This window comes from Ciceribacter sichuanensis, from assembly GCF_024055605.1.
GTDB classification, from domain to species: Bacteria; Pseudomonadota; Alphaproteobacteria; order Rhizobiales; family Rhizobiaceae; genus Allorhizobium; species Allorhizobium sichuanense.
In genome coordinates this window covers 230686-344998 of the sequence record NZ_JAMXLX010000003.1, presented here as the reverse complement: position 1 = coordinate 344998, position 114313 = coordinate 230686, and the positions used below count along the sequence as shown (strand labels likewise).

The window sequence follows — 114313 nt, the reverse complement described above, 5'->3', positions numbered from 1 at the left end:
CCCTTACCGGCAGCGTTGCAGCCGGCCGCACCGTTCTCGAATACTGCAAGGCGAACATCGCCAAGCCGTCGCTGGAACTCGGCGGCAAGACCCCGGTGATCGTCGAGCCCGATGCCGATCTCGATGCCGTCGCGCGCATGGTGCTCGCGGCCAAGACCGCCCATTGCGGGCAGGTCTGCACCTCGGTCGAGCGCCTCTATGTGCATGAAGCCGTCCACGACATCCTGCTCGACAAGCTCCGCGCCGCCTTTTCCTCCCGCCGTTTCGGAGACCGTTCAAGAGACCCGGATCTGATGGGGCCTCTGGCCAACGCGGTTGCCCGTTCGCGTATCCATGCCATGGTCGAACGCGCTGCGGCTGAAGGAGCGAAGGTCGAGGCAGGCGGCGTCATCCCTCAGGGCGATGGCTTCTTCTATCCACCGACGCTTCTTTCCAACTGCCGGCAGGACATGGAGATCGTTCGCGAGGAAGTCTTCGGTCCCGTGCTTGCGGTCATCCCCTACGGAAACTTCGACGAGGCGCTAACAATGGCCAGCGACCACCAATACGGCCTCGCCTCCGTCGTCTTCTCGGAAAACTATCGCAAGGTGATGAAGGCCGCCAACGAAATCGAGGCCGGCGAACTCTACGTCAACCGTTTCCCCGCCGATCCCTATCAGGGCTACCACGCCGGCTGGAAACGTTCCGGCCTCGGCGGAGACGATGGCAAGCACGGCATGCTGGAATTCACCCAGACCCGATTGGTCATCCTGAAGCACTGACCCGCTCACCAACCTGCAAGCCTAAGAATACGATCGAACAATATCCCCGGGGAACCATCATGAAGATCGCATCGCTCAAGACCTATGTCGTTGCCGTCCCGCCACCGCATATCGGCGGCATGTACTGGATCTTCGTCGAACTCGAGACGGATTGCGGCATCAAGGGCATCGGCGAAATCTACGATACAGCCTTCCATCCCTCCGGTCTCGTGCCACTGATCGAGGATGTGTTCCAGCGCTACCTGCTGGATCACGATCCGCACCGGATCGAACGCTTCTGGCGGGCGGCCTATTCCAGCGGCTTCACTCAGCGACCGGATCCGACGATGATGGGCATCGTCTCCGGTCTGGAAATCGCCTGCTGGGATATCATCGGCAAGGCTGCGAACCGGCCCGTTTCCGACCTGCTCGGCGGAACCGTACACGAAAAGCTGCGCGCCTATACCTATCTCTACCCGAAGAACGCCGCAGGCGAATACGACTACAACAATCCCGACCTCGCCGCCGAGGAGGCAGTACGCGTGGTCGAAATGGGCTTCACCGCCGTGAAGTTCGACCCCGCCGGTCCCTACACCAACTATTCCGGCCACCAGCTTTCGCTCGGCGTCATGGATCGCTCAGAGGAATTCTGCCGCAAGATCCGCGACGCCGTCGGCAGCCGCGCCGATATTCTCTTCGGCACCCATGGTCAGATGGTACCGTCCTCTGCAATCCGGCTGGCAAAGCGGCTGGAGAAATATGATCCGCTCTGGTTCGAGGAGCCCGTGCCGCCCGGTCAGGAAGCCGCCATGGCAGAGGTCGCTCGAGCCACATCGATCCCTGTCTCAACCGGCGAACGACTCACCACGAAATACGAATTCCAGCGCGTTCTCCAGCTCGGCGCGGCCTCAATCCTGCAAATGAACGTCGCCCGCGTCGGCGGCCTTCTGGAGGCGAAGAAGATCGCCGGAATGGCGGAAGCCTTCTATGCCCAGATTGCACCGCATCTCTATAACGGCCCGGTCGGTGCGGCCGCATCCATCCAGCTTTCCGCGGCAACGCCGAATTTCCTGATCCACGAGGCGATCCTGGATTTCGGCGATTTCCACGGCCGGATCCTCAGGAACAAGCTCGCCTTCGACGACGGCTATCTCATTCCTTCCCGCGAACCGGGCCTCGGCATCGAACTCGACATGGAGGTCGTGGAACAGCACACGCCCTATACCGGCAAGCGGTTGCATCTGCAGATGGGGGCGGAACCCGCCGACGTCAAAGCCTTCGCTCCGGCCAAGGGCTGAACGACAAGCCATGACTTACGATTTCATCATCGTTGGCGCCGGCTCCGCCGGCTGCATTATGGCAAGCCGGCTGAGCGAGGATGGCCGCTACAGCGTTCTGCTCATCGAAGCCGGCGGCAAGGACGATAGCTTCTGGTTCAAGATCCCGGTCGGCTACGCCCGCAGCTATTACAACCCGGCCGTCAACTGGATGTATTCCACCGAGCCGGAACCTGAACTCGGCAATCGCCGCATCTACGCGCCCCGCGGCAAGGTGCAGGGCGGATCGGGATCGATTAACGCCATGATCTTCGTGCGTGGCGCAGCACACGACTTTGACGACTGGGAAGCCGCCGGCAATCCCGGCTGGGGCGCGAGCGACGTTCTCCCCTATTTCCGCAAACTGGAAACCCATGCCGCGGGTGCCTCGGAATGGCATGGCGGTGATGGTCCCATCCACGTCACACCGATGCGCGGCGATATTCATCCGGTTTCCGATGCTTTCCTTGCGGCTTGCGAAGAGCTCGGACTTCCGGACAACACCGACTTCAACGGAGCCTCTATCGAAGGAGCCGGCGTCTACGATATCAATACGCGCTGCGGCCAGCGTTCCCACTCCAGCGCCGAATATCTGCGGCCAGCATTGAAACGATCCAACCTCGCCATCGAACGCAACGCGGTCGCCCGGCGCCTCCTTTTTGCAGAGGATGCGCGGGTGAACGGCGTCGAAGTAGTGCAACATGGGCAACTGCGTTCATTCAAGGCCCGCAGGGAAGTCATCCTCGCGGCAGGAGCCGTCGATACCCCGAAGCTTCTGCAACTCTCGGGCATTGGCCGTGGCGAGGCTTTGCAAGCTTTCGGAATAGACACCCGCCATAACCTCCCGGCGGTTGGCAAGAACCTTCAGGATCATATCTGCGCCAGCTTCTACTATCGTGCCAACCGGCCGACCTTAAACGGCAGCTTCGGCAGCATTTTCGGGCAGGCGGCATTCGGCCTGCGCTATCTGCTGACCCGCACGGGCCCCTTCGCGATGAGCGTCAACCAGGCTGGCGGCTTCTTCCGGGGCAGCCCAGATGCACCTCACCCGAACATCCAGCTTTATTTCAACCCGCTCTCCTATCGCATTCCGGAAAATCCGAGATCGGGGTTGAAACCGGAGCCCTATCCGGGCTTCCTCATCGCCTTCAACCCATGCCGGCCGACCAGCCGCGGCGAGATCGCCATAGGTTCGCCCGACCCGGCAACGGCCCCCCTGATCCGCCCCAACTATCTCTCCACGGAGCACGATATCGATGAGGTGTTGCAAGGCAGCCATCTGGTCCGCCGGATCGCTTCAACCCCGTCCCTGACCGCAATCACCGAGGAAGAGGTGTCTCCATCCCCGACTGCCAACACGGACGAAAAGCTGCTCGACTACTTCAGGCAGAACAGCGGTTCGATCTATCACCTGTGCGGAAGCTGCGCGATGGGGCCGGACGAACGGCAATCCGTTGTCGATGCACGCCTGCGCGTACATGGGATGGCAGGCCTTCGGATCGTCGATGCATCCATCTTCCCGAACGTTACCGCCGGCAACATCAATGCACCGACCATGATGGTTGCCGAAAAAGGCTCCGCCATGATTCTGGAAGACGCCCGCTGAACACAGCAGGCCTTGAAACGAGCAGACAGCAAGAAACAAAAAAGCCGGCGCGCTAGGCCCGGCTTTCTTTCATTCTGGATCGGTTGCGGCCAGCCCGCAGAAGCTACTCAGGCGGCGATCAATATGCCGTTCAGATGAGTCAGTTCCGCAAGATACTGCTCAAGACGGGTCTTGTGCTCGTGGTTGTCGGCCGCGTTCAATTCGGCGCGCGCAGTCTCGATCCGTTTCGTCAGCGTTTCGCGGTTCAGCTCGGTCATCGCAACGGCCGATTCTGCCAGAAGCGTGCAGCCGGTCGGAACGATATCGGCAAAGCCGCCGAAAACGACGTACTTACTGACCTGACCCGAGGCGAGCTTAACCGAAACGACACCCGGTTTGATGGTGGTCATGGTCGGCGCATGGTTGGCCATGACGGTCATTTCGCCTTCGGTTGCCGGAATGACAACTTCGCTCACCTTTTCGGAAAGCAACAGGCGCTCGGGCGAAACGAGTTCAAAATTGAAATTGTCGGCCATGATAGTTCACTTCTCTCGTGGATGAAGGACCGGCACGCAGGAGCATTGCCCCGCGTGCCGCAGATCCATTATCAGGCAGCTTCGGCGGCCAGCTTCTTGGCCTTTTCGATAGCTTCGTCCATGGAGCCGACCATGTAGAAGGCCGCTTCCGGCAGGTGGTCGTATTCGCCGTTGACGAGACCCTTGAAGCCCTTGATCGTGTCTTCGAGAGCAACGAGCTTGCCCGGCGAACCGGTGAAGACTTCGGCAACGAAGAACGGCTGAGACAGAAAACGCTCGATCTTGCGGGCGCGGGCAACTGCGATACGGTCGTCTTCGGACAGCTCGTCCATGCCGAGGATGGCGATGATGTCCTGAAGAGCCTTGTAACGCTGCAGGGTCGACTGAACCTTACGGGCCACCTCGTAGTGCTCTTCGCCGACAACCAGCGGATCGAGCATGCGCGAGGTGCTATCGAGCGGGTCAACGGCCGGGTAGATACCCTTTTCAGCGATCGAACGCGACAGAACGGTCGTTGCGTCCAGGTGGGCGAACGAGGTTGCCGGAGCCGGGTCGGTCAAGTCGTCGGCGGGAACGTAAATGGCCTGAACCGAGGTGATCGAGCCCTTGGTCGTGGTGGTGATGCGTTCCTGCATCTGGCCCATGTCCGTGGCAAGCGTCGGCTGGTAGCCAACGGCCGACGGGATACGGCCAAGCAGAGCCGACACTTCGGAGCCTGCCTGCGTGAAGCGGAAGATGTTGTCCACGAAGAACAGAACGTCCTGACCTTCATCACGGAACTGTTCGGCGATCGTCAGACCGGTCAGAGCGACGCGAGCGCGAGCGCCCGGTGGTTCGTTCATCTGGCCATAAACGAGTGCAGCCTTGGAGCCTTCGCCACCGCCGTGCTTGTTAACGCCCGACTCGATCATTTCGTGATAGAGGTCGTTACCTTCGCGGGTACGCTCGCCAACGCCGGCGAATACCGAGTAACCGCCGTGTGCCTTGGCCACGTTGTTAATAAGTTCCATGATCAGAACGGTCTTGCCGACGCCAGCGCCGCCGAACAGGCCGATCTTGCCGCCCTTTGCATAAGGAGCGAGAAGGTCGACGACCTTGATGCCGGTGACGAGGATCTGTGCTTCCGTGGACTGCTCGACGTAAGCCGGAGCTTCCTGGTGGATCGCGCGACGGACGCCCGTGTCGAGCGGACCGGCTTCGTCAACCGGCTCGCCGATGACGTTCATGATGCGGCCGAGGGTTTCCTTGCCGACCGGAACGGAGATCGGAGCACCCGTGTCGGAAACCGGCTGGCCACGAACGAGACCCTCGGTTGAGTCCATGGCGATCGTGCGGACCCGATTCTCGCCGAGGTGCTGTGCGACTTCCAGCACCAGACGGTTGCCGTGGTTGTCGGTTTCCAGCGCGTTCAGGATCGCGGGCAGCTCGCCGTCGAAAGCGACGTCAACAACAGCGCCGATGACCTGGGTAACCCGGCCGACAGAGCCGGTTGCGGACTTCGCCGCAGTAGATTTCGGGGTAGCTGCCTTAGCCATGTTTCTTACCCTCTTTCCTTAACCTCAGAGCGCTTCCGCGCCCGAAATGATTTCAATGAGTTCCTTGGTGATCTGCGCCTGACGCTGACGGTTGTAGGAAAGCGTCAGCTTGTTGATCATCTCACCTGCATTGCGCGTCGCATTGTCCATGGCACTCATCTTGGCGCCCATTTCCCCGGCGACGTTTTCGAGCAGAGCTCTGAAAACCTGAACCGAGATGTTGCGCGGAATGAGATCCGTCAGGATCGCGCCTGCATCCGGCTCGTATTCGTAGACTGCGGTAGCGCCTTCCGAAGCGGCTGCCTCGCCGGCGGAAGCCGGGATGAGCTGCTGCGCGGTCGGAACCTGGCTGATGACCGACTTGAACTCCGAATAGAACAGAGTGCAGACGTCGAACTCGCCCTTATCGAACATAGCGATGATCTTCCGACCGATCGCATCAGCGTTCTCAAAGCCGATCTTCTTGACTTCGCGCAGGTCCGTGCGTTCGACAATCAGGCTGCCGAATTCGCGACGAAGGCTGTCATACCCCTTCTTGCCGACGCAGAAGATCTTGACGGTCTTGCCGGCCGCCAGGAGCTTGCGGGCGTGATCGCGGGCAAAGCGCGCAATCTGGGAGTTGAAGCCGCCGCAAAGGCCGCGTTCTGCCGTGCAGACGACGAGCAGATGCACGTCGTCCTTGCCGGTACCCGTCATCAGCTTCGGAGCGCCATCGTCACCACCCACCGCCTGGGCGATATTGGCAAGGACGGCACTCATCCGCTGCGAGTAGGGCCGGGCAGCCTCGGCCGCCTCCTGCGCACGACGCAGCTTCGCCGCGGCGACCATCTTCATCGCCTTGGTGATTTTCTGCGTCGCCTTGACGGAGGCGATCCGGTTTTTCAGATCCTTAAGTGAAGGCATCCGTTATCCGTCCTTGGCTTGAGCCCCGATTACGCGAAAGACTTGGCGAAAGCGTCAAGAGCAGCCTTGAGCTTGCCCTTGGTGTCGTCGCTGATGGCCTTTTCCGTACGGATGATGTCGAGGATAGCCTTGCCTTCCGACCGGAGGTAGGAAAGCAGACCCTGTTCGAACTTGCCGACCTGGGCAACCGAGATCTTGTCGAGGTAACCGTTTACACCAGCGAAGATCACCGCAACCTGTTCTTCCGTCTTGAGCGGTGAGAACTGCGGCTGCTTCAGAAGTTCGGTCAGACGTGCACCACGGTTCAGCAGGCGCTGGGTGGAAGCGTCGAGGTCCGAACCGAACTGGGCGAAGGCAGCCATTTCGCGATACTGGGCGAGTTCGCCCTTGATCGAGCCGGCAACCTGCTTCATCGCCTTGATCTGGGCCGACGAACCAACGCGGGAAACCGAAAGGCCGACGTTAACGGCCGGACGGATACCCTGGTAGAACAGGTCGGTTTCGAGGAAGATCTGGCCGTCGGTGATCGAGATCACGTTGGTCGGAATAAACGCCGAAACGTCGTTACCCTGGGTTTCGATAACCGGCAGAGCGGTCAGCGAACCGGCGCCACGCTCGTCGGAGAGCTTTGCAGCGCGCTCGAGCAGACGGGAATGCAGGTAGAAAACGTCACCCGGATAAGCTTCGCGGCCCGGAGGACGACGCAGCAACAGAGACATCTGGCGGTAGGCAACGGCCTGTTTGGAAAGGTCGTCATAGCCGATCAGGGCATGCTGGCCGTTGTCGCGGAAGTATTCGCCCATGGCGCAACCGGCGAACGGTGCGAGATACTGCATCGGAGCCGGGTCGGAAGCGGTCGCTGCAACGACGATCGAGTACTTGAGAGCGCCGCGTTCTTCGAGAACCTTCACGAACTGTGCAACGGTCGAGCGCTTCTGACCGATAGCGACGTAGACGCAGAACAGCTTGTCGCCGTCCGGACCATTGTCGTGAATGGCCTTCTGGTTCAGAATCGTGTCGAGAATGATGGCGGTCTTGCCTGTCTGACGGTCGCCGATGACCAGTTCGCGCTGGCCGCGACCGACCGGGATCAGGGCGTCGATGGCCTTGAGGCCGGTCGACATCGGCTCATGAACCGACTTGCGCGGAATGATGCCGGGTGCCTTGACGTCGACGCGAGCGCGACGGGTGGCATTGATCGGACCCTTGCCGTCGATCGGATTGCCGAGCGCGTCAACGACGCGGCCGAGCAGTTCCGGACCAACCGGGACGTCCACGATGGCGCCGGTCCGCTTGACGGTGTCGCCTTCCTTGATGTCGCGGTCGGAACCGAAAATAACGACACCGACGTTATCGGCTTCGAGGTTCAGCGCCATGCCGCGGATGCCGCCGGGGAACTCGACCATTTCGCCGGCCTGAACATTGTCGAGGCCGTAAACGCGGGCGATACCGTCACCAACGGAGAGAACCTGGCCGACTTCCGAGACTTCCGCCTCTTTGCCGAAATTTTTGATTTGATCTTTCAGAATTGCGGAAATTTCCGCGGCGCGGATATCCATCAGCCAACCTCTTTCAGTGCAAGCTTAAGGGTGGAAAGTTTGGTGCGAAGGGACGTGTCGATCTGGCGCGAGCCGACCTTGACGATCAGACCACCGAGAATGGACGGATCGATCGAGACGTTGATCGAGACATCCTTGCCAGTGACGCCCTTCAGCGCCGCCTTCAATTCGTTTTCCTGTTCGGAAGTAAGTGCATGAGCAGACGCTACTTCGGCGGTGACTTCACCGCGATGACGGGCTGCGATCTGTCGGAAAGCGGCAATCATGCCCGAAACGGCAAAAAGCCGCCGGTTGCCGGCAACCACCTTGAGGAAGTTTGCGACGAGACCGCCGATGCCGGCCTTTGCGCAGAGCGCTTCAACGGCCTTGGACTGATCCTCGGCGGTAAACACCGGAGAAAGCACCAGTCGCTTCAGGTCGTCGCTTTCATCGATCATCGCCTGGAAACGGTTGAGATCGGCGGCAACTGCATCAACGGAACCGGCTTCGAGAGCAAGCTCGAAAAGCGAGGATGCATAGCGCTCCGCCACGCCTGAAATGACTTGGGATGTGTCTGCCACGGGCAAAATATTCCCTGATTTTCATCCAGAATCTGCCCGCCCCTTGGAGGCGATGCGCATAACCCTGAAATCGTTACGTTTTCCCCCGAAAACACAAGAATAGTCCGCTTGCGTTTTCCGAATTTCGCGGTCCGTCTAGCATAGGAACTCTGGACTCGCAACACGCGTATTAACGGAATGAGTCTTTAGGACAAGACCTTGGCAGCAATTTTCCGGGAAACTGCGTCAAATTGCCAGAATGCCTCTGCGTCCGAATGCCCCGACCGCTCAGACGAGACCAAAGAAGAAAATGATCGGCAAAGCAGCCAAGGCAATTTCCACAATCAGGAATAGAAAATTCGCAACCGTCGCGCCTCTGTCGGACATGATCGAAAGTACCCTTCCGAACGCTGCAAGAACGACGGCGGAGCCGAGTGCGAAATAGACCATTGGCTGGGCAAGAAGGAGAGCGGTTCCCGCGAAGCCCGCAATCAGGCCGCCAGCCGAACGGACGGCACTATAGCCTTCCGGCCGGCCATCTCTCGGCTGGACGCCGAAAAGCTTCATGGCGATGCCCGGTGCGAACATTACGAAAGCACCGATCAGAACCATGGCGGCGGCGGCTCCAAAGGCCAGTTGCTCACCGAACTCCGTCGGAAAATAGAACTCCATCTGTCATCCCCGTCTTGCGAAATCAGTCAGGCGAGGCTTATCGCACAAACGAGTGGATCGCGGTATCTCCTGGAAATGCCAGTTGGGACGGATTTCGGTGGATTACAGGAAGCTTTGCGGGTCGACATCGACCTGGACCTGGATCGAGCGACGTTCCTTCGGCCCGTTGGCGAGCATGGTCCGCACGAAACCCTGCATATCGCTGTTGCGACGGCCATGAACGAGCAGACGGAAGCGATGGCGACCTCGGATCAGCGCAAGAGGCGCCTCCGCCGGCCCGAGAACGGCCACGCCGGACTCCGAGGGGGCTGCCTGCCTGAGCTGCCTCGCATGGGTTTCGGCATCGATCCGGTTGTCAGCCGAAACGATGATCGACACCAGCCGGCCGAACGGCGGCAGGCCGGCGCGCTCGCGCTCGAGGATTTCCCGATCGTAGAAGGCTTCGGCGTCACCCGAGACAATCGCCTGCATCACCGGATGCATCGGCTGGAAAGTCTGCAGTAAACCGTGGCTCTTGCGCCCCGTTCGCCCAGCACGACCCGTCACCTGCGAAAGGAGCTGGAAGGTGCGTTCGGCCGCCCGCGGGTCGCCATTGGCAAGGCCGATATCGGCGTCCACGATGCCGACAAGCGTCATGAGCGGGAAGTTATGCCCCTTCGCGACAAGTTGGGTGCCGATGACGATATCCGCCTCGCCATTGGCAATGGCCTCCAGCTCGAGGCGCAATCGCTTCACGCCGCCAAGGTCGGAGGAAAGCACCAGTGTCCGGGCATCGGGGAAGTGCTTCTCGACTTCCTCCGCGATGCGCTCGACGCCGGGTCCGCAGGCGACCAGATGATCGAGTGTTCCGCATTCCGGGCAGGCCTGCGGCGTCGGCTCGGCATAACCGCATTGATGGCACTGGATCTGCCCGCGAAACCGGTGCTCCACCAGCCAGCTGGAACATTGCGGGCACTGGAAGCGATGACCACAGACACGGCAGAGCGTCAGCGGCGCATAGCCACGGCGGTTTAGGAAGAGCAGCGCCTGCTCCTTGCGCTCGACCGTCTTGCCGACGGCCTTGAGCAATAGCGGCGAAATGAACCCGCCACGTTCCGGCGGATGCCGGCGCATGTCGATGAGATGCAGGTCCGGTAGTGCTGCGCCGGCGAAACGTGTCGGCAGATGAATGCGCCGATAGCGCCCGCTCTGGCTATTGACCTGGCTCTCGACCGAAGGTGTCGCCGATACCAGAACCACGGGGAAACCGGATATCCTGGCACGCACCACCGCCATGTCGCGGGCGTTATAGAAAACCCGGTCTTCCTGCTTGAAAGCGGGATCGTGCTCTTCGTCGACGATGATGAGGCCAAGATCCTCGAAGGGCAGGAAGAGAGCGGAACGCGCGCCGGCCACCACGCGGATATCGCCGGTCGCGCATTGACGCCAGACCTTTTCGCGGGTCTTCGTCGCCAGATCCGAATGCCATTCCCCCGGCTTCGCGCCGAAGCGATCCTGAAAGCGTTCGAGGAAATTGGCTGTCAGCGCGATTTCCGGCAGGAGGATCAGGACCTGCTTTCCCTGCCGCAACGTCTCGGCAATCGCCTCGAAATAGACTTCGGTCTTGCCGGATCCCGTCACACCGTCGATCAGGGCGACCGAAAAGCCTCCGGCGCGAACGCCTTCGAGGATTTCGTCGGCCGCTTCCTTCTGTGGTCCGGCCAGCCGGGATTCGGCAAATTCAGGATCGGGCTTGGCCACCAGCGGCGGCGGCGGCAGGAACACTGTTTCGAACACGCCCTGTTTCACCAGCCCGTCGATCACGCTCGAGGAAACCCCCGATGCATGGGCGAGCCCGCTCTTCGTCCAGGAAAGACCATCCGCCGCGAGATCGAGAACCTTGCGCCGCGCGGGCGTCAGTTTCTCCGGCTCGATACCGGAAAAGCGAAAACCTTCCACCATCGGCTCTGGATCGAACGCGGCCGGCGCCCGAAGCGCCATGCGCGCTACATAACCCGGAGGCGACAAAGTATAGGACGCTACCCAGTCGATAAAGGTGCGCATGTTCAGGTCAAGCGGCGGACAATCGAACACCTTGGTGATGGCACGCAGCTTCTTCGGATCGACGGAACCGGCATCCGGCCCGTCCCAAACGACACCGATGACCTGACGCGGCCCGAGCGGCACCTGCACGATCGAGCCCGGCTCGGCCGCCATGCCTTCCGGCACGGCATAGCTGTAGGCCGTCGGCGCCGGCATCGGCACCAGAACGGGCACGACGCGAGGGCGCGGCGGCGAACCGAACAGTCCGGGCGAATCGTCTCTCATGGGGCGCCAACTTGCATGCAAGGACCCGGAAAGGAAACCGCAAATACTCCACGGAAATGGGAACGACCCGCGGAAGACCGCGGGCCGTAATATCTCATGCCGTCAGGAGGAAAGAAACCAACCGGCTATCCCCGAGCGGCATAGCGTCGGGCAGGCGTCGCCATCTCGGCTCCCATCTGGCGCAGTTGCGAAGCGCCATCACGCGCGCCCTCTCCAAGCCGGAACTGCCCGATCAGATCGCGAAGCCGCTGCGATTCGACGGCAAGCGTTGCACTGGCGGCATTCGCTTCCTCGACCATGGCCGCATTCTTCTGCGTCACCTGGTCCATCTGGTTGACAGCGGTATTGACCTCCGAGAGCCCCAGCGATTGCTCGCGGGCGGAAGTCGCGATCGCGTCCATATGTTGATTGACGGTAACGATATAGGCCTCGATCGTCTTCAGCGCCTCGCCGGTATCCTTGACGAGCTTCACCCCGTTTTCCACCTCCGCGCTGGAATTGCGGATGAGATCCTTGATCTCCTTGGCGGCCTGGGCCGAGCGCTGGGCAAGCTCGCGAACTTCCTGCGCGACGACGGCAAATCCCTTGCCTGCGTCCCCGGCACGCGCGGCTTCGACCCCGGCATTCAGCGCCAGCAGGTTGGTCTGGAAGGCAATCTCGTCGATCACGCCGATGATGCTGGCGATCTGGTTGGAAGACTGCTCGATGCGCTGCATGGCATTGACCGCATCCGCCACCACCGCGCCGGAATGGGTCGCACTGGTGTTGGCCTGCACGGCAACGCTTCGAGCCTCTTCGGCCCGCCTCGAGGAGTTCGTCACATTGGCGGTGATTTCGTCGAGTGCGGCAGCGGTCTCCTCCAGCGAGGCGGCCTGCTGCTCGGTGCGCTTGGAAAGATCGTCCGCGCTCTGGCTGATCTCCTGCGTGCCGGTGTCGATGGAGCGTGACGCGGCAGCGACCGCGGCCATGGCACGACCGAGCTGGGTGACGGCTGCGTTGAAGTCGCTTCTCAGGCTCTCGAACTCGGCGGCAAAGGGATCGGCGAGATGGAAGGAAAGGTTGCCGGCGGCAAGCTGCCTCAGGCCATCCGCCAGCCCGGCAGTCGCCTGGGTCATGGCCTCGGTCCGCACCCGCTCGATGTCCATGTTGCGGCGACGCTCGCGTTCCGTCGTCTCCTGCGTTGCCGCAGCCTCTTCCTCGAGACGCCGATTGGCAATCGCATTGTTGCGGAAAACCTCCACCGCCGCGGCCATGGCCCCGATCTCGTCAGGCAGACCGATGCCCGGGATATCACAATCCGTGTCGCCATCGGCCAGTCGGCGCATGCTGGCGGTCATGTTGCGAATGGGGCCGGCAATGCTGTGCGCGACAAGCCACATCGCGGCGATGCCGCCCAGCGCGATGACGGCGGCCACGGCGACCTGCAGGACACCGTCACTGGCGTTGCGATCCGTGAGATCCTGGTCGAGCTTCGTCGCCTCGGCCATCGCGACCGCACGCGGAACGTCGATCATCACCGACCAAGGCGTCTTGGTCCTGCCGATGATAATTGGCGAAAACGCCTTGAACGCTTCGTTGCTGGCCAGGACCTCCTCCTTGCCGGACTGGATGAGCGACAGATATTGCGACAGGGCGCTGTTACCCTGATCGAACGGCTGGCCAATAGTCTCCGGTTTCTCGCTGGAAGCCACCACCAGCCCCTTGTAACTGACGATCGATACCGACGCCTTGCCCCCGTAGATCGATGCTTTCACCTGTTCGGCGAGCTTCTGCACGAAAGAGAGATCGAAATCGGCACCGGCAACACCGGCGAATTTTCCGTTGACGGTAATCGGCGCCGACATGGTAGCGAGATAGACGCTCTTGCCTTGTACGATATAGGGCAACGGATCGAGAATGCTTTCGCCATGGCCCGTTTGCGGGCCGATATACCAGCCACCCTTCATCACACCGTTCGGGTGAAGCTCGGAGCTGTCATATTCCACCAGCGGCTGGATCGCGATCTTGCCGGCGGCATCCCGGGTCCAGTACGGCAGGAAGCGGCCCGTTGCATCCGATCCCATATCGCGACGATCACGAAACTCGGCATCAGCGCCATCGAGCGCATTCGGTTCCCATGCGCTGTAGGTGCCATTGAAACGCGGATTGTCCTTGAGCACGTTCAGGAGAAGCGCATTGAGCTGCGTCCGGCGGGTTTCAGGCGGGGTGAAGGCATCGCCGCCGGCCAGCATCTCGAAGCTCCGCGCCATGACGCGAGCCGCATCGAAAGCGCCATCGAGCGAGGAGCGAATGACACCCGCTTGCGTGGATGCGAGTGTCTGAAGACTTTCCCTGGTCTTCACATCCGTGAGGTTGGTCACCTGCGTTGCGACGAACTCCCTCGTGCTGCTCGCTGAAATGATCCCGTAACCCACCAGCCCCGCCGTGGCCGCAAGCACGCAGACACCCGAAAGGGTTGCAATCTTTAACTGTATAGACTTGAAGCGCATTCCGTAATCCCCCTGAGCGCGCATGAATCCGGGAGCAGGCACCAAGACCTATTGCTCCGCGTAACAGCCATCAAATTGAGGGGGTTTGTGGTTAATGAAGATCAACCAGACAGGCGCATAAACGATATTGCTAAATAAGAAAATTCGAAAACCGTAGCGGTTTCGCGACACCCTACCACCATCGGAAAAATCATCCGACACAATACAACTAAGAATTGCATAACAACCAGCGGCGCAGCTCCGGATCCCGACCGCAGACAACGGCCGGGATCCGCTTATCAGATCAGAACCGGTGTTCCAGCTTCAGGGAGAAGCTGCGGCCTGGCTCGACCAACGGGTTGTACATGCTTCTCGCCGAAGCGACGCTGACCGTCGTCGACGGGCTGACATATTCAGTGTCGAAGATGTTCTCGACGCCGAAGGTGAGCGTCGTTCCCTTGTAGTTTTCCGAGATCATCTTCTCGAGATCGAACCGCCCGTAGAGGTTGGCGACGATATAGCCGTCCGTCGGGTATTCGCTCGAGGTGATGTGGCGCTTGTCGCCTGCCCATTCGGCATTGGCGATCAGCGAGTAGCCGGAATCCGGCGGCGAATACTGCACGCCGATACTGCCGGTCACGGGAGCGATGTAAGGCAGCGTCTGGTTGGTATCGACATCCGTGGCATGGAGCGTGCTGATCTTGCCGAACAGGTTGATCGAATCCGTCGCCTGCCAGCGCATTTCCGCCTCGACGCCAGTGATTTCGGCATTACCCACGTTCTGCCGCTGATTTACCCGCGTTCCCTCGTAGAGCATGTTCTGCGCCGTGACGATCAGGTTGCGGTAGCGGTTGTAGAAACCCGTGACCTGAATGCCGACATCGCCGCTGTGCCAGGCGGCGCCGAGTTCGTAGGAAACGCCCTCTTCCGGCTCCAGTTCGGGATTGGGAATCGTCGGCGTCGCGGCCGCGGTAAAGGCGAACATCTCCGAGTTTTGCGGTTCGCGATAGGACGTGCCGATATTGCCGATAATGTCGAACTCCGGCGTCAGACGATAGACAAAGCCCGCACCACCCGTCAGGGCGGAATTCGTGCTGTTATTATTGTCCTCAAAGTACGGCAGGAGAGCAGTCGGCAACGGCGAAAGATCGCTCGTCGTCCGGTACCAGTCATATCGTGCGCCAAGCGATATGGTCAGCGGATCGACCGGCGTCCACTCGTTCAGCATGAACGCGCCGATATTCGCCTGGGTCGTGTCCGGGCTGGATTTCGTGCGAGCCGTGGAGGTCGTACTCATCACGGCACCCGTTACCGGGTTGTAATTGGTCACGACAGAAGAGCTCTCGCCGCCGGAACGGGATTCATGCATCCAGTCCAGCCCGACCGTGGTCTTGCCTGTGCCCCACTCGCCCTGCTCCCACGGAATGGAGCCCTTGACGTTGCCGCCGATCACGGTCGGATCGACGACATAGTTGCGGGTCGTGGTTTTGCGCGTCAGCTGACCGGCGCTGTTGAAGGTGTTCGCCTGTACCTCCAGTTCGGTGTAGAACTTGTCGACATAGGCGCTGGCCTCGATGTGATCGAACAGGCCATCGGTGAAGTCGCCGGAATAGTTCACGCGGCCCATATGGACCTGGAGAGGGTCTTCGCGAGCGGCACGGTAAGGTGCGCCTGGCACGCCACCGACGCCGCCGGCTCGACCGCTTTCGACATACTGGTCGCGATAGACGAATTCCAGCCGTTGCCCTTCGACAGGCGTGTAACCAACGACCACACTACCGCCGAGAGCCTTGTAGTCGCTGTTTTCCACCGTACCGGCGGGCGATTCGTAATCGCTGGAACGACGGCCGGTCAGCGTGCCGGTGATATCGAAGTCATGGCCGACGATGGTCAGGTCCTGGGTCCCGACGAGCCCGTTACCGTTGCTGTTATAGGAAACGGAACTGCCGCCGCCGGCAACGCGCCAGTCGCCCGACGTATCGTAGTCCGGCTGGCGCGTGATGACGTTCACCACGCCCGTCAATGCGTCGCTGCCATAGAGAAGCGATGCCGGGCCGCGAATGACTTCGACCCGCTCGATCTCTTCCGGGGAGATCAGCATGTATTGCAGCGTATTGCGGCCGCGGAAGCGATTGCCATCGATATAGAAGCTCGACCGCCAGTCATTCGAGTTGAAACCGCGCAGATAGATCTGGCCGCCGAGACCGCCGTTACGCGAGATGGTGACACCCGGCACATCCGCGAGGATGTCTACCGTGCTTTTCGGGGTCGTGGTGTCGATCCACGATCTTTCCACGACCGACATGGTCTGCGAGGCCTGATGGGCCGATTCCGGCTCGGCAAACGTCGCGCCTATTGGCTCCGTCGCAGTCGGACGTCCGGTCTTCTTGCCCGTTACCGTGATCGGCGCGAGAACGGTCGACGAATTGCTGGAGGCAGTATCGTCTTCCGTAGAGCTATCCTGGGCCAATGCGGCCACTGGCGGCAACTGGGCATAACTTGCCGAGACAAGCAGAACCAGCACCAGCGCCCGGTGCGGTCTTCTGAACTTATAAAGCATTTCCACATATTCCTTGGGAGATTGGACAGTCTAGTTGTCCAGCTTCCCAAGCATGAAACGGCTGTTCCACGATGTGTGGCCAGTGTGATGAATGAAAAAATATTAGCATTTCAAGAAATATAACTGCCCCGACGCCCCTTGAACATGATCGTTAATGTCATGTTTACGGTTTGCCAACTCACATTGAATTGAAAAAACCGACCAAACGCCCGTTTGACACCTTCAGGTTGTTTTTAGGCACAGGAAATCGAAACTCTTCTCACGCAGGCAAAAGCATCCGCGTTGCGGGAACAAAAACCTGTTCGCATTCCACTCTTTGTTGGGTGCGATGAACCCTTAGAGACGGAAGGTCGCGTTACCGTCCATGGCCAGCGCGTGCACGGTGTGGTGCTCGAGCGCGGCGGTGACGGCGGTGACGTCGCCTTCCAGCCGGTCGGGAGAAATCAGTTCGCCGATGGTGAAGTCGAAACGATCACCCTTCTTGTTCAGAAGTTCGTGGAAGACCGTCATGTCCCGAAGTTCGGTCGACCACTTTGCAAACCAGTAGAACAGGCCCGAATTGCGGGCTGTCATATGTACCGGCAGGATCGGAAGGTCGTATTTGCGGGCAAGCCCGACCGCCGAGGTTTTCCATGGCCGTTCGTTCAGCCGTCCATTCGCCCAATAGGCGATGCGACCGGAGGGGAAAAGCACGGTAGCCTTCTGCTCCTCGATCGCCCGGTTGGTCAGCTTGAGGGTCTCGCGCGCCTTGAGCTTGCTCTTATGCTCCTCGCGCCACTCGACGGGAATGATGACCTCGGCAAAGCGCGGATTGACCCGGATGGCATCGCGGTTGGCGAAGAACATCATGTCCGGGCGCCGCCGTTTCAGGAGGTCGAACACCGCGACACCATCGGCAATGCCGGTCGGGTGGTTGCTGACCATGATGAAGCCACCCTTCTCAGGTATCCGCTCACCATTCACGACGTTGATATAGAGGCGCAGGATATTGCTGAGATATTCGAAGGCCTGAAAACCCGGCATGTTGGCAATATCGTCGGCAAATTCGACCGCCTTCGCATAACGCAGCAGGGTATAGAGAAAAGGCCGCATGACGGGCCACAGCGGATGGTACACGATCTTCTGGCCGCGCTCGGCAATCAACGTGTCGACGATGTGCCCCGGCTGGCCATGTGAGACCAGAGCAACCGCTTCGGCGAATTGCCCGAACATCGTCATCGAATCACGGCGCGCCATAGAAAACCCCGACTTTACCGATCAGCCTCTAAAGCAATTCCAGCAAAGGCGTGCAGCGGCCTTGCATCCGGAATTGCGTAAAAACAAAGAGATAGAGCATTGAGGCGATTCCGCTTTCGCCGAAAACGCTCTATCGCAGCCCAATGTGATCGAAGCATGACACTGGATGCGGCATTTTAGGCATTCCCTAACATCTGGAAGGCATGTTGGCTTAGCAGATTCTCAAAGTAAAGGGAGCGCCGATGAACGACCTGCTCACCTTCGCCGACCCCGACCTTCTCGCTGAGCGCACCGGATGGCTGCAGGCTCTTGCCGGTGAAAGACGGCTTTCGGAAAACACGCTGGAAGCCTACGAACGCGACACCCGGCAGTTTCTCACCTTCCTCACCGGACACATCGGCGGCCCCGCCGCCATTCGCGATATAAGAGAATTGCGCCCCGCGGATCTGCGCGCCTTTCTCGCCCACCGTCGCAAGCAGGGCTCCGGCCCGCGTTCGCTCGGACGCCATCTCGCGGGCCTTCGATCCTTCCTCCGCCATCTGGAAAAGAGAGGGCTGGTGAATGCCGCCGGCGCCGGCGCCATCCGCTCGCCGAAACAGCCGAAATCGCTTCCCAAACCCCTCTCCGGCAGCCAGGCGCTCACCGTCGTCAGCAACGAAGCGCAGATGCATGAGGAACCCTGGATCGCCGCCCGCGATGCAGCGGTGCTGACCCTGCTCTACGGCTGCGGCCTGCGCATTTCCGAGGCGCTGGACCTCACGCCCGCCGACTTCGGCGAAAAGACGACTGCACTCCGGATCACCGGCAAGGGCAACAAGACCCGGCTAGTCCCCCTTCTCCCGGCCGTCGCGGAAGCTGTCGCCGCCTATATCAAGCTCTGCCCCTATCATCTTGAGGAAGCCGAACCGCTCTTTCGCGGCGCTCGCGGCGGCAAGCTGCAGCCGGCGATCATCCAGCGGGAAATGCAACGCCTGCGCTCCGCCCTGGGGCTGCCGGATTCGGCGACGCCGCATGCGCTGCGCCACTCCTTCGCGACCCACCTTCTTGGCGGCGGCGGAGATCTTCGCACCATCCAGGAACTGCTCGGCCATGCCAGCCTGTCGACCACCCAGGTCTATACAGGCGTCGATGCCACGCGCCTGCTGGACGTCTACGACCGGGCTCACCCCCGCGCCTGATCGCCCGTCGTTAACCAAGACCGTTAAGGAAAATTGAGGGGGCCGGGACTAGAACAAGCAGGTCCTCGTATTCCGGCGACCCGACATCAACGGACAGATCATGATCGCGCATTCAATCGACCGCATCCGCAACCGACTGTCGCTCTCCGCTGTGGGAAACGTCGTGCTCTGGCTTGCCGCGGCCTTCCACATCGCGCTGCTCGCAGCCTTTGCGCTGGTGCTGATGACATTGAAGCCGGCGCATGCCGAGGAAAACGGAACCTGCAGCGGCAACGATCTGCTGGCTGCCTTGGCAAAGGACGAGCCGGCGACCTATGCGAAACTTCGCGCCGAAGCGGATGCGATCCCGAACGGCAGGGGCATTTTCTGGAAGATCGAGAAACCGGGCCTCGCACCGTCGTGGCTGCTCGGCACCATGCACGTTACCGATCCGCGCGTACTGACGATGCCGGAACCGGCGCGAAAAGCCGCCGCCGAGGCCTCGACCATCGTCATTGAATCGGACGAGATCCTCGACGAGAAGAAGGCTGCCGCCGCGATGCTCATGCATCCGGAACTGACCATGTTCACCGATGGCAAGACGATCCGCGACAAGCTGAGTCCGGAACAGGCCACCCGTCTTGAGGCTGGATTGAAGGAGCGCGGACTTGCGCTCGCCGCCGTCCAGCGGATGCAGCCGTGGATCATCTCAAGCTTCGTCGCGCTTCCCGCCTGCGAGATGGCGCGCAAGGCGAAGGGTGCATCCTTCCTCGACAAGCACATTGCGGAAGACGCGGTAAAGGCTGGCAAGAATGTCGTCGGGCTGGAGACACTGGCCGAACAGCTGCAGGCCATGGCGGATCTTCCAACGGAATTCCACCTTCAGGCCCTGATCGAAACGCTGGAGCTTGGTGACAGGATGAACGACGTCATCGAGACCATGACGACGCTCTATCTGTCCGGCGATATCGGCATGACCATGCCCATGCTGCAGATCGTCTCGCCCGCACAGGCCGGCAAGGAACAGAGCAGCTACGCGGACTTCGAAAAACGCATCGTGACCGACCGCAACCACGTCATGGCGGATCGCGCAGCCCCCGTGCTTGCCAAGGGCGGCGCCTTCGTCGCAGTCGGCGCCCTTCACCTGCCGGGCGAAGAAGGCCTCGTCGAACTTTTGAAGAATCAGGGCTTCACGCTGACGCCCGCTGGCGGCTGATTCACTCAATCCCGAGCAAGCCGCCCAAGCGTCGACCTGACGATCACCCTGTGAAACGGCGTGACCACGGCGATATAGAGCCGCCCGAAGGCATTGTGGCGCTTCACGAGCGTCGTCACAGCAACCTTGCTGTCATCCGCACCCTTTGCCTCAACATCAACCACGATCCGGAAATCGAGGTGGCTGTCGTTGAAGCCGAGCACGACCTGGCCATCCCGCTCGGAGACGACCGGGAAACCGGCAACCGTGGCGGCGTCGGCAACCCCGAGATCGGCTGCCTTCAACCCGAACAGCGAGACGATGCGATTGCGCAGGGCCATCAGTCCCCGGATCCAGCCGGGAGGCCGGCCAAGCATCCGCTTGCTAACCTCCAGCGCCGTGCCCTGCGGGCCGGCGCCAGAGAAAACATAACGGTCCGCCCAATCGGCCTCGGGCAATGCCGGATGCGGCAGGCTGACAGGCTCCAGCGCGATACTCACGATAACCATTTCCTCAAGCTGATACGGCCGGACCGGCCGTTGTTTCAGCCTTTGGTCATACGCTGGGCAACTGACGTTTTCCAATAAAACTGATGCACCAGCACTGCGGCAATGTGCACCACGATCAACAGCCACATCAAAAGTTTGAACGGGCCGCCATGCAGCGAACCGGCAACCTCCACACCAAGGTAATAGGCCGCAGCGCCGCTGATCGGCAGGAGGAAAAACAGCAGATAGAATGTCCCGTGCGCCGCCTTGGAGGCAAGGCGAAGGACCGGCGGCTCCTCGGCCGGTGCATCCGGCGCGCCATGCGTCAGGCGCAGAATGAGACGGATCACCGCGAGACAGAGAACGGTGATGCCGACATAGGCGTGAACGTTGGCCGACGCGATATCATCGGGCGTGACGGTTTCGCCGCGGCTCACCAGCCGGTTCCAGTTCTCCATGCCATCCGTAAGGAGAAGGTTGAAAAAGATCAAAGCCGCCATCAGCCAATGAATGAGCTTTTGCGGAAGAGAATATCCCAGCACGGGGTTCGTCGTCATGGCACTTGCCTTTTGTCAAAACACGGAAAAATACTACGCGCCATGATAAAAGCCGCGACCTGAATAACAAGCCGCGGCCACAATTCTTACGAAAATATAATACTTTACCGGATTAGTCTTATTATCCGGAAAATCCCTCACATGTGAATCGGCTTGAAGAAGGCCGCAAGTGCTGCTTCCTTCACTGCTTCCGACATGGTCGGGTGCGCATGGCAGGTGCGGCCGAGGTCTTCAGCCGAACCGCCGAATTCCATCAATACGGCGATCTCGTGGATCATCTCGCCGGCACCGAAGCCGACGATATGGCCGCCGAGAACACGGTCTGTTTCCTTGTCCGAGAGGATCTTGACGAAACCATCGGTCGCCAGCATGGCGCGGGCGCGGCCGTTCGCGGTGAAGGGGAACTTGCCGACCTTGTAGGCGACGCCTGCAGCCTTCAGTTCTTCCTCGGTCTTGCCGACGGAAGCGACTTCCGGCTGGGTGTAGACGACACCCGGGATGACGTCGTAGTTCACATGGCCATGCTGGCCTGCGAGGATTTCGGCGAGTGCCACGCCTTCGTCCTCAGCCTTGTGAGCGAGCATCGGGCCGCGCACGACGTCACCGATCGCGTAGATGCCGGCGACATTGGTGCGGAAGTGACCGTCGATCTCGACGCGTCCGCGGTTGTCGAGCACGACGCCTGCGGCTTCAAGGCCGAGGCCTGCCGTGAAGGGCTTGCGGCCGGTGGCCACGAGCACGACGTCGGCTTCCAGAACCTGCGCCTCACCGCCCTTGACCGGCTCGAACGTGACCTTGGCGCCCTTGCCGGACTTTTCGACACCGGTGACCTTGGCGCCGAGGTTGAATTCGATGCCCTGCTTGGCCAGCATGCGCTGGAACTGCTTGGAGACTTCACCATCCATGCCACCGAGAATGGTGTCGAGATATTCGACGACGGTGACCTTGGAACCAAGACGCGACCAGACCGAGCCGAGTTCGAGGCCGATGACGCCGCCGCCGACCACGACCAACTTGCCCGGAACCTTGTCGAGCGCGATACCGCCGGTGGAGGATACGATCACCTTCTCGTCGATCTCGACGGCAACGCCCGGAATGCCGGCAACGTCGGAACCAGTCGCGATGACGATGTTCTTCGTCTCGAGAACCTGTTCCTCGCCCTTGTCATTGGTGACGGAAACCTTTCCGGCCGAAACGATCTTGCCGGTGCCCTGGAAGCCGTCGATTTTGTTCTTCTTGAACAGGAAGGAAACGCCTTCGACGTTCGCCTTCACCACGCTGTCCTTGTGGGCCATCATCTTGCCGAGGTTCAGCTTCGGAGCGGCAACCTCGACGCCGAGGGCGTCCATGCCATGGGCGATATGGTTGAACATTTCCGACGCATGTAGCAGGGCCTTGGACGGAATGCAGCCGACATTGAGGCAGGTGCCGCCATAGGTCGCCCGCTTTTCGACGACAGCGACCTTCAGGCCGAGCTGGGCTGCCTTGACTGCACAAACGTAACCGCCGGGGCCACTACCGATTACCACTACATCGTAAGCCATTTTCGTCGTTCCTCTGTGTGTTCCTTTGCCGCCGTTCCGTTAACCGCTTACGGCGCGCATTCCTTGAATGAAAATCCGTCCCACGGCATGGCCTCGACCTTGCCGCCGACGGCGGACATCTTGAAGGCCGCTCCGAAACCGGGAAGAAGCAGCGTCTTCGGCGCTTCCGCACCTTCCGGCGGCAGAAGGTCGACCTTGCCCTGCCCATCCACTGCATAGACGATGCCCTGCCAGACGATGCAGGCATTAAGATCCGCGCCGGTCACGTCGCCCTCCGGGCAATTGTTCATCGCCATGCCCACGGGCCGGGCGATTTCCTCGTCGTACATCACATGCCCGTCAAGCGTGAGGCCGGCCTTTACCGCCCGAACCTCGAACTTGTGGGAGACCGGCGTATTCTCGCCACTCCCCGGCCTGAAACGCAGCTCCAGGCCCGTTTCGCCCTCTGCATAGACGGCATGCTCGACACGGCAATCATCAGCCACCGCCGGGGCATGAAACCCCAGCACGGCAAGCGAAAGCGACGCGACGAGCGACCGCTTCATCTCAGCTCGCCTTCGTCGCCGCAAGCTTCAGGCCGAAAGCGATGAACACCATGCCGGAGGCGCGGTTGATCCACTTGCTGGCCCGGGAGAAGGCTGCCCGCATGCGCGGCGTCGTCATGAAGAACGACACGCCGACGAACCATGCGATGAGGCAGGTCGCCATCACCAGACCGTAGCCGAACTTCACCGTGCCGGGCGTGGAGGCGGCGACCAGAGCCGAGAAGATCGACAGGAAGAAGAGAACCGGCTTCGGGTTCAGCGCGTTGGCGAGAAAGCCGAGGCCGAAGGCCCGCAATGCACTCTGCCGGGCAGGCTCGGCACCATCGGCAACCGGATCGAGATCGGTCTTGCCGGCGCGCAGCGCCATTACACCCATATAGATGAGGTAGACGGCACCTGCCCACTTGATGATGCTGAACAGAAGCAACGACTTCGAGATGATCAGCCCGAGGCCAAGAATGGTATAGGTGACGTGGAACATCAGCGATGTGCCGATGCCGAAACTCGTGAGGATTGCCTCACGCCGCCCATGCACCATGGCCTGGCGCATGACCATCGCCGTATCAGCGCCGGGGGAAACGATGGCGAAGGAGAATACCGCCATCAGCGAAGCGAGTTCCAGAAGATAGGCGTGCATAATAGTGCCTCCATGCCGGCAGGGCCGCCCTTGCGGATGCGCTCACCGGAAAACAGGATCGGCGGGAGACCGTAGAACGGTCTCCCGCCAGAATGATCAGAGATCGAGAACCAGACGCTCCGGATCTTCCAGGCTTTCCTTGACACGGACGAGGAAGGTCACGGCTTCCTTGCCATCGACGATGCGGTGATCGTAGGAAAGGGCCAGATACATCATCGGACGAATGACGACCTGACCGCCGATGGCGACCGGACGCTCCTGGATCTTGTGCATGCCGAGAATACCCGACTGCGGTGCATTCAGGATCGGCGAGGACATCAGCGAACCGTAGACACCGCCATTGGTGATGGTGAAGGTGCCGCCCTGCATGTCGGCCATCGACAGCGCGCCATCGCGGGCGGCCTTGGCGAGACGGCCGAGTTCCTTCTCGACGCCGGCAATCGACAACGCGTCGGCATCGCGGATGACCGGAACGACAAGACCCTTGTCCGTGCCGACCGCCATGCCGACATGGCAGAAGTTCTTGTAGATGATGTCGGTGCCGTCGATCTCGGCGTTGATCGAGGGAATTTCCTTCAGCGCGTGAGTGACCGCCTTGGTGAAGAAGCCCATGAAGCCGAGCTTCACGCCATGCTTCTTCTCGAAGATGTCCTTGTAGCGGTTGCGCAGGTCCATCACGGCCGACATGTCCACCTCGTTGTAGGTGGTCAGCATGGCGGCAGTGTTCTGGGCGTCCTTCAGACGCTTCGCGATCGTCTGGCGCAGACGGGTCATCTTGACGCGCTCTTCGCGAACGGCGTCATCGGCGCTCGATGCCGGACGGGGAGCGGCAGCCGGAGCCGGAGCGGCGGCAGCCGTAGCACCCTTGGCGATAGCAGCGATCACGTCGCCCTTCAGGACCTGGCCACGCTTGCCGGAACCATCGACCTGATCGGCCGAGAGGTTGTTTTCAGCAAGCATCTTGGCGGCAGCCGGAGCAGCCGGCATGGCCGATGCGGCCGGAGCAGCGGGGGCGACTGCGGGTGCAGCAGCCGGAGCCGGGGCAGCGGCCGGAGCGGCTGCAGGTGCCGAAGCGGCAGCGCCGGCACCTTCGGCGATCTGGCCGAGCAGCGCGCCGAGGCCAACGGTTTCGCCATTGGCGGCAACGATCTCGGTGAGCACGCCGGAAGCCGGAGCAGGCACTTCGACGGTCACCTTGTCGGTTTCGAGTTCGACGAGCGGCTCGTCGGCCTTGATGATGTCGCCGACCTTCTTGAACCAGGTGCCGACCGTCGCTTCGCTGACGGATTCACCCAGGGTGGGGACGCGGATTTCTGTGGCCATGATGTCAATTCCGTTGATCAGAGAACGTTTCTGTCGATTGGGGTCGTTGCGACCGGGAGGCTATCAGCCCCCCAGCGCATCCTCGAGGAAGGCCTCGAGCTGGGCGAGATGCTTCGACATCAGGCCGGTTGCGGGCGATGCCGCGGCCGGGCGGCCGGTGTAGCGAACCCGCTGGTACTTGGCGTCGATGTGAGCCAGAACCCACTCGAGATAGGGATCGATAAACGACCATGCGCCCATGTTCTTCGGCTCTTCCTGGCACCAGACCATCTCCGCATTGCGGAAGCGGCTGAGCTCGTTGATGAGCGCCTTGGCCGGGAACGGATAGAGCTGTTCGACGCGCAGCAGGTAGATGTCATCGATGCCGCGCTTCTCGCGCTCTTCCAGAAGATCGTAGTAGACCTTGCCCGTGCACATGACGACGCGGCGGATCTTGTTGTCCTTCTGCAGCTTGATCGGACCGTCCTTGATGACCTCCGCATCATCCCACAGCAGGCGGTGGAACGAGCTCTCGCCGGCCATTTCGGACAGGCTGGAAACAGCCCGCTTGTGGCGCAGCAGGGACTTCGGCGTCATCAGGATGAGCGGCTTGCGGAAGTCGCGCTTCACCTGACGGCGCAGGATGTGGAAGTAGTTCGCCGGCGTCGTGACATTGGCGACCTGCATGTTATCTTCGGCGCACATCTGCAGCCAGCGCTCGAGGCGGGCCGAGGAGTGCTCCGGACCCTGACCTTCATAGCCGTGCGGCAAAAGGCAGACGAGACCGGACATGCGCAGCCACTTGCGTTCGCCCGACGAGATGAACTGGTCGAAGACGACCTGCGCCCCATTGGCGAAGTCGCCGAATTGCGCTTCCCAGAGGGTCAACGCGTTCGGACGGGCCAGCGAGTAGCCATATTCGAAGCCGAGAACAGCCTCTTCCGAAAGCATCGAGTTGATGACTTCGTAGCGTGCCTGGTTCGGAGCGAGGTTGGCAAGCGGGATGTAGCGCTCTTCGGTTTCCTGATCGTAGAGAACCGAGTGACGCTGCGAGAAGGTGCCGCGTTCGCAATCCTGACCCGACAGGCGGATCTTGTGACCCTCGACGGCCAGCGAACCGAAGGCAAATGCCTCGCCCATGGCCCAGTCGATGCCCTCGCCGGTTTCCACCATCTGGGCGCGGTTGTCCATGAAGCGCTGGATGGTGCGGTGCGCCTTGAAGCCTTCTGGAATGGTCGACAGCTTGCGGCCAATCTCCTTCAGCGACTTCATCGGCACAGCGGTCTTGCCACGACGCTGTTCGTCGGCGTTGTCGGCTGCGCGAAGGCCCGACCATACGCCGTCGAGCCAGTCGGCCTTGTTCGGCTTGTAGGACTGGCCGGCCTCGAACTCCTGTTCGAGATGGGCGCGCCAATCGGCCTTCATCTTCTCGAATTCGCCTTCGGTGATCAGGCCTTCGGCGATCAGACGCTCGGCATAGAGCTGAACGACCGTCTTGTGGGCGCGGATCGCCTTGTACATCTTCGGCTGGGTGAACGCGGGCTCATCGCCTTCGTTATGGCCGAAGCGGCGGTAGCAGAACATGTCGATGACGACCGGCTTGTGAAACTTCATCCGGTATTCGGTCGCGATTTTGGCGGCGTAAACGACCGCTTCCGGATCATCGCCGTTGACGTGGAAGATCGGCGCTTCGATCATCTTGGCGACGTCGGACGGATAAGGCGACGAACGCGAGAACGCCGGATTGGTGGTGAAACCGATCTGGTTGTTGATGATGAAGTGCATCGTGCCGGCCACGCGGTGGCCGCGCAGACCGGAAAGCCCGAGGATTTCGGCTACGACGCCCTGACCGGCAAAGGCCGCATCGCCGTGCAGAAGCAGCGGCAGCACCTTGGCGCGTTCACGAAGCGGAATGATGTCGCCGTCCCAGACCTTGGCGAGCTGGTCCTGCTTGGCGCGGGCCTTGCCCATGACAACCGGGTTGACGATTTCCAGGTGCGACGGGTTGGCGGTCAAGGACAGGTGAACCTTGTTGCCGTCGAACTCGCGGTCGGAGGAAGCGCCGAGGTGGTACTTCACATCGCCCGAACCTTCGACTTCGTCGGGCTTGAACGAACCGCCCTTGAACTCGTGGAAAACGGCACGGTGCGGCTTCGCCATGACGTTGGTCAGAACGTTCAGGCGACCACGGTGGGCCATGCCGAAGACGATTTCCTCGAGGCCTTCCTGGCCACCGCGCTTGATGATCTGCTCGAGCGCCGGGATCAGGGATTCGCCGCCATCGAGACCGAAGCGCTTGGTACCCTTGTACTTGACGTCGATGAACTGCTCGAAGCCTTCGGCCTCGATCAGCTTCGAAAGGATGGCCTTCTTGCCGTTCGGGGTGAAGTCGACACCCTTGTCCGGGCCTTCGATGCGTTCCTGAATCCAGGACTTTTCATCCGGATTGGACATGTGCATGAACTCGACGCCGATGGTCGAGCAATAGGTCCGCTTCAGGATATCGAGCATTTCCGGGATGGTCGCGTATTCGAGACCAAGCACGTTGTCGATAAAGATCTTGCGGCCGAAATCGGCTTCGGTAAAGCCGTAGGCGACCGGCGAAAGCTCGTTGTAATCATCGACCGGGGCGGCCAGACCGAGCGGATCGAGATTGGCATGCAGGTGGCCGCGCATGCGATAGGCGCGGATCATCATGATGGCCCGGACGGAATCGCGGGTCGCCTGCAGCACTTCGGCCTCGCTGGCCGGCTTGCCGGTTGCGGCGGCAGTCGCTTCAGCCTTGGCCTTGACCTTGGTTTCGATGACCTTTTCGATCACGCCCCAGTTGCCGTCAAGGGCCGACACCAGCTCGCCCTGCGCCGGGATCGGCCAGTTCTTGCGCTGCCAGGAAGCGCCTGCGGCAGCCTTTTTCACGTCGGCCGGGTTATCGGCCAGCGCCTTGAAGAACGCCTGCCATTCGGCCGAAACCGAGGAGGGGTCATCCTCATAGCGCGCATAGAGCTGCTCGATATAGGCAGCATTCGATCCGTCGAGGAAGGACGTGATCAGAAATTGCTCGTTGGCTTCTTGCCTACCCATTGTGTTCTGCGAACGTCTCCGCTCGCCTCCCGACTTTAAGATGATGGCCGGACGCCCGGCCTGCCGCTTTGCATCAACCCGAACACAAATCGCATTCAGGGACTCTAAAATGCCAAATCCAGGCAAGGGGACCACTCTGGATCCGCCCTGCCTGGCGCATGCTTCTCAGGTCTCAGCCCTTGAGGACTTCAACCAGCGTCTTGCCGAGGCGTGCCGGCGAAGGCGAAACCTTGATACCGGCAGCTTCCATGGCCGCGATCTTCGATTCCGCATCGCCCTTGCCGCCCGAAACCACGGCGCCGGCGTGACCCATCGTGCGGCCCTTCGGAGCCGTACGACCGGCGATGAAGCCGGCCATCGGCTTCTTGCGGCCCTTCTTGGCTTCGTCGATAAGGAACTGTGCAGCATCCTCTTCGGCCGAGCCGCCGATTTCGCCGATCATGATGATCGAGGTCGTGGCTTCGTCGGCCAGGAACATTTCCAGCATGTCGATGAACTCGGTACCCTTGACCGGGTCGCCGCCAATACCGACAGCGGTGGTCTGGCCGAGGCCTTCGTTCGAGGTCTGGAATACGGCTTCATAGGTAAGCGTGCCGGAGCGCGAAACAATACCGACCGAACCCTTGCGGAAGATCGAGCCCGGCATGATGCCGATCTTGCATTCTTCCGGCGTCAGGATACCCGGGCAGTTCGGACCCAGCAGGCGCGACTTCGACTTGTCGAGCTTGGCCTTGACCCGCACCATGTCCATGACCGGGATGCCCTCGGTGATGCAGGTGATGAACGGGATCTCGGCGTCGATCGCCTCGATGATGGCGTCGGCTGCACCTGCCGGCGGAACGTAGATGACCGAGGCGTCAGCGCCGGTGCGCTCCTTGGCTTCGGCAACGGTCGCGAAGATCGGCAGTGTTTCGCCCTTGGAGCCGGTCCAGGTTTCGCCACCCTTCTTCGGATGGATACCGCCGACCATCTTGGTGCCATAGTAGGCGAGCGCCTGTTCGGTGTGGAACGAACCGGTCTTGCCGGTCAGGCCCTGAACGAGGATCTTGGTGTCTTTATTGACGAGAATAGACATGTATCAGGTTCCTCAGATTAGGCTTTGATCGCCGCGACGATCTTCTTGGCCGCGTCGTCAAGATCGTCAGCAGCCGTGATCGCCAGACCCGATTCGTTCAGGATCTTCTTGCCAAGCTCGACATTGGTGCCTTCGAGGCGAACCACGAGCGGAACCTTCAGGCCGACTTCCTGAACGGCAGCGACAACGCCCTCGGCGATGACGTCACACTTCATGATGCCGCCAAAGATGTTGACGAGGATGCCCTCGACCTTCGGGTCAGCCGTGATGATCTTGAAGGCCGCAGCAACCTTTTCCTTGCCGGCGCCACCGCCGACGTCGCAGAAGTTTGCCGGCTCCTTGCCGTAGAGCTTGATGATGTCCATCGTCGCCATGGCAAGGCCTGCGCCGTTGACCATGCAGCCGATGTTTCCGTCGAGAGCCACGTAGGCGAGATCCCACTTGGAAGCCTCGATTTCCTTGGCGTCTTCTTCGGTTTCGTCACGCAGTGCGCGAACGTCGTCGTGACGGAACAGCGCGTTGCCATCGAAGGAAACCTTGGCGTCGAGAACGCGCAGGTGACCATTGGTCATGACGATCAGCGGGTTGATTTCGAGAAGGGACATGTCCTTCTCGTTGAAGGCCTTGTAGAGGATCGGGAAGAGCGACTTGGCGTCTTCGGCGGCAGCCCCGGTCAGTTCGAGCGCCTTGACGATCTTCGCAACGTCGTCAGCCGTGACGGCGGTTTCCGGATCGATGGCGATGGTATGGATCTTCTCCGGCGTGTCGTGGGCGACAGCCTCGATGTCCATGCCGCCTTCGGTCGAGACGACGAAGGCAACACGACCGACGGAACGATCAACCAGCAGCGAGCAATAGAGTTCGCGAGCAATGTCGGCACCGTCTTCGATGTAAAGTCGGTTGACCTGCTTGCCGGCTTCGCCGGTCTGCGCGGTTACCAGCGTGTTGCCGAGCATTTCCTTGACGTTGGCGACGACTTCGTCGATCGACTTCGCCAGCCGGACGCCACCCTTGGCTTCGGGGCCGAGTTCCTTGAACTTGCCCTTGCCGCGGCCGCCGGCGTGGATCTGGCTCTTGACCACGTAAAGTGGGCCGGGAAGAGACTTGGCAGCAGCTTCCGCCTCTTCAGCCTTGAGGATCGCGACACCTTCCGCGACCGGTGCGCCGTAGCCCTTCAGGAGGGCCTTGGCCTGGTATTCATGAATATTCATCGTCTTGTCCCTGTATTGGGCCCTTCAGGCGGATTACTTGAGGGCGGGGGCGATATTGATGCAGGCTTCGCAAAGACCCGCGACAGCGCCGACGGACTTCTGGAAGGCTTCGTCTTCAGCCTTGGTGAATTCGACTTCGATGATGCGCTCGACGCCGCCGGCACCGATGATCGTCGGAACGCCGACATACATGTCCTTCACACCGTACTGGCCGGAGAGGTATGCAGCGGCCGGCAGGACGCGCTTCTTGTCCTTGAGGTAGGATTCAGCCATTTCGATAGCCGAAGCGGCCGGAGCGTAGTAGGCCGAGCCGGTCTTGAGCAGGCCGACGATTTCGGCGCCGCCGTCACGGGTGCGCTGAATGATTTCTTCCAGGCGCTCCTTGGTGACCCAGCCCATCTTGACGAGATCGGTCAGCGGAATGCCGCCAACGGTGGAGTAGCGGGCGAGCGGCACCATGGTGTCGCCGTGACCGCCGAGAACGAATGCAGTGACGTCCTGAACGGAAACCTTGAACTCTTCGGAGAGGAAGAGGCGGAAGCGGGCGCTATCGAGAACGCCGGCCATGCCGACGACCTTGTTGGTCGGGAGGCCGGAGAACTTCTGCAGGGCCCAGACCATCGCGTCGAGCGGGTTGGTGATGCAGATGACGAAGGCGTTCGGAGCGTATTTCTTGATGCCGGCGCCGACCTGTTCCATGACCTTCAGGTTGATGCCGAGAAGGTCGTCGCGGCTCATGCCGGGCTTGCGGGCAACACCTGCGGTGACGATGCAGACGTCTGCGCCTTCGATGGCGGAGTAATCGCTGGCGCCGGTCAGCTTTGCGTTGAAGCCTTCAACGGGGGACGACTGGGCGATATCCAGGCCCTTGCCCTGCGGGATGCCGTCGGCAATGTCGAACAGGACGATGTCGCCCAGTTCCTTGAGACCGGCCAGATGAGCCAGCGTACCACCAATCATTCCAGAACCGATAAGAGCGATCTTATTGCGCGCCATTGAAGTGCTTCCTTTTAGATCCAAAACCAAGGCGGACAGGGATTGGCTGCCGACCCTTGTGGAAAACCGCATAGCCGCACTCGAGAGAAACTGCAACCGATTATTTTCGATCCAGTATTTTCAATCGGTTAGATGATTATTATCTTACGTAAACGTCAAATCTTATGACGTAAAAATGTCAAACTTCTGCCCGCGCGTTTTGATGAAGGGCAAGATAGTCAGCGCTCCGCATCTCGAAAAGCCGCGAAATGGTGCGGTCGAACTCGAAACCTTCGATGCCCTTCTTCTCGGTCAGCAGCCCCTCCGGCATCGCGGCCGCGGACGCGAAAAGCCGAACGGAAGCATCGTAGAGAGCGTCGATCAGGATGATGAAACGCTTGGTCTCGTTGCGCCTCTGCGGGCCCAGCAAGGGAATATGGTCGATGAAGATGACGTCGAACCGGCGGGCAATCTCGAGAAAGTCTGAAGCCCCGAGCGGCTGTGCGCAAAGCTCGGCGAAGGTGAACCGGGCAGCCCGACCCGCCGCGCGCGGAATGGGAACGCTGCGCCCCTTCATCTCGATTTCGGTCGCGATCTCGCGCCTGCCTTCGGTGATCCTCTCCCACGCGATATCCATGAGACGATCCGCTTCGGCGGAAAGAGGTGTGGTATAGACCGGCAGGCTTTCCAGCTTCTCCAGACGGTAATCGACCGGAGAGTCGAGCGTCGTCACCTCAACATGCCGTTGCAGCAATCCGATGAACGGCAGGAAGAGGCCACGGTTCAGGCCGTCGCGATAGAGATTTTCCGGCTCGACGTTGGAGGTCGCGACCAGCGTGCAACCCCGCGCAAAGAGTTCGGTGAAGAGGCGCGCCAGGATCATGGCGTCAGCGATATCCGTCACCGTGAATTCGTCGAAGCAGAGAAGCTCCGCCTCCTCGCGCAGCGCCGCCGCCACCGGTGGCACGGGATCGGCTTGCTTGGTTTCGCCGTTCTTCAGCTTCTGGCGATGCGCATGAATGCGGCCATGCACATCGGCCATGAATTCGTGGAAATGCGCCCGGCGTTTCTTTTCCACCGGCGCCATCCGGAAGAACAGATCCATCAGCATGGTCTTGCCGCGGCCGACGCTGCCATGCACGTAGAGGCCGCGCACCGCCTGCTGCGACTTGCGCTTCTGCGCAAACATCCACCCAAGCGCGCTCTTCTTGGCGGCCGGCCGGCGTTGCTTCAGGTCATGGAGAATGCGGTCGAGATGGTTTGCAACCTCCATCTGCGCCTTGTCCGCCTTCAGCGTGCCGGCCTCGGTCATCGACTTGAGCTGCTCGGCAACGCTCGAGGCGTAATCCGGAATGGGCTGCATGTAAAATGCTCCGCCGGAGCGGGCGCCGCTTCGGCATCGACCCGCACGGCATGAAGGGGAGAAACTTAGCGGCTGAGGCTTAGCGGCTGACCGCTCGAGGTCGAACCGTCGAAGCGGGCATCGGCGCTCTTGTAGACACGGCCGATCGCATTGCCGTTGCGGTCCTTCAGGACCACCTGCTTGCCGGAAACTTCCCAGGAACCCATCTGCGTGAGTTCACCGGCGCAGCCGCGCGTACCGCCGCGCGAGCCACTGCCGAGATTGGTGAGCGTCAGGAACATGTCGCAGGAAGCGCCGCCGTTGGAAACCTTCCAGTTACCGACCATGGATTCCTTGGTCACGTCCATTGCCGTCGCGGGGGCTGCATCGCTCATACCCGTGCCAGGCGCAGCGGCTGCGGGAGCGGCCGGGAACTGGCTGTCACCGGCGGCACCGGGAGGTGGCAGCTGACCGGACTGGACGGAGGGAACCGGCTGGGCCTGCAGCGGCGGAAGAGCACTATTCTGCTGATCAAGGCCGCTATAGGAGGTCCGCTGGCAGCCAGCGAGCGAAAGAACGATCGCGACCCCCGTTGCCGCATACTTCAACTTCATCATCATACTCCCGGTTGACCGCTTCTGGCCGGTTTCTCATACGAAAACACGGCGGAATTATCGCAAACGACCTGTTCGAATCAAGACAGGACGCCTCGCGAACTCCGCACATCGTCTTTCACCAAGACTGAATCGTATTACGATATGGTAAATGGGCTACATCGGTCAAAATGCAACCCATTCCCAAAAGCAGACAGGATCGAACCGGATCAGACGCGACGCTCGACCATCATCTTCTTGATTTCTGCAATCGCCTTGGCCGGGTTGAGCCCCTTCGGGCAGGCCTGCGCGCAGTTCATGATGGTGTGGCAGCGATAGAGCCGGAAAGGATCTTCCAGATTGTCGAGACGTTCGCCCTTGGCTTCGTCGCGGCTGTCGATCAGCCAGCGATAGGCCTGCAGCAGGACAGCCGGGCCGAGGTAGCGGTCGCCATTCCACCAGTAGCTCGGACAGGAGGTCGAGCAGCAGGCGCAGAGAATGCACTCGTAGAGGCCGTCGAGCTTCAGGCGATCTTCGTGGCTCTGCTTCCATTCCTTGGCTGGAGGCGGAGAAACGGTCTTCAGCCACGGCTCGATCGAACGATGCTGAGCGTAGAAGTTCGTCAGATCCGGCACCAGATCCTTGACCACCGGCATGTGCGGCAGAGGATAGACCTTCACCGTGCCGTTCACCTCGTCCATGCCCTTGGTGCAGGCGAGCGTGTTGGTGCCGTCGATGTTCATCGCGCAGGAACCGCAAATGCCTTCGCGGCAGGAGCGGCGCAACGTCAGCGTCGGGTCGATCTTGTTCTTGATGTAGAGCAGACCGTCGAGCACCATCGGACCACAGTCATCGATGTCGATGTAGTAGGTGTCGATCCGCGGGTTCTGGCCGTCGTCCGGGTTCCAGCGATAGATCCGGTATTCCCGGACATTCTTGGCCCCGGCCGGCTTCGGCCATACCTTGCCTTCGGTGATCTGGGAGTTCTTGGGGAGAGCGAGTTCAACCATGTCCAGTTCCTCTTCAGATCAATAGACGCGGGCCTTCGGCGCGATCTTTTTGGGATCGATGCCATCGGCGATCAGGTCGGTATGAACAGGACGATAGTCGAGCTTCACATCGCCAGCTTCCGAAACCCAGGCCAGCGTGTGCTTGCGCCAGTTGACGTCGTCGCGACCAGCGAACGGACCGTCGACATAGTCTTCGCGAGCATGCGAACCACGGCTCTCCTTGCGCGCTTCGGCGCCATAGACGGTCGTGATGGCATTGGCCATCAGGTTCTGCAGTTCGAGGGTCTCGACGAGATCCGAGTTCCAGACCAGCGACCGGTCCGTGACCTTGACATCCGGCAGTTCCTTCCAGATGGCCGAGATGCGGCGGCAGCCGCTCTCCAGCGCTTCCTGGGTGCGGAACACGGCGGCGTCTTCCTGCATGGCGCGCTGCATCTTGTCGCGCAGCACGGCGGTCGGGGTTGAGCCGCTGGCATGGCGGATGCCGTCGAAGCGTTCCATGATCTTGTCACAGGCGGCGATGTCGAGCGCGGGCACCGGCTCGGACTTGTCGATCACCTGCCCGGCGCGGATGGCGGCGGCACGGCCGAAGACCACGAGGTCGATCAGCGAGTTGGAGCCGAGACGGTTTGCACCATGCACCGAGGCGCAACCGGCTTCGCCCACGGCCATCAGGCCGGGCGCGATGCGTTCCGGGTTGTCGGCATCGGCGTTCAGCACTTCGCCCCAGTAGTTCGTTGGAATGCCGCCCATGTTGTAGTGAACGGTGGGCAGGACCGGGATCGGCTCGCGGGTCACGTCGACGCCTGCGAAGATCTTGGCGCTTTCCGAGATACCCGGCAGGCGCTCGTGCAGAACCGCCGGATCGAGATGGTCGAGGTGCAGGAAGATGTGGTCCTTGTTCTTGCCGACGCCGCGGCCTTCACGGATTTCCATCGTCATGCAGCGCGAGACGACGTCGCGCGATGCGAGGTCCTTCGCCGAGGGGGCATAGCGCTCCATGAAGCGCTCGCCTTCGGAGTTCACGAGATAGCCGCCTTCGCCGCGCGCGCCTTCGGTGATCAGGCAGCCTGCGCCATAAATACCGGTCGGGTGGAACTGCACGAATTCCATGTCCTGCAGCGGCAGGTTGGCGCGGGCGATCATGCCGCCGCCGTCACCCGTGCAGGTGTGTGCAGAGGTCGCCGAGAAATAGGCGCGGCCATAACCGCCGGTCGCCAGAACCACCATCTTCGCGGCGAAGCGATGGATCGTGCCGTCGTCGAGGTTCCAGGCAACAACGCCGGTGCATCGGCCGTCGGGCGCCATGATCAGGTCGAGCGCGAAATACTCGATGAAGAATTCGGCATTGTTGCGCAGCGACTGGCCGTAGAGCGTGTGCAGGATGGCGTGGCCGGTACGGTCGGCGGCAGCGCAGGTGCGCTGCACCGGCGGGCCTTCGCCGTAGTTCTGCATGTGGCCGCCGAACGGGCGCTGGTAGATTTTGCCTTCCTCGTTACGCGAGAAGGGAACGCCGTAATGCTCGAGTTCATAGACCGCCTTCGGCGCTTCCATGGCGAGATACTGCATGGCATCCACGTCGCCGAGCCAGTCGGAACCCTTGACGGTATCGTAAAGGTGCCACTGCCAGCAGTCGGGCGTCATGTTGGTAAGCGAGGCGGCAATGCCGCCCTGCGCCGCAACGGTGTGCGAGCGGGTCGGAAAGACCTTGGTGATGCAGGCGGTCTTGAAGCCCTGTTCGGCCATGCCGAGCGTGGCGCGCAGACCGGCGCCGCCGGCGCCTACGACGACGACGTCATAGGAATGGTCGACATACTTGTAGGCCTTGCCGTTCTGAGCGGGAGAACTGATCGATGCCATGTTGAATTACCCTACGAATGCGATCTTCAAGATGGCGAAAAGACAGAGACCGCCGATCAGGATCGTGAAGAACGTGTTGAGCATCAGGAAAACGAGCTTGGCCACTTCCGCGTGGACGTAGTCCTCGATGATCACCTGCATGCCAAGCTTCATGTGGATGAGACCCGAAATGACCACGAGACCCATGATCACGGCGACGAGCGGGTTCGAAAGCGCGCTGACGACTTCTGCGTAAGGCGAGCCTCCGTAGAGAACCACGAAGCCGACGAAGAAGATGATGAGCGGAATGTTGGCGACGGCCGTCATGCGCTGACGCCAGAAATGTTCGGTTCCATCCTTTGCCGAACCGAGGCCGCGGACCTTGCCGAGCGGAGTACGCATATCCATGGAAATCACCTCAAGCGCGAACGATGTAGGCGATCACCCAGATCACCAGGGTAAGCACCACCGAACCGACGAACATGGCTTTGGCGAGCTTGGTCGAGAAATGCTTGTCGAAGCCGTAGCCCAAGTCCCACATCAGGTGACGCAGGCCGCCGAGCATATGGTGAACCAGAGCCCAGGTATAACCGAACAGGATCAGCCGGCCGATGAACGTACCCATGAACCAGCTGACCCACTCGAAATAGGCAGCACCCGTCGAGGCTGCGATCAGCCACCATGCGACCAGCAGCGTGCCGAAATAAAGAGCGCCGCCGGTGATGCGATGCAGGATCGACATGACCATGGTCGGGATCGGCTTGTAGATTTGCAGATGCGGCGACAATGGCCGGTTATTTGTCACATTCGCCATCAGAACCTCGCGGCGTTTAAATGCGGTCCGAGATCTCGGACATCCTCCGTGGCAATGCCCAAAAAAGAGCTTGGTGCATTGCATCAACGGCGACGTTTAATCCCCGAAATGTCGCGCGACAAGCACTATTGCTTGACGTTTTCAATTTAATCGATTCGGATGGATAGAACTTTATGCCTACCTGCGCGTTAATTCGCGCCGCGGAAAATCGCCGCGGCGGGATGACTTTAGGGCGACAATCCGGCAAAGTGGCGTTAACTTTTTGTTAATCGCGTCACAATTGCGAGGGGTATCGCCATGGTCTTGGCTATTGGATTGAAAAGACTTTTCGTCCTGACAGCGACATCAGCCGTCCTCGTATCAGCGCCGCTCCAGGCCGGAAACGACCGGACCTACCGTCCTGCCCGACACGCCTCTTCCTATCATGACGGCGGGGCCGTCATCGGCGGCAACGGCCTGCCCTCCGTCGTTCCGGGTCTCGGCACTTTTGCCGGTTCGCTCACCGCAGTACGCGTGAAGGGCACAGGCATCTACATGGCAATCGAGAAGTGGCCGGTGAACAGCGGCACTGCCTACCGGCCACCGAAGGCAAAGATCATCGAAATCGATGCGGAAACCGGCGATGCCGCCTGTTCCTTCGAGGCAGGCGTGTGCGTCATCCGTCCGCACTGACCCGTTAACGGACCTCAGCGGAACTTCCACACCGTCGTTTTCTTCACCTCGGCGTCTTCCAGTACGCGGGTCACCGGAACCTCATAGGTGGCCAGCGGCTCCAGCCGGTCGGTCGGACGATAGCTGCGACCAGGATCGCCCACCAGAACAGTGACGCCGCCGGCCGAAAGGCCCGTGAACCACTCGACCAATGCTGCCGCGAAATCCCGGTCGTAGAAGACATCGCCCGCAAGAACCAGATCGACATCGAGCGACTGCCCGATAAGGTCATCGCCAGAAAAATCGACGCTCACGCCGTTGGCCTTGGCATTGAGCCTGACCGCCGTCCTCGCCCAGGGATCGATATCGACGGCAAGCACGCTTTTCGCTCCGGCAAGCGCTGCGGCAATGGCCACCAGACCCGATCCGCTGGCGAAATCCACCACGCTCTTGCCGGCGACCGTCTCCGGATGGTCCAGTATGTAGCGGGCAAGCCCCTGCCCGCCGGCCCAGGCAAACGCCCAGAACGGCGGCGGCAGGCCGATTTCCTCAAGGTCCTCCTCGGTCTTCAACCAGAGATCATGCACCTCGCTTGCAAGCCGCAGCCGGATCTCCGGCACATGCGGCGTAGCCATCAGGCTAGTATTGGCAAGGATGAAGCTCTCCGGATCGGCAACCAAGGACAAACCTCAAACCGGCGGGTTTTCAAGGCCGCCCATGCGGCAAACCTCGAAATACTCCTCCTCCGTCACCGGCTGGACGGAAAGGCGCATCGAGGTGACGAGCGACATCTTGGCAAGCTTTTCGCTTGCCTTGACATCCTTCAGCGAAACCGGCTTCGGCATGTCAATTACGGCGCGAATATCGACGCAGTCCCAACGGTCATCGCCCTCGGCGGTCGAATCCGGATGGGAAAGCGCGCAAACTTCGGTGATCCCGACAATCTCCAGCCCCTCGTTCGAATGGTAGAAGAACCCCTTGTCGCCGATCTTCATGGCCCGCATGTTGTTGCGCGCGAGATAGTTTCGCACGCCGGTCCATTCGGTGCCGGCCGCGCCCGCATCCTTCTGCATCTGCCAGGACCACTTGAAGGGTTCCGACTTGTAGAGCCAGAAAGCCATTCCGCTCATGCCTCCGGATTATTGAAGACCCAGTTGTAGGGCTTCACCTCGACGCTTTCAAAAAGACCGGCCTTTGCATAGGGATCGGCATCGGCCAGCGACCTGGCGGCATCAATGTCGGCGGCATCCACGATCACCAGGCTGCCGTTTGGCTTGCCTTCTGCATCAAGGAAGGGGCCGGCGATCTTCAGGGTTCCCTCGGCATTGAGCTTGTTCAGATGCTCGAGATGAGCCGGACGGGTTTCCATCCGCACGTTCAGGTGGCCGGGCTTATCCTTGCAGATAAAGGCAAACAGCATCGTATTTCTCCTGTTGCAATCGGTTTGGTCATTCGGTGGTGATCGGCCGCGACATCAGCTGTTCGATGGCGGTCGGAATTTCGAGGCTGCCGTCGATGACCTGCGCCACCGCATCCGTGATCGGCATGCGAACGCCCAGCCCTTCAGCAAGACGCGACGCGACGGCAGCAGCAAAGGCACCTTCGACCAGCTGGCCGCGCGAAAAATCGATCGGCTCTCCGCGCCCGAGCGAGATGCCGAAACGCAGGTTGCGCGACTGGTGACTGGTGGCGGTCAGCACAAGGTCGCCGAGGCCGGAAAGTCCGCTGACGGTCTCCGCCTTGCCGCCCATGGCCTCGACAAAACGCGACATTTCCGCGAGCCCGCGGGCAATCAGCGCCGCACGCGCGGAATCGCCCAAACCCAGCCCCTCGACAATGCCACAAGCAATCGCCAGCACGTTCTTCAGCGCACCGCCAAGTTGCACGCCGATCCGGTCGGAGGAAGCATAGAGCCGGAAGGTCCGGCCCGATATCGCTCGCGCCAGCCGTTCCGCAACAGCCTGATCGCCTGCAGCAATGGCCATGGCCGTCGGCAGGCCGCGGGCGATATCCACCGCAAAACCCGGTCCCGAAAGCACGGCAATGGCATGGTTCGGCAACGCCTCCTCGAGCACATCCGTCAACAGGCGCGCGGAACTGCGGTCGATCCCCTTGGCACAGGTCACGACCACCGCATCGTCAGCGAGGTAAGGCCCATACTGCCGGGCGGCGTCCACCTGTGCCTGCGACGGCATGGCAAAAAGCACGATGCCGGCCTTAGAAATCGCCGAGAGATCGGATGAAAAGGCGAGCCTCTCCGGCAGAGCGATCCCGGGAAGGGCGGCCTCGTGAACCCGGCTCGACGTCAGATCCGCCATCAATGCCGCATCGCGCCCGACAAGCGTCACTTGCGCCCGTCCCTCGATGGCGATGACGGCAGCCAACGCCGTGCCGAAGGCACCCGCGCCGATCACAGCGATACGTTCCGGCACGCTCATGCCTTGGCTCCCCGCTTGCCGTAGCCAATCACGGCCTTGGCTTCGGAATCAAGCGGCCAGCGCGAACGCGGCTGCACATCGAGATCATCGGGAGCGGCCCCGGTCGCCATGCGCTCCAGCCCAGCCCAGGCGATCATCACGGCATTGTCGGTGCAAAGCTGCATCGGCGGCGCAACGAAGCGGAAGCCGTTTTCGTCGCAAAGCGCCTGCAGCGTGCGCCGCAGTTCCTGATTGGCGGCAACGCCACCGGCGACCACGAGGGCAGGGACGCCCTCGACTTCAGGAAACTCCGCAAGGAAACGCTTCAGGCCACGCCCGATGCGGTCTTCCAGCGTGCGGGAAATGGCCCGCTGGAAGGAGGCGCAGATATCGGAAATGTCCTGGTCGCTCACAGGAGCGATGCTTTCGGCCGCCTGCCGCACCGCGGTCTTCAGCCCGGAAAAGGAAAAGTCGAGCCGCTCCTCGCCCCTGAGCGGCCGGGGAAAATTGAAACGCTTCGGGTTGCCTGTCGCTGCCGCCCGTTCCACCGCCGGACCACCCGGATAAGGAAGGCCAAGCAGCTTGGCTGTCTTGTCGAAAGCCTCACCCAGCGCATCGTCGATCGTCGTGCCCCAGCGCTCGTAATCGCCGATGCCGCGGATCAGGACGAGCTGGGTATGGCCACCGGAAACCAGCAGCATGAGATAGGGAAAGGTGAGGCTGTCGGTCAGCCGCGCCGTCAATGCGTGGCCCTCAAGGTGATTGACCGCATAAAGCGGCTTGCCGGCCGCCCGCGCTATGGCCTTGCCGGTCATCAGCCCGACGATCAATCCGCCGATCAGCCCGGGACCAGATGTCGCAGCCACGGCATCGATCTCCTTCAGCGTGACGCCGGCGCGCTGAAGCGCTTCCTCGATCAGGCTGTCCAGCGCCTCGACGTGAGCACGCGCGGCGATCTCGGGAACCACGCCGCCATAGGCGCTGTGCTCGTCGAGCTGGCTCAGAACCACGTCGCCTTCGATGATGCCGGTGCCGTCTTCAAGGCGCGTGACGACGGCCGCGGCCGTTTCGTCACAGCTCGTCTCGATGCCGAGAATGCGAAGTCTGGATGCCATTTGCCTGTGTTCGTTGATTGCGATCACCCGGAAACCGGTCTACGAGGACTGTCGGTAACAACGGATCAGATCGGATGCAAACAAAACCTTTTCGCATCGGCACACGCGGCAGCCCGCTGGCGCTCGCCCAGGCCTATGAGACCCGCAGCCGGTTGATGGCGGCCCATGGCCTTCCGGAAGAAATGTTCGAGATCGTCGCACTGACGACCAAGGGCGACCGCATCACCGATCGTTCGCTCGCAGAAATCGGCGGCAAGGGCCTTTTCACCGCCGAACTGGAAGAACAGCTTGCCTCCGGCGAACTCGATTTCGCCGTCCATTCCTCGAAAGACATGCCAACCGTCCTGCCGGACGGCCTCTTCCTCTCGGCCTTCCTGCCGCGGGAAGACGTGCGCGATGCCTTCGTCGGCGCAGCCGCCCCGCGCCTAGTCGAACTTCCGCATGGCGCGACCGTCGGTTCATCCTCGCTGCGGCGTCAGGCGCTGATCCGCCGCCTGCGTCCGGACCTGAACGTCATCACCTTCCGCGGCCTCGTCGATACCCGCCTGCGCAAGCTGGCCGAAGGCCAGGTCGATGCCACATTGCTTGCCTTTGCGGGACTGAAGCGTCTCGGAAAGCAGGACGTGCCGACTGAACTGCTCGACCCGAAGGACTTCCCGCCGGCCCCCGCACAAGGCGCGATCTGCATCGAAAGCCGCATCGGCGACGAGCGCGTCAACACCCTGCTGGAATCGATCAACGACCGCACCACCCATGATGCCGTAACCTGCGAGCGGGCATTTCTCGGCGCACTTGACGGTTCGTGCCGCACGCCGATTGCCGGTCATGCGACTTCGGAAGATGGAAAGATCCACTTCTACGGCATGATCCTGACCCCGGACGGCAGCCGTTTCCACGACATTTCGTCCGAAGGTAACGCCACCGACGCTGAACGGATCGGGCGCGAAGCCGGCGAAGCCGTGCGGGCAAAGGCCGGTACCGGTTTTTTTGAAAGCTGGAGCTGAAACCGTGCGCGTTCTCGTGACGCGCCCGGAGCCTTCGGCCACGCGCACGGCCGAAAAACTGCGTCTTATGGAGCACGACCCGGTCGTGCTCCCGCTCGCAAGAGCGGTCCATGACCTAACCGCGACAAGAGCCGCGCTGGCCGCCCCCCATGCAGCGATCGCCGTCACCAGCGCCGAAGCCATCCGCGCGCTGGAAGAACTGGGAGCAGAAACCATTTCGCCCTATCGCGAAGACCTGCTCTTCGCAGTTGGCGCCGTAAGCGCTGAAGCCGCAAGGCGACTGGGTTTCCAGCAGGTCGTAGCGGGAGATGGCGATGGGGCCGCACTGGCGGCAATCATCGCCCGAGATCTCGAAGGCAGGAATCCCGCTGGACGACCGCTGCTTTATCTGGCCGGGAAGCCACGCGCGTTCGGTCTTGAAGAAGCTCTCGAAGAACGACACATCCCGGCAAGCATCTGCGAATGCTACCGCATGGAAAACACTTCCATCACCGAACAGGCATTGCAGGACAGCCTGACAGCGCCACCTGTCGACGCCATTCTCTTCTATTCCGTCGAAAGCGTGCGGCGCTTCTTCGCCCTGCCCTTCACGAAAGCGTGCAGGCAGGCACTCGAAGACGTAAAATTCCTCTGCCTCAGCGACAGAATCCGTAGCGCGATTCCCCCGCAATTGCAGCAGAAAGCCGACGTAGCCCGGCTTCCGGCGGAGGCTTCGCTGCTGACGCTACTCTAAGGTAGAGGGTCCAATTTTGATCTTCGGCCTTCCCTTCCTCTGTTTCACTGACTAGTTTTACTGCACCGCAGGGAAATGAAGAGGTTGCCATGGTTTCCGGAAAGCCGCCCCGTCGATCGAAGTCGCCGCAAGATCCGGTCACGATCGACCTGACAGCAGAGGAAGCGAAGCCCGCGGAGGCCGAGGCCACGCAGCAGGCGGGCAGCGCGGAGATATCCGCGGATGCCTCGATGCCGCGTGCAGATACAAGCCCGATCGACGCACCGCTTCAGGACGCTGAAACCGCAACAACTGCCGAAGAGCCTTCGCCGACAGAGTCCGTGGAAGCGAAGCCGGAAACAGACGTCTTTTCCGAAACGGGAACCGCTTCGGAGCAAGCCGCCACTGAGCCGTCACCGTCCGATCCGACACCACGCCAATCCGCTCCGGCACCCCGCCCCGCTCCCGCGACGTCCTCTCTGGTCGCGGCCGGTATTCTCGGCGGCCTGATCGCACTCATCGCCGCCGGCAGCATGCAATATGCCGGTTTCCTGCCGGCCGCATCGCCCGCGACAAGCTCTGATTCCGACACCTCGGCTCTTTCATCCGAGGTGGAGGCACTCCGCTCGCAGATTGCAACCCTTTCCGCCGCGGGACCGGTCACGACGGACCCCGCCCTAGCGAATCGTCTGGCGGCCCTTGAGGCATCCGTGGCAAGCCGCCCGGAAGCCACCGTCGATCCTGCTGCGGTCGAGGAACTCCGGCTGAAACTCGCCCAGAACGAGGAAGCGCTCGCCACCCTTCGCAATGCCGTCGCCGGCAACAGCCAGGCGCTCTCGGACAGCGAACGCCGCCTTGCGGAGGCGGAAAAAAAGATCGAGGAACCGCGCACCGATGTGCAGATGGCGCGCGCCATCGCCGTGACCGCCCTCAAGTCGGCTATCGACCGTGGCGGCCCCTATCTCGCGGAACTTGATGCTCTCGCCAGCATTGCGCCCGATGATCCAGCAGTGGAAGGCCTGCGCCCCCATGCGGCGACCGGCGTTCAGTCGCGCGCCGATCTGATCCGCCGTTTCTCCCAGACCGCCGATGCGGCCCTTGCCGCGATCCACCAGCCGGATCCGAACGAAGGCATCGGCCAGCGGCTTCTCTCCAGCGCCTTGTCCGTGGTCAAGGTTCGCCCCGTTGGCAATGTCGAGGGATCGACGCCCGAAGCAATCATCGCCCGCATGGAGGACAAGCTGCAGAATGGCGACCTCAAGGGTGCTTCACTCGAATGGGATACCCTGCCCGACGCCGCCAAGGCGGCATCGTCCGGTTTCAATGATCTGCTGAAGACCCGCATCGACGTGGAAGCACTGATCGGTGCGGCCATGGCCGCCGCAGTCGCCGGCACGCCGGGCTGAGGAAAAGAACCCATGCTCAGAATCCTGTCTTACGTCGTCCTCGTCCTTCTTCTCGGTATCGGCTTCGCATGGCTTGCCGAACGTCCCGGCTCGCTTTCGATCGTCTGGCAGGGCCAGTTGATCGAAATGAGCCTGATGGTCGCCGCCGCCATTCTGGTGTCGATCGTGGCCCTCGTCATGTTCATCTGGTGGCTTGCCCGGACAGTGTGGACCTCACCGCATTCCGTGCGCCGTTACTTCCGTTCCCGCACCCGGGATCGGGGCTATCAGGCGCTCTCCACCGGCCTGATCGCTGCCGGTGCCGGAAATGCCGCGCTCGCCCGCAAGATGAGCGCCCGCGCTCGTGGCCTGCTGCGCGCCGATCAGGAGCCGCTGATCCTCGTCCTCGATGCACAGGCCGCCGTCATCGAGGGCCGGTTCGACGAGGCCCGCCGCCTGTTCCAGCAGATGTCGGAGGACCCGGAAACCCGCGAACTCGGCCTGCGGGGGCTTCATGTCGAGGCGACCCGTCTCGGCGCCCATGAGGCCGCCCGCCAATATGCGGAAGCCGCCGCCGAAAGCGCCCCCTACCTTCCCTGGGCGGCGAAATCGACGCTGGAACACCGCTGTCGCGCAGGTCACTGGGACGATGCGATCCGGCTGCTCGACCAGCAGCGTGTCGCCCATGTCTTGAAACGCGCCGAAGCGGACCGCCTGAAGGCCGTGCTGCTGACCGCCAAGGCCGAGGACCGGCTGGAAAGCGATCCGTCGGTTGCCCGCGACAATGCCGTTCAGGCTTTGAAGCTTGCCAAGGATCTGGTGCCGGCAGCGATCGTCGCGGCGAAGGGCTATCTACGGGAAGACAACCTGCGGAAAGCCACGAGCGTGCTGGAACAGGTCTGGAAGCTCTCGCCCCACCCGGAGATCGCCCGCACCTATCTCCGGGCGCGTAGCGGCGACAGCGCCGTCGATAGGCTGAAGAAGGCAGAGCGTCTGGAGCATCTGCGTCCCAACAACATCGAGTCCCTGCTGATCGTCGCCGAGGCCGCCCTCGATGCCCAGGACTTCGCCAGGGCACGCAGCAAGGCGGAAGCCGCCGCCCGCATCGAAGCGAGCGAGCGCGTCTATCTGCTCTTTGCCGATATCGAGGAAGCTCAAACAAACGACCAGGGCCGCATCCGCTACTGGATGGGCGAGGCGCTGAAGGCCGGTCGTGACCCGGCCTGGGTGGCCGATGGCTACGTCTCAGAAAAGTGGCTGCCGCTTTCCCCGATCACTGGCAAGCTGGATGCCTTCGAATGGAAAGTGCCTTTCGACCAGATCGAGGGTGCAATTGAGGACGGCACTGTCAATCGCGGCGAGCAGGCGCTGAGCGCGCTGCCGCCCCTGCAGACGAAGCCGCAGCCACCAGCCGCGCCCGAAAGCCACGAGGCACAACCGATTATCGAAACCACAACGCCTGCCGCTCCGCCGGCACCCTCCAGCAAGCCCGCAAAGGTGACGCCGAAGATGGAAGAGACTGCTCCGGCAGCGGTTCCCGAACCTTTCTTCGGCCGACCGCCCGATGACCCCGGCGTGCGCGATCCTGCGGGGGCAACGGACGACAGCAAGACCCGCCTCCGGCTTTTCTGACAGGGAGAACTCATGCTGGAACGCCTGCAATCCTTCTTCCAGACCCTGACCCAAGGCGGGGAAAGGAAGGCCTTTGCTCCTGACGATCCGAGGATCGCGGTCGCCGCCCTGTGCTTTCAGGTGATGGAGGCCGATGGTCTCGTCCACAAGGCCGAACGGGACAAGCTGCGGCAATTGCTCAGGGAACAGTACGGCCTCGAAGGCGGGCAGCTTGAGGAACTTCTTGATGCCGGCCAGAAGGCCGAGAGCGAGGCGGTGGACTACTACCGGTTCACCTCCGACCTGAAGAGGCACCTGAACGAAGCCGAGCGCCAGCAGCTGGTCGGCATTCTCTGGGACATTGTCTATGCGGACGGCGACAGGAGCGAAATGGAAGATCATGTGATCTGGCGCATCGCCGACCTGCTCGGTGTGTCCGGCCGCGACCGCGTCAACGAGCGCCGCGATGCCGTCACCCGCGCCGGACTGGAGACAGACAGCGATGCTTGACATGCCCGACCGACGCCAAAAAATTAAGGCTCCGGTACTCATCGTCCTGCATCAGGAGCGTTCCAGTGCCGGCCGCGTCGGCCAACTCCTGCTTGAAAAGGGTTACCCGTTGGACATTCGCCGGCCTGTCCTTGGCGAGGCCTTGCCAAAAACTCTGGCCGAGCATTCCGGCGCGGTGGTTTTCGGTGGCCCGATGAGCGCCAACGATCCGGACGACTTCGTCAAAACTGAAATCAACTGGCTCGATATTCCACTGAAGGAAAACAAGCCGTATCTCGGCATCTGCCTCGGCGCCCAGATGCTGGTGCATCATCTTGGCGGCAAGGTGGAAACCGAACCTCACGGCCGCGTGGAAATCGGCTGGTATCCCATCCGCCCGACCGAACACGGCCGCCTGCTGATGCACTGGCCGAAGATGGTCTATCACTTCCATCGCGAAGGCTTCGATCTTCCTCATGGCTGTCAGCGGCTTGCGGAAGGCGATATCTACCGCAATCAGGCGATCCGCTATGGCGAGAACGCCTGGGGCATCCAGTTCCATGCCGAACTGACCCGGGCGATGATGCAGCGCTGGGTGGTGCATGGCGCAAGCCGTTTCGTCATGCCCAACGCCCAGCAGGGCCGCGACCATCTCGAGGGGCGCATGATCTTCGATGCGCCGCTCAAGGCATGGCTATCCGAATTCCTCGATCTCGTCTTCGAGAAGAACCGCTGCCCTGCCTGAAGCCGTCTATTTGCGATCCTGCGAATTCGGCGCGTCGAGGCTGTCGATGCGACGCAACTGCGGGAAGCCGATGGACCACAGGATCGCAACGGCCAGTGTGCCGAGGCCCCCGATCACGACAGCCGGGACCGGCCCCACCAGATGCGCCATCGTGCCGGCGCGGAATTCACCGAGTTCGTTCGATGCCCCGATGAACACCATGTTGACGGCATTCACGCGGCCGCGCACCTCATCCGGTGTCCAGAGCGCGATCAGCGTCTCGCGCACATAGACCGACGCCATGTCGGCCGCCCCCATCAGCATCAGCGCAAGGATGGAAATCCATGCCGTCTGCGAGAGGCCGAACATCACCGTCGCCACTCCGAACAGGGCAACGCCGATGAACATGAAGACACCGGCATTATGCCGGATCGGGAAGCTTGCAAGGATCACCGCAACGATAATCGCTCCGACACCTGGCGCCGAACGCAGAAGACCCAGGCCCCAGGGGCCAAGGGTCAGCACGTCGCTGGCGAAAACCGGCATCAGGGCGATCGCGCCGCCGAGCAGGACGGCGAACAGGTCGAGCGAGATCGCCCCCAGCACCACCTTCTCGCCGAAGATGAAGCGGAAGCCCGCAAGGATCGTGTTCCAGGTAACGGCCTTCGACGACGTTCGCTGCGCGGGCTTCCTGACCATGAAAACCAACAGGGCCGCACCGAGGAAGAAACCGAACGAGAACGTGTAGGCCACCACCGGGCTGAAACCATAGAGCAGACCGCCCGCCACGGGGCCGATAATGGAAGCGGTCTGCCACGAGGAGGAATTCCAAGCCACGGCATTGGAAAGATCTTCGGCCGGAACAAGATTTGGCGCCAGCGATTGCACCGCCGGAGAATTGAAGGCACGCTCGATGCCGAAGATAGTCAGGATAATGAAGACGAGGATCGGCTCGAACGCATCGAACGCGGTGATGACCAGCATCGCCCCGGCGCAAAGAGCGCTGACGATCATGCAGATGGCAACGATGGCACGCCGGTTATAACGGTCGACGACGGAGCCGGTGACAAGGATCAGAAGCAGCGCCGGCAGGAACTGCACGAGCCCGATCATGCCGAGGTAGAAGGCGCTCTTCGTCTCGTCATACATCTGCCAGCCGACGGAGACGCTCAGGATCTGGGTCGCGAAAGCACCGAGAAACCGGGCGAAGAAGAAGCGTGTATAGGACACATGCCGGAAGGCTGCGAAACGATCCCCGGAATTGGAGGCATGCATGACGGGACTTTCCACTCTGGGCACGCTGCGCGGAGAAACCGGCGCGCCCGTTAAACATGTTTTATTTTCCGGCGGTCCGCAGTACTTGCCCGCTTAGTCGCCAATGTCTACATGTCTGTCAACCGAGAAATGGAGACCCGCATGCTCGCGCTGTTTCAGACGATCGATCTGGCATTGAACCTTTACACCTGGATACTGATTGCCAGTGCCATCTTTTCCTGGCTTTACGCATTCAACGTAATCAACTCGAGCAACAGCTTCGTCAACTCGCTGGGCACCTTCTTCTACAACGTGACGGAGCCGGTCCTGCGACCGATCCGTAAGATCCTGCCGGACCTCGGCGGCATCGACATTTCGCCGATCGTCGTCCTGCTCCTGATCTTCTTCATCCGTTCACTGATGTGGAACAGCGTCCTTCCGCTCTTTCTGTGAAGCGACCCTACAAGCGTTTCGAGGATCATCTGCGCCTCGCAATTCGGCTGACCCCGAATGCAGGGCGCGATGCTTTGGAGGGGGTGGAGGAAAACGCGGAAGGTGAGGCCTACCTTCGCGCCCGCGTCACCAGCGTTCCAGAAAAGGGTAAGGCCAACAAGGCGCTGATTGCTCTCGTCGCCAAGGCGGCCAGAGTTCCGAAATCCTCCGTTTCCCTTGTCTCGGGAGAGACCGCCAGACAAAAAATCCTCAGGATCGATGGCGACCCGGAGGATTTGGAAAGAAAATTGGACGGCCTTTCGGCTGTCTGAAATCACTTCTGTGCGTTGTAGCGCTCGATGGCTTCGATGATCAGCTTCTTGGCGACATCGACACCCTGCCAGCCTGCGATCTTCACCCACTTGCCGGGCTCCAGATCCTTGTAGTGTTCGAAAAAGTGCTCGATCTGCTTCAGCGTGATTTCCGGCAGGTCGGTGTAGTTCTCGATCTTGTCGTAGCGGCGCGTCAGCTTCGGAACCGGAACTGCGAGGATCTTTTCGTCCTTGCCGCCGTCGTCTTCCATGATCATGACGCCGATCGGACGAACGTTGATGACGCAGCCGGGAATCAACGGACGCGTGTTGCAGACCAGCACATCTACCGGGTCGCCATCTTCCGACAGGGTGTGCGGTACGAAGCCGTAATTGCCTGGATAGGTCATCGGCGTGTAGAGGAAGCGGTCGACGACCAGCGCGCCGGCGTCCTTGTCCATTTCGTACTTGATCGGCTGGCCACCGACCGGCACTTCGATGATGACGTTCACGTCTTCCGGCGGATTCTTGCCAATGGCGATAGCATCGATACGCATTTTCGTCCCCATGGGAGTGTTGAAATCCGGGGTTTCCTAAAGGGAATCATAACGCAATGCAACACGGCTTTGGGCGAAGAGGTCGACAATCGTCGGCAAGGTTACCGGCCTAATTTGTTTGCAATTCCTGTCGCGACCCTACACGAAGCCCGGCCGGATCTGGTATAACGGCCGGAATATCGGGGGGATCGACTATGAAGCTTTCAGTATTTGCAACCCTGGGGACTGTCGCCTTATTCTGCGCCCTTCCCGGCCCGGCACTGGCCAATGACAGCACCTATACCGATCTTGATCTCGACAAATGCAAGACAATCGCCTCCGACGACATGGGCGCGATCATGCTCTGCCGCGGCTATAAGGACTATCAGGTCCATTTTGCCGAGGGCGACCTGCGCCAGAGCGTATTCTACGGTCCGCTCGACAAGAAATGGCAGGAACAGGGCTTCGAATCCTTCGAGCCCTTTAACCACGTCGGCGCGAAGATCGAATGGCGCCTGGACGGTTCAGGCAAGCCTTTCGCCGCGATCCTGCGCTGGTTTCTCGAAAATGTAGGCCCCGAAGGGGAACCCACGGAAGCCAGCACCGGACAGGTGCTTGTGGTCAGCCGCGTAGCTCAGCGAGAGGATGGGCTCGGCTGCGTGGTGGGCTATGTCGATGCACTGGAAAATCCGAACGCCAACGAAATAGCCCGGAAGATCGCGGATGAAGAAGCCAAGGACTTCGCCTGCGGCCATCAGGAAGCGCCATGGCACGGAAAACGGGGCGACAAGGCATCCGAACCGACGCATGTCTTCCCCGACGGATTCCCCCAGCAGTAAGAAAAGAGATCAGTTCCAGATGAAGCCGAGCTTCTTGAGCTGAACGTCGTCGAAGTCTTCCATGCCCTCGACCGCATCAATCCCGCCATTCGAGCGGAAAAAATCGACCGCGTGACGGCTGTCCTCGAGGCACCAGACGACGGTGCCGTTGCAGCCGAGCGACTTCAGCAGCCGGCGCGCCTCGCCGAACAACGTGTAGCCGAGACCGATGCCCTGATATTCCGGACGCATGTAGATCTCGTAGACCTCGCCTTCCTGCGGCAGGGCGCGAGCCCGGTTGAGACCGACGGTGGCATAGCCGGCAATGGTTCCGGCGACATCCGCAACGAGGACGGTTGCGGGACCGGAGGTCGCCTTGCGCCACCAGGTTTCGCTGCGGCGCTCGATCATCTTCGTCAGGGCGCGATACGGAATGAGCCCTGCATAACTGTGCTGCCAGGATGCGCGGTGCGCCTCCGCTATGGCCCTCGCATCCTGCCGCTCGGCAGGGCGCACATCGATCGACAACGTCTTCATAACGTCACTTTCGTCCCGCTGCGCTCCGATCACCACCGGCAGGTGCCGGAAAAGCGAGGAACCCACAGACTTTTCATCAGGTTCTACGGGAAAAATTTAACGCTTTTTTAACCTTTGCTGCAAGCCCGGCCACAATCAAACCACAAACAAAAACCCCGGCTCAATGAGCCGGGGCTTGAAAATACGGACCTGGAAAGAAGATCAGGCCTGGATCTTTGCCTTGTCGAAGCGCTTACGGTCGTTAGCGTCGAGATAGATCTTGCGAAGACGGATCGACTTCGGCGTCACTTCCATCAGTTCGTCGTCCTGGATCCACGACAGAGCACGGTCCAGCGTCATGCGGATCGGCGGGGTCAGCCTGACGGCTTCGTCCTTGCCGGCCGAACGGATGTTGGTCAGCTGCTTGCCCTTGAGAACGTTGACCTCGAGGTCGTTGTCGCGGGTATGGATACCGATGATCATGCCGGCATAGACCTTTTCACCCGGCTCGATGATCATCGGACCGCGGTCTTCGAGGTTGAACATGGCGTAAGCAACAGCTTCACCAGCCTGGTTGGAGAGAAGAACGCCGTTGGTACGGCCGCTGATTTCACCCTTGTAAGGCTGGTAGTCGTGGAACAGGCGGTTCATGATTGCCGTGCCGCGCGTATCCGTCAGCAGTTCCGACTGGTAGCCGATCAGGCCGCGGGTCGGAGCAAGGAACTTCAGACGAACGCGGTTGCCGCCGGAGGGGCGCAGTTCGGTCATCTCGGCCTTGCGCTCCGACATCTTCTGCACGACGACGCCGGAATGTTCTTCATCGACGTCGATCACGACTTCTTCGATCGGCTCCATCGTGGTGCCGTTCTCATCCTTGTGCATGACGACGCGCGGACGCGAAACGGCGAGCTCGAAGCCTTCGCGGCGCATGGTCTCGATCAGAACGGCGAGCTGGAGTTCGCCGCGACCGGATACGTAGAACGAATCCTTGCCTTCGGCTTCTTCGATCTTCAGCGCGACATTGCCTTCGGCTTCCTTGAACAGGCGGTCGCGGATGACACGGCTCGTTACCTTGTCGCCTTCGGTGCCGGCCAGCGGGCTGTCATTGACGATGAAGGACATGGTGACGGTCGGCGGGTCGATCGGCTGCGCCTGCATTGCGTCGGTGACCGAAGGATCACAGAAGGTATCGGCAACAGTGCCCTTGGAAAGGCCGGCGATGGCGACGATGTCACCAGCCTGTGCTTCTTCGATCGGCTGACGCTCGATGCCGCGGAATGCGAGGATCTTCGATATACGGCCGGTTTCAACCGTCTTGCCGTCCTGGCTCAGAACCTTGACGGACTGGTTCGGCTTGATCGAACCGGAAGCGACGCGACCGGTGATGATGCGGCCGAGGAAGGGGTTTGCTTCAAGAAGCGTGCCGATCATGCGGAACGGACCTTCTTCGACCTTCGGCGCCGGAACATGTTCCAGAACGAGGTCGAGAAGCGGCGCCAGGCCCTGGTCCTTCGGACCTTCCGGGTTGACGTTCATCCAGCCATCGCGACCGGAACCGTAGAGGATCGGGAAGTCGAGCTGCTCGTCGGTAGCGTCGAGGTTGGCGAAAAGGTCGAAGACTTCGTTGATGACTTCTTCGTGGCGGCCGTCCGGACGGTCGATCTTGTTGATCGCGACGATCGGGCGGAGACCGACCTTCAGCGCCTTGCCGACCACGAACTTGGTCTGCGGCATCGGGCCTTCCGAGGAGTCGACCAGAACGATCGCGCCGTCCACCATCGACAGGATGCGTTCGACTTCGCCGCCGAAGTCGGCGTGACCGGGCGTATCGACGATGTTGACGCGAACACCCTTCCATTCGACCGAGGTCGCCTTGGCGAGAATGGTGATGCCGCGTTCCTTTTCGAGGTCGTTCGAATCCATGACGCGTTCTGCAACGCGCTGGTTTTCGCGGAACGAGCCGGACTGCTTGAGAAGCTCGTCGACGAGGGTCGTTTTCCCATGGTCAACGTGCGCAATGATCGCGATATTGCGAAGGTTCATGAACGGATCTCTGATGGCTGGGGCGCAAAACGGGGTGCGGCGCCTTGTTTCTTTGGCGCGCTCATACCCTGTTTTTTGCAATTGCGAAAGGGGAAAGAGCCTCGGCAACGTCAGAAGGGGCTTTCGGGACACCTTCAGCCTTCCTAAATCCAGTGTCGCGAGACACATTCCAGGGAGGAAAACCGACGTGGCAAGCCCGATGATGACACCCGCCGACCTGCAGGCCTATCTTCACGATCACATTCCGATTTCCGCCGCGATGCATGTCCGCGTCCTCGCGACGGAACCGGACAGCATCACACTTCAGGCCCCGCTTGCCCCGAACATCAATCACCGCGAAACGGTCTTCGGAGGCAGCGCCTCAGCCGTTGCGATCCTTGCCGCCTGGTCGCTCGTCCACCTGCGGCTGAAATCCGAGGGGCTGGAAAGCCGGGTGGTCATCCAGCACAACAGCATGGATTACCTTTCCCCGATCGGCGACGACTTCACCGCGCGCTCCTATCTCGTCGATCAGGACGCGTGGGCTTCGTTTACGCGACTGCTCGCCCGACGAGGACGCGCACGCATACTCGTTGCCGCGGTATTGCAGACGGACGGCGTTATCGCCGGCCGCCTTGAAGGAGAATTCGTCGCCTTCTCCAATGCCGGATTGCGCTAGCCATCCGGCATTCACTGGGGATCAGGCCGCCGTCAGGCAGCCAGCCCCTTCTGCTTGAGCATGGCCTCGGGGCTCGGAAGCCGGCCGCGGAAGGCCTTGTAGGCTTCTTCCGGATCGATGGAGCCGCCGACCGAGTAGATGTTCGCCTTCAGGCGCTCGGCCATGGCGGGATCGAAGGCGTTTCCCGTTTCCTCGAAGGCTGCGAAAGCATCGGCATCGAGCACCTCTGACCACATGTAGGAATAGTAGCCGGCGGAATAGCCGTCTCCGGCGAAGACATGCTGGAAGTGCGGCGTCGCGTGGCGCATCACCAGCGAGCGTGGAAGCCCGATCTTCGCCAGCACTTCCGCCTGAACCGCCATCGGATCCTCGACCGGGCCGCGGGTGTGGAACGCCATGTCGACCAGCGCCGACGAGGTGAATTCCACCGCCGCGAAACCGGCATTGAAGGTGCGGGCTGCCAGCACCTTGTCGAGAAGGGCCTGCGGCATCGGCTGCCCGGTCTCGTAATGGACGGCATAGGTTTTGAGAATCTCCGGCACCGTCAGCCAGTGCTCGTAAAGCTGCGACGGCAGTTCGACGAAATCGCGGGAAACGCCGGTGCCCGAGACAGAGGGATAGGTCACGTTCGACAGCATGCCATGGGCCGCATGACCGAACTCGTGGAAAAGCGTGCGGGCATCGTCGAGCGACAGCAGCGCCGGCTTGCCCTCTTCCGGTTTGGCGAAATTGCAGACGTTGTAGATGATCGGAATCTCGCCGACCGCACCGTTCTTCAAGGGTAGCTTGTGCTGCGACTGGAACGAACTCATCCACGCGCCGGAACGCTTGGATGGCCGGGCGAAGTAATCGCCGAGAAACATGGCGACGAGCTTGTCGTTATGGTCGCGGATCTCGAAGACCCGGACATCCGGATGGTAGCCGGCAACATCCTTGAGCGGCCCCGCCTTGATGCCGAACAGGCGCCCGGCAACATCGAAGCAGGCCTCAATGATCTTTTCGAGCTGGAGATAAGGCTTGAGTTCGGTCTCCGAGAAATCGAACTTGCGGGCACGCAGCTTCTCGGCGTAGTGACGCCAGTCCCACGGCATGACCTCGTGGTTCTTGCCCTCCTCGGCGATCAAGCCGGCAAGTTCTTCCTCCTCGGATCTCGCCTGCACCACCGCCTTGTTCCACACCTTCATCAGCAGTTCGTTCACCGCTTCCGGCGTCTTGGCCATGGTGTCGTCCAGCTTGTAGCTGGCGAAATCCTTGTAACCCAGCAGTCCGGCCTTCTCCGACCTCAGCGCCAGCGTCTCCTTGACGATCTCGCGATTGTCGGTGTCGCCGCCATTGATGCCGCGGGAAACCCAGGCATTGAAGGCCTGTTCGCGCAGATCCCGGCGCGTGGAAAAGGTGAGGAAAGGCTCGATGATGGAACGCGACAGCGTCACCACATAGGCCTCGCCCTTGCCGCGAGCCTGCGCGGCGGCAGCCATCGCGTCCTTCAGGAAGTCGGGAATACCAGCGAGATCAGCATCGCCGTCGAGCGGCAGCACCCAGGATTTTTCATCGGAAAGCACATTCTGGCCGAACCGCGCGCCAAGGCCCGCCAGCTTTTCATTGATCGCCGCGAGACGCTCCTGCTTCGCCTTTTCGAGCTTGGCACCCGACTTGACGAAACCCTTCCAGTGACGTTCGAGAACGCGCAGTTCCTCGGTCGTCAGGCCCAGTTCGCCGCGTTTCTCCCAGAGCGTATCGATGCGGCGGAACAGGTCGGCATTCATGCCGATCTTCGAATAGTGACGCGACATCTTCGGCGCGATCTCGCGCTCCAGCGCCTGAATCGTGTCGTTAGTATGAGCGCCGGCGCGGTTCCAGAACAGCGAGGACACACGCGAGAGATTGTCCCCCGCGATCTCCAGAGCAATGATGGTGTTGGCAAAGGTCGGCGTCTCAGGATTGGTCGCGATAGCATCGATCTCCGCATCGTGGCCTGCCAGGGCCACATCAAAGGCCGGAGCAAAATCCTCGTCAGAAACCGCTTCGAAGCGCGGCAACCCGTTCGGGCCGTTCCACTCGTAGACGGCGGGGCTGAATGACGACGTTTTGCTCATGGCGATTTTTCCTTGGTCGATCCTCGATCCGATACCCGCGAAGCGGATACCTTACGCGATATGGTATCCCGACCATTTGATTGGCAAGCACGCAAACGATCACGGAGGCAAAATTTCCGACCTTCCATGCATGAGGCTGGACGCCGGACAGATATATTTCGCCTCTCGCCAAGCACGCCTTCCGGTCGTAAAAGGTGCGAAATCCCTTTCTGACGCCAGACCGTTTGCCCGTGGCGTCCAGACCATCAGATCGAACGGAATAGCATGACACAGGCTCGCATGAGCGAGCGCCGCACTTCGCTGATCGGCGCGCTGCTGACCACCATCGGCCCTATCTCCATGGCCATCTACACGCCAGCCATGCCGGAACTGGTGAAAGCCTTCGGGACGACCGACAGTGCCATCAAGATGAGCCTCTCGCTTTATTTCGCCGGCTTCGCCTGCGCCCAGCTTCTCTCAGGCCCGATGTCGGATGCCTTCGGACGCAGAAAAGCGACGCTTGCCTTCCTCGCCATCTATATTGCCGGAAGCCTGACGGCCGCTTTCGCGCCTTCGGTCGAATGGCTGCTGATCGGCCGCCTGATCCAGGGCATCGGCGCCTCGGTCGGCGTCACGGTATCCCGCGCCATCGTCCGCGACCAGTTCACCGGACCGGAGGCCGCCCGCATTCTCAACATGATGGGCATCATGCTCGCCATCGGCCCGGCGGCGGGGCCAACGCTTGGGGGACTTGCGCTCTCCCTTTCCGGCTGGCAGGCGATCTTCTACCTGATGGTCGGCTTTGGAATACTGAGCGGCCTGATGGTCGCCTTCCTGATGGCGGAAACGACCGTCGCCGACAGGTCGAGGATCCACCCGGTCCGCCTTGTCTCTTCCTACGTCACGCTGGTCAGCGACCTCAGGGTACTGTTCTGCGCGCTGGTGCTGGGAGGATGTGTCGGGGCGCTCTATGCCCAATCGACCATGCTTCCCTTCGTGCTGATCAATCGCGTCGGGTTGACGCCCGCCCAGTTCGGCCTCGGCATGCTGATGCAATCGGGCTTCTACTTCGCCGGCTCCATTACCCTGCGATTCCTAAGCCGACGGATGGGGGAACGTGGCTCCCTGCGCACCGGCCTTACTCTTGTTGGCATCGGCGGGGCGATGATCGCGCTTTCGGTCCATTTTATCGAGCCGAGCTTCCTGTCGATCATGGGACCGGTTGCCGTCTGCTCCTTCGGCATCGCCTTCGTGATCCCTTACATCACGACGGCCGGGCTTCAGCCGCATCCGGAAATCGCGGGCTCGGCTGCCGCCCTGCTCGGCTTCGGCCAGATGGGATCCGGCTTCCTCGGCGGTATCGCAGCGGCTACCATCGGCGACCCCCTCACCGCCTTCGGCACCGTCATCCCTTTCATGGAATTCATGGCGATCTTCGCCTATCTCGGCCTGCAGGCAGCCCACCGCCGCGCCGACTGAGCGGGCCCAACAAAAAACCGCCGGGGCCAAGACCCCGACGGCTTCGGATTTCCATTCCGAAGAAAGCTTTATCAGCCCTTCAGGTTGCGCTTGGCGAGCGTCCGCAGACGCAGGGCATTGAGCTTGATGAAGCCGGCGGCATCCTTCTGGTCGTAGGCGCCCTGGTCGTCCTCGAAGGTCACCAGCTGGTCGGAATAGAGCGACTTCGAAGATTCGCGGCCGATCACCATCACATTGCCCTTGTAGAGCTTGAGGGTGACTTCGCCTTCGACATCCTTCTGGCTGAGGTCGATGGCGGCCTGCAGCATCTGGCGTTCCGGCGAGAACCAGAAGCCGTAATAGATCAGCTCGGCGTAACGCGGCATCAACTCGTCCTTGAGGTGCGCGGCACCACGGTCGAGCGTGATCGACTCGATTGCGCGATGCGCGGCCAGCAGGATCGTACCGCCGGGGGTCTCGTAGACGCCGCGCGACTTCATGCCGACGAAGCGGTTCTCGACGAGGTCGAGACGGCCGATGCCGTTGTCACGACCGTAATCGTTGAGCTTGGCCAGAATGGTCGCCGGGCTCAGGCGAACGCCATTGATCGAGACGGCATCACCCTTTTCGAAACCGATCTTGATGATCGTGGCCTTGTCCGGGGCAGCTTCCGGCGAAATGGTGCGCATGTGCACGTATTCGGGTGCTTCCTGCGACGGATCTTCCAGAACCTTGCCCTCGGAAGAAGAGTGCAGCAGGTTGGCGTCGACGGAGAAGGGAGCCTCGCCCTTCTTGTCCTTGGCAACCGGGATCTGGTTCTTCTCGGCGAATTCGAGAAGGTCGGTACGGCTCTTGAACGACCAGTCGCGCCAGGGGGCGATGATCTTGATGTCCGGGTTCAGCGCATAGGCCGAAAGCTCGAAGCGAACCTGGTCGTTGCCCTTGCCGGTCGCGCCATGGGCGATGGCGTCGGCGCCTGTCTTCTTGGCGATCTCGATCAGGTGCTTGGAGATCAGCGGACGGGCGATCGACGTGCCGAGCAGGTAAACGCCTTCGTAGACGGCGTTGGCGCGGAACATCGGGAAGACGAAGTCGCGGACAAACTCTTCGCGGACGTCCTCGATGAAGATTTCCTTGATGCCGAGCATCTCGGCCTTCTTGCGTGCAGGCTCGAGTTCCTCGCCCTGGCCGAGATCGGCAGTAAAGGTCACGACTTCAGCGCCGAGTTCGGTCTGGAGCCATTTCAGGATGATCGAGGTGTCGAGGCCGCCGGAATAGGCGAGCACGACCTTCTTCACGTCTTTATGCGATGCCATGATGAGAAGTCCGTTCGTGAGCGTGGGCAGCCAAGGGCATACGAACCCTTGGTTTGCGGGCACTTTTAGCGAGATTATCGCGCCGTGCAAGGGGAACCGATGCCGCGGAAGACAGAAGCGACGATGACGCGCAACGGCGACAAGGGCACTTTCAGGTTTGACCGTGCCTCTTCGCGCACCATATCAAATGCTCAACTGCCATAACGAGGAGACACCATATGCAGCATCAGGCATTTTCCCGGGGTAACGTCGCAGTCGTCACCGGCGCCGCATCCGGCATTGGCCTTGCCGCCGCCATGGCCTTCGCAAAAAAGGGCATGTCGGTCGTGCTTGTCGATCTCGGCGGCGATCCGCTGGCCGAGGCGCGTGCGAAAGTCGCCGAACTGTCCACCCATCCCGATACGGACATCGTGGCGATCGAGACGGATGTCAGCAAGCTGGATGAGCTCGAGGCCCTCGAAAGGGCCGTCATCCAGCGTTTCGGACGCGTTCACGTCCTCATGAACAATGCCGGCATTCAACCGGGCAGCAGCCTTTTCGGCCCTCAGGCCAACTGGGATAGCGTGCTTGCCGTCAACCTGATGGGCGTCGTAAACGGCACGCGCACCTTCGGTCCGAACATGATCGCCCATGGAGAACCGGGCCTCATCATCAACACTGGCTCGAAGCAGGGCATCACCACTCCACCAGGCGATCCGGCCTACAACGTCTCGAAAGCCGGCGTGAAAGCCTTTACCGAAGCGCTGCAACACGAGCTTCGCAACACTGAAGGCTGCAAGATATCGGCCCACTTACTGATTCCGGGCTGGGTCTACACCAACCTGACGCGTGGAGAAGCGAAGACGAAACCAGAGGGCGCATGGACGCCGGAGGAGACCATCGGCTTCATGCTGGAAAGCATCGACCGCGGTGATTTCTATATCCTTTGCCCCGATAACGACGTGGACCGCCCGACAGATGAGAAGCGCATCCTCTGGGCCGCCGGAGACATCATTGAGAACCGGCCGCCGCTGTCACGCTGGCATCCGGACTACGGAACGAAATTCAGGGCCTTCCTGAACGGTCAATAAGCCCGATTGGCAAGCCGTCCGAGGCCCGGTATGGATAACGCCGATCGCGTCGCCCACACCGGGCTTTTCTCTGTTGCGGACCTGTCCCATGGATTTCATTCCGAGCCTGCCCACCATTCTCGCCTTCAGCCTTGCCATCCTCCTGCTCGCCATCACGCCGGGGCCGGACATGACGCTCTGGATCAGTCGCTCCTTGCGTGACGGCCGCGCGACGGGGCTGATGACACTCGCAGGCACCAGCTTCGGAATCTCCATTCACACCATGCTGGTGGCCTTCGGCATCTCGGCGCTGATCGTCGCATCCCCGACAGCCTTCACCATCCTGAAGACCGGTGGCGCCGGCTATCTGCTGTGGCTTGCCATTCAGGCTGTGCGCCACGGCTCGAACTTCGTCGTGCGCGCCGACGGCCAGCGCCAGTCCGCCCCAGTGCAGGCATTTCTGAACGGCCTGTGGGTCAACCTGCTCAACCCGAAAGTCATCATCTTCTTCATGACCTTCCTGCCGCAATTCGTCAGCGCCAGCGATCCGCACGTTACCGGCAAGCTGCTCTTCCTCGGCATCTGGTCGATTGTCCTGTCACTGCCGATCGGCCTCGGCATCATCTACATGGCCGACGGCCTGTCGAGCTGGCTGCAGACGAACCGCAAGGTTCTCCGCGCCATCGACTACACCTTCGCCGGCGTTTTCTCGATCTTCGCCGTGAAGATCATGTTCACCCAGGCGCGCTGAACCTGGAACGAAAAACGGCGCCCGGATCAAACCCGGACGCCGCTCTCTTGATAGTATGACTGCCGAAATCAGCCGATCAGCAATTCGTCGTCGTCCAGCGTCTGGCCACGAATGCGCCGGAACATGTTGATCAGGTCTTCCACCTGCAGGTCCTTGCGGCTGTCGCCGGCAACGTCGAGAACGATCTCGCCGGCATGCAGCATGATAGTGCGGCTGCCGAAATCCAGCGCCTGACGCATGGAATGCGTCACCATCAGAGTGGTGAGCTTACGCTCCGATACGATGGACTGCGTGAGGTTCATGATGAACTCGGCCATGCCCGGATCGAGCGCCGCCGTATGCTCGTCGAGCAGCAGCACATCGGAACCACTGAGCGTCGCCATCACCAGCGAAACCGCCTGCCGCTGACCGCCCGACAGCAGGTCCATCCGGTCAGCCATGCGATTTTCCAACCCGAGATTGAGCGCCGCCACGCGGTCGCGGAACTCGCCGCGGCGATTGCCGCCAAGCGCCGCCGAAAGACCCCGACGCTTGCCGCGCATCGCCGCAAGCGCAAGGTTCTCCTCGATGGAGAGCGCACCGCAACTGCCGGCCAGCGGATCCTGGAAGACGCGGGCAACGAGGCCGGCGCGGCTGGCGGTCGGCTTGCGCGACACATCCGCATAGCCGATATTGACCCGACCGGAGGTCGGCAGCACGTCGCCGGCAAGCACGCCGAGCACCGTCGACTTGCCCGCGCCGTTGGAGCCGATGACGGTGACGAAGGAACCCGTCTCGATCGTCAGGTTGACGTTCTTCAGGGCTTGTTTCTGCAGCGGCGTGCCGCGGCCGAAGACGACATCTATGTTTTCGAGCGAAATCATGCCGAAGCTCCTCCCCGGCGAAGTCTGGGAAGGACGAGTGCGACAGCAACCAGTACTGCCGTAACAAAGTTCAGGTCGGAAGCCTTCAGGCCGAGCACGTCGCTGGACAGCGCAAGCTGGATGGCAAGACGGTAGGCGATGGAGCCGACGACGCAGCCTATCAGCGCGAAAAGCAGGCCGCGTTTGCCGAACAACGTCTCGCCGATGATGACGGCGGCAAGGCCGACGACGATGGTGCCGACACCCGAAGTGACATCGGCAAAGCCGTTCGTCTGGGCAAACAGCGCGCCGCCAAGCGCCACCAGCGCATTGGAGAGCGCGATACCCAGATAGATCTGGTTATCCGTCTGCACACCCTGCGCGCGGGCCATGCGCGCATTGGCGCCGGTCGCGCGCATGGCAAGACCGGCATCGCTTTCCAGAAAGCGCCAGACGATGAAGATCGCGATGGCGACCAGAGCGAAGACGAACAGAGGGCGCACGTAATATTCGGGGATGCCGTGTCCGTAGAACGGCGTCAGCATGGTGTCCTGATTGAGCAGGGCGACGTTCGGCTTGCCCATGACCCTGAGGTTCACGGAGAACAGCGCGATCATCGTCAGGATCGAGGCCAACAGGTTGAGGATCCGGAAACGCACGTTCAACAACGCGGTCACGAGGCCGGCAGCCGATCCGGCCACCATGGCGATGGCGGTCGCCACCCAGGCATTCAGCCCGGCAATGATCAGCACGGCGGCAACCGCCGCGCCGAGCGGGAACGAACCGTCGACGGTCAGGTCGGGAAAATCGAGGACACGGAAGGCAAGATAAACGCCAATCGCCACGAAGGCGAAGACCAGACCCAGCTCAACGGCACCCCAGAAGGCGATTTGGCTCACGGCAGAAATCCTTCAAGCTTGCAGCAAACATCGCGACATGCCCGCCAGCAGCCCGGCAATAGCAGGGGCCGCCCTATAAGCAGCCCCGCCGTCGGATGTTATTCGATCGTCTTGGTCGCGCGCTTGGTGATGCTTTCCGGGAAGGTGACGCCCATCTTGGCGGCAGCGGCCTTGTTGATCACCAGGTCGGTTCCAGCAGCAACACGCACCGGAATGTCGCCGGGCTTCTCGCCCTTCAGGACACGAACGACAATCTCGCCGGTCTGCTTGCCGACATCGAAATAGTTGAAGCCGATCGCTGCGAGCGCGCCGCGGGAAACGGAATCCGTATCGCCGGCGAAGAGCGGGATCTTCGCTTCCTCGGCAACGCCGACGGCAGCTTCGAATGCCGAAACAATGGTGTTGTCGGTCGGAATATAGATCACGTCGGCGCGACCGACGAGGGCGCGCGCCGCGCCCTGCACTTCCGCCGACTTGGTGGCAACGGATTCGACAACCGTCAGGCCGGCCTTCTCGGCTTCGGCCTTGAGAGCTGCAAGCGTCGAGACCGAATTGGCTTCGGCGGAGTTGTAGATGAAGCCGATCGACTTGGCGTTCGGCGTGATTTCCTTGATCAGCGCGATATGGTCGGCAACCGGCGACATGTCGGACAGGCCGGTGACGTTACCGCCAGGCTTTTCCATGTCCTTGACCAGCTGCGCGCCGAGCGGATCGGAAACGGCGGTGAAGACAACCGGAATGTCGCGGGTGGCAGCGACCACGGCCTGAGCGGACGGCGTGGAAATCGGCACGATGACGGTCGGAGCGTCGCCCACGAACTGGCGGGCGATCTGCGCGGCCGTACCCGGATTACCCTGGGCCGACTCGTAGACGAATTTCAGGTTTTCACCGTCCTTGTAGCCGGCTTCGGCAAGGGCTTCCTTGATGCCGTCGCGCGCCGCATCCAGCGCGGGATGTTCGACGATGGCGGTAACGGCAACGGTGACGTCCTCGGCCTTCGCAGGCAGGACGATCGCAGTGGCGGCAAACAGGGCGAGCAGAATTGCGCGCATGGGGTAACCTCCGAGATTTTGTTTTATCCGGTCTTCTTATGGAAGCGACCGGTCAAAATCAATCTCGCAGACCCACGGCACGGCCACGGTCCATCAGACCTTAGTCGTCCTCGCCATGGCCGACGATCATCATCGCCTCGAAGGCAAGGCGCTCGGTCTTGCGCATCCTCTCGGATTCCGACTTCAGCTGGCCGCAGGCGGCGAGAATGTCGCGACCGCGCGGGGTGCGGATCGGCGAGGCATAACCGGCCTGATTGATGAAGTCGGCAAACTTCTCGATCTGCGCCCAGTCGGAGCACTGGTAGTTGGTGCCCGGCCACGGATTGAACGGAATGAGGTTGATCTTCGCCGGAACGCCCTTCAGGAGCTGGACCAGCGCCTTGGCGTCCTCGAGACTGTCGTTGACGTCCTTCAGCATCACATATTCGAAGGTGATGCGGCGGGCGTTGGAGAGGCCGGGATAATTCCGGCAGGCCTCGATCAGTTCCTTCAGGGGATACTTCTTGTTGATCGGCACCAGCATGTCGCGCAACTCGTCGCGCACGGCATGCAGCGATATCGCCAGCATGCAACCGATCTCGTCGCCAGTGCGGAAAATCTCCGGCACGACGCCGGACGTGGAGAGCGTGATGCGACGCCTGGAAAGCGACAGGCCATCACCATCGGATGCAATCAGCAGCGCCTGCTTGACGTTCTCGAAATTATAGAGCGGCTCGCCCATGCCCATCATCACGACATTGGTGATCTTGCGGTCGCTGGAAGGAACCATCGCGCCCACCGGCACGTCGCGATCGGGGAAATCACCGAGCCGGTCTCGCGCCAGGAGAAGCTGGGAAAGGATTTCCTCCGCCGTCAGGTTGCGCACCAGCCTCTGCGTGCCGGTGTGGCAGAAGGAACAGGTCAGCGTACAGCCGACCTGGCTGGAAATGCAAAGCGTACCACGGCCTTCTTCGGGAATATAGACAGCCTCGACCTCGACCGGCCGGCCGGCGCCGCGCGCGGGATAGCGCAGCAGCCACTTGCGGGTGCCGTCGTTGGAGACCTGTTCTTCCACGATTTCAGGACGGGCGATGGTGAAATGCGTCTTCAGCATTTCCCGCATGTCCTTGGCGACATTGGTCATGGCGTCAAAGTCGGAAACGCCGCGAACATAGAGCCAGTTCCACAACTGGCTGACACGCATCTTGACCTGACGTTCCGGCACGCCCTTCTCGCGCAGGGCCGCCGCCATATCCTCGCGGCTGAGACCGATCAGCGACGGCTTTTCGGACAGCCTGCCCGCGACAGGCGCCGCCGGAGCAACATCACGTGCAATCACATTTTCCATGACGGCCATGCCGCTCAACCTTCCTGACCAAATGCGCCGATCGAGCCACCGCTTTAAAAGCGGGCGCTTTCGGTCGCTTCGATGCACCTAAAACATGCCGGGCAAACGTGTTGATCGGTTTTGCAATCACGACATGCGAAAAACAAGAAACCGAAGCGCAGGATACCATCTCCAGGATCGCGACACGCTTCAGAAAAATCCGCAGGCGCGCAGTTCGCGCTGACCTTCCGGCTCGGGTCGCGCCTTTAGCAGCTTTTTTGCCCTGCGTCACGCCGAATGTGAGGGTTCCCCGAAACGCGAAAAGCCGGCTTGCGCCGGCCCTTCGTGCGCAGCCCTCATAGGGCCGGACTTACTTGCAACCTTCGATCTTCTTCAGCGCAGCCGAAATGCCCGAAAGCGAATAAGTGTAGGAGGTTCCCGTTCCGCGGGCCGAGGTCGCCTTGACGGTCATCGAATGACCGGTCTTCATGGCTGCGACCAACGCTGGCTCTTCAGCGGCGTTTTCCACCCATGCGGACGTATCCTTTACGAACATCACGAAATTCTTGTTGTCGATCGTGACATTGACCTTGGAGCTTTCCTTGAGCGCATAGCCCATCATCGCCTGCGGTTCGTAGGAGATGTTCTGGCCGGGACGCTGGGATATGACAAAGAAGATATCCCCGTGATTAACGGCAGGCGGCTGCTTGTCGGTCGGTACCGACAACACGTAGCAGACCGTTCCGCTGTTCGTCTTGTAGGAATAGGCACCCCAGGCCTTGAACTGCTCGATGCGAGTGGGCGACTGGGCCGCAGCAATGCTGCCGCTTGCCAGAAGGATTGCCACTGCGGTTACGGTACTTCTTGCGAACATGTCTTCCTGCCGGTTGTGTTTCCATCCATCGCCCGATCGGGGAGATCGGGACATTTGTCGTCAAAACATGATTCAGTTTGACTTAATTTAGGTTACCAAACCGTCAACGCCGCGATGTTTCTTGTCGCAGGTCGCATCACAACCTTGGCTTCCTCTTGTGACCGGGCCCTGGGGAGATGTTTACCGCACCATCCCTCCCGATGATTTGATCTAGATTCAAGAAATCGGGCAAGAGTTGGGCTGCATACGTCTTTGTTTGCTAACGATTTGCCCAAAGCGGTTTTTGCAGCCCGTTTCAGCCGCTTGAAACAAGTCGCGCAAAAGTGTGAAGCGGCTTTGCGGCAACGACATGTGATGAAATAAGGATTTAAAGCGAACGCAGCGAATCTGAAAGATCGCGCCACACCTTAAGCGGCATTCTGCGCCGGCGAAGCATCGGCCAACATCCGGTCTGCCGCCAGATAATGCCGTTCCTTGATATGCCCGCTGATCAGCGCAATCGCCGTCGTCAGCACGGCGATATCGTCGGTGAAGCCGATGATGGCGAACATGTCGGGGATCGCATCGAGAGGCAGCACGAAGTAACCAAGTGCGGCAAGCAGGATACCGCGGACACGCAACGGCGTTTCGCGGTCTGTCGCACAATAGAAGGAAGCAACCAGGTCACGCGAAAACGGGATCTGCCGGATCGCCTTCTTGAGCGTCGGCCAGAATTTCGCGCGGACGTTCTCCTCCTGTCTCTCCTGCGTTTCCTCGTCGCCCGGCAGAAGGATCTCGCCGATCTTGATATCGTCCATGCCTTCAAGTTCCTCGTGTTTGGACATGATCAAAATATGGTGAATGACGGGGCAAATTCAATCTGAGGGCACCAGATGGTCTATTGCCTCCGCCATTTTGAAATCCAGCGCACTCAGGCCTGAAACGGCGTGGGTGGACAACACGATGTCGACGCGATTGTAGACGTTGAACCATTCGGGGTGGTGATCGAGCTTCTCGGCGATGAGCGCACAACGGGTCATGAAGGCAAAGGCTTCACCGAAATCCCGGAACTTGAAACTGCGGCTGATCGCGGCCCCGTCGCGGGCAAGATCCCACAGCCGCCGCTCCGCCAGCATCGTGTCGATTGCGGCTGCATCGAGTTTCTCGTATTTCATCGCAACGAAACCTCCTCAGGCATGTCGCGCAAAGTGCGAAGCGGTTTTGCGGCAACGACATGCGATAAAACAAGGACCGAAAGCGTACGCAGCGAAGCTGAAAGATCGCGACACGCCTTCGAACAGGACCCGGATGACTGCGTTGCCAATCCTTTTCGTCTGTCTCGGCAATATCTGCCGCTCGCCCTTGGCCGAAGGCGTCTTTCGCCATCTGACCGAGCAGGGCGACCTCGCCTCCTCCTATCCCACCGATTCCGCCGGCACCGGCGGCTGGCATATCGGCAATCCGCCGGATCATCGCTCTGTCAAGGTGGCGCGTGGACACGGTATCGATATTTCCGGCCTTCGGGCAAGACAAATCGTATCAGCGGATTTCGAACGCTTCAGCCTGATCCTGGCGATGGACAAGAACAATCTCGCCCACCTTCGCAAGATGGCCCCGCCGACAAGCCGGAGCAAGATAGCGCTCTTCGGCAATTATGCCTTCGGGGACGAAACCGAGATCCCGGACCCTTACTATGGCGGCACCTCGGATTTCGAACAGGTCTACAGCATGCTCTTGGCGGGCTGTAGTTCCATACTCGCGAAGCTCGAGACTGCCCGCGCTTCGTGAAGCGGGAACACCTCTTCCGTAAGGTAGGGGCCACCACCGACCGATTCCTTCGACGACAGCAGCACGAAGCGCGTGACGGTGAAGGGAGCCGTATGGAAATCGCCGCGACCGGCAAGATAGTGAACCACGTCATCGACACGCGATGACTTGAGGCGCGCCAGCGTCACATGCGGCGTGAACTTCCGCGGATCCGGCGGGAGACCGATCCTCTGGCAGATCCGTTCAATTTCCGCCTGAAGGGCGTACATTTCGGGCGCTTGCGTAACACCGGCCCAGACCGAGTGTGGTTTCTTCGAGCCGAAGGACCCGATACCGTTGAGACTGAGCTGGAATTCCGGCCTGTCGATGCGGTCGAGCCGGTCGACGATCTCGTCGGCGGTGCGACCATCCACGTCCCCGATGAAGCGAAGGGTGATGTGGTAATTCTCCACATCGATCCATCGGGCACCGGGAAGACCACCGCGCAGCAGGGAGAGGCTTAATGCCGCATTGCGCGGAATTTCGAGGGCAGTGAATAATCTCGGCATCGCGAGCTCCCCGAATCTTTTGCAGATGCACATAGCGAATCACGCAATGCGCATACGCGCAAGCTATTATTTCGGCTTGCCACCGATCGTTGCAATGAAGCTCTCCGTAACCGGCAGCATACGCTCGACCATGACCCCCACACCCTTGGCATTGGGATGCATGCCGTCTTCCAGCTGCAGTTCAGCCTGGGCCGCAACACCATCCAGAACAAAGGGATAGAAGGCGAGATCGTATTTTTCGGCAAGCCGTGGATAAATGCCGTTGAAGCGCTTGGCATAGTCCTCGCCCATGTTGGGCGGCGACAGCATCCCGACCAGCAGAACCGGAATACCCCGCTCTTTAAGCCGGCTAACGATCGATTCGAGATTGCGCTCGGTCTCTTCCGGCGCGATGCCGCGCAAGGCGTCATTTGCGCCGAGCTCGAGAAGTACACCGTCAGTGCCGTCCGGTACGGACCAGTCGATACGGGCAAGACCGGCCGATGTCGTATCCCCCGATACTCCCGCATTGGAGATGGACACGTCATACCCCTTGGCGACTAGCGCCGCCTGCAGACGGGTCGGCAATGCATCGTCAGGCGGCAACTGATAGCCCGCCATCAGGCTGTCGCCGAAGCCGACAAGCTGCAACGGCTCGGCGGATGCGGAGGCGGCAAGCGGGAAAGCTGCGCCGAGGATCACGGCGAAATGAAGAAGAACGGCTTTAAATATCATTGTGCCTTTCCTAAATTGGCGAAGCCGATGACGGTGCGCGACGACCTCTTCGCGCCATTCTATATAAGGCGGGAAAGCGTGGGAAAAACCATCATCGAACTCAAGAAGGCCGATCTGACGCTCGGAAACGCCGCAGCCTCGGTCCATGTGCTGAAGAATATCGATCTCACGATCTCCCAGAGTGAATCGGTCGGCATCGTCGGTCCGTCCGGTTCGGGAAAGTCCACCCTGTTGATGGTGCTGGCCGGGCTGGAACGGCTCGACAGCGGTGAAATCAACGTCAACGGCGCGCCGCTGCATCGCCTTGGCGAAGATGCGCTCGCCGATTTCCGCGGCAAGAATATCGGCATCGTCTTTCAGTCCTTCCACCTGATCGCAAACATGACCGCGCTGGAAAACGTCGCGGTTCCGTTGGAACTCGCAAACGTCCGCAATCCCTTCGATATCGCGCGGAAGGAACTTCAAGCCGTCGGCCTTGGCGAGCGTCTCGACCACTATCCCGGCCAGCTCTCCGGCGGCGAGCAGCAGCGCGTTGCCATAGCGCGCGCGCTTGCCCCCTCGCCCGCCGTGCTGATTGCCGATGAACCCACCGGCAATCTAGATGTCGAGACCGGTCGCCAGATCGCCGATCTGCTGTTTGCGAAGCAGGCCGAACGTGGCATGACGCTGGTGCTCGTCACCCACGATCCGGTCCTTGCCGCCCGCTGCTCCCGGCAGGTGCGTGTCGCCTCAGGGCGCATTGCCGCCGACGTCGCAAACGACGAGAAACAGCCGGAACGGCAACCCGCATGAAGGATTTTTCCACAAGGCTCGGTATCGCCTTCCGCATCGCGCTCCGGGAGCTTCGGGGTGGCCTGAAAGGCTTCTACATCTTCCTCGCATGCATCGCCCTCGGCACCGGCGCCATTGCTGCGGTCAATTCCGTCTCCACCGCGATCACCGATTCCATCTCTTCGGAAGGCCGCACCCTGCTTGCCGGCGACATCCGCTTCGAACTGAACAATCGCGAAGCAAGCGGCGAGGAGATGCGTTTCCTCAAAGGGCTCGGAACAGTGTCCGTCACGACAGTGCTGCGCTCGATGGCTCGCCTGCCGGATGGATCGGACCAGTCGCTGGTCGAGGTCAAGGCCGTGGACGATGCCTATCCGCTCTATGGCAAGCTCGTTTCGGACCTCGACCTTCCGGCGTCGGATCTCCTTGCCTTGAGCGACGGGGTCTATGGCGCGGTTGCCGCTCCTCTGCTTCTGGAAAGGCTCGGCGTTTCGGTCGGGCAGGAGATCCTCGTAGGCAAGGCCCGCTTGAAGATCACCGGCGCCATCGTCAACGAACCGGATGCAATTTCCGACGGTTTCGGCTTCGCGCCACGCCTTCTGACCAGCCGTGATGCGCTGAAGGCAACCGGCCTCATAGAGACCGGCAGCCTCGTCGAACACGCCTACAAGGTCCGCTATAACGATCCGGCGCCCGGCCCGACGGAAATCCGCGACAGGGCCCAGAAGGAATTGCCGAATGCCGGCTGGTCGATCCGCACCAGCGACCGTGCCGCGCCGTCGCTTACGGAGAACATCGAGCGATTCTCCCAGTTTCTGACCTTGGTCGGCCTGACGGCGCTGGTGGTTGGCGGTGTCGGCGTCGCCAATGCCGTGCGCGCCTTCCTCGATTCCAAGCGCACCGTGATCGCCACGCTGAAATGCCTCGGCGCACCGGCCTCCGTGGTGGTGATGGTCTATCTGTTCCAGATCGTCATCGTTGCATCGATCGGCATCGGCATCGGGTTGCTGCTCGGCGCCATCGCCCCGATCATCGCGGCAAGCTATCTGGCCGGCGTCCTGCCGATCTCACCCGAACCCCGGCTTTATCCGGCAGCGCTGCTGCTCGCCGCCGTGTTCGGCATGCTGGTGACGCTCGCCTTCGCAATCCTGCCGCTCGGCCACGCCCGCAAGGTGCCGGCAACCGCGCTATTCCGCGAGCAGGGCTTTGAGGCGAGAGGTCTGCCGGCATGGCCCTATGTCACGGCAACGACGCTTGCGCTTGCCGCCCTTGCAGCACTTGCCATCTTCTCCTCCGACGACCGGCGCATCGCCACGATCTTTCTGGTCGCCATGGCGGCAGGCTTCCTGCTCTTGAGGCTGGTGGCCATGCTGATCGCCTTCCTCGCCCGGCGCAGCCCGCACATGCCGTCTCCCGCACTTCGACTTGCCATCGGAAACATTCACCGGCCCGGCGCCTTGACACCGGCCGTGACGCTTTCGCTCGGGCTCGGCCTCAGCCTGCTTGTGGCGCTTGCCCTGATCGACGGCAACCTGCGCAAGGAACTGACCGGCAACCTGCCGGAGAGAGCACCCAACTTCTTCTTCGTCGATATTCAGAAGGCCGACCTCGACGGCTTCCGCTCGATCCTGCAACAGAAGGCACCCAAGGGCGATATCGTCGAGGTGCCGATGCTGCGCGGCCGCATCCTCGCCTTCAACGGCACCGATGTCACCAAGATGCAGGTGCCCCCGGAAGGGCGCTGGGTGCTGCGCGGCGATCGCGGGATCACCTATTCCGTCGACCTGCCGGAAAATGCCTCCATCACGGAAGGAAGCTGGTGGCCAGCCGATTATACCGGCGAACCACTCGTATCCTTCTCTGCCCAGGAGGCCGGAGAACTTGGCCTGAAGATCGGCGATACCATCACGGTCAATGTGCTGGGACGCAATATCACCGCCAGGATCGCCAACTTCCGCAAGGTGGAGTGGGAATCACTCTCGATCAATTTCGTGATGGTCTTCTCGCCCAACGCCTTCGCCGGCGCCCCCCATGCTTGGCTGGCGACGCTTTCTGATCCCGCGGCAACGACGGCGGACGAAGCGGCGATCCTGAAAGCCGTCACCCAGGCCTATCCGACCATCACCAGCGTTCGTGTCAAGGATGCGCTCGATGTCGTCGACCGGCTGGTCGGGCAGCTTGCGACCGCAATCCGCGCAGCAGCAGCAATCGCGCTCATCGCCTCGGTACTGGTGCTTTCCGGCGCGCTTGCGGCCGGCAACCGCGCCCGCACACACGACGCGGTGGTGCTGAAGACGCTTGGCGCGACGCGGGCAATGCTGATCCGGGCCTTCACCTACGAATACCTCCTGCTCGGTGCGGCAACCGCCGTTTTCGCCCTCGTGGCGGGTGGCGGGGTCGCCTGGTATGTGCTGAGCCGGATCATGAAACTGCCCTCCAATTTCCTCCCCGACGTCGCCCTCATGACGCTGGTGATTGCACTGGTGACGACGATCGGGATAGGTCTGGCCGGTACCTGGCGCATCCTCGGGCAGAAAGCTGCACCCGTGCTGCGCGAGCTCTGAATCCGGTTTCGTTTACCAAAGGGCGCAGCGATAACGGCTTTTTGAAACGCTCAGGTCTTGTCGCTGGGCGCGATAAACCTCATATTGTCGAAAGGCATGCTGGAGCTCCGCAGCGGCGCCTGGGCGTTTGGCCCGACACCGTAACTTCTTTCGGAGCTTGAAAAGAGGAAACAATGTCTGAACTCCGCAACTACCAAAGCCGTATGGGCCAGAGTGGCGCCCAGTCGGCCACGATGATCGATGAAGGTCTTCGCAGTTATATGCTGAAGGTCTACAACCTGATGGCCCTCGGCCTCGCGATCACCGGTATTGCTGCATACGTCACCTTCATGATGGCAACGACCACCGATCCGTCGGCCGCCGCCGTACAGCTCGGCAACGGCACGATGCTGACCAGCCTCGGCGCTGCCCTGTACCAGAGCCCGCTGCAGTGGGTTGTTATCTTCGCTCCGGTCGCTCTCGTGTTCTTCATGAGCTTCAAGATCCAGTCGATGAGCGTTTCCGCCGCGCAGACAACCTTCTGGGTTTACGCCGCACTTATGGGCCTGTCGCTTTCGTCGATCTTCCTGATCTACACCGGCGCCAGCATCGTCCAGACCTTCTTCGTAACGGCCGCGTCCTTCGGCGCCCTGTCGCTCTTCGGTTACACCACCAAGCGTGACCTGTCCGCCATGGGCTCGTTTCTGGTCATGGGCCTGTTCGGCCTGATCATCGCTTCGCTGGTAAACATCTTCCTGGCCTCCTCGGCCCTGGATTTTGCCATCTCCGCGATCGGCGTTCTGATCTTCGCAGGCCTTACCGCCTACGACACCCAGAACATCAAGGAATCCTACTACGAAGCAGACGGCGCAGACGTGGCCAGCCGCAAGGCCATCATGGGCGCCCTGCAGCTCTACCTCGACTTCATCAACCTCTTCCTCTTCCTCCTCCGTTTCATGGGCAACCGCGACTAACGGAAGGAACTGGACCGGATAGAGCCCATCAGGTTCACCCCGGACGGTTTGAAAAAGCCCCGCCAACCGGCGGGGCTTTTTTTGCGCCCTGCTCGCCTTTTCCTCTCTTGAGGGGCGAAGCCCCGTGACCAGCAGCCATCCGCGCTCACGGGCTTCTCAGGCCCCGAAAAGCGCCCAAGAAAAAAGCCTCCGGCGCGAACCGGAGGCTTTTTCAAAGGATGCGACTCGGCGAACGGATCGCCCGGCACCGGTAGACTTTACGCGGCCTCTTCTTCCGGCGCGTCGTCTTCTTCGATCGTCTTGCCGCGCTTCGGACCCTTGGCAAGGTTCACTTCGACGAGGCGTACGGCTTCCGTTTCCGACATCTTGTTCACGGCAGCAATTTCGCGAGCCATACGGTCGAGAGCAGCTTCATAGAGCTGACGCTCGGAGTAGGACTGCTCCGGCTGGTTCTCAGCACGATAGAGATCGCGAACCACCTCAGCGATGGAAATCAGGTCGCCAGAATTGATCTTGGCATCATATTCCTGCGCACGACGCGACCACATGGTACGCTTGACGCGCGCCTTGCCCTGAACGACCTTCAGGGCGCGATCGACGAAATCGGTTTCGGACAGCTTGCGCATGCCGATGCTGACGGCTTTCGCGACCGGAACCTTGAGGCGCATCTTGTCCTTTTCAAAGTCGATCACGAAAAGCTCAAGCTTCATGCCTGCTACTTCTTGCTCTTCGATGGCGCTGATGGTACCGACACCATGTGCCGGGTAGACGATCGACTCACCGGTCTTGAAGCCGTGGCGTGTCGGGGATTTCTTCTGCTGGGTCGTCATTCGTTTCAAAAACTCCCTGTTATGCTCCCGGTATGATACCGGCGCCGGGTCGGTCAGGCCCGGATGAGACGGGGGAAACCGTCGGGTCACTCCATCCTGGTCCAGTCCATTACGCGCAAAAACAACCCTCTTCGCGACAGCGACCCGACAGACAGGTGTCGTTGATGTCACGGAAATCGCGGAGGATGATGAGTTTGCTTTCGTGATGGTTCAGGGCAAGCAAATGCCGTAAGGTGGAACAGTTTTTGGACCCTATCATAAAAATCTGAGGAAATCAATATTTTACTGCCGCTTCGCCACAAATGGCGCAACGCAGACTTGACCAGGCCTCAAATAGGGCGAATCACCGAAAAGAGGAAAGCATGAGCCTTATACTCCCCTGAAAGGGCTATCAGTCGCCTTTGCCGGGGTTGGGAGAGAAGTACAATTCATACTTGCCCTCGACACCGTCCATCTCCCGGGCTTCTTCCATCGGATCGCGCTTGACCGTGATGTTCGGCCAGATCTTGGCATACTCGGTATTGATCTGCAGCCACTTATCGAGACCCGGTTCGGTATCCGGCTTGATCGCCTCGGCGGGACATTCCGGTTCGCACACGCCGCAGTCGATGCATTCGTCCGGATGGATGACGAGGAAGTTCTCGCCTTCATAGAAACAATCGACCGGGCAGACCTCCACGCAATCGGTGTATTTGCAGCGGATGCAATTGTCGGTGACAATATAGGTCATTGCGGCACTCCAGAAGCTCGTTTTCCGCGCGAGGTTCGGTGGAACCCTAGTCCCGCGCAAATTTGGGTTCAGACCAAGGCCGAACGCGCTCGGTTAACCGGTTGGGAGGATCGGTCGGACGGCTCGTCAGCTACTGCGTTCTTGGCGCTATAGCAAGGATAAACAATCCTGGAAATAGCCCAGAACACATACAGTTTTCTAAAGCGCATCGTGATCCTTCAGATTCGCGCGCTGCGCTTTATCTCACTGTTTTGCTGCATGTCGCCGCCGCGAAATTCCCGCACGCTTTCGCGCGACGCGCTTCAATCGGAGCATCAGGGTTCGTCCGGTCGCAATCGGTCGATTGCACGCCGTTCTTTCTTGGTGGGCCGGCCGCTGCCGGCATGGCGCATCGCCTGCTCCAGCGGAGTGATCCGTTCGGGTTCAGGTGGCGTCAGGTCGTCGTAGAGCTGTCGGGCTTCTTCGTAAGGTCCACGCCGCTCGCCGGATTTCAGCACGACAAGTACGAGATTGCGCCTTTCCAGCGCGATCTCCAGGCGATCGCCGACTTTCACGAGATGGCTGGGCTGGCGCACGCTGGCGCCATTGACCTTGACATGGCCGGCGGACACCCGCTCCTGTGCAAGCGTCCGGGACTTGAGAACCCGGGCGAAAAACAGCCACTTGTCGATGCGCTGACGCGAACCGGAAGGTGGCTGTTGATCGGCCGTTGTCACTTCTTCATCTGCTCCTTGAGAGCAGCGAGCTTTGCAAAGGGCGAATCCGGATCGATTGGCTTCTCCTTGCGAGGCGGCTTCGCCTCGAAGCGGGCGGGCTGCGACTTGTTGTCACGCTCCGGCCGATTGGGACGATCCTTGCGATCTCCACGATCCGGACGCCCGCCGCCATCGGCCTTCTGGCCGAAACCGCCACGTCCGCCTTCCTTGCCCTTCGGCTTGCCGCCCTGGCGCTCGTCGTCACGACGACGATCATCACGCCGGGCTTCGCCGCGACCTTCGGCCGGGGCACGGTTGCCGCCGCCACCATGTCCGCGACGGTCACCACCGGGGCGCGCGCCACGCTGGTTGTCGTTGCGGCCACCCGGACGCCACAGCAGAACCGGCTTCGGCTCGGCGGGTGCGGCATCTTCAGCGGAAACGGCTTCCTCGGTAGAAACCGCCGCGTCCGCTGCAGCGGCCGTTTCTGCACCCGTTGCCGAGGCTTCGGCGCTCGCCTCGGCTTCGCTTGCAGCTTCGCCCTGCGCGGTGTCGCCACCCTGCTCTTCGTCAGAGGAAGCTTCTTCCAAAACTGCCTCGGAGCCCGCGGAAACTTCAACTGCCGGGGCAGCATCGACCGGTGACTGCCCAGCGAGGAAGGCTGCAGCTTCTTCCGCGGTGACGCTGTCGGCGCGGTAGCCGAGACCCTTCAGGATTTCTTCCATGTCATCCGGCGTGGCGCCGAGGATCGACAGCATCGCGGTCGTGGTCGTGAACCGGCGGCCGTCATAGGCCCCGTCCGGGCGCGTCGTGGCACCAGGCCTCCACTGCAGCAACGGACGAATGAGATCCGCCAGACGCTCGAGGATGTCGATGCGCACCGCGCGCTTGCCGAGGAACCGGAAGCCGGCGAGCTTGTAGAACATGCGCTCATAACTGGCATCGGTGACCACCGAGGTACGGCCGGCAGCCAGAACCGGAATGAGATCGCCATAACCCGGCTTGTCGAGACCGTCATTTTTCAGCGCCCAGAGAAGCGTGATGAGTTCGGCGGGGGCAGGCTTCAGGAGAGCCGGCATGAAGATGTGATAGGCGCCGAAACGCACGCCGTAGCGGCGCATCGATGCGCGCGCATCCTGATCGAGCGACTTCACGTCGTCGGAAACGTCCCGACGGAACAGCACGCCGAGGTTTTCCACGAGCTGGAAGGCCAGCCCCTTGGCGAGACCCTGCAGGTCTTCGGCGCGAGAAAGATCGTCGAGCGGCTTCAGCACCGTCGAGATGTGATGATTGACGAAGCGCTCGATGCGGGCGACCACGTGATCGCGGGCATTGCCGGTCAGCTGCTCGTCGGCAAGCAGAATGACGCGCGGATGCAGCATGTGATCGCTGCCCGTCAGTCGCGCCACGGGATCGCCGAGCCAGCGGACCAGACCGTCCGAGCTGATCGCAAGATCATTATTGCCGGAAGCATGCAGTCTTGCTGCCCTTGCCTCGAATTCCAGACCGAGAGCCTTATGGGCCGCAGACTGTACAGCCTTGGCATCCGGCCCCTCGGTTCCCGAAATGGGCGTGAACCGGAAACCGGCGAGCTGCCCCATGTGATGTCCCTCTACGAAGACATCGCCGTTCACACTGATTTCAGCTTCCAACATCGCATTCTCTCTCAAGCGCTTCATGAGCACAGATGTCCTGCGATCAACAAAGCGTTTCGTCAACCGTTCATGTAGCGCATCGGACAATCGGTCTTCGATTTCCCGCGTCTTTTCTTGCCAGTGTGTCGGATCGGCAAGCCAGCCCGGCCGGTTCGACACATAAGTCCATGTCCTGATCTGGGCGATTCGCGCCGAAAGCGTATCGATTTCACCATCGGTGCGATCGGCACGTTTCACCTGCTCAGCCAGGAAATCCTCGTTCACCGTGCCATGCCTGACAAGATCCGAAAAGAGGCTCTGGATCAGATCGGCATGTTGCGCCGGTGTAATTCTGCGATAATCGGGAAGCGCGCAGGCTTCCCAAAGCTTCTCGACACGCACCGGCGTGTTGGCAAGATCGACGATCTCGGGATAGCGCGCCAGGAAATCGAGCGCCTGCTGGTCGATGGCCGGAAGCGCGCGGGTCAGCCCCTCGACCCGCGGCGCGGCTTCAAGGCTGCGCTGCAGGGCCGTGATGGAGGAAAAGTCGAAGGCGGCGGTACGCCACTGCAGCACCTTCACGGTGTCGAACTGATGGCTCTCGAGGCGCTCCACGAGTTCTTCGTCGAAGGGATCCACGCGGCCCGTCACCCCAAAGGTGCCGTCTTTCAGATGGCGGCCGGCGCGACCGGCAATCTGGCCGAGTTCCGACGGATTGAGATTGCGGAACTGGTATCCGTCGAACTTGCGGTCCTGCGCGAAGGCCACATGGTCGACATCGAGGTTCAACCCCATGCCGATCGCATCGGTGGCAACGAGATACTCGACGTCACCTTCCTGGTAGAGTCCGACCTGCGCGTTGCGGGTTCTCGGGCTGAGAGCGCCGAGCACGACTGCGGCACCGCCGCGCTGGCGGCGAATAAGTTCAGCGATCGCATAGACCTCGTCCGCCGAAAAGGCGACGATTGCGGTTCGCTGCGGCAGGCGGGTGATCTTTTTCTGCCCGGCATAGAAAAGCTGCGATAGACGCGGCCTTTCGACAACGGTGATGCCCGGCAGCATCTGCTGCAGGATCGGTTTCATGGTGCCCGAGCCAAGCAACAGGGTCTCGTCGCGTCCGCGAAGGTGCAGCAGCCGGTCTGTGAAGATGTGTCCGCGCTCGAGATCGCCCGCAAGCTGGATCTCGTCGATCGCCACGAAGGAAGCCTTGGTTTCCCGCGGCATCGCCTCGACGGTACAGACGGAATAGCGCGCATTCGGCGGCGCGATCTTTTCCTCGCCCGTTACAAGCGCCACATGTTGCGGACCAACCCGCTCCACCAGTCGCGTATAGACCTCGCGGGCGAGCAGTCGCAACGGCAGGCCGATGATCCCGGAACCATGTGCGACCATGCGGTCGATGGCGAAATGGGTCTTGCCGGTATTGGTCGGCCCCAGCACAGCAGTGACGCCGCGGCCGCTCAGGATCATGGGTTGCGAATTCAATTACCGCTCCGCGCTGCAAACGGTCGCCAGCCGAACTTACAAGCCCGGCCGGCAACGTCGCCCACACATGGCGACGATCACCGCCAAAGGCAAGACCGATCATCCGCAAAGGGTCAAAAGCATCGTTTTTGAGCTGGAACAGTCATGAAACCGACGCAAGAAACCACGGTTTTTCGAGATTCGGAACAGGTTGCGAACGAATCGGCGACGAATCGTTGACTCCGGCTGATTCAGGATTTGTTCACGGCTAGATATCGTCTGAGTCAGTCATAGAGCCCACAAAATGCTGAATCAAATCATGAAGTTCGTGTCGCAACATCGCAATTTCGTTGGGCAAGTACCGATTCGCGAAATCCAGCACTGTCAACCGTGTCTTTGCATTTTTCTCGCAAGCCCGAACGGCACTCTTTCAGCACCACGCAGATCATCGTCCGAAAGGTCGTACGCAAAGTGACAAGCCACAATCCTGTTCATCTCCGTTTCATGTTTCCCGCGACATAAAACTCGCGCGGAACAAAATCGGGACGACTACGTTGATGCAAAGCGAAATTCAGGCTTTGCATCGAAATAGGGAGGGCCGCTATGCTGAGTACAATTCTCATCATCATCGTCATTCTGCTTCTGGTTGGCGCGCTGCCGAACTGGGGATATAGCCGAAGCTGGGGCTATGGACCTTCCGGTGGATTGGGCCTCGTAGTCCTGATACTGATTATTCTCTTGCTCATGGGCCGTATCTGAGCGCCATCAACCTGAAAGGAAAGACAATGAAAAAGGTTCTTCTCGTTCTTGCACTGATTGCCCCCCTTGCCGCCTGCACGCAGACGGAGAAAGGCGCCGGCATCGGCGCTGCAACCGGCGCGGTCATCGGCGGTGTCGCCACCAATTCCTGGGGCGGCGCAGCAGTCGGTGCTGCAGTCGGCGGCGTAGCCGGCGCACTGATTGGCCAGTCTCAGGAACGGCCGGGTTACTGCGTCTATCGCGACCGCTACGGTCGCCACTACGAAGCACGTTGCCGGTAAGGCATACGAGGAAGGTTGCGGGCCGGCCATCGGCTCGCGATCGCCTTATCGACATGCAGCAGGTGCTTCCAGAAAGCCACCGGCCCGCCGCCGGTGGCTTTTTGACGTCCGCTTCGGGAGCCTCGTTAACACTCCGATCAAAGCCGGAACGAATCGGCTACGAATCACAGACACACCGGTTTTCCCGCTTTGTTCACTGCTATATATTGTGAAATTACAGATAGTTAACCATAGGAGACGATGGATATTAAGGATTGGGACGCCCTATCGGACTTTCCTCATTAACGCTTGTGCCGGAACGAACAGGGCCGGCACGAAGGCCGGCCCCGGAGCACTCGAATGGAGTTTTATCAAACGAAGAACTGGCCACCATTGGCGGAAATCGTCGAACCGGTGATGAAACCGGCATCATCGGAAGCCAGAAACACCACGATGCGCGCAACCTCCTCCGGTTCGCCGAGACGGCCGACCGGAATTTGCGGAATGATCCGCTCGTTCAGCACCTTTTCCGGAATGGCCCGCACCATTTCCGTGCCGATATAGCCGGGGCAGACAGCGTTAACCGTGATGCCCTTGGCAGCCCCCTCCTGGGCGAGCGCCTTGGTGAAGCCGAGATCGCCGGCCTTGGCCGCGGAATAGTTGGCCTGCCCCATCTGACCCTTCTGGCCGTTGATCGAGGAGATGGTGATGACACGCCCGAAATTGCGGTCGCGCATTCCCGACCAGATCGGGTGCGTCATGTTGAAGACGCCGTTGAGATTGGTATTGATCACCTCGTTCCACTGCTCAGGGGTGATCTTGTGGAACATCGCGTCGCGGGTAATGCCGGCATTATTGACCAGCACCTCGACCGGCCCGAGCTCCGCCTCCACCTTGGCGATCCCCTCCACGCAGGCGCCATAGCTCGATACATCCCATTTGAAGACCGGAATGCCGGTCTCCTCCCTGAAGGCCTGCGCCTTCTCGTCGTTGCCGGCATAGTTTGCCGCCACCGAATAGCCCACGTCCTTGAGAGCGACCGAGATCGCCGCTCCGATGCCCCGTGTTCCACCCGTCACCAATGCAACTCTGCTCATGCGCTGTCACTCCCTCAGTGTAAAGCTTCGCCGGCCACCGGCTCTTCTTTCGAAGCCGTTGTTAGGATAGTTTCATGACACTTGATCGCAGCAACCCGCGCCTCCCGGCAGCCGCCGGCTCCCGTGCAGGTCGTCTGTTCTTCTCCTAGAGAGCCTCCAGGCACATGGCGACGCCCATACCGCCGCCGATGCAAAGCGTGGCAAGCCCCTTCTTCGCGCCACGGCGCTTCATCTCGAACAGCAGCGTGTTGAGAATGCGCGCACCGGACGCACCAACCGGATGACCGATCGCGATGGCGCCGCCATTGACGTTGACGATGGAAGTGTCCCAGCCAAGATCCTTATTGACCGCGCAGGCCTGTGCCGCAAAGGCTTCATTGGCCTCCACCAGATCGAGATCGGCAACATTCCAGCCCGCCTTTTTCAGGGCCTTGCGCGAGGCCGGGATCGGCCCGGTTCCCATGATCTGCGGATCGACGCCGGCGGTTGCCCAGGAAACGATACGGGCAAGCGGAGCGATGCCACGGCGGCCAGCCTCTTCCTCCGTCGTCAGGAGGGCCGCAGCCGCGCCGTCATTGATGCCGGATGCGTTTGCGGCGGTCACGGTGCCTTCCTTGTCGAAGGCGGGCTTGAGCTTGGTCATGCCGTCAAGCGTCGCGCCGAAGCGGATATATTCGTCGGCATCGACCGTGATGTCGCCCTTGCGGCTCGGCACCACGACCGGAACGATCTCGTCCTTGAAACGACCGGCAACCTGCGCTGCCTCCGCCTTGTTCTGCGAGGAAACGGCGAAGGCGTCCTGCTCTTCGCGGGTAAGCTGCCACTGACGGGCAACGTTTTCGGCGGTGATGCCCATGTGGTAGCCGTAGAAGGCATCCGTCAGCCCGTCCTTGATCATGCTGTCGATCATCTTCAGGTCGCCCATCTTGGTGCCGCCGCGAAGATGGGCGACGTGGGGCGCCATGGACATCGATTCCTGCCCGCCTGCCACGATGATCGTGGCGTCGCCGGTGGCGATCTGCTGCATGCCGAGTGCTACGGCACGCAGACCCGAGCCGCAAAGCTGGTTGATGCCCCATGCCGTCGCTTCCTGCGGGATGCCAGCCTTCATTGCGGCCTGACGAGCCGGATTCTGCCCCTGTCCGGCGGTGAGAATCTGACCGAGAATGACCTCGTCGACTTCCTTGGCGTCGACGCCGGCCCGTTCCAGAACGCCCTTGATGGCGATGGCGCCGAGATCATGAGCCGGAACATTGGCGAAGGCGCCATTGAACGACCCGACCGGCGTACGCGCCGCGCTGGCGATGACGATGGATGCACTGCTCATGGACGTCTCCTCGCGTTTTATCAGCCTTTGACGATGAAACTGGCAAAGCTTTAGCCCGGTGTCAAACAGGAAGAAAGCCGACCCGTTTCATTCCTTGGTTGTACCCTCTTGAATTTCATCAAATGCGGGTCCCGCATTGCACAAAGAGATTGTCACCATGCTTCGTTTGCGTTTACATTCGTGAAGGGAAGAGCAAAAACTCACAATAACGACGGGGTTAGGAGGCACGAATGGCCAAGACAGAGGGCGATATTGTCATAAAAAAATATGCCAACCGCCGGCTCTACAACACAGGCACCAGCACTTACGTCACGCTGGAAGACCTGGCCAAGATGGTGAAGAAGGGAGAGGAATTCGTCGTTCAGGATGCAAAGAGCGGTGAGGACATCACCCATTCCGTCCTGACGCAGATCATTTTCGAACAGGAATCGAAGACCGGCAACACGCTTCTGCCGATTTCCTTCCTGCGACAGCTCATCGGCTATTACGGCGACCAGATGCAGATGGTCGTGCCGAGCTTTCTCGAACACTCGATGAAGGCCTTCACCGAACAACAGACCCAGATGCGCGAGCAGATCACCAGGGCTTTCGGCGAAACGCCGCTGACCAAGAACCTGCAGATGCCCATCCAGCTCATGGAGGAGCAGGTGAAGCGCAACACCGAAATGTTCCATCAGGCCATGCAGATGTTCTCGCCCTTCGTCGGCAGCCAGGCGCCGAAGGAAAGCCGCAAGGCGGAAGCCAAGGACATCGACGAGCTCAAGGAACAGCTTCGCACGCTGCAGAGCAAGCTCGACAGCCTCTGAGGCAGGACAAGACGTTCAGGAACACGAAAGGCGGAAGGTTAACTTCCGCCTTTTTTCGTTGGTCGGGAACAAGCCGGCGATCAAAGACCGATAGAGACGTCCCGGCCGGCGGAACGGATGGAAACCGCAAAGCCGCCGACGACGTCGATGAAAGCAACCGTCATGAGGATGAAGAAGTTCTGCGTTGCCGCATTCCGCACCAGCAGGAATTCGACCAGAAATGCGATGAAAACCAGCATTGACAGCATGTGGTTGAGAAGCGAGCCGGATCCGTTGCGCGTGGCCTTGAGGATCTCGATGAACAGCACCACCAGAGCAACCAGAATGAACACGTCGCCGACGGACAGCGTCCAGATCGCACCCGATAGCATCGACAGCGACATCACCTCGTTCTGCAGCGCCGCGATGCCGCCGGCTCCGAAAACTCCGAGCATGGCGAGATTGTAGAGCACGAACGGCACGATCATCAGCGGGATGGCGGCAACCATGAAAAAGTCCTTCAGCCGGCGGGGATAATATCCCCTGTCTCATTTCGGGACGATTAATCGCTGTACGGCCGAAAAAAGTAAAGGCCGGCACAAAGGCCGGCCTTTCAAAGCATCTCTGCCGAAGCAGAACTTATGCGCTTTCCTTCGGCGTCAGAACCTGACGGCCGCGATACATACCGGTCTTCAGATCGATATGGTGCGGGCGACGCAGTTCGCCGGAATTCTTGTCCTCGACATAGGTCGGGGCCTTCAGACCGTCAGCAGAACGGCGCATACCGCGCTTGGACGGGCTTGTTTTTCTCTTCGGTACAGCCATTTCACTTACTCCACATGACGGACAAAACAGATTCCGCGGCCCGATGAGGCCGAACAGCATCTGTCTCGATCTCGGAATTTTGCGGGCTTATACATGCCCCGCTGGGCTTTGACCAGTCCCCACAGCATTTTTTTCGCGCGGGCCTTACGAAACCGGCATCACACCTCGTCCTCTGGCACGACCCAGGTTTCTACTTTAGCCGCTTCACGCCACGCTATCCACGCCGGATGGGCCTGAACAGCCGCCATATATTCCAACGTATCCCCACTGGAAACGAGGTCATAGACATCGAAACGGCTGACTACCGGCGCATACATAGCGTCGGCGGCGGAAAAGCGGCCAAACAGGAAAGGCCCGCCGGAACGCCGACGCATATCCCGCCAGATATCCTCGATCCGCCTGACGTCGTCAGTCACGCCTTGGGGCAGCTTGATCTTGCCCTTCTCACGCCGGATGTTCATCGGACAGGCGTTACGCAATGCGCGAAAGCCGGACAACATTTCCATCGAAATCGAGCGCGCCATCGCCCGGTCGCCGACGTCTTCCGGCCAGAGCCCCGCATCTGGGAAAAGCTCGGCTGCGTATTCCATGATCGACAGCGACTCCCAGACCCTTAGCGCGCCGTGATGGAGCACCGGCACCCGCCCGGTCGGCGAGATGTCCCGAAAGAGCGGATTGCCGGCCGCAAAATCGAAGGGGATTAGCCTTTCCTCGAAAGGAATGCCGGCCGCCGTCAGTCCGATCCACGGCCGCAGTGACCACGACGAATAGTTCTTGTTGCCGATGTAGAGAACGAGACCTTCCATTGCCTTCCCCCGCTGGTTTCATTCGCGAGAGAGCTTAAGGACGAGAAAGGTTCAGCACCAACAAATCTTTTGGAGGTCACTCATAAAGGCAGGTGATGTAATCGCCGGAACGCTTGGCGCGGCGATCGACCACGCCGGCCAGACGCTTCATACCGCTGCCCGGCTTGCTCGCCACGCGAGTAATCGGATTGGGAAGAGAAACGGCAAGCAACGCCGCCTGCCGCGCATTGAGCTTCGCCGCCGGGATCTTGAAATGATGCTGTGCCGCGGCCTCGACGCCGTAAATGCCCGGACCCCACTCCGCAATGTTGAGGTAGATCTCCATCGTCCGCCGCTTGGACCAGATGGCGTCGGCGACGATCGCCAGCGGCAGTTCCATCGCTTTGCGCAGCATCGAGCGGCCGTTCCAGAGGTAGAGGTTCTTCACCGTCTGCATCGGAATGGTGCTTGCGCCGCGCGTGGCCTCGCCGGCGAGGGCATCGTCGATCACACCCTTCATCTCGCCCCAGTCGACGCCGTGATGCGAGCAGTACTGTCCGTCTTCCGACATCATCACGGCGCGCACCAGGTTCGGAGAGATATCCTCGAATTCGACCCAGCGGCGATCATATCCCTGGAACGTCGCGAGATCGGCGAGCATCAGGGTCGAGACGGGATGGATGAAGTCGAGACGGTAGAAGACGATCAGCGCATAGGGCAGCAACAGAAGTGCAGCCACGACGCCGGCCATCCGCTTTGCCATCTGCGGTATCCGTCGCGCCGGCACCGGCTCCTCCTCCGGGCCCACATACCCGATATCGCTGTCCTCAGCCAATGAAACCCTGTCCGATGTTAGACTTCCCGTCTCTCTTAAAGCATGTCGTGCAAAACTGTGCAGCGGTTTTGCGGCAGCGACATGCCATAAAACAAAAACTGAAAGCGCATGGAGCCAATCTGAAAGATCGCGACATGCGCTTTACCTGCCCTTTGCGGCCAATGCCAGACCGCTTTGCCCCCCGACTCGCCAAGCCCCCAGATTCCCGTTGCCTGCACCTGAAGAGCATGCCAAATAGCCACCTTATGAGCCCGACGACACCTTCCTTCGAAAGCCGCCTGCTGACAACCGCTTCAAGCGTGGAAGCCCTTCTGGGCGAACTCCTGTCGTCCGGCTGCCTGCCCGGCGAGATTGCCCGGCCGCAGCGCCTGCTCGACGCCATGCGACATGGGGCGCTCAACGGCGGAAAGCGCATCCGTCCCTTCCTCCTGGTCGAAAGTACCGCACTGTTCGGCGGCAATGCCGGCGCGGCGCTTCGGGTCGGCTGCGCGCTCGAATGTCTTCACAGCTATTCGCTGGTGCATGACGACCTGCCGGCGATGGATGACGATGACCTGCGCCGCGGCAAGCCGACGGTCCACATCGCCTATGACGAGGCGACCGCCATTCTCGCCGGCGACAGTCTTCTGACCTACGCCTTCGACGTGATTGCGGCGCCGGAAACGGCGCTTTCCGACCGCGCCCGCATCGAACTGGTGCTGGCGCTTGCCCGCGCCGCTGGTATCGGCGGCATGGCCGGCGGTCAGGCCCTCGACCTTGCGGCCGAGAAGCAGGCGCCGGACGAGGCCGGCATCGTGCTTCTGCAATCGATGAAAACCGGCGCGCTCCTGCGCTTTGCCTGCGAAGCCGGCGCCATCATATCCGAGGCACCGGCAGAAGAACGCGACCGCCTCAGGCGTTTCGGTGAGGTGATCGGCCGCGCCTTCCAGCTGGCCGACGACCTGCTCGACCTCACCTCCGACGCAGCCACGCTCGGCAAGGCGGCTGGCAAGGACGCCGCTCGCGGCAAGGGAACGCTGGTGGCGCTCAAGGGGCAGGAATGGGCGGAAGCCGAACTCGACCGGCTGGTGGCGGAGGCGGAAAGCCTGATCGGCCCCTATGGCGAGAAGGCTGAAACCCTCATCGAAGCCGCCCGTTTCATCGCCAATCGAAAGCACTGACATGAGCAAGTTCTGGTCGCCGATCGTCGCCTCGCTCGAGCCCTATGTCGCCGGGGAACAGCCCGCGATCGCAAACCTCGTGAAGCTGAACACCAACGAGAACCCATGGGGTCCCTCACCGCAGGTGCTGGAGGCGATCCACGCCGCGACCAATGACGATCTGCGCCGCTATCCCGATCCCTCGGCCAAGGCGCTGAAAGAGGCAATCGCCCGCTATCACGACGTGACGCCGGAACAGGTCTTTGTCGGCAATGGCTCGGATGAGGTTCTGGCCTTCATCTTCGCAAGCCTGCTGAAGCACGATGCGCCGCTGCTCTATCCGGATATCACCTACAGCTTCTACCCGACCTACAGCCGCCTTTTCGACATCGAGACGCGTACGATCCCGCTCGACGCGGATTACCGCATCCGCCCGGAAGACTATGACAGCCCCTGCGGCGCGATCATCCTGCCCAATCCGAATGCCCCGACAGGCATCGGCCTGCCGCTTGGCGATATCGAACGGCTCGCCTCCGCCCATCCCGATCAGGTCGTGGCGGTAGACGAGGCCTATGTCGACTTCGGCGGCGCAACGGCGATCCCGCTGGTCGCCACAAACGAAAACGTCATCGTCATCCGCACTTTCTCGAAATCGCGCTCGCTCGCCGGTCTCAGGGTCGGCTACGCCATCGCCCAGCGTCCGCTTATCGAGGCGCTGGAACGCATGAAGGACAGCTTCAATTCCTATCCGCTGGATCGCATCGCGCAGGTTGCCGCGGTCGCCTCGATCGAGGATGACGCCTGGTTCACCGCCCGCCGGGACGAACTGATCGAAAATCGCCGCCGCCTGACGGTGGAACTGGAAAACCGCGGCTTCGTGGTGCTGCCGTCGCAGGCGAATTTCATCTTCGCCCGCAAGCCGGGTTTCGAAGGCAAGGCACTGGCCGCCGCGCTGCGCGAGCGGGCCGTTCTGGTGCGCCACTTCGGCAAGCCACGCATTGCCGACTTCCTGCGCATCTCCATCGGCACCGAAGCCGAATGCCGCCGCCTTGTCGAAGCCCTCGACGACATTCTCTGACATTGACCAAAGAAGAAGGCGTCGCCCGGAAGCGACGCCTTGAATGATCCCATCGGGAACGGCCTGCTGGCCGGACCGTCAGCCCTGCGTGATCGGCGCGATCTGGATCTCCACGCGGCGGTTCTGAGCGCGTCCGTCCGGCGTCGCGTTGGATGCGATCGGCTGGCTCGGACCAAAACCGACAGATGAAACGCGACGCTGGTCGAGGCCCTGGCCGAACAGGTAGTTCGCGACCGAATCGGCGCGGTTCTGCGACAGCTGCTGGTTATGCTGGAGGCTGCCGGTCGAGTCCGTATGGCCATTGATGTCGACAAGCGTGCGGTTAAACTTGTTGAGCACGATCGCGACCGAATTCAGTGTCGGATAGAACTGCGGCATCACCGCATACTGGTCGGTGGCGAAGGTGATGTTCGACGGCATGTTGAGAATGATCCGGTCACCAGCGCGGGTGACCGAGATGCCGGTTCCCTGCAACTGGGCGCGCAGTTCGGCTTCCTGCTGGTCCATGTAGTTGCCGATCGCGCCGCCGGCCAGCGCGCCGATGCCGGCGCCGATCAGGGCCGCATTACGGCTTGACCGTCCGCCACCGCCAACGACTGCGCCGCCAACTGCACCGAGAGCCGCACCGAGCACTGCGCCGCCTGCTGTATTGGAAACCTTCTGCTGACCGGTATAGGGATCGGTCGTGGTGCAGGAGGAAAGGAAAATCGCGGCGAGCGCGAGGATCGAAAGCTTCTTGATCATCGTCGGAATCACTCCCAGTGGAACTCGGAAGGCCTCAACAGCCCAATTGCGGCAATATGAAGTTGTGAGACCGGCGATCTTACTCGGCGGCGCTCTTTCTGCCATAGCGTTTTTCGATGTAGTCGTTCACCAGCGCTTCGAAATCGGAAGCGATGTTGGGACCGCGCAGCGTCATCGCCTTCTGCCCGTCGATGAAGACGGGAGCAGCCGGGGTTTCGCCGGTACCGGGAAGCGATATGCCGATATCGGCGTGCTTGCTCTCTCCCGGTCCGTTGACGATGCAGCCCATGACCGCGACGTTGAGCCCTTCGACACCCGGATAGCGCTCGCGCCACACCGGCATGTTCTTGCGGATGTCGTCCTGAATGCGCTGAGCGAGTTCCTGAAACACCGTCGAGGTCGTGCGTCCGCAGCCGGGACAGGCTGCGACTACCGGAATGAACTGGCGGAAGCCCATGACCTGCAGGATTTCCTGCGCCACCTGCACTTCCTTCGTGCGGTCTCCATTCGGCTCCGGTGTCAGCGACACGCGGATCGTATCGCCGATACCGTGCTGCAGCACGTAAGCCATGGCCGCCGAGGACGCCACGATGCCCTTCGACCCCATGCCGGCCTCGGTCAGGCCGAGATGCAGGGCATGGTTGGAACGTTCTGCCAGCATCGAATAACAGGCGATCAGGTCCTGCACCTGGGAAACCTTGGCCGACAGGATGATGCGGTTACGCGGCAGGCCGATCTCTTCGGCAAGTTCGGCGGAAAGAAGGGCGGACTGCACGATCGCCTCGCGCGTCACCTGCCGGGCGGAAAGCGGGAAGCCTTCCTCCTGGTTCTTGTCCATCAGTCGGGTCAGGAGTTCCTGATCGAGCGAGCCCCAGTTGACGCCGATACGGACAGGCTTGTCATAGCGGATCGCCATCTCGACGATATCGGCGAACTGCTTGTCCTTCTTGTCCTTGAAACCGACATTGCCGGGATTGATGCGATACTTCGCCAGAGCCTCGGCACAGGCCGGATGATCAGCCAGAAGCTTGTGGCCGATATAATGGAAATCGCCGACCAGCGGCACATCCATGCCGAGCCGCAGCAGCCGCTCGCGGATCTTCGGCACGGCAGCGGCACTCTCGTCACGGTCGACCGTGATGCGCACGATCTCGGACCCGGCCTTGAAGAGCGCCGCCACCTGAGCGACCGTCGCATCTATATCGGCGGTATCGGTGTTGGTCATCGACTGAACGACGACGGGTGCGCCGCCGCCAACGATCACGCCGCCGACATCGACGGCCACGGTTGCGCGGCGCGGTTTGGGATCAAATTCGTCTGCTGAAGCCATCGGAGTCTCTCGAACGGCAGAAAACTGCTGGATTGAGGTGGATCAAACGGGATCGCTTGTCAACCACAGGCTAAAAAACCTCTACGTCTCGAGCGGCGCGATCAGCATGCGCACGAGCACCGGGAGCTTGCGGGAAAGCACATCAATACCGGGTGTTCGCATCTTCATGCCCTCCACGGCATCAAGAAGAATTGATGCGATTTCCTGCAGGGAAACATCGCCCGCAGCGGCACCGATCCGGCCCGCTTTCGCGGCAGCCAGCAGGCCGGAGGCGATCTCCTCCTCGACGGCCGACATCCAGGCGAGGAACAGGTCGCCGGCAAATTCGTGCTTCACGTCGAAAAGTTCCGCACCATGCGGCGTTCCGGCAATCTCTTCATGCGGGCGCAGGATGCCCTCGACCAGCGCCGCCTCGACCTCTCTGCTGACGGATCCCCGACCATTGAAGCATCCCGCCACCTTCTCCCGCATCTCCTCCATCTTTATTTCCAGGCAAGCGCCGAAGACATCAGCCTTGTTGCGGTAGAGAAGGTAGAGCGCGGGGCGGGAAAGCCCGGCGGCCTTGGCGATGTCGTCCATCGTCGTGCGCTTATAGCCATAGGTCATGAAGGTGGCGAGCGCCGCCGTCAGCACCATCGCCCGCCTGTGATCGATTTTCAATTCAGCCATGTTTGACATTCTGACATATTTTGTTATTTTGTCACAACGATAATCCCGGACGACCCTAAACCAGGAGGGCTTCGAAGTGAACCTGATCGTCAATGGCGCCACCCATGCCATCGAGGTGGAACCCGATATGCCGCTCCTGTGGGCGCTTCGCGACACTCTCAATATCAAGGGACCGAAATTCGGCTGCGGCGCGGGTCTATGCGGCGCCTGCACCGTCATCATCGACGGCGAGGCCGTCCGCTCCTGCCAGATCGCGGCAGCAGACGTCACGTCCCCCGTCCGCACGATCGACGGGTTAGCTTCGGGCGATGCCTTGCACGCGGTCCAGCAGGCATGGATCGACGAACAGGTGGCGCAATGCGGCTATTGCCAGGCCGGCCAGATCATGAACGCCGTGGCCTTGCTGGAAACCAATCCCTCCCCGACGGACGAGGATATCGACACGGCCATGTCCGGCAATCTCTGTCGCTGCGGCACCTATCCGCGCATCCGCGCTGCCATACACAGGGCAGCCAGCCAGATGGCAGGAGCGTGACCATGGCGAGCATCGGCAAGATCGCGCGACGTACCTTTCTCCTCGGCACCGCCGCTGTCGCGGGCGGCGTCGCCTTCGGCTACTACAGCTACCGGAAACCCTTCGCCAATCCGCTGAAGGACGACCTCGGCGAGGGCGAGGCAACCTTCAATCCCTACGTCAAGATCGGCTCCGACAACCGCATCACCATCATCGCCCCGCGCGCCGAGATGGGACAGGGCAGCTACACCACCCTTGCCGCCCTCGTCTGCGAGGAACTCGACGTCCTGCTGGATCAGGTGGTCATCGAGCACGGCCCCTCCGCGCCTGCTTATTACAATGCGGCGGCCATGCGCGAAGGCGCACCGTTTCCGCGCTTCGATGAAAGCTTCCTGGCCGAGGGCCTGCGTGGCACCATGGGCGTCGTCGCGAAATTCGTCGCATTGCAGTTCACCGGCGGTTCGACCTCGATGATCGACGGCTTCGACAGGATGCGCCACGCAGGCGCCGCCGCGCGCGAGACCCTGAAACAGGCCGCCGCCCGCCGGCTCGGAGCGCAGGCCGCGTCGCTTACGACGAAAGACGGCATCATCACCGATCCTGCATCCGGCAGGGCGCTCTCTTACGGGGACGTGGCGCTGGAAGCCGCGGAACTGGCTCCACCGTCCGACATCACCTTGCGTGAGCGAAAGGACTGGAAGCTCCTCGGCAAGCCGCAGCCGCGCAAGGACATGCTGGCCAAGGTCACCGGCGCGCCGATCTACGGCGTCGATGTCGATCTGCCCGACATGCTTTACGGCACGGTGAGGATGAACCCCAGTCCCGGCGGCCGGATGAGGAGCTTCGACGGCACTGCAGCACTCGCCATGCCCGGCGTGAAGAAAATCGTCGCGATCGACAGCCCTTACGGCCATGGCATCGGCGTGATCGCCGACAACACTTGGCGTGCCTTCAAGGCGGCGGAGGCCGTCACCATCGAATGGGACAAGGGACCAATCCCGTCTTCCTCCGCCGAGATGGAAGCCTTGCTCACTGAAGCCTTGAAGGGAACGGATTCCTTCAGCCTCCGCACGCTTGGCGATCCCGATCTCGTCTTCGCCGACGCCCCGCATGACAGCATCGTCGAGGCGGAATACGACGCCCCCTTCCTCTCCCATGCCGCCATGGAGCCGATGAACGCCACCGCACGGCTGAAGGATGGCCTTCTCGATGTCTGGGCGCCAAACCAGGGACCGACGCTGATCGACACGGTGGGTTCGCGCATCACCGGCCTGCCGAAGGAGAAGATCAGGGTTCATACCACCTTCCTTGGCGGCGGCTTCGGACGTCGCATCGAGCCGGATTTCTCAGACTATGCCATTCGTCTGGCGCTCGAAGCAGAGGGCCGGCCGGTCAAGGTGACCTGGACCCGCGAGGAGGATATGACCCACGGTCCTTATCGCCCGGTGGCAAAGGCCCGCTACAAGGCATCCCTCGAGGAGAAAGGCATTCCCCGGGCGCTTGTGGGATCCGTCGCTTCGCCTTCGGTCATGACCAGCGCCATCGGCCGCTATTATCCCGACATCCCCCTGGGCGGCCCGGACAATGCGCTGATCGACGGCGCCTTCAACCAGCCCTATGGCATCGAAAACTACCGGATCGACGGCCGCAAGGTGCCACTGGCGGTTCCGGTCGGCTTCTGGCGCTCGGTCGGAAACTCCTACAACGTCTTCATGCATGAAAGCTTCATCGACGAGATCGCCCATGCCGGCGGTCGCGATCCCCTCGATCTCCGTCGGGAACTGATGGCCGACTTCCCCGTCGCCCGCGCCGTCGTCGAAAAGGTGGCTGACATGGCCGGCTGGGCGACGCCCGCGCAACCCGGCCACGCCCGCGGCCTCGCCTTCTCGCTCTCCTTCGGTAGCTGGGTCGCCGAAGTGGTGGAGGTCTCCGAGCGGGACGGCGCGATCCGCATCGAGAACGTCTGGTGCGCCGCCGATCCCGGCCTCGTGCTCGATCCGCTTAATTTCAAGGCCCAGATGATGTCCGGTATCGTCTTCGGCCTGTCGGCCGCCATCGGCCAGCAGATCACCTTCGTCGACGGCGCAGTCGAACAATCCAATTTCCACGACCACGACGCACTGCGCATCGACAGGTGTCCTAGGATCGAGGTCGAGCTTCTGGAAAACGCCCCGCATATGGGCGGCGCGGGAGAGCCCGGCACGCCGCCATCGATGCCCGCACTCGGCAATGCCATCTTCGCGCTGACCGGCAAGAGGTTGCGCCGTCTGCCTTTTGCAAACGAGATCGAATTCGCCTGACCGATCCGGGATCGGTCAGTGGCCTGCAACCCGGTCGGCATGCCGGGCAAGGCCAGACAAGGCCAACACCACGAGGCTGAGCAGCGACACACCGGTATAGACTGTGGCAAGCGAAGTATATTCGGCAATGAAGCCGATCACCGACGGCGCAAACAGGATACCGGAATAGCCGAGCGTAGTGACGATCGAGAGCGCAATGCCCGGTGCGAGGCCGGGAATATTGCCGCCGGCGGAAAGTGCGATCGGCACCATGTTGGAAATGCCGATGCCGGCGATCCCGAAACCGATCAGCGCCACGGTCACATCCGGTGCTTGCCCGGCGACGACAAGCCCGACACAGGAAATGACCGCGCAGATCCTGAGCGTCCTGACAGCGCCGAGCCGGTCGCGCACCAGATCGCCGGCGAAGCGCATCGCGGCCATGGCCAGCGAAAAGGCGGCAAAGGCAAAACCGGAAAAGGCGGTCGGCGCATTGAGTTCGTCGCGCAGGTAGAGGGCGCCCCAGTCCAGAATGGAGCCTTCGGGGATCATCGAGAACAGCGCGATGATGCCGATCAACCAGGGCAGCGGTGAGACGGGGAACTTGGCACGCTCCCGACGTTCCGAAGGATGCGGTGCATCGGCGAAGATCATCGGCCGGATGATGAAGAAAAGCACCCATCCGGCACCGGCGACGATGAGGGCGTGACCGAGTGGGCCCAGCAAAGCGATGAGAAATCCGCCGCAGGCCGAACCGACGAGGCAGCCGAGGCTCCAGAACGCGTGACAGGACGACATGATCGAGCGGCGCATGGACCGCTCCACCTCGACCGCATTGGCATTCATCGCCACGTCCATCGCCCCGCCAATACCGCCGAACAGGAAAATGGCGATGGCTCCCGCCCAGACGGAATGAACGAGTGTCATGCCCACAATGGTCGGCAGATAGAAGAACGCGGCCACCTGCACGACACGGCTTGAGCCGAAGCGGGCGATCTGCATGCCGGCCACCGGCATGCAGATGAGCGAGCCGATGCCGAAGATAAACAGCATGATGCCGAGATCGGCGGAACTGAGGTGCAGTGCCTCCGCGAAGAGAGGGATCTTCGGCGCCCAGGAACCCATCATCAGCCCGTTGAGAAAGAACAGCGCCGAAACCGCGGCTCGCGGCCGGGTGATCAGGCGAGCACCAGCGCCCGTTGCCGGTGCCTCCTTCACGATGTCAAGCATATGCGGCCTCCCTTTATCGCGGGACTCTATTTAAATCGATTGAATTCTCAATGCCCGAATCGACGCCTTCTTTTCACGATTTGCGTCTTTGCGACATCGAAGTTTTCAAGTCGATTGACAGAAAATGTGGAAGAGGAAAGATGCGCACTCGTTCCTCACGGTCGACGCGCCCGCGCCACCGCCCCATCGAGACCCGCCACAGGTGCAAGAGTGAAAACCTCCGTCGGCATCGGCATTTTGCTGACCAGCCTTTCCTATTTTCTGTTCACACTGCACGACGGCACCATCAAGATCCTCGTCGAAACCACGGCGGTCTGGCAGATCCTTTTCTTCCGCAGCGCCACGATCCTTGTCGGCTGCCTGGTGTTCGGCGGTCCTTCCCTCGTTCGTGAGACGGCATCCTCCCCGGTCGTGAAGCCCATGATGATCCGCAGCCTGCTGCTGCTGACCGCCTGGCTTTCCTATTACAATGCCGCGAAATCGATGCAGCTCGCATCCCTGCAGACGTTGTATTACGCGGCACCGGTGGTCGCGACCCTGCTCGCCGTGCCGATCCTCAAGGAACGGGTGACCCCGCCGCGTTGGCTTGCGGTCATCGTCGGCTTCCTCGGTGTGCTGATCGCCAGCAATCCCATCGGCATGAAGATCACCCTGCCGGTCTATCTCGCCCTGCAGGCCGCCTGCCTCTGGGCCTTCTCGACCGTCCTCCTGCGCCGCACCGCCATGGGCGCTCGCTCGCTGGTGCAGATGACCGTGACGAACAGTTTCTTCCTCCTGCTGACCGGCGCCATGCTGATCAGCGTCTGGCACACGCCGACACCCGTCGAGCTTGCGCTGTCGCTGGCGACCGGCATCATCGGCGGCGGCGCCCAGTTCGCCTTCTTCGAGGGCATGCGCCGGGCGCCGATCTCCGTTCTCGCCCCCTTCGAATATACCTCCCTTGTCTGGGCCTTTGTGCTCGGCTATGCGATCTGGGGCGACATTCCCGCCACCAACGTCTTCATCGGCGCAGCGCTGATCTGCAGCGCCGGCCTGATCATCGTCTTCAGCGAACGCCTTACGGCGAGAGGCTGAACCTTCCCTTTCCGAACGCCGTTCATTCGCTTATCCTTTCTCCGATGAAATAGCGCTTGCATGCATATAAACCATCATATATACGAATATGTGTATATATTTTCCCGGAGGTCTTTATGTCTCTCGATCGTATGGTTCTGGCTTTCGCCGGTGCGATGGTTCTCCTTTCCGTCGTGTTGACGGTGTTCGTACATCCGCTGTTCGTCTGGTTCACCGTCTTCGTCGGCGCCAACCTGCTGCAGTCCGCTTTTACCGGCTTCTGCCCTGCCGCGATGATCTTCAAGAAGCTCGGCGTACGCTCGGGAACGGCATTCTGAATTCACTTGCCACGAGGAACGGCATCATGAACGTCCAGCCGCTTGCCCGCCTTACGGCGTTCACCTTTGCGCTCATGGCGACCAGCGCGCTGCACGCCGAAACCCTTCACCTCCAGCTGATGACGGTCCCGGAGTGGAAGGCGGTCTATGGCCGCGTGGAGGCCCGCAATAGCGTGCCTGCCCGCGCGCGCATCGGTGGAACCGTTATCGACCTCAAGGTCACGGAAGGCGACAGCGTCGGTACGGGTGACGTGATCGCCACGGTCAAGGACGACAAGGTCGACTTCCAGATCGCCGCGATCGACGCCCAACTTCTGGGGTTGAAGGCATCGCTGGACAACGCCCAGTCGGAACTGAGCCGTGGCGAGGAACTGATCAAGCGCGGGGTGACCACTGCCCAGAGGCTCGATGCCCTGCGCACGCAGGTCGATGTCGTGCGCAACCAGATCGCAGCCGCTGAAGCGCAGCGGTCTGTCTACATAGAGCAGGGCAAGGAGGGCGACGTCCTCGCTCCGACCTCCGGCAAGGTGCTGACCGTTCCCGTCACCAGAGATGCCGTCATCATGGCCGGCGAGACCGTTGCCACCATTGGCGGCGGCGGATTTTATCTGCGCCTCGCCATCCCCGAACGTCATGCCGACCTTCTTGAGGAAGGCGCCTCTATCGAGATCGACAGCGGCAACGGTCATGAAAGCAGGGGGCGCCTGGCCAAAATCTACCCGGAGATCGACAACGGCCGGGTCATCGCCGATGTCGAGGTCGGCGATCTGCCGACCTCCTTCGTCAACAAGCGCGTGCTCGTACGGGTGCCGGTTGGCGAGCGCCATGCGCTCTTCCTGCCGCAAGCCGCCCTGAAGAACCGCTACGGCGTCGATTACGTCACCATCAAGGCGGGCGAGGAAACGACCGAGCGCGCCGTCGTGACCGCGAAACCGATCCGGATCCACGGCCAGCCGATGACCGAAATCCTGACCGGCCTTGCTGCCGGCGACGAGATCGTATTGCCATGAAAATTCCCGGTCTTGGTATTGCCGGCGGCCCGACGAAAAGCTTCATCACCTCGCCGCTTACCCCGCTTTTTCTGCTTGCCGCTCTGGCACTGGGCATCGTCGCGCTGATGACGCTGCCGCGCGAGGAGGAGCCGCAGATCTCCGTGCCGATGGTCGATATCATCGTGCAGGCCGACGGACTGAAGGCGGAAGACGCGGTCAAGCTCGTCACCGAGCCGCTGGAAACCATCGTCAAGGGCATCAACGACGTCGAACACGTCTATAGCACGACCTATGACGACAAGGTGGTCGTCACCGCACGCTTCATCGTCGGGACCTCCGGCGACAGCGCTGTCCTGCGCGTGCACGACAAGATCCGGGCCAACATGGGTTCGATCCCGGTCGGCATTCCCGAACCGCTGGTCGTCGGCCGCACCATCGACGACGTGGCGATTGTTTCGCTGACACTCACGCCCTCGGAAGACAAGGGCGCCGAGGTCGACGCCACTGCACTCACCCGCATCGCCCGCGAATTGCGCGTCGAAATGGCAAAGATCGACAATGTCGGCCTCAGCTACCTCGTCGGCGAGGCGGGGGACGCCATCCGCATCGCTCCGGATCCGGAAAAACTGGCGCTCAACGGGGTAACGTTGCAGCAGCTTTCTGCCAAGGTCACCGCGGCAAACCGAGCCTTCCCGACCGGCGAGGTCAGGAGCAACGGCCGGCAAATCGACGTCGTCGCAGGAGAAACCCTCTCCACACCCGCCGAGATCGGCAACCTGTTGCTGACGACCCGTGACAACCGCCCCGTCTATGTGCGCGATGTCGCGGACATTTCTTTCGTCACAGATACGGAAGAAGCCCGCGCCGCGACCGTCACACGGGGCGAAAACGGCGAAATGAAGCGTGTGCCGGCCGTTACGCTGGCACTCGCCAAGCGCGCCGGCGCCAATGCCGTCGTCGTTTCCGAGGAGATCCTCCACCGTGTCGAAGACCTGAAGGGCAAGCTGATCCCGGACAGCATGGCGGTCGAGGTCACCCGCAATTACGGCGAGACCGCCAACGAGAAGGCGAACGAACTGCTCTTCCATCTCGGACTGGCGACGCTCTCCATCATCGCCCTCGTCTGGGTCGCCATCGGCCGCCGTGAGGCCGTCGTGGTCGCGATCGTTATCCCGATGACGATCCTGCTCACCCTCTTTGCCGCGAACCTGATGGGCTACACGCTGAACCGCGTCTCGCTCTTCGCCCTGATCTTCTCGATCGGCATTCTCGTCGACGACGCCATCGTCGTCATCGAGAACATCGCGCGTCACTGGGGTTTCAACGACGGCAAGGATCGTCGGCAAGCGGCAATCGACGCCGTTGCCGAAGTCGGCAATCCCACCATCGTCGCAACGCTCACCGTGGTTGCCGCCCTGCTGCCGATGATGTTCGTGTCCGGCATGATGGGTCCCTATATGAGCCCCATCCCGGCCAATGCCTCGGCCGCAATGATCTTTTCCTTCTTTGTCGCCGTCGTGGTCACGCCCTGGCTGATGCTGAAGATCGCCGGGAAGGCGAAACTGCATCACGACACCACTCACGGCACCGGCGGCCGACTCGGCGAAGGCTATGCCGCGGTCGCCCGCCCGATCCTCGCCTCGAAAAAGGCAAGCTGGGTCTTCCTTCTACTCGTTGGCGTGGCAACCCTCGGCTCCCTCTCGCTCTTCTATACGAAGCACGTCACGGTGAAGCTCCTGCCCTTCGACAACAAATCGGAACTGCAGGTACAGATTGACCTGCCGGAAGGCTCGTCCGTCGAGGCAACCGATGCGGTGGCTCAAGGTGTGGCGAGGGTGGCGCTGGCCACGCCGGAGGTTGTCAGCATCCAGACCCACGCGGCAACGGCAGCGCCCTTCAACTTCAACGGTCTGGTGCGCCACGCCTATCTGCGTTCGAACGCCTATATGGGTGACGTGCAGCTCAACCTGACGCCAAAGGGCGAGCGTGACCGTTCGAGCCATGACATAGCGCTCGACCTGCGCAAGCGGCTTCTGACGGAAGTCGCCATGCCGGAAGGAACCGTGCTGAAGGTGGTGGAGCCGCCGCCCGGACCGCCTGTCATGGCGACACTGCTGGCGGAAATCTACGGCCCCGACGCCGAGACGCGCCGTGCGACCGCCGGCAAGGTGAAGGAAGCCTTCCAGTCCGTGCCCTTCATCGTCGATGTCGATGACAGCTACGGAACCCCCGCCCCGCGTCTGCGCGCCACGATCTCGACTGACGACCTCGATTTCTTCGGCGTATCGGAAGACGATGTCTTCGATACGCTGTCGATCCTGAACGGCACCACGACCATCGGCTACTCCCATCGCGGGGAAGGCCGCGCACCGATCCCGATCGTCATCAGCCGGCCGAAGGGCGCGAAGGTGCTCGACGAAAAGTTCCTCTCGACGCCGATCCCCGCCAATCTGCTGCCGGGTTCGCGCTCGGTAGTCGAACTCGGCGACGTCATCCGCGTCACGGAGGAAAAGGCGTCATTCCCGATCTTCCGCCACAACGGCCGCTATGCCGAGATGGTCACAGCCGAGCTGGCCGGCGATTTCGAGGCACCGCTCTATGGCATGCTCGCCGTTCAGGATGCGCTCGACAGGCAGGATTGGACCGGCCTCGAAAAGCCGGACGTCGCTCTTCATGGCCAGCCGGCAGATGAAAGCAAGTCCGTGCTTCTGTGGGACGGCGAGTGGGAAGTGACCTGGGTCACCTTCCGCGACATGGGGGCGGCCTTCATGGTGGCGCTGCTCGGGATCTACATCCTCGTGGTCGCCCAGTTCGGCTCGTTCAAGCTGCCTTTGGTCATCCTGACACCGATCCCGCTGACCTTCATCGGCATCCTCGGCGGTCACTGGCTGTTCCATGCGCCCTTCACCGCGACCTCGATGATCGGTTTCATCGCGCTGGCCGGCATCATCGTGCGCAATTCGATCCTGCTGGTGGATTTCATCCGCCATGCCGCCTCGCCCGAACGCCCGCTGACGGAAGTGTTGATCGAAGCCGGTTCCATCCGCTTCAAGCCGATCCTGCTGACGGCGCTTGCCGCCATGATCGGCGCGGCGGTGATCCTGACAGATCCCATTTTCCAGGGGTTGGCGATCTCGCTGCTCTTCGGCCTTGCCTCCTCGACGCTTCTGACCGTGCTGGTGATCCCGGCGATCTACCGGGTGTTGCGGACCTGAAGATAGATCCTGCACACATCCGGTCTCGCAAGATCGGATGACACCCCCTCTGGCCCGCCGGACATCTCCCCCTCAAGGGGGGAGAACACTCGTGGCAACGCCTCACCCCGTTTTCATGCAGGAGCGAGCGGAAGGGTTTCCGTCCCCCATAAGACAGGCGAGCAAGACGGTGGCAGCGGCCCAAACCGCATTGAGGCGGGCGCGACCGAGCCCCTCGCTCTTGTGGGGAGGGTGTGGGAGGGACTTTTGCCGCTACTTCGCAGCGAGCCACTTCTCCGTCAGCTCCACCCAGAAGCTGGTGCCGACCGGCAGGATGTCGTCGTTGAAGTCGTAGCGCGGATGATGCAGCGGCGGGTCGTTGGGCGTGCGCTGCGTGCCGAGGAAGAAATAGCAGCCCGGCCGCTCTTCCAGCATATAGGCGAAGTCTTCGCTGCCCATGGTCGGCCGGTCCATATCGTAGACCTTGTCAGCCCCCGCGAAATCGACCGCGAGCGCGCGGATGAAGTCGGTTTCCGCCTTGTGATTGATCGTGGCGTTGTAGCCGCGCTGGTAGTCGAGCGTGACGCTCATGCCGTAGCTGGCGGCCTGTCCCTCGGCGATGGTGCGGATGCGGTCCTCAAGCTGATCGCGCACCTTGGGATCGAAGGAGCGGATGGAGAGCTTCATTTCCGCCCGCTCGGGAATGACATTGCTTGCGGCACCCGCATGAAAGGCCCCGACGGTGATGACGCTCGGGTCAATGGGGTGAATATTGCGCGAGACGATGGTCTGCAGCGCCATGATGATCGATGCGCCGCAGACAATGGGGTCAGCGGTATCCTGCGGTTCCGCGCCATGGCCGCCGCGGCCGTTGACGGTGATGATGCATTCATCGACCGCCGCCATGATCGGCCCTTCGCGCAGCGCGAACTTGCCGAACGGAATGGTCGGATCGTTATGCAGCGCGAACACCGCATCGCAGGGAAATTTTTCGAAAAGCCCGTCCTCCATCATGATCCTGGCGCCGCCGAAATTCTCCTCGGCTGGCTGGAAGATCAGATGCACGACGCCATCGAAATTGCGGCGCTCGGCAAGAATGCGCGCCGCACCAAGCAGCATGGCTGTGTGGCCGTCATGGCCGCAGGCGTGCATGACCCCGGGGTTCTTGCTGGCATAGGCCGCGCCCGTCTCCTCGAGGATCGGCAAGGCATCGAAATCCGCCCGGATGCCTATGCTCTTCGTGCTCGTCCCGTTTCTGAGCGTCGCCACGATGCCGGTTTTCGCCAGCCCGCGATGCACCTCGTAACCCAGCGCCTCAAGCTGCTTTGCCACGTAATCAGACGTATCGAACTCGGAAAGACCGATCTCCGGATACTGGTGGAGATGGTGACGGGTCGCCAGCACATCGGCCATGTAGTTCGAGAATTGTATCGTCATCGTCATGCACCACGGGTTGGAATGCGGTTTTCGAGAAAGCGGAATGCCATGACCAGAAGACCGGTCAGGCAGAGGTAGATCAGCGCCAGCAATAGCAGCGGTTCGTAGGTGAGATAAGTGTCCTGCCGGACTTTCGATATCACGGCATAGACGTCGACCACCGTGATGGTTGCGACAAGCGGTGTGGATTTGAGCTGCAACACGGTTTCGCCGGTCAGGGTGGGAAGCGCTCGATGGATCGCCCGCGGCATCCAGATCCGGCGAAACATCGTGAACCGGCTCATGCCGAAGGCGCGCGCCGCTTCGAGTTCACCCTTAGGCACTCCGGCAAAAGCACCGCGCATCACCTCGCCCTCGTAAGCCGCAAACGACAGCATCAGCGCCGCAAACCCATAGGGCCATGCCTGCCGGAGATAGGGCCAAAGGAAAGACGAACGGATCTCGGGATACTGCGCGAAGAGCGAACCGAGACCGTAATAGAGAAGCCAGAGCTGCAGCAGCAGCGGCGTGCCGCGAATGATCGTGCAGAATATCCTGGCTGGCCAGGCTAGCAGTCTCGGGCCGGTGACCTGTACGAGCCCGATCGGAACCGCCAGCAGAAAACCGAAAAAGGCGGTCGAGAACAGCAACAGCAATGTCTGCCAGACACCGGCGGCAAGACGCCACTGGTATTTCGGCAGCCAGTCCCAGCGCATGAACCATGCGGCGCAGAAGACGATCGCCGCGAAGACCGCCATCAGGAACAGCCGGTGCGGCTCGAAAAGGTGCCGCGCCTTCGGCGGCTGGTAGGCGGGCATTCCGGAGACGGTCTCGGCCATGTCGTTACACCGGCTCCGCAATTCCGCGCCGCGCCCGGCGCTCGATGATCCCGATCACGACGTTGGAGACCAGCGTCAGCAGCAGGTAGAGAACGCCGGCCGCGCAGAAGAACAGCATGTAGGCCTTGGTTGTCCCGGCCGCCTGCCGCGTCACCAGCGTCAGCTCGCTGAAGCCGACGACAGCGAGCAGAGCCGTGTCCTTGGTGGCGATCAGCCAGAGGTTGGCGAGACCGGGAATGGCAAAGGGCAGCATGGCGGGAAGCGTGACGCGGGTCATCACCTTGATCGGCGACATGCCATAGGCCCGCGCCGCCTCGATCTGGCCCGGCGGCACGGCCTTGATCGCGCCGCGCAGCACCTCAGTCGAATAGGCCCCCTGCACCACCCCGATGACGAAGACACCGGCGACAAGGCCACTGATATCGACCGTCGGCAGACCGGCCAGCAAAAGCAGCGCGTTCACCGCGTCCGTGCCGGCATAATAGAGGAGAAGGATCAGGACCAGTTCCGGCACCGCCCGGATCACGGTCGTATAGACCTCCAGCAGGTCGCGAAGGATCGGTCCGCCATAAAGCTTGCCGAAGGCACCGCCGATCCCGATCAGGATGCCGAGCCCGTAGCCACCCACCGCAAGCTGCAGCGATTGCGCAAAGCCTTGCAGAAGCACGCCACCCCAGCCCGGCGGCGAAAGCGCCAGAAGGCCCAAGTCGAAAAGGCTGCCGGACGCTGCCGCCATCTTGAAACGCCTCGATTGTCAGAAGGCCAGAGAGGGCATGCGACGGAGCCCGCCGCATGCCCGGGAAAACGGTCAGCCGCCGTAGATGTCGAAATCGAAATACTTCTTCGAGAAGGTGTCGTAGGTGCCGTTGGCGCGGACCGCCTTGATCGCGGCATTCACCTTGTCCTTGAGTTCGGTTTCGCCCTTGCGCAGACCGACGCCGACACCCGCGCCGAGGATGGCCGGATCGTCCTTCACATTGCCCTTGAGTTCACAGCACGCGCCGGCTTCGGATTTCAGGAAGGCGTCGAGCGCGATGGCGTCGGCCTGAACGGCATCGACACGGCCGGCGGCGAGATCCTGGTTCGCCTCGTCCTGGGTCTGGTATTCCTTGATTTCCGAAGCCTTCTCGCCAAAATACTTGTGGGCGTAATCGGCATGGACGGTCGAGACCTGCACGCCGAGGATCTTGCCGGTGAGGCCTTCCGGCGTCGCGTCGAACTTTTCGCTCTTCGGCCCGACAATGCCGGTCGGCGTGTTGTAATACTTGTCGGAAAAATCGATGGTCTTCAGGCGTTCCTCGGTGATCGACATCGAGCCGACGATCATGTCGATCTTCTTGGACGTCAGCGCTGGAATGATCCCGTCCCAGGCGACCGGAGTGATGACGCAGTCGAGCTTGGCCTCGGCGCAGATGGCCTCCATGAAATCGACCTCCCAGCCGACCCACTTACCGGCAGCATCCGGCGAGGCAAAAGGCGGATAAGGCTCGGCGGCGAAGCCAACCTTGACCGGTTCTGCGGCCGCGGCGCCGAGGCTCGCTCCGCCGATGGCCAGTGCGATGAGCGCGATCTTCATTGCATTCTTCATTATGTTCCCCTGTTGTTTTTAGGTTTGATGAAGTCTCAATGGATTGAGCTGATGAATTTCTTGAGCCGTTCGGATTTCGGCGCGCCGAACAGCTGTTCCGGCGGTCCCTGTTCCTCGATCACGCCGTTGGCGAGGAAGACCACATGGTTGGAAACCTCCCGGGCGAACTTCATTTCATGGGTGACGAGGATCATCGTGCGTTTTTCCCGGGCGAGATCGCCGATGACGGAAAGCACCTCGCCGACAAGCTCCGGATCGAGCGCCGAAGTCGGCTCGTCGAACAGCATGACCAGCGGCTGGATGGCGAGCGCGCGGGCGATTGCGGCGCGCTGCTGCTGCCCACCGGAAAGAAAGGCCGGATAGGCGTCCCGCTTCTCGTAGAGGCCGACCCGTCTCAGGAGCGTCTCGGCGATGGCGATCGCCTCGTCCTTGCGCACGCCCAGCACATGCACCGGTACCTCGATGACATTCTGCAACACCGTCATGTGCTGCCAGAGGTTGAAGTTCTGGAACACCATGCCGAGCCGGCTGCGGATACGCTGCACCTGCCTGCGGTCGGCCGGCGTCAGGCCGCCGTGGCCGTCCTTCTTCATGCTGATCGTCTCGCCATGGATGGTGACCGAGCCTGCGCTCGGCAGTTCCAGCATGTTGATGCATCTGAGGAAGGTGGATTTTCCCGAGCCGCTGCCGCCGATGATGGCGATCACGTCACCCTGTTTTGCCGATAGCGAAACACCCTTCAGGACCTCGAGCGGTCCGAACCGCTTGTGCAGATCCCGCACGTCAATGGCTTGCGCCGATACGTTCATGAATACCGCCAATGCCCGGAGGCGAAGCCCCGGCAAGATGGTTGCCACTGTTCCCGCCAGCTTCTTGTCTGCCCGGTGCGGCGCTGGATCCCGCCCGGTGGATTGGCCGGGAGTTTTGCACTTGTGCAGTAATTATTCAAGCGTATAAATAAATCAGTTTGAATTGCGGTCGGGCGAGCCCGACGGGGAACGGGACGGGCGCATGAAGAGATACGGCTCTCAGGAAATGTCGGGGAAACTCATGCGGGTTGTAATGCGCCGGCCGGGCCCAAGCCTCAGGAATGCCGACCCTTCCACCTGGCATTACGGACCGACCTTCGACGGTGCAAGAGCCGTGCAGCAATACGGGCATTTCGCCGATTTGGTCGCGGCCTCCGGCGCGGACATCCTCTGGCTCGAGGACCGCGGCGACGGGCTTGCGGACGCGATGTTCACCCACGATCCCTCGCTGATGACAGATCACGGCGCGATCATCCTCAACATGGGCAAGCCGCTGCGCCAGCGCGAACCGGAACTGCACGAGGAAATCTACACCAGGGCCGGTATTCCCATCCTCGGCCGCATCGAAGCCCCCGGCACGATCGAGGGCGGCGACTGCGTCTGGGTGGACCGGGCAACGCTTGCGATCGGCCGCGGTGTGCGCTCCAACCAGGCCGGCATCGAGCAGATGACGGCGATGCTGGCGCCCCATGGCATCACGGTTCTCGGCTTCGACCTGCCGCTCTGGCAGGGTGAGGAAGCCTGCCTGCATCTCATGTCGGTCATCAGCCCGCTGGCCAATGACCTTGCGCTCGTCCACGCGCCGCTGCTGCCGGCCGCCTTCTATTTCCTCTTGAAGGAAAAGGGCATCCGCCTCGTCGTCGCTCCGGCAGATGAATTTGCCGCCAGCAATGGCCTGAATCTCAACGTCCTGCCGACCTCGCCACGCAAGGTCATCATGGTGGAAGGTTTCCCCGGAACCCGCGCCGCCATGGAGGCCGCCGGCTGCGAGGTACAGACCTTTGCCGCCGACGCGCTCTGCATCGCCTGCGAAGGCGGTCCCACCTGCCTGACCCGGCCGATATTGAGACTGGCGTCATGAGCCGGCGGGTCTTCCATCGCGCCGGAGAGGCGGAGCGGCGGCAGGACCTGATCAGGGCAACGCTGGACTGCATTTCGGAGAAGGGACTTGAAGGCGCGACCGTACGCGAGATCGCGGCCCGCGCCGGCGTCACCGGCGGTCTGATCCGCCATTACTTCGCCAGCAAGGACCAGATGCTGCAGGCCGCCTATCGCGAGACCATGGCATCGATGACCACGACGGCTATCAGCGCAGCCGGGGCCAGTGGCGAGAGCGCCGGCGATGTGAAGAGCGCTCGCCTCAGGCTACATGATTTCATCATCGCCAATGTCAGTCCGCCGGTCACCGATCCGCGCACGCTTTCGCTCTGGGCGGGCTTCATCGGCCACATCCGCGTCGATCCGGAATTCGCTCGCATCCACCGCGAGAACTACCTGATCTTTCGAGATGCGCTGGAAGAACTCATCTCCGGCTTTCTCGCCGAATGCGGCCGCACGCCGGCAGCGGGCGAAAGCCGCAAGCTTGCCATTGCCATCAACGGCCTGATCGACGGCCTCTGGCTCGAGGGTTCGCTTGCCCAGGATCTTTTTGACGACCATGCCCTGCCGCGTATCGCACTGGAATCGGTCGAGGCCCTGCTCGGCGGCCTGAGCCTCACTGAGCCGCTCACAGGGCCGGATGCCGACACCAACAAGAAATGATCGGAACACCCATGCGTTACGCTTCCATCACAGAGCGACTTGCTCACCTTGGTTCGGGAAAATGGGCCGTTCATATCGAGGCCCGTCGCAAGGCCGCAAAAGGCATTCCCGTCATCGAACTGACGATCGGGGAGCCGGACGTGGCTCCGGATCCGGCCCTGCTCGCCGAATGCGCCCGCGCCATGTATGCGGGCCGCACCCGCTATTCGAATGGGCGTGGCGAACCGAGCGTGGTGAAGGCGCTGGCAGCAAAATACGCAAAACGCCGTCCTGACGTTACCGAGCGCAACATCCTCTGCTTTCCAGGCACCCAGACTGCTCTCTTCACGGTCATGCTCGGCCTGCTCGAACCGGGTGACGAAGTGCTGGTCGGCGATCCATTTTACGCAACTTACGAAGGCGTCATCGCCTCAAGCGGTGCCCGCATGGCACCCGTTCCGCTTCGGCCGGAACACCGCTTCCATCTGCAGCCGGACGATCTTGGCCGGGCGATTACGCCCCGCTCGCGCGTGTTGCTTCTCAATACGCCGCACAATCCGACCGGCGCCGTTCTGTCGGCAGACGAGATTGCCGCCATCGGCAAGGTCTGCCGCGATCACGACCTCTGGATCGTCTGCGACGAGGTGTACGAGGAACTGATCTTCGACAAGCCTTTCGCCTCGCCCTTCGACCAGCCGGATCTGGCGGAACGGACCGTCGTCGTCTCATCGATTTCCAAGTCCCATGCGGCCCCCGGTTTCCGCAGCGGCTGGGCCGCCGGCCCGGTCGAATTCTGCGATCGCCTGCTGCCTGTCTCGGAAACCATGCTGTTCGGCGTCCAGCCCTTCATCGCCGACATGACGGCAATGGCGCTCTCCGAGCCCTTCGACACCTCAACCGTCATGCGTGGCAATTATGCCCGCCGCGCCCGCCTCGTAGCCGACGGCCTTGCCGGCAACGGACCACTGCAGCCGATGATGCCGGAAGGCGGCATGTTCATCGTGATCGATGTCAGCGCGACCGGGCTCACCGGCCTCCAGTTCGCCCATCGCCTGCTGGACGAGAAGAACGTCGCCGTCATGCCCGGTGGCTCCTTCGGCGAACAGGCGGAAGGTTTCATCCGGGTGTCGCTCACCGTTAACGACGAAAAGCTCGCGGAAGCCACGGGACGTATGGTCGAACTGGCGACGGAACTGATCGATCGGGAGGATCAACAGAAATGGGCGGCGAACTGAAGACAGTCGGAGAAGCACTGATCGATATTCTGGAGGCGAACGGCGTCGACACCGTCTTCGGCATTCCGGGCGTCCACACCGTCGAGCTTTATCGCGGCCTTGCCGCCTCGAACATCCGCCACATCACCCCGCGCCACGAACAGGGCGCCGGCTTCATGGCGGACGGCTATGCCCGCGTCAGCGGAAAACCGGGTGTCTGCCTGCTGATCACGGGTCCGGGCCTCACCAACGCCATCACCGCCATGGCGCAGGCGCAGCAGGATTCCGTGCCGCTTCTGGTCATCTCCGGTGTCAATGTGCGCTCCAGCCTCGGCCAGGGCCGTGGCCGGCTGCATGAACTGCCCGACCAGCACGCGATGATGGCGTCCCTCATGCTGATGAGCCACACCCTTCTCGATCCGGCCGATCTGCCGGCGGTGATGGCGAGAGCCTTCACCATTCTGCGTTCGGGCCGCCCCGGACCGGTCCATATCGAAATCCCGATCGACGTCATGTCGATGAAGGTCTCCCTTCCGCGATTGGCTTCAAGCCCGGCACTGCTGCCGCGCACCGACCTTGCCGGCGTGCTCGATCTGGCGGAACGCTGTGAACGCGCCCTAAAGCCGGTCATTCTTTGCGGCGGCGGCGCGGTTTCGGCGGCAAGGACAATCGAAACGCTTGCCGAGCGGCTCGACGCACCCGTCGTCACCACGGTCAACGCCCGCGGCATGCTGTCAGGGCACCCGCTTTCGGTGCCGGCAAGCCCGAGCCTCAAGGCCGTGCGAAAGCTCGTCGCGGAAGCCGACCTTGTGCTGGCGCTCGGCACACAGATGGGTCAGACCGACTACGACATGTATGCCGATAACGGATTTCCGGAACTCGAAAATCTCGTCCGCGTCGATATCGACGCCACGCAACTCGCCCGCGGGCCAAACGCCGCCATCTCGATCCTTTCGAGCGTTGCCAGCCTCGTCGACGATCTTCTGACGGAGCTCTGCGAGAAAATGGCCGCCAATGGGGGAGCCGATCGCGCGGCCGCGGCAAGGGCTGCGGCACACGCAGAACTCACCGACAAGATGCGCGGCGAGATCTCCATCCTCGAAACCGTCCGTGACACGCTTCCGGGCACGATCATCGTCGGAGACTCCACCCAGGCCGTCTACGCCGGAAACCTCTATTTCGAAGCCGACCGTCCGCATGGCTGGTTCAATTCGGCGACCGGCTACGGTGCGCTCGGCTATGCCGCGCCCGCTTCGGTAGGCGCAAGCCTCGCGGAACCGGAAACGCAGATCGTCTGCCTGACGGGCGATGGCGGCCTGCAATTCTCTCTCGCCGAAATCGGCTCCGCGAAAGACGCCGGCGCGCGCGTCATATTCCTCGTCTGGAACAATGACGGCTACCAGGAAATCGAAACCTATATGATCGAACAGGGGATCACGCCGGAAGGCGTGAAGCCTTCGGCACCGGATTTCCTGAAGATCGCCGAGGCCTACGGCATTTCCGCGGTGCTGCTCGCGCATGTCGACGATCTTCCGGCGGCCCTGCGAAGGGCAAGGGATGGAGGTGGTCTCGCACTCATCGAGATCCACGAACGGAACACCGCCGGCATCACCGCCTGATACTCGCATGGCGACTATCGACGGCATGAGCAAAATGTCTGATTGCCATGCCCCCCGCCGAGCGACTATCAGTCGGCCGGTGGGAGACGATGATGACGGACAGAATACCGGACCGGAAAAAGCAGCCAAAAGCCGAAACGGCGGATGAACCTTCGCGCACGCCGCTGCGACAGGATCCGCATGCGGTGCGCGATCCCAAGGAAAACAATCTGGAAATCGCCATCGGCCACGAAGTCAGGGCATTCCGCAAGAGGCTCGGCATCACCGGCTCCGATCTTGCCGCCGCCACCGGCATATCGCTCGGCATGCTCTCAAAGATCGAGAACGGCAACACCTCGCCGTCGCTAACCACGCTGCAATCGCTGGCGCGCGCGCTCGGCGTTCCGGTCACCAGCTTCTTCCGCCGCTTCGAGGAACCCCGCAACGCGGTCTTCGTCAAGGCCGGCGAAGGCGTGGAGATCGAGCGCAGGGGCACCCGCGCCGGCCACCAGTACAATCTGCTCGGCCACATTCCGTCGAGCAGCAGCGGCGTCCAGGTGGAACCCTATCTCATCACCCTGACGGCCGATTCCGACGTCTTCCCGACCTTCCAGCATGCCGGCATGGAATTTATTTACATGCTGGAGGGTGAGGTGAAATATCGACACGGCGACCGGCTCTACACCATGCTTCCCGGCGACAGCCTGTTCTTCGATGCCGATGCCCGTCACGGCCCGGAAGTGCTGGTACGCCTGCCGATCCGCTTCCTGTCGATAATCTGCTACCCCGACCGCCCCGAAAATCCGTGACGCTTTCCGGTGTCGCATCACAGAGCCTTCATCGGGCGCTGCAGATGCGATTCCTCTTGGCTACGGCTTTGAAATACGGCATAAAAAAGCCAATTTTCCCAGCGAAGGCACGAAAGATTTCCGCCCAGACCAGTTTTCTGATCGGCATCGCTGCACAAACCGGCCTTTTGAGTTCGGATCAAGGATCGACCGGCCGTTCATGTGCAAGCGAAGCGCCGAAGGACGACAGCGGTCAAGACGAACCCTGACGAACGCCTTCTAAACCCAGAACCCGAGAAATTAAGTCTTCCCATGACTCCGCATGTTCCGTCGCGCGACTTTGAATCCAGACAGATCGATCATAACGACTCGATCCGGGCCGCCTATTTCACGATCGACGAGTTGCGCGAAAGCGCCGAGGCGCTCGGCAGGGATGGCACAAGCGAACTCCCGGGGCTGATCGATTTCGATTTCTTCGCCCGGCACAAGGAGAACGAACGGGAGATCCTGCGGGTTTATCGCGCGACCGCCGCGGACGTAGAGGCCGGCGCCACGATCACACCGGCGGCCGAATGGCTGCTCGACAACCACTACATCATCGAGGAAGCGATCCAGGAAGTCCGCCGCGACTTCCCCCGTCGCTTCTACCGCCAGCTTCCGACAATGAAGGTCGGCAATCGCGAAATCCCGCGCACCATGGCGCTGGCCTGGCTCTATGTCGCCCACACCCATTCGACGGTGTCGATGGAAAGCATGACGGCATTGGTCGAAGGCTTCCAGAAGCATCAGGTGCTCGAGATCGGCGAACTCTGGGCGCTGCCGTCCATCGTCCGCTTCGTCCTGATCGAAAATCTGCGTCGCATCTCCACCCGCGTCGATCGCTCGCGCCGCATGCGCCGCAGGGCGAACGAGGTCGCAGACGAAATCATCCGTCTCAATGACGCTGCCGCCTCGGCCGATATTCTCAAGCAGATCGAGCAGCTGGCCGAAGACAACACCTTCGCCACCCAGTTCCTCTATCGCCTGCGCAACGGTTCGCAGGATACGAGCTTTGCCGTCAGCTGGCAGGAGCAACGCCTGGAACAGGCCGGCCGCAGTGCCGAAGAGGCGATGACCGCCGAGCAGAACCGTCTGTCCTCCGGCAACGTCACCACCGGCAACATCGTCAAGGGCCTGCGCGAGATCGATGACAAGGAATGGTCGGTCTGGGTCGAGGATGTCTGCCTTGTCGACAAGATCCTGAGCCAGCATACCGATTATCGTCAGCTCGATTTCGGTTCGCGGAACGCCTATCGCAACACCATCGAAAAGCTTGCCCGGCGCTCGGAAAAAACCGAAATCGAAATCGCCCAGACGGCCATCGATCTAGCCGCCAACGCCAGACATTCGGGCGAGGACGGCGTTGCCCCCGATGTCGGCAGCTACCTCGTCGGCGCGAGGCGTCCTCTCCTCGAAGAGGCGATCGACTACAGCGTTCCCGTGTGGCGCAGCATCGCGCTCGCCATCAAGCGGCTGAACTGGCTAGCCATCGCCATACCGGTCATCGGCCTGACCATCGGTGCGCTGGCGCTTGTCGGCTATTTCCTCGCCCAGGCAGGGCTCGCGACGCCGCTCATCCTCATTCTGCTGGCGATGTTCTCGCTTCCCGCGTCCGAAGGCGCAACCGGCCTCTTCAACACGCTGGTGACCCTGATGGTGAAGCCGTCTCGGCTCACCGGCTACGAGTTCAAGACCGGCATTCCGGCCGACGCACGCACGCTGGTCGCCGTGCCCTGTCTGATCGCAAAGCGAGACGACATCGACGAACTCATTCGCAATCTCGAGGTCCACTATCTCACCAATCCCCATGGCGAGATCTATTTCGCACTGCTGAGCGACTGGCGCGACAGCCTCGTCGAGGAAACCGCAGCGGATCTCGAAGTCCTCGAATATGCCAAGCAGGAAGTGGCAGCGCTCAACGCCCGCTACGCCCATGTCGGCAAGACGCTGTTCTACCTCCTGCATCGCCGCAGGCTCTACAATCCGGCCGAAGGCTGCTGGATGGGCTGGGAGCGCAAGCGCGGCAAGCTGCACGAAATGAACCTGCTGCTGCGCGGCGACCGCGACACCTCCTATCTGCCGGGCGCCAACATGGTGCCGGAAGACGTGAAATACGTGATGACGCTCGACGCCGACACGCGCCTGATGCGCGACGCCGTCACCAAGCTCGTCGGCAAGCTGCACCACCCGATCAACCGCCCGGTGCATGATCCGAAGACCGGCCGTGTCGTCAGCGGCTACGGCCTGCTGCAGCCGCGCGTCACGCCGTCGCTCACCACCGGCGAGGATGCCTCGGTCTTCCAGCGCGTCTTCTCGATGAACCGCGGCCTCGACCCTTACGTCTTCACCGTTTCCGACGTCTATCAGGACATCACCGGCGAAGGTTCCTTCACCGGCAAGGGCCTCTACGACGTCGATGCCTTCGAAACCTCGATCAAGGGCCGCATCGACGAGAACACGGTTCTCAGCCACGATCTTCTGGAAGGTTCCTTCGCCCGTTGCGCGCTGGTCACTGACGTGGAACTGGTCGAAGACTTCCCCACCCGCTACGAGGTGGAAATCTCCCGCCAGCATCGCTGGGCCCGCGGAGACTGGCAGCTTCTGCCCTACATCATAGATCCCGCCCGCGGCATCACCGCGCTCGGCCGCTGGAAGATGGTCGACAACCTGCGTCGCTCCCTGACCCCGATCGCCTGGTTCATCGCCTCGGCGCTTGGCTGGGCCACCATGGGTCCGGTCGGCGCCATGATCTGGCAGCTCGTGCTGATCTTCAGCCTGTTCGTCGCCCCGACGATTTCGCTGCTTTCGGGCATCATTCCGCGCCAGACCGACATCGTTCCCGCCGCCCACTTCCAGACGCTATGGTCGGAAGTCCGCTCGGTCAACGCCCAGGTCGCACTGCGCATCGTCTTCATCGCCGACACGGCCTACATGATGGCAGACGCCATCATCCGCTCGATCTACCGCATGGCGGTGAGCCGCAGGCTGCTCTTGGAATGGCGGACCGCCGCAAGCGTCCAGTCTGTCGCCCAGGGCGATATCATCTCCTATTACCGCTCCATGCGGCACGCCCCGGTTCTGGCCGTGCTCGCGGTCGCAGCCGCGTCGCTCTCCGGCGACTACGGTTACCTGACCGGCCTGCCCTTCGTCGTGCTCTGGGTCTTCTCCCCGCTCGTCGCCTGGTATGTCAGCCAGTCGGCCGAAACCGAAGACAGCCTGGAAGTTCCCGAACAGGTCACCGTCGAACTGCGCAAGATCGCCCGCCGCACATGGCGCTTCTACGAGACCTTCGTGACCGCCGGCGACAATTACCTGCCGCCGGACAACTATCAGGAAAACCCGGAACCGATCGTCGCGCACCGCACCTCGCCGACCAACATCGGCGTCTACCTGCTCTCGACCGTCTCGGCGCGGCACTTCGGCTGGCTGAGCTTCGAGCAGACCATCGAGCGCCTTGAACAGACGATCTCCACCGTCGAGCGGATGGACAAGTTCCGCGGCCATCTCTTCAACTGGTATCATACCGATACGCTGAAGACGCTCGGCCCGCGCTACATCTCCGCCGTCGACAGCGGCAACCTCGCCGGCCACCTGATCGCGATTTCGTCCGCCTGCCGCGAATGGGGCGAAGCCCCCTCCGCCCATCTCCAGGGTAACCTCGACGGCATCGGCGATGTCTGTGGCATCCTCTACGAGACACTGAAGGAGCTGCCGGACGACCGCAAGACGGTGCGCCCCCTGCGCCGGCGTCTGGAAGAACGCATCCTCGGCTTCAAGACCGGTCTTGCCTCCGTCAAGCGCGAGCGGGAATTCGCCTCGATCCGCATCGCCAACCTCGCCGTGCTCGCCCGCGACATCCAGAAGCTCGCTGCCAACCTGCATCACGAGGTCCGCTCGGAACAGAGCGCCGAGGTCACCCGCTGGACGGAATCCCTGGTCGGCGTCTGCGAGGCCCATATTGCGGATTCGTCCTTCGACCTGTCGAACATCGACCCGCTGCGTCAGCGCCTCTGCACGCTGCGCGACCGCGCCCGCGACATCGCCTTCTCGATGGATTTCAGCTTCCTCTACCGGCCGGAGCGCCGCCTGCTGTCGATCGGCTACCGCGTCGAAAGCCGCGAGCTCGATGAGGCCTGCTACGACCTGCTCGCCTCCGAATGCCGCCTGACCAGCCTGTTTGCCGTCGCCAAGGGCGACCTGCCGACCGAACACTGGTACAAGCTCGGCCGTCAGGTCGTGCCGATCGGCGCCCGTGCGGCGCTGATCTCCTGGTCCGGCTCGATGTTCGAATATCTGATGCCGCCGCTCGTCATGCAGGAGCGCCAGGGCGGTATCCTCAACCAGACCAACAATCTGGTCGTCGTCGAACAGATGAATCACGGTCGCCGGCTCAATATTCCGTGGGGTATCTCGGAAGCGGCGTTCAACGCCCGCGACCACGAGATGAACTACCAGTACACTAACTTCGGCGTACCGACGCTCGGCCTCAAGCGCGGCCTTGGTCAGAACGCAGTCATCGCGCCCTACGCCTCGATCCTTGCCAGCCAGTACTATCCCGAGGAATCCCTCAGGAACCTGGAGCGCCTGCGCAAGCTCGGCGCGCTCGGCGCCTACGGCTTCCACGATGCGGTCGATTTCACTCCCACCCGCGTACCGGACGGCAAGACCTGCGCGGTGGTCTACAACTACTATGCCCACCACCACGGCATGTCGATCGCGGCAATTGCCAACGTCGCCTTCAACGGTCGCCTGCGCGAACTCTTCCACTCCGATCCGGTGAT

The 114313-nt window shown here is 61.4% G+C and carries 106 protein-coding genes (2 of these 106 running past the window's edge); 41 read left to right on the top strand and 65 right to left on the bottom strand.

Annotated features, from left to right (window positions below; genetic code table 11):
• The 3 genes in view from aldA to NBH21_RS12245 are tightly spaced (at most 59 nt apart) and all read left to right on the top strand, a layout consistent with a single transcriptional unit that may run on beyond the window.
• On the top strand, nt 1-761 hold the 3' portion of the coding sequence (aldA, locus tag NBH21_RS12255; protein ID WP_250913431.1) for an aldehyde dehydrogenase. 664 nt of this gene lie to the left of the window's left edge; only the last 761 of its 1425 coding nucleotides appear in the window; the start codon falls outside the window, past its left edge; it ends in the stop codon at nt 759-761.
• Nucleotides 762-820: 59 nt separating this feature from the next.
• Complete coding sequence (locus NBH21_RS12250; RefSeq protein ID WP_250913432.1) at nt 821-2038, top strand: mandelate racemase/muconate lactonizing enzyme family protein; 1218 nt, start codon at nt 821-823, stop codon at nt 2036-2038.
• Nucleotides 2039-2048: 10 nt separating this feature from the next.
• A complete protein-coding gene (locus NBH21_RS12245; RefSeq protein WP_250913433.1) occupies nt 2049-3662 on the top strand; it encodes a GMC family oxidoreductase in 1614 nt (537 codons plus the stop codon).
• Between the two features lie 107 nt (nt 3663-3769).
• On the opposite strand, the gene NBH21_RS12240 is transcribed toward NBH21_RS12245, so the two are convergent.
• From NBH21_RS12240 to NBH21_RS12195, 10 genes are all read right to left on the bottom strand, one after another.
• Nucleotides 3770-4177, bottom strand: coding sequence for a F0F1 ATP synthase subunit epsilon (locus tag NBH21_RS12240; protein ID WP_250913434.1), 408 nt, complete (start codon nt 4175-4177; stop codon nt 3770-3772).
• A gap of 71 nt (nt 4178-4248) precedes the next feature.
• Nucleotides 4249-5712 (bottom strand): F0F1 ATP synthase subunit beta, encoded by a 1464-nt coding sequence (gene atpD / locus NBH21_RS12235; RefSeq protein ID WP_250913435.1) that lies wholly within the window; start codon nt 5710-5712, stop codon nt 4249-4251.
• A 24-nt stretch (nt 5713-5736) separates the two neighbouring features.
• Nucleotides 5737-6615, bottom strand: a complete 879-nt coding sequence (locus NBH21_RS12230; RefSeq protein WP_250913436.1) for a F0F1 ATP synthase subunit gamma — start codon at nt 6613-6615, stop codon at nt 5737-5739.
• 29 nt (nt 6616-6644) lie between these two features.
• Nucleotides 6645-8174, bottom strand: coding sequence for a F0F1 ATP synthase subunit alpha (gene atpA / locus NBH21_RS12225; RefSeq protein WP_250913437.1), 1530 nt, complete (start codon nt 8172-8174; stop codon nt 6645-6647).
• Nucleotides 8174-8734, bottom strand: a complete 561-nt coding sequence (locus tag NBH21_RS12220) for a F0F1 ATP synthase subunit delta (protein WP_342452008.1) — start codon at nt 8732-8734, stop codon at nt 8174-8176. The genes atpA and NBH21_RS12220 overlap by 1 nt, the downstream gene beginning before the upstream one ends.
• A 267-nt stretch (nt 8735-9001) precedes the next feature.
• Nucleotides 9002-9385, bottom strand: coding sequence for an AGROH133_08824 family phage infection protein (locus NBH21_RS12215; protein WP_250913439.1), 384 nt, complete (start codon nt 9383-9385; stop codon nt 9002-9004).
• Between the two features lie 102 nt (nt 9386-9487).
• Nucleotides 9488-11692, bottom strand: coding sequence for a primosomal protein N' (locus NBH21_RS12210; protein ID WP_250913440.1), 2205 nt, complete (start codon nt 11690-11692; stop codon nt 9488-9490).
• Nucleotides 11693-11817: 125 nt separating this feature from the next.
• Nucleotides 11818-14181: a methyl-accepting chemotaxis protein gene (locus tag NBH21_RS12205; RefSeq protein WP_250913441.1), complete on the bottom strand. Its 2364-nt coding sequence runs from the start codon at nt 14179-14181 to the stop codon at nt 11818-11820.
• A 283-nt stretch (nt 14182-14464) separates the two neighbouring features.
• A complete protein-coding gene (locus tag NBH21_RS12200; RefSeq protein ID WP_250913442.1) occupies nt 14465-16720 on the bottom strand; it encodes a TonB-dependent receptor plug domain-containing protein in 2256 nt (751 codons plus the stop codon).
• Nucleotides 16721-17056: 336 nt separating this feature from the next.
• Nucleotides 17057-17956 carry a GNAT family N-acetyltransferase gene (locus tag NBH21_RS12195; RefSeq protein ID WP_250913443.1) on the bottom strand — a complete coding sequence of 300 codons (900 nt, stop codon included), beginning with the start codon at nt 17954-17956 and terminating at the stop codon, nt 17057-17059.
• Nucleotides 17957-18198: 242 nt separating this feature from the next.
• On the opposite strand from NBH21_RS12195, the gene NBH21_RS12190 reads away from it, so the two are divergent.
• Nucleotides 18199-19134, top strand: coding sequence for a tyrosine recombinase XerC (locus NBH21_RS12190; RefSeq protein WP_250913444.1), 936 nt, complete (start codon nt 18199-18201; stop codon nt 19132-19134).
• 100 nt (nt 19135-19234) lie between these two features.
• The gene (locus NBH21_RS12185; RefSeq protein ID WP_280924902.1) at nt 19235-20329 is read left to right on the top strand and encodes a TraB/GumN family protein; all 1095 of its coding nucleotides are present in this window, start codon (nt 19235-19237) and stop codon (nt 20327-20329) included.
• A gap of 5 nt (nt 20330-20334) precedes the next feature.
• On the opposite strand, the gene NBH21_RS12180 is transcribed toward NBH21_RS12185, so the two are convergent.
• The 16 genes from NBH21_RS12180 to sdhC all read right to left on the bottom strand — a co-directional run bounded on the left by NBH21_RS12180 (nt 20335) and on the right by sdhC (nt 37321).
• A complete protein-coding gene (locus tag NBH21_RS12180) occupies nt 20335-20808 on the bottom strand; it encodes a DUF2867 domain-containing protein (RefSeq protein ID WP_250913445.1) in 474 nt (157 codons plus the stop codon).
• A gap of 44 nt (nt 20809-20852) precedes the next feature.
• Nucleotides 20853-21353: a cytochrome b gene (locus tag NBH21_RS12175; protein ID WP_250913446.1), complete on the bottom strand. Its 501-nt coding sequence runs from the start codon at nt 21351-21353 to the stop codon at nt 20853-20855.
• A gap of 137 nt (nt 21354-21490) precedes the next feature.
• Nucleotides 21491-22897, bottom strand: coding sequence for a dihydrolipoyl dehydrogenase (gene lpdA, locus NBH21_RS12170; RefSeq protein ID WP_250913447.1), 1407 nt, complete (start codon nt 22895-22897; stop codon nt 21491-21493).
• A 47-nt stretch (nt 22898-22944) separates the two neighbouring features.
• A complete protein-coding gene (locus tag NBH21_RS12165) occupies nt 22945-23442 on the bottom strand; it encodes a hypothetical protein (protein WP_250913448.1) in 498 nt (165 codons plus the stop codon).
• Between the two features lies 1 nt (nt 23443).
• On the bottom strand, nt 23444-24079 hold the full coding sequence (locus NBH21_RS12160) for a LysE family transporter (RefSeq protein ID WP_250913449.1): 636 nt from the start codon (nt 24077-24079) through the stop codon (nt 23444-23446).
• A 96-nt stretch (nt 24080-24175) separates the two neighbouring features.
• Nucleotides 24176-25402, bottom strand: a complete 1227-nt coding sequence (gene odhB, locus NBH21_RS12155) for a 2-oxoglutarate dehydrogenase complex dihydrolipoyllysine-residue succinyltransferase (RefSeq protein WP_250913450.1) — start codon at nt 25400-25402, stop codon at nt 24176-24178.
• Nucleotides 25403-25465: 63 nt separating this feature from the next.
• Nucleotides 25466-28462: a 2-oxoglutarate dehydrogenase E1 component gene (locus NBH21_RS12150; RefSeq protein WP_250913451.1), complete on the bottom strand. Its 2997-nt coding sequence runs from the start codon at nt 28460-28462 to the stop codon at nt 25466-25468.
• A gap of 172 nt (nt 28463-28634) precedes the next feature.
• Nucleotides 28635-29537 (bottom strand): succinate--CoA ligase subunit alpha, encoded by a 903-nt coding sequence (gene sucD, locus NBH21_RS12145; protein WP_250913452.1) that lies wholly within the window; start codon nt 29535-29537, stop codon nt 28635-28637.
• Nucleotides 29538-29554: 17 nt separating this feature from the next.
• On the bottom strand, nt 29555-30748 hold the full coding sequence (gene sucC / locus NBH21_RS12140; protein ID WP_250913453.1) for an ADP-forming succinate--CoA ligase subunit beta: 1194 nt from the start codon (nt 30746-30748) through the stop codon (nt 29555-29557).
• A 33-nt stretch (nt 30749-30781) separates the two neighbouring features.
• Complete coding sequence (gene mdh, locus NBH21_RS12135; RefSeq protein WP_250913454.1) at nt 30782-31744, bottom strand: malate dehydrogenase; 963 nt, start codon at nt 31742-31744, stop codon at nt 30782-30784.
• A 178-nt stretch (nt 31745-31922) separates the two neighbouring features.
• Nucleotides 31923-33086 carry a cell division protein ZapE gene (gene zapE / locus NBH21_RS12130; protein WP_250913455.1) on the bottom strand — a complete coding sequence of 388 codons (1164 nt, stop codon included), beginning with the start codon at nt 33084-33086 and terminating at the stop codon, nt 31923-31925.
• A 65-nt stretch (nt 33087-33151) separates the two neighbouring features.
• Entirely contained in the window at nt 33152-33679 is a 528-nt protein-coding gene (locus NBH21_RS12125; protein WP_250913456.1) for a protease inhibitor Inh/omp19 family protein, read from the bottom strand.
• Nucleotides 33680-33888: 209 nt separating this feature from the next.
• Complete coding sequence (locus NBH21_RS12120; protein WP_250913457.1) at nt 33889-34668, bottom strand: succinate dehydrogenase iron-sulfur subunit; 780 nt, start codon at nt 34666-34668, stop codon at nt 33889-33891.
• An 18-nt stretch (nt 34669-34686) separates the two neighbouring features.
• The gene (sdhA, locus tag NBH21_RS12115; RefSeq protein WP_250913458.1) at nt 34687-36528 is read right to left on the bottom strand and encodes a succinate dehydrogenase flavoprotein subunit; all 1842 of its coding nucleotides are present in this window, start codon (nt 36526-36528) and stop codon (nt 34687-34689) included.
• A gap of 6 nt (nt 36529-36534) precedes the next feature.
• Nucleotides 36535-36915 carry a succinate dehydrogenase, hydrophobic membrane anchor protein gene (gene sdhD, locus NBH21_RS12110; RefSeq protein ID WP_250913459.1) on the bottom strand — a complete coding sequence of 127 codons (381 nt, stop codon included), beginning with the start codon at nt 36913-36915 and terminating at the stop codon, nt 36535-36537.
• A gap of 10 nt (nt 36916-36925) precedes the next feature.
• Nucleotides 36926-37321, bottom strand: coding sequence for a succinate dehydrogenase, cytochrome b556 subunit (sdhC, locus tag NBH21_RS12105; RefSeq protein ID WP_250913460.1), 396 nt, complete (start codon nt 37319-37321; stop codon nt 36926-36928).
• 297 nt (nt 37322-37618) lie between these two features.
• On the opposite strand from sdhC, the gene NBH21_RS12100 reads away from it, so the two are divergent.
• Entirely contained in the window at nt 37619-37993 is a 375-nt protein-coding gene (locus NBH21_RS12100) for a hypothetical protein (protein ID WP_250913461.1), read from the top strand.
• A gap of 14 nt (nt 37994-38007) precedes the next feature.
• Here the strand turns inward: NBH21_RS12100 and NBH21_RS12095 are convergent, their stop codons facing one another.
• Genes NBH21_RS12095 through tsaD form a run of 5 tightly spaced genes read right to left on the bottom strand, consistent with a single transcriptional unit; the run spans nt 38008 to nt 41504 of the window.
• Nucleotides 38008-38607 carry a class I SAM-dependent methyltransferase gene (locus tag NBH21_RS12095; protein ID WP_425340415.1) on the bottom strand — a complete coding sequence of 200 codons (600 nt, stop codon included), beginning with the start codon at nt 38605-38607 and terminating at the stop codon, nt 38008-38010.
• A gap of 54 nt (nt 38608-38661) precedes the next feature.
• Nucleotides 38662-39093 carry an EVE domain-containing protein gene (locus NBH21_RS12090; RefSeq protein ID WP_250913699.1) on the bottom strand — a complete coding sequence of 144 codons (432 nt, stop codon included), beginning with the start codon at nt 39091-39093 and terminating at the stop codon, nt 38662-38664.
• Nucleotides 39094-39098: 5 nt separating this feature from the next.
• Nucleotides 39099-39392 carry a YciI-like protein gene (locus tag NBH21_RS12085; protein ID WP_250913463.1) on the bottom strand — a complete coding sequence of 98 codons (294 nt, stop codon included), beginning with the start codon at nt 39390-39392 and terminating at the stop codon, nt 39099-39101.
• A gap of 28 nt (nt 39393-39420) precedes the next feature.
• The gene (locus NBH21_RS12080) at nt 39421-40404 is read right to left on the bottom strand and encodes an NAD(P)H-dependent glycerol-3-phosphate dehydrogenase (protein WP_250913700.1); all 984 of its coding nucleotides are present in this window, start codon (nt 40402-40404) and stop codon (nt 39421-39423) included.
• A 2-nt stretch (nt 40405-40406) separates the two neighbouring features.
• Nucleotides 40407-41504, bottom strand: coding sequence for a tRNA (adenosine(37)-N6)-threonylcarbamoyltransferase complex transferase subunit TsaD (gene tsaD, locus NBH21_RS12075; protein ID WP_250913464.1), 1098 nt, complete (start codon nt 41502-41504; stop codon nt 40407-40409).
• A gap of 74 nt (nt 41505-41578) precedes the next feature.
• Between tsaD and hemC the strand changes: the two genes are divergently transcribed.
• From hemC to NBH21_RS12045, 6 genes are all read left to right on the top strand, one after another.
• Nucleotides 41579-42508: a hydroxymethylbilane synthase gene (gene hemC / locus NBH21_RS12070; RefSeq protein ID WP_250913465.1), complete on the top strand. Its 930-nt coding sequence runs from the start codon at nt 41579-41581 to the stop codon at nt 42506-42508.
• Nucleotides 42509-42512: 4 nt separating this feature from the next.
• Nucleotides 42513-43241 (top strand): uroporphyrinogen-III synthase, encoded by a 729-nt coding sequence (locus tag NBH21_RS12065; protein WP_250913466.1) that lies wholly within the window; start codon nt 42513-42515, stop codon nt 43239-43241.
• An 89-nt stretch (nt 43242-43330) separates the two neighbouring features.
• A complete protein-coding gene (locus tag NBH21_RS12060) occupies nt 43331-44626 on the top strand; it encodes a hypothetical protein (protein WP_250913467.1) in 1296 nt (431 codons plus the stop codon).
• A 12-nt stretch (nt 44627-44638) separates the two neighbouring features.
• Nucleotides 44639-46237, top strand: coding sequence for a heme biosynthesis protein HemY (locus tag NBH21_RS12055; protein WP_250913468.1), 1599 nt, complete (start codon nt 44639-44641; stop codon nt 46235-46237).
• A 12-nt stretch (nt 46238-46249) separates the two neighbouring features.
• Entirely contained in the window at nt 46250-46726 is a 477-nt protein-coding gene (locus NBH21_RS12050; protein ID WP_250913469.1) for a tellurite resistance TerB family protein, read from the top strand.
• A 1-nt stretch (nt 46727) separates the two neighbouring features.
• Nucleotides 46728-47450 (top strand): glutamine amidotransferase, encoded by a 723-nt coding sequence (locus NBH21_RS12045; protein WP_250913701.1) that lies wholly within the window; start codon nt 46728-46730, stop codon nt 47448-47450.
• Between the two features lie 6 nt (nt 47451-47456).
• Here the strand turns inward: NBH21_RS12045 and NBH21_RS12040 are convergent, their stop codons facing one another.
• The gene (locus NBH21_RS12040) at nt 47457-48704 is read right to left on the bottom strand and encodes an MFS transporter (RefSeq protein ID WP_250913470.1); all 1248 of its coding nucleotides are present in this window, start codon (nt 48702-48704) and stop codon (nt 47457-47459) included.
• A gap of 111 nt (nt 48705-48815) precedes the next feature.
• Between NBH21_RS12040 and NBH21_RS12035 the strand changes: the two genes are divergently transcribed.
• Together NBH21_RS12035 and NBH21_RS12030 are read left to right on the top strand one after the other, a co-directional pair.
• Nucleotides 48816-49136, top strand: coding sequence for a YggT family protein (locus NBH21_RS12035; RefSeq protein WP_250913471.1), 321 nt, complete (start codon nt 48816-48818; stop codon nt 49134-49136).
• Complete coding sequence (locus tag NBH21_RS12030) at nt 49133-49447, top strand: DUF167 domain-containing protein (protein WP_250913472.1); 315 nt, start codon at nt 49133-49135, stop codon at nt 49445-49447. Before NBH21_RS12035 ends, NBH21_RS12030 begins: the two co-directional genes overlap by 4 nt.
• 2 nt (nt 49448-49449) lie before the next feature.
• Here the strand turns inward: NBH21_RS12030 and ppa are convergent, their stop codons facing one another.
• The gene (gene ppa / locus NBH21_RS12025) at nt 49450-49983 is read right to left on the bottom strand and encodes an inorganic diphosphatase (RefSeq protein ID WP_250913473.1); all 534 of its coding nucleotides are present in this window, start codon (nt 49981-49983) and stop codon (nt 49450-49452) included.
• A gap of 194 nt (nt 49984-50177) precedes the next feature.
• On the opposite strand from ppa, the gene NBH21_RS12020 reads away from it, so the two are divergent.
• A complete protein-coding gene (locus tag NBH21_RS12020) occupies nt 50178-50801 on the top strand; it encodes a hypothetical protein (RefSeq protein WP_250913474.1) in 624 nt (207 codons plus the stop codon).
• Nucleotides 50802-50810: 9 nt separating this feature from the next.
• Here the strand turns inward: NBH21_RS12020 and NBH21_RS12015 are convergent, their stop codons facing one another.
• Nucleotides 50811-51317, bottom strand: a complete 507-nt coding sequence (locus tag NBH21_RS12015) for a GNAT family N-acetyltransferase (RefSeq protein ID WP_250913702.1) — start codon at nt 51315-51317, stop codon at nt 50811-50813.
• Between the two features lie 201 nt (nt 51318-51518).
• On the bottom strand, nt 51519-53339 hold the full coding sequence (typA, locus tag NBH21_RS12010) for a translational GTPase TypA (protein WP_250913475.1): 1821 nt from the start codon (nt 53337-53339) through the stop codon (nt 51519-51521).
• Nucleotides 53340-53526: 187 nt separating this feature from the next.
• Here typA and NBH21_RS12005 point away from each other — a divergent pair, with 187 nt between their 5' ends.
• Nucleotides 53527-53997, top strand: coding sequence for a YiiD C-terminal domain-containing protein (locus NBH21_RS12005; protein ID WP_250913476.1), 471 nt, complete (start codon nt 53527-53529; stop codon nt 53995-53997).
• Nucleotides 53998-54029: 32 nt separating this feature from the next.
• On the opposite strand, the gene NBH21_RS12000 is transcribed toward NBH21_RS12005, so the two are convergent.
• A complete protein-coding gene (locus NBH21_RS12000; protein ID WP_250913477.1) occupies nt 54030-56093 on the bottom strand; it encodes a M3 family metallopeptidase in 2064 nt (687 codons plus the stop codon).
• 264 nt (nt 56094-56357) lie between these two features.
• On the opposite strand from NBH21_RS12000, the gene NBH21_RS11995 reads away from it, so the two are divergent.
• The gene (locus tag NBH21_RS11995) at nt 56358-57551 is read left to right on the top strand and encodes a multidrug effflux MFS transporter (RefSeq protein WP_250913478.1); all 1194 of its coding nucleotides are present in this window, start codon (nt 56358-56360) and stop codon (nt 57549-57551) included.
• 71 nt (nt 57552-57622) lie between these two features.
• Here the strand turns inward: NBH21_RS11995 and NBH21_RS11990 are convergent, their stop codons facing one another.
• Nucleotides 57623-58846 carry an argininosuccinate synthase gene (locus NBH21_RS11990; RefSeq protein ID WP_250913479.1) on the bottom strand — a complete coding sequence of 408 codons (1224 nt, stop codon included), beginning with the start codon at nt 58844-58846 and terminating at the stop codon, nt 57623-57625.
• 218 nt (nt 58847-59064) lie between these two features.
• On the opposite strand from NBH21_RS11990, the gene NBH21_RS11985 reads away from it, so the two are divergent.
• Nucleotides 59065-59916 (top strand): SDR family NAD(P)-dependent oxidoreductase, encoded by an 852-nt coding sequence (locus NBH21_RS11985; protein WP_250913480.1) that lies wholly within the window; start codon nt 59065-59067, stop codon nt 59914-59916.
• Nucleotides 59917-60004: 88 nt separating this feature from the next.
• Entirely contained in the window at nt 60005-60646 is a 642-nt protein-coding gene (locus NBH21_RS11980; protein WP_250913481.1) for a LysE family translocator, read from the top strand.
• 68 nt (nt 60647-60714) lie between these two features.
• Here the strand turns inward: NBH21_RS11980 and NBH21_RS11975 are convergent, their stop codons facing one another.
• From NBH21_RS11975 to NBH21_RS11945, 7 genes are all read right to left on the bottom strand, one after another.
• A complete protein-coding gene (locus NBH21_RS11975; RefSeq protein ID WP_250913482.1) occupies nt 60715-61509 on the bottom strand; it encodes an ABC transporter ATP-binding protein in 795 nt (264 codons plus the stop codon).
• Nucleotides 61506-62387, bottom strand: a complete 882-nt coding sequence (locus NBH21_RS11970) for an ABC transporter permease (protein ID WP_250913483.1) — start codon at nt 62385-62387, stop codon at nt 61506-61508. The genes NBH21_RS11975 and NBH21_RS11970 overlap by 4 nt, the downstream gene beginning before the upstream one ends.
• 98 nt (nt 62388-62485) lie before the next feature.
• Nucleotides 62486-63439 carry an ABC transporter substrate-binding protein gene (locus tag NBH21_RS11965; RefSeq protein ID WP_250913484.1) on the bottom strand — a complete coding sequence of 318 codons (954 nt, stop codon included), beginning with the start codon at nt 63437-63439 and terminating at the stop codon, nt 62486-62488.
• 100 nt (nt 63440-63539) lie between these two features.
• On the bottom strand, nt 63540-64766 hold the full coding sequence (gene rlmN / locus NBH21_RS11960; RefSeq protein WP_425340414.1) for a dual-specificity RNA methyltransferase RlmN: 1227 nt from the start codon (nt 64764-64766) through the stop codon (nt 63540-63542).
• 349 nt (nt 64767-65115) lie between these two features.
• Nucleotides 65116-65619 carry an invasion associated locus B family protein gene (locus tag NBH21_RS11955; RefSeq protein ID WP_250913486.1) on the bottom strand — a complete coding sequence of 168 codons (504 nt, stop codon included), beginning with the start codon at nt 65617-65619 and terminating at the stop codon, nt 65116-65118.
• Nucleotides 65620-66026: 407 nt separating this feature from the next.
• Nucleotides 66027-66416 (bottom strand): YkvA family protein, encoded by a 390-nt coding sequence (locus NBH21_RS11950; protein ID WP_250913487.1) that lies wholly within the window; start codon nt 66414-66416, stop codon nt 66027-66029.
• 57 nt (nt 66417-66473) lie between these two features.
• Nucleotides 66474-66773, bottom strand: a complete 300-nt coding sequence (locus tag NBH21_RS11945) for a 4a-hydroxytetrahydrobiopterin dehydratase (protein ID WP_250913488.1) — start codon at nt 66771-66773, stop codon at nt 66474-66476.
• A gap of 133 nt (nt 66774-66906) precedes the next feature.
• Between NBH21_RS11945 and NBH21_RS11940 the strand changes: the two genes are divergently transcribed.
• Complete coding sequence (locus NBH21_RS11940) at nt 66907-67386, top strand: low molecular weight protein-tyrosine-phosphatase (protein ID WP_250913489.1); 480 nt, start codon at nt 66907-66909, stop codon at nt 67384-67386.
• Here the strand turns inward: NBH21_RS11940 and thpR are convergent.
• Nucleotides 67320-67913: an RNA 2',3'-cyclic phosphodiesterase gene (gene thpR, locus NBH21_RS11935; RefSeq protein ID WP_250913490.1), complete on the bottom strand. Its 594-nt coding sequence runs from the start codon at nt 67911-67913 to the stop codon at nt 67320-67322. The two genes, NBH21_RS11940 and thpR, sit on opposite strands and share 67 nt — an antisense overlap.
• Nucleotides 67914-67979: 66 nt before the next feature.
• Nucleotides 67980-68627, bottom strand: coding sequence for an arylesterase (locus NBH21_RS11930; protein WP_250913491.1), 648 nt, complete (start codon nt 68625-68627; stop codon nt 67980-67982).
• A gap of 78 nt (nt 68628-68705) precedes the next feature.
• Between NBH21_RS11930 and NBH21_RS11925 the strand changes: the two genes are divergently transcribed.
• The 3 genes from NBH21_RS11925 to NBH21_RS11915 all read left to right on the top strand — a co-directional run bounded on the left by NBH21_RS11925 (nt 68706) and on the right by NBH21_RS11915 (nt 72915).
• Nucleotides 68706-69419 carry an ABC transporter ATP-binding protein gene (locus NBH21_RS11925; RefSeq protein ID WP_250913703.1) on the top strand — a complete coding sequence of 238 codons (714 nt, stop codon included), beginning with the start codon at nt 68706-68708 and terminating at the stop codon, nt 69417-69419.
• On the top strand, nt 69416-71962 hold the full coding sequence (locus tag NBH21_RS11920; protein ID WP_250913492.1) for an ABC transporter permease: 2547 nt from the start codon (nt 69416-69418) through the stop codon (nt 71960-71962). Before NBH21_RS11925 ends, NBH21_RS11920 begins: the two co-directional genes overlap by 4 nt.
• Nucleotides 71963-72135: 173 nt before the next feature.
• Nucleotides 72136-72915 carry a Bax inhibitor-1/YccA family protein gene (locus NBH21_RS11915; RefSeq protein WP_250913493.1) on the top strand — a complete coding sequence of 260 codons (780 nt, stop codon included), beginning with the start codon at nt 72136-72138 and terminating at the stop codon, nt 72913-72915.
• A 257-nt stretch (nt 72916-73172) separates the two neighbouring features.
• Here the strand turns inward: NBH21_RS11915 and NBH21_RS11910 are convergent, their stop codons facing one another.
• The 4 genes from NBH21_RS11910 to NBH21_RS11895 form a co-directional block, all read right to left on the bottom strand.
• Entirely contained in the window at nt 73173-73745 is a 573-nt protein-coding gene (locus NBH21_RS11910) for a CarD family transcriptional regulator (RefSeq protein WP_250913494.1), read from the bottom strand.
• 391 nt (nt 73746-74136) lie between these two features.
• Entirely contained in the window at nt 74137-74475 is a 339-nt protein-coding gene (gene fdxA, locus NBH21_RS11905; RefSeq protein ID WP_250913495.1) for a ferredoxin FdxA, read from the bottom strand.
• A gap of 314 nt (nt 74476-74789) precedes the next feature.
• A complete protein-coding gene (locus tag NBH21_RS11900; RefSeq protein WP_250913496.1) occupies nt 74790-75191 on the bottom strand; it encodes an RNA-binding S4 domain-containing protein in 402 nt (133 codons plus the stop codon).
• Complete coding sequence (locus NBH21_RS11895; RefSeq protein ID WP_250913704.1) at nt 75188-78274, bottom strand: helicase-related protein; 3087 nt, start codon at nt 78272-78274, stop codon at nt 75188-75190. The genes NBH21_RS11900 and NBH21_RS11895 overlap by 4 nt, the downstream gene beginning before the upstream one ends.
• A gap of 597 nt (nt 78275-78871) precedes the next feature.
• Between NBH21_RS11895 and NBH21_RS11890 the strand changes: the two genes are divergently transcribed.
• Together NBH21_RS11890 and NBH21_RS11885 are read left to right on the top strand one after the other, a co-directional pair.
• Nucleotides 78872-79027 (top strand): DUF3309 family protein, encoded by a 156-nt coding sequence (locus tag NBH21_RS11890; protein WP_099059607.1) that lies wholly within the window; start codon nt 78872-78874, stop codon nt 79025-79027.
• 26 nt (nt 79028-79053) lie between these two features.
• Nucleotides 79054-79308 (top strand): glycine zipper domain-containing protein, encoded by a 255-nt coding sequence (locus NBH21_RS11885; RefSeq protein WP_250913497.1) that lies wholly within the window; start codon nt 79054-79056, stop codon nt 79306-79308.
• A 350-nt stretch (nt 79309-79658) separates the two neighbouring features.
• Here NBH21_RS11885 and phbB read toward each other — a convergent pair whose 3' ends face one another.
• Complete coding sequence (gene phbB / locus NBH21_RS11880; RefSeq protein ID WP_250913498.1) at nt 79659-80384, bottom strand: beta-ketoacyl-ACP reductase; 726 nt, start codon at nt 80382-80384, stop codon at nt 79659-79661.
• A 145-nt stretch (nt 80385-80529) separates the two neighbouring features.
• Nucleotides 80530-81711 (bottom strand): acetyl-CoA C-acetyltransferase, encoded by a 1182-nt coding sequence (locus tag NBH21_RS11875; RefSeq protein ID WP_250913499.1) that lies wholly within the window; start codon nt 81709-81711, stop codon nt 80530-80532.
• A gap of 230 nt (nt 81712-81941) precedes the next feature.
• Here NBH21_RS11875 and phaR point away from each other — a divergent pair, with 230 nt between their 5' ends.
• Nucleotides 81942-82517: a polyhydroxyalkanoate synthesis repressor PhaR gene (phaR, locus tag NBH21_RS11870; RefSeq protein WP_250913500.1), complete on the top strand. Its 576-nt coding sequence runs from the start codon at nt 81942-81944 to the stop codon at nt 82515-82517.
• 80 nt (nt 82518-82597) lie between these two features.
• On the opposite strand, the gene NBH21_RS11865 is transcribed toward phaR, so the two are convergent.
• The 4 genes from NBH21_RS11865 to mtgA all read right to left on the bottom strand — a co-directional run bounded on the left by NBH21_RS11865 (nt 82598) and on the right by mtgA (nt 84869).
• Nucleotides 82598-83005: a hypothetical protein gene (locus tag NBH21_RS11865; RefSeq protein ID WP_250913501.1), complete on the bottom strand. Its 408-nt coding sequence runs from the start codon at nt 83003-83005 to the stop codon at nt 82598-82600.
• 130 nt (nt 83006-83135) lie between these two features.
• A complete protein-coding gene (rpmF, locus tag NBH21_RS11860; RefSeq protein WP_007604390.1) occupies nt 83136-83321 on the bottom strand; it encodes a 50S ribosomal protein L32 in 186 nt (61 codons plus the stop codon).
• 158 nt (nt 83322-83479) lie between these two features.
• The gene (locus NBH21_RS11855; protein WP_250913502.1) at nt 83480-84127 is read right to left on the bottom strand and encodes a glutathione S-transferase family protein; all 648 of its coding nucleotides are present in this window, start codon (nt 84125-84127) and stop codon (nt 83480-83482) included.
• Between the two features lie 76 nt (nt 84128-84203).
• Nucleotides 84204-84869 carry a monofunctional biosynthetic peptidoglycan transglycosylase gene (mtgA, locus tag NBH21_RS11850; RefSeq protein ID WP_250913503.1) on the bottom strand — a complete coding sequence of 222 codons (666 nt, stop codon included), beginning with the start codon at nt 84867-84869 and terminating at the stop codon, nt 84204-84206.
• A gap of 317 nt (nt 84870-85186) precedes the next feature.
• Between mtgA and NBH21_RS11845 the strand changes: the two genes are divergently transcribed.
• Both NBH21_RS11845 and hisC read left to right on the top strand, forming a co-directional pair.
• Nucleotides 85187-86101 (top strand): polyprenyl synthetase family protein, encoded by a 915-nt coding sequence (locus NBH21_RS11845; protein WP_250913504.1) that lies wholly within the window; start codon nt 85187-85189, stop codon nt 86099-86101.
• Between the two features lies 1 nt (nt 86102).
• Nucleotides 86103-87158, top strand: coding sequence for a histidinol-phosphate transaminase (gene hisC / locus NBH21_RS11840; protein ID WP_250913505.1), 1056 nt, complete (start codon nt 86103-86105; stop codon nt 87156-87158).
• A gap of 78 nt (nt 87159-87236) precedes the next feature.
• On the opposite strand, the gene NBH21_RS11835 is transcribed toward hisC, so the two are convergent.
• From NBH21_RS11835 to NBH21_RS11825, 3 genes are all read right to left on the bottom strand, one after another.
• Nucleotides 87237-87902 (bottom strand): YiaD family glycine zipper/OmpA-like lipoprotein, encoded by a 666-nt coding sequence (locus NBH21_RS11835; protein ID WP_250913506.1) that lies wholly within the window; start codon nt 87900-87902, stop codon nt 87237-87239.
• A gap of 79 nt (nt 87903-87981) precedes the next feature.
• Nucleotides 87982-89232, bottom strand: a complete 1251-nt coding sequence (gene ispG, locus NBH21_RS11830) for a flavodoxin-dependent (E)-4-hydroxy-3-methylbut-2-enyl-diphosphate synthase (RefSeq protein ID WP_163902105.1) — start codon at nt 89230-89232, stop codon at nt 87982-87984.
• A gap of 81 nt (nt 89233-89313) precedes the next feature.
• Nucleotides 89314-89901: a TetR/AcrR family transcriptional regulator gene (locus NBH21_RS11825; protein ID WP_250913507.1), complete on the bottom strand. Its 588-nt coding sequence runs from the start codon at nt 89899-89901 to the stop codon at nt 89314-89316.
• Nucleotides 89902-89977: 76 nt separating this feature from the next.
• On the opposite strand from NBH21_RS11825, the gene NBH21_RS11820 reads away from it, so the two are divergent.
• Both NBH21_RS11820 and NBH21_RS11815 read left to right on the top strand, forming a co-directional pair.
• Complete coding sequence (locus NBH21_RS11820) at nt 89978-90436, top strand: (2Fe-2S)-binding protein (protein ID WP_342452007.1); 459 nt, start codon at nt 89978-89980, stop codon at nt 90434-90436.
• A gap of 2 nt (nt 90437-90438) precedes the next feature.
• Complete coding sequence (locus tag NBH21_RS11815; protein WP_250913508.1) at nt 90439-92715, top strand: xanthine dehydrogenase family protein molybdopterin-binding subunit; 2277 nt, start codon at nt 90439-90441, stop codon at nt 92713-92715.
• Between the two features lie 15 nt (nt 92716-92730).
• Here the strand turns inward: NBH21_RS11815 and NBH21_RS11810 are convergent, their stop codons facing one another.
• Entirely contained in the window at nt 92731-93924 is a 1194-nt protein-coding gene (locus NBH21_RS11810; RefSeq protein WP_250913509.1) for an MFS transporter, read from the bottom strand.
• 210 nt (nt 93925-94134) lie between these two features.
• Between NBH21_RS11810 and NBH21_RS11805 the strand changes: the two genes are divergently transcribed.
• From NBH21_RS11805 to NBH21_RS11790, 4 genes are all read left to right on the top strand, one after another.
• Nucleotides 94135-94998 (top strand): DMT family transporter, encoded by an 864-nt coding sequence (locus NBH21_RS11805; RefSeq protein ID WP_250913510.1) that lies wholly within the window; start codon nt 94135-94137, stop codon nt 94996-94998.
• Between the two features lie 116 nt (nt 94999-95114).
• Complete coding sequence (locus NBH21_RS11800; protein ID WP_250913511.1) at nt 95115-95315, top strand: YgaP family membrane protein; 201 nt, start codon at nt 95115-95117, stop codon at nt 95313-95315.
• 26 nt (nt 95316-95341) lie between these two features.
• Nucleotides 95342-96325, top strand: coding sequence for an efflux RND transporter periplasmic adaptor subunit (locus NBH21_RS11795; RefSeq protein ID WP_250913512.1), 984 nt, complete (start codon nt 95342-95344; stop codon nt 96323-96325).
• Nucleotides 96322-99522, top strand: coding sequence for an efflux RND transporter permease subunit (locus NBH21_RS11790; RefSeq protein ID WP_250913513.1), 3201 nt, complete (start codon nt 96322-96324; stop codon nt 99520-99522). The genes NBH21_RS11795 and NBH21_RS11790 overlap by 4 nt, the downstream gene beginning before the upstream one ends.
• Nucleotides 99523-99774: 252 nt before the next feature.
• Here NBH21_RS11790 and NBH21_RS11785 read toward each other — a convergent pair whose 3' ends face one another.
• The 5 genes from NBH21_RS11785 to NBH21_RS11765 form a co-directional block, all read right to left on the bottom strand.
• Nucleotides 99775-100938: a M20 aminoacylase family protein gene (locus NBH21_RS11785; protein WP_250913514.1), complete on the bottom strand. Its 1164-nt coding sequence runs from the start codon at nt 100936-100938 to the stop codon at nt 99775-99777.
• Between the two features lie 2 nt (nt 100939-100940).
• On the bottom strand, nt 100941-101756 hold the full coding sequence (locus NBH21_RS11780; RefSeq protein ID WP_250913515.1) for an ABC transporter permease: 816 nt from the start codon (nt 101754-101756) through the stop codon (nt 100941-100943).
• Nucleotides 101757-101760: 4 nt separating this feature from the next.
• Entirely contained in the window at nt 101761-102492 is a 732-nt protein-coding gene (locus NBH21_RS11775) for an ABC transporter permease (protein ID WP_250913516.1), read from the bottom strand.
• A 72-nt stretch (nt 102493-102564) separates the two neighbouring features.
• Nucleotides 102565-103332 (bottom strand): transporter substrate-binding domain-containing protein, encoded by a 768-nt coding sequence (locus tag NBH21_RS11770; RefSeq protein WP_425340413.1) that lies wholly within the window; start codon nt 103330-103332, stop codon nt 102565-102567.
• A gap of 47 nt (nt 103333-103379) precedes the next feature.
• Nucleotides 103380-104153, bottom strand: coding sequence for an ABC transporter ATP-binding protein (locus tag NBH21_RS11765; RefSeq protein ID WP_250913518.1), 774 nt, complete (start codon nt 104151-104153; stop codon nt 103380-103382).
• 202 nt (nt 104154-104355) lie between these two features.
• On the opposite strand from NBH21_RS11765, the gene NBH21_RS11760 reads away from it, so the two are divergent.
• From NBH21_RS11760 to NBH21_RS11730, 7 genes are all read left to right on the top strand, one after another.
• The gene (locus NBH21_RS11760; RefSeq protein ID WP_250913519.1) at nt 104356-105234 is read left to right on the top strand and encodes a dimethylarginine dimethylaminohydrolase family protein; all 879 of its coding nucleotides are present in this window, start codon (nt 104356-104358) and stop codon (nt 105232-105234) included.
• Nucleotides 105231-105914, top strand: coding sequence for a TetR family transcriptional regulator C-terminal domain-containing protein (locus tag NBH21_RS11755; protein ID WP_250913520.1), 684 nt, complete (start codon nt 105231-105233; stop codon nt 105912-105914). Before NBH21_RS11760 ends, NBH21_RS11755 begins: the two co-directional genes overlap by 4 nt.
• 11 nt (nt 105915-105925) lie before the next feature.
• Complete coding sequence (locus NBH21_RS11750) at nt 105926-107128, top strand: pyridoxal phosphate-dependent aminotransferase (protein ID WP_250913521.1); 1203 nt, start codon at nt 105926-105928, stop codon at nt 107126-107128.
• Nucleotides 107113-108726 carry a 5-guanidino-2-oxopentanoate decarboxylase gene (locus tag NBH21_RS11745; protein ID WP_250913522.1) on the top strand — a complete coding sequence of 538 codons (1614 nt, stop codon included), beginning with the start codon at nt 107113-107115 and terminating at the stop codon, nt 108724-108726. Before NBH21_RS11750 ends, NBH21_RS11745 begins: the two co-directional genes overlap by 16 nt.
• A gap of 92 nt (nt 108727-108818) precedes the next feature.
• Nucleotides 108819-109514 (top strand): helix-turn-helix domain-containing protein, encoded by a 696-nt coding sequence (locus NBH21_RS11740; RefSeq protein ID WP_099059633.1) that lies wholly within the window; start codon nt 108819-108821, stop codon nt 109512-109514.
• Nucleotides 109511-109762, top strand: coding sequence for a hypothetical protein (locus NBH21_RS11735; RefSeq protein WP_250913523.1), 252 nt, complete (start codon nt 109511-109513; stop codon nt 109760-109762). The genes NBH21_RS11740 and NBH21_RS11735 overlap by 4 nt, the downstream gene beginning before the upstream one ends.
• Nucleotides 109763-109805: 43 nt before the next feature.
• Nucleotides 109806-114313, top strand: partial view of a glycoside hydrolase family 94 protein gene (locus tag NBH21_RS11730; RefSeq protein ID WP_250913524.1) — the 5' portion only. Its footprint extends 3985 nt past the window's final position; the window shows 4508 of its 8493 coding nt (coding positions 1-4508); it begins with the start codon at nt 109806-109808; its stop codon lies off the right edge, out of view.

Excerpts from the sequence above, each read along its gene's own strand:
- NBH21_RS12000 (WP_250913477.1), bottom strand. The coding sequence starts at position 56,093 with ATGAGCAAAACGTCGTCATTCAGCCCCGCCGTCTACGAGTGGAACGGC.
- NBH21_RS12185 (WP_280924902.1), top strand. The coding sequence starts at position 19,235 with ATGATCGCGCATTCAATCGACCGCATCCGCAACCGACTGTCGCTCTCC.
- NBH21_RS12100 (WP_250913461.1), top strand. The coding sequence starts at position 37,619 with ATGGTCTTGGCTATTGGATTGAAAAGACTTTTCGTCCTGACAGCGACA.
- NBH21_RS12165 (WP_250913448.1), bottom strand. The coding sequence starts at position 23,442 with ATGAAGCGGTCGCTCGTCGCGTCGCTTTCGCTTGCCGTGCTGGGGTTT.
- NBH21_RS11800 (WP_250913511.1), top strand. The coding sequence starts at position 95,115 with ATGTCTCTCGATCGTATGGTTCTGGCTTTCGCCGGTGCGATGGTTCTC.
- NBH21_RS11945 (WP_250913488.1), bottom strand. The coding sequence starts at position 66,773 with ATGAAATACGAGAAACTCGATGCAGCCGCAATCGACACGATGCTGGCG.
- zapE (WP_250913455.1), bottom strand. The coding sequence starts at position 33,086 with ATGCAGCCCATTCCGGATTACGCCTCGAGCGTTGCCGAGCAGCTCAAG.
- NBH21_RS11990 (WP_250913479.1), bottom strand. The coding sequence starts at position 58,846 with ATGGCATCGCATAAAGACGTGAAGAAGGTCGTGCTCGCCTATTCCGGC.
- NBH21_RS12040 (WP_250913470.1), bottom strand. The coding sequence starts at position 48,704 with ATGCATGCCTCCAATTCCGGGGATCGTTTCGCAGCCTTCCGGCATGTG.
- NBH21_RS12200 (WP_250913442.1), bottom strand. The coding sequence starts at position 16,720 with ATGCTTTATAAGTTCAGAAGACCGCACCGGGCGCTGGTGCTGGTTCTG.
- NBH21_RS12090 (WP_250913699.1), bottom strand. The coding sequence starts at position 39,093 with ATGGCTTTCTGGCTCTACAAGTCGGAACCCTTCAAGTGGTCCTGGCAG.
- rlmN (WP_425340414.1), bottom strand. The coding sequence starts at position 64,766 with ATGGAAAATGTGATTGCACGTGATGTTGCTCCGGCGGCGCCTGTCGCG.
- NBH21_RS12230 (WP_250913436.1), bottom strand. The coding sequence starts at position 6,615 with ATGCCTTCACTTAAGGATCTGAAAAACCGGATCGCCTCCGTCAAGGCG.
- NBH21_RS11980 (WP_250913481.1), top strand. The coding sequence starts at position 60,005 with ATGGATTTCATTCCGAGCCTGCCCACCATTCTCGCCTTCAGCCTTGCC.
- hisC (WP_250913505.1), top strand. The coding sequence starts at position 86,103 with ATGAGCAAGTTCTGGTCGCCGATCGTCGCCTCGCTCGAGCCCTATGTC.
- NBH21_RS12205 (WP_250913441.1), bottom strand. The coding sequence starts at position 14,181 with ATGCGCTTCAAGTCTATACAGTTAAAGATTGCAACCCTTTCGGGTGTC.
- NBH21_RS11845 (WP_250913504.1), top strand. The coding sequence starts at position 85,187 with ATGAGCCCGACGACACCTTCCTTCGAAAGCCGCCTGCTGACAACCGCT.
- NBH21_RS12150 (WP_250913451.1), bottom strand. The coding sequence starts at position 28,462 with ATGGGTAGGCAAGAAGCCAACGAGCAATTTCTGATCACGTCCTTCCTC.
- sdhC (WP_250913460.1), bottom strand. The coding sequence starts at position 37,321 with ATGGCGAATGTGACAAATAACCGGCCATTGTCGCCGCATCTGCAAATC.
- sdhD (WP_250913459.1), bottom strand. The coding sequence starts at position 36,915 with ATGGATATGCGTACTCCGCTCGGCAAGGTCCGCGGCCTCGGTTCGGCA.
- NBH21_RS11755 (WP_250913520.1), top strand. The coding sequence starts at position 105,231 with ATGAGCCGGCGGGTCTTCCATCGCGCCGGAGAGGCGGAGCGGCGGCAG.
- tsaD (WP_250913464.1), bottom strand. The coding sequence starts at position 41,504 with ATGGCATCCAGACTTCGCATTCTCGGCATCGAGACGAGCTGTGACGAA.
- NBH21_RS11745 (WP_250913522.1), top strand. The coding sequence starts at position 107,113 with ATGGGCGGCGAACTGAAGACAGTCGGAGAAGCACTGATCGATATTCTG.
- NBH21_RS12120 (WP_250913457.1), bottom strand. The coding sequence starts at position 34,668 with ATGGTTGAACTCGCTCTCCCCAAGAACTCCCAGATCACCGAAGGCAAG.
- typA (WP_250913475.1), bottom strand. The coding sequence starts at position 53,339 with ATGAACCTTCGCAATATCGCGATCATTGCGCACGTTGACCATGGGAAA.
- NBH21_RS12195 (WP_250913443.1), bottom strand. The coding sequence starts at position 17,956 with ATGGCGCGCCGTGATTCGATGACGATGTTCGGGCAATTCGCCGAAGCG.
- NBH21_RS12060 (WP_250913467.1), top strand. The coding sequence starts at position 43,331 with ATGGTTTCCGGAAAGCCGCCCCGTCGATCGAAGTCGCCGCAAGATCCG.
- NBH21_RS11825 (WP_250913507.1), bottom strand. The coding sequence starts at position 89,901 with ATGGCTGAATTGAAAATCGATCACAGGCGGGCGATGGTGCTGACGGCG.
- ispG (WP_163902105.1), bottom strand. The coding sequence starts at position 89,232 with ATGGCTTCAGCAGACGAATTTGATCCCAAACCGCGCCGCGCAACCGTG.
- NBH21_RS12125 (WP_250913456.1), bottom strand. The coding sequence starts at position 33,679 with ATGAAGTTGAAGTATGCGGCAACGGGGGTCGCGATCGTTCTTTCGCTC.
- atpA (WP_250913437.1), bottom strand. The coding sequence starts at position 8,174 with ATGGATATCCGCGCCGCGGAAATTTCCGCAATTCTGAAAGATCAAATC.
- NBH21_RS12020 (WP_250913474.1), top strand. The coding sequence starts at position 50,178 with ATGAAGCTTTCAGTATTTGCAACCCTGGGGACTGTCGCCTTATTCTGC.
- NBH21_RS12160 (WP_250913449.1), bottom strand. The coding sequence starts at position 24,079 with ATGCACGCCTATCTTCTGGAACTCGCTTCGCTGATGGCGGTATTCTCC.
- NBH21_RS11940 (WP_250913489.1), top strand. The coding sequence starts at position 66,907 with ATGACTGCGTTGCCAATCCTTTTCGTCTGTCTCGGCAATATCTGCCGC.
- NBH21_RS11750 (WP_250913521.1), top strand. The coding sequence starts at position 105,926 with ATGCGTTACGCTTCCATCACAGAGCGACTTGCTCACCTTGGTTCGGGA.
- NBH21_RS12055 (WP_250913468.1), top strand. The coding sequence starts at position 44,639 with ATGCTCAGAATCCTGTCTTACGTCGTCCTCGTCCTTCTTCTCGGTATC.
- NBH21_RS11875 (WP_250913499.1), bottom strand. The coding sequence starts at position 81,711 with ATGAGCAGTGCATCCATCGTCATCGCCAGCGCGGCGCGTACGCCGGTC.
- NBH21_RS11770 (WP_425340413.1), bottom strand. The coding sequence starts at position 103,332 with ATGAAGATCGCGCTCATCGCACTGGCCATCGGCGGAGCGAGCCTCGGC.
- NBH21_RS11765 (WP_250913518.1), bottom strand. The coding sequence starts at position 104,153 with ATGAACGTATCGGCGCAAGCCATTGACGTGCGGGATCTGCACAAGCGG.
- NBH21_RS12210 (WP_250913440.1), bottom strand. The coding sequence starts at position 11,692 with ATGAGAGACGATTCGCCCGGACTGTTCGGTTCGCCGCCGCGCCCTCGC.
- odhB (WP_250913450.1), bottom strand. The coding sequence starts at position 25,402 with ATGGCCACAGAAATCCGCGTCCCCACCCTGGGTGAATCCGTCAGCGAA.
- sucD (WP_250913452.1), bottom strand. The coding sequence starts at position 29,537 with ATGTCTATTCTCGTCAATAAAGACACCAAGATCCTCGTTCAGGGCCTG.
- NBH21_RS11775 (WP_250913516.1), bottom strand. The coding sequence starts at position 102,492 with ATGGCGGCAGCGTCCGGCAGCCTTTTCGACTTGGGCCTTCTGGCGCTT.
- NBH21_RS11955 (WP_250913486.1), bottom strand. The coding sequence starts at position 65,619 with ATGTTCGCAAGAAGTACCGTAACCGCAGTGGCAATCCTTCTGGCAAGC.
- NBH21_RS11790 (WP_250913513.1), top strand. The coding sequence starts at position 96,322 with ATGAAAATTCCCGGTCTTGGTATTGCCGGCGGCCCGACGAAAAGCTTC.
- NBH21_RS11785 (WP_250913514.1), bottom strand. The coding sequence starts at position 100,938 with ATGACGATACAATTCTCGAACTACATGGCCGATGTGCTGGCGACCCGT.
- NBH21_RS12175 (WP_250913446.1), bottom strand. The coding sequence starts at position 21,353 with ATGACGACGAACCCCGTGCTGGGATATTCTCTTCCGCAAAAGCTCATT.
- hemC (WP_250913465.1), top strand. The coding sequence starts at position 41,579 with ATGCAAACAAAACCTTTTCGCATCGGCACACGCGGCAGCCCGCTGGCG.
- NBH21_RS11795 (WP_250913512.1), top strand. The coding sequence starts at position 95,342 with ATGAACGTCCAGCCGCTTGCCCGCCTTACGGCGTTCACCTTTGCGCTC.
- lpdA (WP_250913447.1), bottom strand. The coding sequence starts at position 22,897 with ATGGCTTACGATGTAGTGGTAATCGGTAGTGGCCCCGGCGGTTACGTT.
- fdxA (WP_250913495.1), bottom strand. The coding sequence starts at position 74,475 with ATGACCTATATTGTCACCGACAATTGCATCCGCTGCAAATACACCGAT.
- mtgA (WP_250913503.1), bottom strand. The coding sequence starts at position 84,869 with ATGGCAAAGCGGATGGCCGGCGTCGTGGCTGCACTTCTGTTGCTGCCC.
- NBH21_RS12190 (WP_250913444.1), top strand. The coding sequence starts at position 18,199 with ATGAACGACCTGCTCACCTTCGCCGACCCCGACCTTCTCGCTGAGCGC.
- NBH21_RS11950 (WP_250913487.1), bottom strand. The coding sequence starts at position 66,416 with ATGGACGATATCAAGATCGGCGAGATCCTTCTGCCGGGCGACGAGGAA.
- NBH21_RS11920 (WP_250913492.1), top strand. The coding sequence starts at position 69,416 with ATGAAGGATTTTTCCACAAGGCTCGGTATCGCCTTCCGCATCGCGCTC.
- ppa (WP_250913473.1), bottom strand. The coding sequence starts at position 49,983 with ATGCGTATCGATGCTATCGCCATTGGCAAGAATCCGCCGGAAGACGTG.
- NBH21_RS12035 (WP_250913471.1), top strand. The coding sequence starts at position 48,816 with ATGTCTGTCAACCGAGAAATGGAGACCCGCATGCTCGCGCTGTTTCAG.
- NBH21_RS11975 (WP_250913482.1), bottom strand. The coding sequence starts at position 61,509 with ATGATTTCGCTCGAAAACATAGATGTCGTCTTCGGCCGCGGCACGCCG.
- NBH21_RS11815 (WP_250913508.1), top strand. The coding sequence starts at position 90,439 with ATGGCGAGCATCGGCAAGATCGCGCGACGTACCTTTCTCCTCGGCACC.
- NBH21_RS11810 (WP_250913509.1), bottom strand. The coding sequence starts at position 93,924 with ATGCTTGACATCGTGAAGGAGGCACCGGCAACGGGCGCTGGTGCTCGC.
- phbB (WP_250913498.1), bottom strand. The coding sequence starts at position 80,384 with ATGAGCAGAGTTGCATTGGTGACGGGTGGAACACGGGGCATCGGAGCG.
- phaR (WP_250913500.1), top strand. The coding sequence starts at position 81,942 with ATGGCCAAGACAGAGGGCGATATTGTCATAAAAAAATATGCCAACCGC.
- NBH21_RS12015 (WP_250913702.1), bottom strand. The coding sequence starts at position 51,317 with ATGAAGACGTTGTCGATCGATGTGCGCCCTGCCGAGCGGCAGGATGCG.
- NBH21_RS11760 (WP_250913519.1), top strand. The coding sequence starts at position 104,356 with ATGAAGAGATACGGCTCTCAGGAAATGTCGGGGAAACTCATGCGGGTT.
- NBH21_RS12245 (WP_250913433.1), top strand. The coding sequence starts at position 2,049 with ATGACTTACGATTTCATCATCGTTGGCGCCGGCTCCGCCGGCTGCATT.
- NBH21_RS11910 (WP_250913494.1), bottom strand. The coding sequence starts at position 73,745 with ATGACGACCCAGCAGAAGAAATCCCCGACACGCCACGGCTTCAAGACC.
- NBH21_RS11895 (WP_250913704.1), bottom strand. The coding sequence starts at position 78,274 with ATGATCCTGAGCGGCCGCGGCGTCACTGCTGTGCTGGGGCCGACCAAT.
- NBH21_RS11855 (WP_250913502.1), bottom strand. The coding sequence starts at position 84,127 with ATGGAAGGTCTCGTTCTCTACATCGGCAACAAGAACTATTCGTCGTGG.
- NBH21_RS12250 (WP_250913432.1), top strand. The coding sequence starts at position 821 with ATGAAGATCGCATCGCTCAAGACCTATGTCGTTGCCGTCCCGCCACCG.
- sdhA (WP_250913458.1), bottom strand. The coding sequence starts at position 36,528 with ATGGCATCGATCAGTTCTCCCGCTCAGAACGGCAAGGCCTACAAGTAT.
- NBH21_RS11885 (WP_250913497.1), top strand. The coding sequence starts at position 79,054 with ATGAAAAAGGTTCTTCTCGTTCTTGCACTGATTGCCCCCCTTGCCGCC.
- NBH21_RS11995 (WP_250913478.1), top strand. The coding sequence starts at position 56,358 with ATGACACAGGCTCGCATGAGCGAGCGCCGCACTTCGCTGATCGGCGCG.
- thpR (WP_250913490.1), bottom strand. The coding sequence starts at position 67,913 with ATGCCGAGATTATTCACTGCCCTCGAAATTCCGCGCAATGCGGCATTA.
- NBH21_RS11865 (WP_250913501.1), bottom strand. The coding sequence starts at position 83,005 with ATGGTTGCCGCCATCCCGCTGATGATCGTGCCGTTCGTGCTCTACAAT.
- NBH21_RS11835 (WP_250913506.1), bottom strand. The coding sequence starts at position 87,902 with ATGATCAAGAAGCTTTCGATCCTCGCGCTCGCCGCGATTTTCCTTTCC.
- NBH21_RS11915 (WP_250913493.1), top strand. The coding sequence starts at position 72,136 with ATGTCTGAACTCCGCAACTACCAAAGCCGTATGGGCCAGAGTGGCGCC.
- atpD (WP_250913435.1), bottom strand. The coding sequence starts at position 5,712 with ATGGCTAAGGCAGCTACCCCGAAATCTACTGCGGCGAAGTCCGCAACC.
- NBH21_RS12240 (WP_250913434.1), bottom strand. The coding sequence starts at position 4,177 with ATGGCCGACAATTTCAATTTTGAACTCGTTTCGCCCGAGCGCCTGTTG.
- sucC (WP_250913453.1), bottom strand. The coding sequence starts at position 30,748 with ATGAATATTCATGAATACCAGGCCAAGGCCCTCCTGAAGGGCTACGGC.
- NBH21_RS11740 (WP_099059633.1), top strand. The coding sequence starts at position 108,819 with ATGACGGACAGAATACCGGACCGGAAAAAGCAGCCAAAAGCCGAAACG.
- NBH21_RS12050 (WP_250913469.1), top strand. The coding sequence starts at position 46,250 with ATGCTGGAACGCCTGCAATCCTTCTTCCAGACCCTGACCCAAGGCGGG.
- rpmF (WP_007604390.1), bottom strand. The coding sequence starts at position 83,321 with ATGGCTGTACCGAAGAGAAAAACAAGCCCGTCCAAGCGCGGTATGCGC.
- NBH21_RS11985 (WP_250913480.1), top strand. The coding sequence starts at position 59,065 with ATGCAGCATCAGGCATTTTCCCGGGGTAACGTCGCAGTCGTCACCGGC.
- NBH21_RS12045 (WP_250913701.1), top strand. The coding sequence starts at position 46,728 with ATGCCCGACCGACGCCAAAAAATTAAGGCTCCGGTACTCATCGTCCTG.
- NBH21_RS11890 (WP_099059607.1), top strand. The coding sequence starts at position 78,872 with ATGCTGAGTACAATTCTCATCATCATCGTCATTCTGCTTCTGGTTGGC.
- mdh (WP_250913454.1), bottom strand. The coding sequence starts at position 31,744 with ATGGCGCGCAATAAGATCGCTCTTATCGGTTCTGGAATGATTGGTGGT.
- NBH21_RS11965 (WP_250913484.1), bottom strand. The coding sequence starts at position 63,439 with ATGCGCGCAATTCTGCTCGCCCTGTTTGCCGCCACTGCGATCGTCCTG.
- NBH21_RS12085 (WP_250913463.1), bottom strand. The coding sequence starts at position 39,392 with ATGCTGTTTGCCTTTATCTGCAAGGATAAGCCCGGCCACCTGAACGTG.
- NBH21_RS11930 (WP_250913491.1), bottom strand. The coding sequence starts at position 68,627 with ATGATATTTAAAGCCGTTCTTCTTCATTTCGCCGTGATCCTCGGCGCA.
- NBH21_RS12215 (WP_250913439.1), bottom strand. The coding sequence starts at position 9,385 with ATGGAGTTCTATTTTCCGACGGAGTTCGGTGAGCAACTGGCCTTTGGA.
- NBH21_RS12095 (WP_425340415.1), bottom strand. The coding sequence starts at position 38,607 with ATGGCTACGCCGCATGTGCCGGAGATCCGGCTGCGGCTTGCAAGCGAG.
- NBH21_RS11780 (WP_250913515.1), bottom strand. The coding sequence starts at position 101,756 with ATGGCCGAGACCGTCTCCGGAATGCCCGCCTACCAGCCGCCGAAGGCG.